Consider the following 109463-nt stretch of genomic DNA (forward strand, 5'->3'; position numbering starts at 1 on the left):
CGCGCCCGGCTCAAGGCCGAAGGCAAGAAGGTGCGCATCGCGCGCCGCCCCAACAAGCATCATCCGCAGCTGCCGCCGCGTCTCAGGCACTACAATCGCTTGATCGCCAGACGCCGGGCGGCGGTGGAGACCACCTTTGCTACCCTCAAGTGCCGCATGAAGCTGACCACGATCCGCTATGTCGGGCTGGCCAAGGCGACCGCCCAGGTGACGATGGCGGCGATCGCCTTCAACATGCGCCGATGGGCCGCTATCGCGGGATAGGTGCGCCTGAGTTCCGCCCATACAGGGTCGGACGACCGCCTGAAACCCCAAACAAGACGTCAAATCCCCGCAAACAAGCGAACAACCGCCGCAACCCCGCCGCCGCAAGCTTTTGCTCATGACTGCGCAACAGGTCCCTTGTGGGAGAAGGTGGCCGCCCACGGGTCTTGCCTCCGGCAAGCCCGAGGACAGGCTCCGCGGCCGGATGAGGGGGACTCCCTATCGATTGCCTGCCTTTACTAGGGCGAGGAACCAGGTTCAGGACTACCCCACCTTGGCCCCCGGCTTGCTGATCGGCTCCCGTATCGTTCCATACTGGCTGCCCCAGCGGTCGGTCATCGCCCAGCGTATGTCCCAGAGCTCCGGGAAGAAGCGGTGGCGGGCGCCGGCCTCCAGCAATTCGACCGGCCGGCCCTTCAGCGATTTCGCGCCGAGGCCGATCGTGCGGTGGATGAGGTAGAGGTGGTTGGCGCGGAATTTCTGGAACAGCTCGTCGAACTCGACCAGCGCTTCGGCAACGACATAGCTGTCGCCGTGATCGTAGCCGGCATCGTAGACGTCCTCGACCGAGAGCCCGCGGCCATCGAGGTAGGACGCCTTGAAGGCCCGCCACAGATCGGGCGGCAGCCGCAGCAGCTGCTTGAAGCCCGGCGATTCCTGGCCGCTGCCATTGCCGAGCTGCAACCGGATCTGCTGGTATTCCTTGGGCGACATGGTTTCGAGCAGGTCGAGCTGCGCCGTCATCATGCGCATCAGCCGGTGCACGCGCCCCATCAGCGTGACGATGCGATGCGTGTCCTGCTTTTCCAGGAAATCGACGACGTCGACCAGCGTATAGGCGATGAGCTTCATCCACAGTTCCTCGACCTGATGCACGATCTGGAACTGCAGCTCGTCGGCATTGACCATCTCGGCCAGCGGCTTCTGGCAGGCGAGCAGCCTGTCGCATTTGAGGTAGACGCCATAGTCGCGCATCTCAGGCGTTTCGATGCGGGCATAATAGTCCTGCTTGTCCATGGCCATGCTCCTTGCCCCGGCCGTCGGGCCGCAGGCGCTTGTTGGGTCCCGGTTCCCGAGTCTAATCGCTTTCTTGCCGAACATTGTCCCTTTCTGTTATTCGGCTGGCGGGAAACGAAGGACAAAAACTGCATCTGAAGCGGAAGGAAAGAACGAATGATGCTGGATGCGGTCGACCGGAAGATCGTCGCGGCGCTCGAACGCGATGCCCGCATCTCCTTTGCCGCGCTCGCCGACGAGGTTGGCCTGAGCAAGACGCCGTGCTGGAAGCGGGTCAAGGCGCTGGAGGACGCCGGCGTCATCCGCGGCTACTCGACCCGCATCGACCCGGCCAAGCTCGGCTTCGGCATCGAAGCCTTTATCCAGGTGTCGATCGATTTCGAGCTGTCGGACGCCTTCGAGGCGGCAGTGCAGAAGCATCCGCTGATCCGCCGCTGCCACGCCACGACAGGCGAGGCCGACTATCTCCTGCAGATCGTCACCGTCGACATGATGGCGCTCGACAGGATGCTGCGCGAGGAGCTCAGCCGGTTACCCGGCGTGCGGCGCACGATCACCTCGATGGCGATGCGCGAGATCAAGGGCGGCATCTCGTTCGCCAATGCCGTCGGGTATACGCAGACAAAGCGATAGACGGGCGGCGGGGCGGCGCCCCGGTCAGGCCCTCGTCACCAATTCGCGCCCCAGCCGCTTCGGTGGCTCGGCGCGCAGAACCACATTTGTCGTCACCGTGCCGTAGTGGCCGATGCTGTCGACGATGCTTTCAAGGTCGGGCGGTGACGGGACTACGACTTTGACCAGAAAACAGTCCTCCCCGGTCACCCGCAGCACCTCGACCACCTCCGGCAACTGGGCGAACTTCTTCAGGCAGGCCTGGATATGCTCATGCGTGGTGCGCAAGCGGATGACCGCCATGGTGCCGAGCCCGAGCGCTGCCGAATTGATCACCGCCTTGTAACCGGTGATGACGCCGCGCTCCTCCAGCCGCTTCACCCGTTCCGAAGCGGCGGGCTGGGACAGGCCGACGCGGCGGCCAAGCTCGGAGATGCCGATGCGGCCATCCTCCTGCATGATCTCGATGATCGCCAGATCGGTGGGATCGAGCCTTGGCCGATAATCGCCGTTCCGCATGATCACCTTTAATCCATCGGATTTCTTCGCTGCTTTCCGATGATCTCTCATTCCGCCGCCTGGGAGAAGACCTAGAATTGCGCGCGTTGCATCAGGAGAGAAGGGCTTCGCATGACCGAATTCATCATTGTGCCGGGCATCGGCGGATCGGGCAAAGCCCACTGGCAGACACGTTGGCAACAGGCGGACCTGGCGATGCGGCGGTTCAGCCCGGCGAGTTGGGACGCGCCGGACTTCGACGACTGGGTGGCTGCGCTGGAAGCCGCTGTAGGCCTGGCAAGGACACCACCGGTGCTCGTCGCCCATAGCCTCGGCTGCCTGCTGGTCGCGCACTGGCAGCGGATCTCGCCCCGCGAGGTCGGCGGCGCGTTGCTGGTTGCGGTTCCGGACCCTGCGTCGCCGGCCTTCCCCTCCTCCGCCCGCGCCTTCGCCGAGACACCGCAACAACGGCTTCGCTTTCCCTCGCTGATTGTCGCCAGCACCAACGATCCCTACGGCTCGCTGGACTATGTCAGGGCAAAATCCGAGCGCTGGGGCAGCGATCTCCATATCGCCGGACCGCTTGGCCACATCAATGGCGACAGCGGGCTCGGCGACTGGCCGGCGGGAATGGAGCTGCTGACGGCTTTTCTCGGGCAAACGCAAGCAAGCGCCCGAGGCGCCGTGCTTCAGCCGTGACCGCATCAGGACGGCTACCGCGCCGCCGCCCTGACCTGGTTGCGCCGCGATGCCGCGCCTCAGTTCGATGCTGCGGCCGGCGAGCTGAGTTCGAGAACGGTACGGTTGAGCCCGGGATCATCGACTTCGGCAATTCCCCGTTCCATCTCTCCGCCTTGGTCAGTTCGACCAGCAGCGGATTGTTGGCGATTGCGGCGGCGCGGGCCTTGATGGCTTCCGCGGTCGCCTCGCCTTCGATCCTGGTCTTGTAGGCGCTGGCTTCGGCTTCGGCCTTGACGCTGTCGGCGCGGCCCTTGGCCTGGGTGACGGCGATGTCGGCCTTGATCTTTTCCTGCTGCAGGTTTTGTTCCTGCTTCTGCACCTCGACCTGCGCCGTCATCCTGGCTTCGACCGCCTGCTCGTAGGCGTCGGAGAAGTCGATGTTCTCGACCTGCACGCTGTCGATCATCACCGGGCCATCGGTTACCGCCGCAATGGCCTCGGCGACGTCCTTGTTGAACTTCGCCCGGTTCTGGATCACCGACACCGCGTCGTACTGGCCGAACACCGTCTTGATTTCCTGCGGTGCTTTCCTGGCGATGACACGGTCGGCCAGTGCCTCGATCGACCCGTAATTGGTGTAGACGTTGCTGACTTCGGCGGCCGGCACGTGGAAATTGACGGTGACGCGCATGTCCGCCGGCTGCTGGTCGCGCGAATAGGCCTGCATGGCCGGCAGGCCGCTGCAATCGTTCTGGTTCTCGCAGCCCCATTTGAGCACCTGCTGGCGCAGGCTGATCTTCTCGACGCGCTGCAGCCATGGCAGCTTGAAATGCAGCCCGGGATCGACGACCGAGCTCAGCGCCCCGTTGGTCAAGAGCACGCCGCGGTCGCCCTGATCGATCGTGTACCAGGATCCCAGGAGCGCAAAGACGCCGAGCGCCACGATGACGAGGGCGATCAGGCCGGAACCGATCGACGCCGTCCCCGGCTTGCCCTGCGGACGGCCCGAATTGCCTTGCGTATCGGTCATTGCCCCACCCCAACTTGATTGCCCGTGCTGGTTTTGCCCACAATAGTGGCGGCATTGCAATCCTCTGGACATGGAAGGATGTTCGCGCCGGCCGGTCGGACCGGCCGGGTGGTTCGGGCCGGCCAGGGCAATTCCCTACGCCGAAATTGCTTTACGGCACCTGCGTAACGCTGCCGCTGCCTCTGACCTCCGAACGCCGCATGGTCGGGTGCCCATAGACGTCGACGTCACCGCTGCCGGAAATCGTGACGTCCGCATACGCTTGTGCGGTAATCTCCGCATCGCCGCTGCCGCGGATCTCGATCCGCGCGGATTGGGCGATAAGGTTCCTGAGCCGGCCGGTGCCCGAACCGCGGATATCCAGATCGACCGTCTGGGCGGTTCCGGTTGCGGTAACGCTGCCGCTGCCGCGGATGTTCAGCTGCAGCCCGGGCTGATTGATCTGCGACAGGGCAAGGTCGCCGCTGCCGACCACTTTCCAGTCTGAAATTGCCGGCCCCGACACGCTGACATCGAACCGGGACGCGAACCAGCCCGGTTCGCAATCCAAGGTGAGCCTGCTGCCTTCCATCCGCACATGGTCGATCAGGGTCGACTCGCCGCTGACGACGGCCTCGGCCTTGTCACCCGGCTGATAACGGACTGAAGCCGGCAAAGCGATCGTGAAACTGCCGTCGTCGCGGAACGGCAGCGTGACCTCTTTTCTGGTCGATGTGGTTGCTCCGCAGGTGGATTGTCCGCCAATCCATGAACCCCCGGCGTTGATCCAGTCCGGCCCGGCCAGCCCGATGCCGACGGCCAGGAAGAGCGCGGCGCCGGCCAGTCCCGCCGCTGCGACGAATGCCAGTTTTCCAGTCATGGTCCGTTTCCTTCAACGTGATGACAAATTGCGATCTTGGCACCGCTCAAGCCTGGTTGCGGTCCGGGTGGGTCAGACGGGAATGCATCCGGGCATAGCGCCCGAAGACCTGTATGCCGGCGCTCGACCCCAGCAACAGCAGGGCGCCGCCGCCGAGGAACCCGCACACCAGTCCGGCGCCGATGAAGACGCGGCCAAGCATCGCCGTGAGCGTGCCGCCGGGCTCGAACAGCAGCGTGGTCAGAATGATCTTGATGCCCAGCGCACCGATGGCGACAAGCGTGATGCCAAGGCCGAGCGCAAGCACGACCGCGGTGATGAGCAGCGGCAGCAGGAAGACGATGTCGACGAAGGCAAGGCCGGCAAGCGCGAACGTCGCCGCCAACATGTTCGACACGCTCCAATGAGTTTCAAAACGGCGCAGCCCAGCTTCGGCGCGGAGTTCGCGGGCAAGCCTGGCCGGGTCACCCAGGGCCGCCGCGACCTCCGCTTCGCTGCGGCCCGAGGCATCGGCGAAATGGGCGGCGTAGTCGCCAATAATATCCTCGATCTCCTGATTTGGCAGGCCGGCGAGCCCCAGTCTCAATTTTCGCAGGAAGGCATCCCTGGTCATGGCAAATCCTCAAGAAGTTTGTCGACTGCGCCCGCGAGCGAGCGCCAGTCGCGGCGATGAGCTTCGAAAGCCTGCTGGCCGAGCGGCGTGAGCCGGTAATATTTGCGCGGCGGCCCGCTGCTCGACTCGACGATGCGGGTGGCGACGAGGCCGTCATTCTGCATCCGCCGCATCAGCGGATAGATCGTGCCTTCTCCCATGTTCACAGCGGCGACCAGCGTGCTGGCGATCTCGTAGCCATAGCTTTCGCCCCGCGACAGCACGGCCAGGACGCACAACTCGAGAGCGCCTTTTCGCAACTGCACCTGGATCGAGTCGGTCATGCGTAACTTCCAATTCAATGGCTGTATATAACACGCTACCTGTTTATGCAAGGTAGCGATTGGTAGCTCGCCATCAGGCTAGGCGGACAATGGAGATTGGCTTTGAAAACCGCTTGTCTGTTTGACGCAGTTCCGGACGGAAAACCGCCGACACTTTTCTGGAACCGCTTTAGCGGACTTCCACTCCAGCCGCAGCGCCGCGCTGGTAGGCGTTGCCTGACGCGTCCTTCTGCCGTTCGGCATCGCTTTTGCGCTTCGGGCAATCCTCGTAATTGTGGTCGCGCCCACCGCAGTAGGAGCAGCATTTTGCCGGCGCGTCGGAGCGAAGCATCGTTGGCATGCACAAGAATGCACGAAAACCCGACAGATTGCTAAGGCTGCGGCACCGGCAAGGTCGATTTCGCCACGGAACCGCTGCCGTCGCATGAAAGTTATCTGCTCATTGCAACCGGAGCACAGGACATGGCCGACGACCAGAACCGCTACGAGACCGGAGCGAGGAAATATCCGGCAAAGACGAGCCCCGACGCGGCCGACGAATTCTCGCAGGATGCGGCCGGCAACAAGCCACCTCCCGGCGGCATGGGATTGACCAGGCCGGCTGACGATTTCGACGACAAGACCCGGCATTCGGAGGGCCAGAACCCGCCGCGCGCAGCGATCCGTCCAGACGGCAAGGCTACCGTCAAGAAGCCCGGCAAGGACGCAAGACGATGAACGTCGCCAATCTCCAGCTCGAAGGACTGATGATGGCAATCGCGGCCGTCAACAACGCGCTGGTCCACAAGGGCCTGTTATCGGTCGACGAAGTCGACATGGCGTTGCGCCGGGCCGAGGCGGCGATGACCAGCGACGAGCGTCTCTATGAAGACATGTCGCCGTCCAACCGCGACGCCGTCTGCTTTCCGCTCAGGCTGCTGCAGGCGGCCAACAATGCCCAGGGCGAAACCGGCGTGCCGTCCTTTGCCGAACTGGCCAGGATGGTCGGCCGGACCAAGGAGCCCTATAACGACCAGATGTGATGGAGGACGCCATGGCCGACGACAAATCCAAGACCAAGCAGGATCGCAAACTGGTCTCCGGCGAAGAGCCATACGAGGTCGCTGCGTTTGCCCGCAAATACGGCATACCGCAAAGCGAGGCCGCGACCATTATCAAGCGCTACGGCCCCTCGAGGAGGAAGCTCGACGCGCATATGGCGAGCCGCAACGCCTGATCCACGTTGGCGGCCGGCGCCGCTCACGCCAGAAGCGTCCCTGCCCTGCCGCCTTGTCGAGATCCGCCCCGCCGGGCGGCCTGCTGTGTGTCAGGCTCGCCGCTGCGGGATTCAACGCCTGGTTTTGGTAGCCGTGGAATACTCTCGCGGCGCAACAACTCATTTACCTCGACACTGTACCAGTCCGGTGAGCAAAGCCGGGGGGTCGGATGCAGGAACAACTATTGCGCTACGAATGTGTCTTGGAGCCGAACGGACGATGGATGGTGTGGGACATCGTTCACGATCTGCCGGCGCAATTTTCGCAGATCGCGCTGATCGGCCTGAGCCATCGTGAAGCGGTTTCGCTCTGCCGGCTGCTCAACGAGACGAGCCGTTCCGAGACGCGGCAGAGCCGGGCCTCCTGAGAAGCGCGTGCGTCTCAGGCCTGCCCAAGCTCGGGGGATTTACATGCGATCGACAATATTCGGTCTGGTCCTGTTGCTGCCGGCCGCCGCCCTGGCGGAGCCGATCGAGACCCAGAAGATCATCACGGCGGCGACCGGCGACTGGAACGGCGATGGCGCCGCCGATCTGGCGATGATCGTCGAGACCGAGCCCGGCTATTCCATGGACCTGCATTTGTTCCTCAGGGACCGCGACGGCAATTTTCTCAGGCCTGCCGGGGTCGTGCATGAACAGATTTACGCGGAATGGAAGGACTACGACCGGCCAGGCCCCGCCACATCCGACGCCGAGCCCGAACTCACCGCGCTCCCCAACGGCTCGATCAAGCTCTATATTCCGGCGATGGAGATCGGCAGCGAGCGGACCAACAAGACGCTGACGCTCGCCTGGCGCAACGGCACGTTCGTCGTCGCCGGTTTCGCCTACGAATATTGGGATTACATGGACGACAATGTTGCCGGCGACTGCGACTACAATGTGCTGACCGGCAAGGGCAAAAGCAGCAAGAAGCTGGCGGACGGCACCACCAGGCACGCGACCGTATCGGTCGAAGGCAAGGTCATCCCGTTCGCGGAGTGGACCCCAGGCACTGGCTTCAGCGCTTGCGGAGCGTGAGAGGTTTCGGTTGCCTCACTGCAGCGGCGGCTTCCACAGCAGGCTGTTGCGATCGGCGGATTTGACGCGCAGCCAGGTTTCGCGGCCGTCGCGCAGCACGCGGATCGGGATCTCGGCGCCCGCCGGGCCGCTCTTCCACAGCTTGCGATAAAAATCGGCGAGCCCGTCGACCGCCGCGTCGCGGACATCCGAGATGACGTCGCCCTGGCGTAGGCCCGCCTGGGCGGCCGGGCCGCCCTCGGCGACGCTCATCACCACGACCTTGCCGTCGCTCTCGGCCGAGAAGGCGCCGAGCCACGGCCGCGGCGGCCTGGCGACCTGGCCGCGCGTCAGGAGATCGTCGAGGATAGGCGGCAGCAGATCGATCGGCACCACCATGTTGATGTCGGCGACCTCACCGTTGCGGCTCATCTGCAGGCGCAGCGAACCGATGCCGAGCAGCCTGCCATCAGCGCCGATGAGGCCGGCGCCGCCCCATGAGGGGTGGGCCGGCGCCGTGAAGATCGCTTCGTCGAGCAGATATTCCCAATAGCCGGCGAATTCCTGCTTGGTGACGATCTGCGCCCGCACCGAGCGGCCGACGCCGTCGGCGAGCACGACGGGATCGCCGATCTTCGCCCTGGACGCATCACCGAGCGCAATGGCGGGCAGTCCGAGCGGCGCCAGCGCCTGCACCAGGCCGAAGCCCGATTCCTGATCGTAGGCGAGCGCATGGGCGGGCACCACGCGGCCGTCCTGGTCGGCCAGCCAGACCTCCTCGGCCTCGGTGATGAGATAGCCGATGGTGAGCACCAACCCGTCGCCGCGGATGACGACGCCGCTGCCTTCGCGGCGGGTGCCCAGCGCGTCTGCCGTGAAGGCGTCTTCGGGGACGGTGGCGCGGACGGCCACGATGGATCGCAAAAGGGGCTCGATATTCATGCTTTGGTTCCTGGCAATGTTCGCAGGCTGATATGAGGTTCGCAGGCCGATATGGGCTATAGGTATGGCGCAGGTGACCAGGCGCAAGAGGCGGCGCCGGCTTTGGTGTGGACCGGCGCCTCGCCGTTGGCGCCGGGGTTTTGCAACAGCGCCGGCCGCCCTATCTGTACCTACGGCTATCCGAAGCTGTCCTATGCAAAGTTCCTCCTCCATCACCCAAGTTGATACCCTGAGATCCTCCCCAATCCTTCCAATCCCCAATCCTTCCAATCCAAAGGCCTCCCGACATGAACGACTACACAACGGACCAATATACGCCGCCAAAAGTCTGGACCTGGAACAAGCCAAATGGCGGCGCTTTCGCCAGCATCAACCGGCCGATCGCCGGCCCGACGCATGACAAGGAACTGCCGGTCGGCAAGCATCCGCTGCAGCTTTATTCGCTGGCGACGCCGAACGGCGTCAAGGTGACGATCATGCTGGAGGAGCTTCTGGCGCTCGGCCACAGCGGCGCCGAATACGACGCCTGGCCGATCAGGATCAATGACGGCGACCAGTTCGGCAGCGGCTTCGTCAAGGTCAACCCCAACTCCAAGATCCCGGCCATGATGGACCGCAGCGGCGAAAAGCCGATCCGCATCTTCGAATCCGGTTCGATCCTGCTCTATCTCGCCGAAAAATTCGGCGAATTCCTGCCGACAGAGCAGCCGGCTCGTGCCGAAACCCTGTCATGGCTGTTCTGGCAGATGGGGTCGGCGCCCTATCTCGGCGGCGGCTTCGGCCATTTCTATGCCTATGCGCCGATGAAGATCGAATATGCCATCGACCGCTTCGCCATGGAGACCAAGCGGCAGATGGACGTGCTTGACCGGCGCCTGGCCGAAAGCGAGTATTTAGGCGGCAGCGACTACACGATTGCCGACATCGCGGTGTGGCCCTGGTATGGCGGCCTGGCCAAGGGCCGCATGTATGATGATTCCGGCGAGTTCCTGCAGGTGGAAGAGTACAAGAACGTGCAGCGCTGGGCCGACGCCATCGACGCCCGGCCGGCGATCAAGCGCGGCCGCATGGTCAATCGCACCTTCGGCGAGCCTTCGATGCAGCTGCACGAGCGCCATGACGCCAGCGACTTCGAGACGAAGACGCAAGACAAGCTCGAGGCGGCCAAAAGCTAAGCGGACGACGCGCCGATCTCCCCCCTCGTGGGGGAGATTGGCAGCTTCGGCTGGCTCGCCTCCACCGCCGCCATCCACAGCCGGTCGATATCGGCCAGGAATTTCTCGTCGAGCTTGTCGAGGTGCTTCCAGTACATGCCGTCCTCGAAGAAATAGCCGAGTTCCTTCTCGATCCTGTCGGCCTCCTCCGCCTGATCGAGTTGCAGGCCGGCAAGCATCTCCGCCTTCATTTCCGAAAGCTGCGAGGAAGACAGCGCGCCGAGCTCGTCGAGCGTCAGCCGCGGGAAGATCAGCCGGCTGCGCGGCAGGTCGGATAGGTTGACGCACAGGCACCCGCGCCGGAGCGCATGGATGAGCAGGCGGGCCGACTTCGCCTCGAGGTTGCGCAGCGTGACGTCGTTGCGCAAAGGGTCGGCGCGGCCGACGCCGTAAAAATGCGTGTTGCCGGGCCGGTCGTAGATCATGTCGCAGCCAAGGAATGCCAGCACGTCGGGCTTCTGGCTGTGGATCGTCCAGTAGGCCGCCGTCATCGACATGGTGCCGCCGGCATAGACGAAGCCGCCAAAGCTGTTTTGCGCCGGAACGTAATGCGAGGCGCTGAAGATCTGCGCCTGCTGCAGGGGATCGCCTTGCGGCATCCGCTCCGCCGGGAAATCGCCGGCATGGACGAGGAAATCCCAGTCGGGGCGCACGCGCCAGGCATTGTTGATGGCGACGATCTTGCCGAAGGCCTGCTTGGGCCAGGCCGCGCAGCGCACCACATCGGGGGCGCTGCCGATCAGCAGAATCACGTTTGGCGTTCCGTCGATCACCATACCCCCTCTCGACCGACCGAAATGCATCTCAAGGCCGCCCGGTTGAACGGCTTTATAGCCTCAACGCCGCATCGAAACACCAGCCGGATTTAGGCTGACATCAACAAAAGGGAGCTTTGCCAGCCGGTTGTAAAGTGTGGCCTCAGGCACCGTCGTACAAGCAGGAGGCAGGTTTTCCCGCTAGCCCAAAACCGACGATATGAGTTGGGCGATATATATTAGTTGACTAAACTAGCGGAACGTCCAATGCACATTCCCAGAACCGAACATGTCCTGTCTAGACCATGATATCTATATGGGACATTACTACATAAGCTGAACGCGACCTCGACGGTTCGGTGGCTGCGCGTCCCCTACTCCCCAGCAACCTCCCTGTACGCCCTCACAACCCCATCAAGCCCACGTATCTGCCACGTCTCCCCGTCCCGCGCCTCGAGATAGGACCGGCCGAGCGGCACTTTCCCTCCGCCGTCCGGCAGGTCCAGCACATAGACGGGGTTGCAGATGCCCGACAGGCGCGCACGCAAGGCGCTGACCAGCGCCTGGCCCTCGGCGATCGTGGTGCGCCGGTGCGCCATGCCGCGCGCGAGATCGCCGTGGTGCAGGTAATAGGGTTTGACGCCAAGGCGGTACATCAGCTCGCGGCACAGCTCTTCCAGCACCTCGACCGTGTCGTTCACGCCTTTCAGCAGAACGCTCTGGTTCAGCAGCACGAAGCCGCCCTGCCTTAAAGTACGGCAGGCCCGCTCGGTCGCCTCGGTGATCTCGCGCGGATGGTTGAAATGGGTGACGACCGTGACCATCAGCCGGCCCTGCAAGGCTTGAACCAGCCCGCCGGTGACGCGCGAGGGCAGCGCCACGGGCACGCGGGTGTGGATGCGCAACAGCCGCACATGCTGGATCGCCTCGACGCGGGCGCGGATTTCCGTCAGCGCCTTGTCCGGCAGGGAGAGCGGATCGCCGCCGGTCAGAATCACCTCGCGGATTTCCGGATGGGACTCGATGTAGGCGAACGCCGGCTCCAGCGCCTCGCGCGAAAAACCCCGGCCGATCGAGGTCAGCGACTCCTTGCGAAAGCAGAACCGGCAATAGACCGCGCATTGATAGGTCGGGAACAGCAGAACCCGGTCGGCATGGCGATGCGTCAATCTCGGCACCGGACTGAAGGCGTGGTCGGCGATCGGATCGTCGAGCTCGCCCTCCTGCTCCGTCAGTTCATTGGGCGACGGGATGACCTGAAGCCGTATCGGATCGGCCGGGTCGCTCCAGTCGATCAGGTCGAGATAGGCCTTGGGAATGCGAACCTTGTGACGCGTGGCCGCGGCTTCGGCCGCCGCGCGCTCGGCAGGCGACAGCGGCAGGGAATCCAGATCGCCTATGTGCCGCACGCCCTCGCGAACATCGTCCTGCCATGCGGCATCCGCCTCGTCGGCACGCTCGTCATCGGCTGTCATGCCGGCCGCATCGACGGCCATGCTGGCGTCGGGGATGTCGGGATGTGAGGTCATGGAGGCTCCTTGAATTCGGGCTGGGTACAGCATTGGAGCCACGACTTGAAGGCAATAAGCGGTGTTGGGCCGGTTGGAGTGCGCGGCCAGGAGGCGGCGGCCGTCCACTGATCAGAAACCAACGTCCCGCCCGCTGACGCATAACATTAGCTTGCTCTTATATTAGCTTGAGCGTATACACATAAACGGCCGGTAATCTACCCCCCACCGGTTAGGCTCGGCGCCAGTCCCTCCCTACCCCTCAGGTCAACGACGCCGGGCCGCTCGGCCGCCGCAATTGAGGCGACCGACCAGTTCTCTTCGATGTTGATCATGTCCCTCCTCGACCCGGCAGCTGGGTGAATGCATCGGCGATGTCCGCGTCTCTTCCCGTCGCCGGCCGCGGTCGCTAATCTCGGATCGCGAAAAAGCTGGAGAACAGGGAATGGCGAACGACTTGTCGCCAAGGCTTTTGGCGATCGTCAACGCGCTGCCCTTGCGGCCGGGCATGCGCGTGCTGGAGATCGGCTGCGGACCAGGTGCTGCAGCGCGCGAGATCGCGCGCCGGATCGGCGGCGGGCACGTGCTGGCGATCGACCGCTCGGCCAAGGCCATCGTGCAGGCCAGGGCCGCCTCGCGCGCCGAGATTGCGGCAGGCCGGTTGAGTCTTCGCCAGGTCGCGATCGAAGACTTCGAGTTGGAGGCCGACGAGAAGCGCTTCGATATTGCCGTTGCGGTGCGCGTCGGCGCGCTGGATGGGCGTCATCCCGAAGCAGGAAAAATCGCCCTGCGGCGGCTCGGCGACGCGTTGACCACGCAAGGCCAGCTGTTCATCGATGGCGGCGATCCGCTGCGCGAAATTGCGATACACGGCTGAGCAGCTCGTGCTTAGCCTCCGGAATCGAGCGGCAGAGCTGGGTCCGTGCCTCAGCTCCTCAACCCCGGCGCCTCCTGCCCGGTGCGCTCGACATATTCGGTGTAGCCGCCGCCATAGGTGTGGATGCCCTCGGGCGTCAGTTCCAGCACCCGGTTCGACAGCGCTGCCAGGAAATGGCGGTCATGCGAGACGAACAGCATGGTCCCCTCGTACTGCGACAGCGCCGTGATCAGCATCTCCTTGGTGGCGATGTCGAGGTGGTTGGTCGGCTCGTCCAGCACCAGCAAATTGGGCGGGTCGAACAGCATCAACGCCATCACCAGCCGCGCCTTCTCGCCGCCCGACAGCACGCGGCATTTCTTCTCGATCTCGTCGCCGGAAAAGCCGAAGCAGCCGGCCAGCGCCCTGAGCGGTGCCTGGCCTGCCTGCGGAAACGCGTCCTCCAGCGTCTGGAACACGGTGCGCTCGCCCCCCAGCACTTCCATGGCGTGCTGGGCGAAATAGCCCATCTTGACGCTCGGGCCGCGCGCCACAGTGCCATTGTCCGGCTCGGAAGCGCCAGCCACCAGCTTCAGCAGCGTCGACTTGCCGGCGCCGTTGACGCCCATGATGCACCAGCGCTCGCGGCGGCGCACCTGAAAATCCAATCCCTCGTAGATCGAGCGGCTGCCATAGCCCTTGTGCACGTTCTTCAGCGTCACCACGTCCTCGCCGCAGCGCGGCGCCGGCTGGAAATCGAACGACACTTTCTGGCGCCGCTTGGGCGGCTCGACCCGGTCGATCTTGTCCAGCTTCTTCACCCGGCTCTGCACCTGGGCGGCATGCGAGGCACGTGCCTTGAAGCGCTCGATGAAGGCGATCTCCTTGGCCAGCATCGCCTGCTGGCGCTCGAACTGCGCCTGCTGCTGCCGATCGGCAATCGCCCGCTGCTGCTGGTAGAATTCGTAGTTGCCGGAGTAAGCGGTCAGCGAGCCGCCGTCGATCTCGACCACCTTGTTGACGATGCGGTTCATGAACTCGCGGTCGTGCGAGGTCATCAGCAGCGCGCCGTCATAGTTCTTCAGGAACTGCTCCAGCCAGATCAGACTTTCGAGGTCGAGATGGTTGCTCGGCTCGTCGAGCAGCATGGCGTCGGGCCGCATCAAAAGGATCCTGGCCAGCGCCACGCGCATTTTCCAGCCGCCGGACAGCTTGCCGACATCGCCGTCCATCATCTCCTGGCTGAAGCCGAGCCCGTCCAGCACTTCGCGGGCGCGCCCATCCAGCGCATAGCCGTCGAGCTCCTCGAAACGATGCTGCGCCTCGCCGTAACGGGCGATGATCTCGTCCATTTGGTCGGCCTGGTCAGGGTCGCCCATGGCGTGCTCGAGCTCGCGCATCTCGGCCGCCACTTCGCTCACCGGCCCGGCGCCGTCCATCACTTCGGCGACAGCGCTGCGGCCTTCCATGTCGCCGACATCCTGGCTGAAATAGCCGATGGTGACGCCGCGATCGACCGAGACCTGGCCCTCGTCGGGCTGCTCCTCGCCGTTGATCATGCGAAACAGCGTCGTCTTGCCGGCGCCGTTAGGCCCGACCAGCCCGACCTTCTCGCCCTTCTGCAACGCGGCGGAGGCTTCGATGAAGACGATCTGCCGGCCGTTCTGCTTGCTGATGCTTTCGAGACGAATCATGGTTTTCCGGGAAAGGCCAAAGGAGCGTTCCCGCGCCAATACGCGATAGGCCGCGGTTGCGGAAGCCCGCAAGTGGTGAGGTGCCCCGCGCCAAATTGTCTGAACCCCCCAGTTTCTTCCCGGCTGGATCAGGCTTTGACGGCGTAGGGATGAGCCGGCGGATCAGCTATCGGTCAGGGCTTTTGTCGTCACCAGTTTAACCCCGGTGGCGGCAAATCCCGCATTGTGCCGGGCGATGATCTCCGCGGCCGTCTCGCTGGCGGCGTCGAGCGTGCTGTGGGCGTCGGAAACCACCGTGACGCCCAGGCCCGCTGCAAAGGCGCCCTTCACCGTGGCCGCCACGCAGAAATCGGTCTGCGCGCCGATGAGAACGACCTCGCCGGCGCCCTGCCCGGCCACCCATTCTGCAAGGGCTGCATTGCTGAACGCATCGCCGACACGCTTGGCGAAAGTCGGCTCGTCCTCGGCCTGGCCAAGCGCCGGCCACACCGGCCAGCCCGGCTCACCCGGCGCCAGAGGATCGCCCTGCGGCCCATCATGCCGGACGAAGGCGACTTTGCGCCCGTTGCGCCGTGCCCATTCGATCAGCGCGCGGGTCCGGGCAACCATGCCGTCGGCATCATGGATCGGCGGCTCGGCAACGCCGTCGAACATGCCGGTCTGAAGGTCGATCACGATGAGCGGTGCGGTGGCCGCGGGGCTGGTCCCTGACATGGATGCGAGCATAGCGTGGGTGGTAGGTGGGTCAAGGATGCTCGGCGCCGCCGTTGAAGCCGCCGATCTCCCCCCTCGTGGGGGAGATGTCCGGCAGGACAGAGGGGGGCGTGAAGTATCGCGGCCCTTCGCAAAGTAGTCCGGCGGCCCCGGTGCACGATCACGCCCGGCCCGATGTCCCATCCTCGCCAAAAATCCCGGTCACCCAGTCGATGAACACGCGGACCCGCGGCGCGAGCTGGCGGTTCTGCGGGTAGAGCGCCGACAGCGGTGTCGGTGACGGCGGGTAGTCCGGCAGCACTTCGACAAGCGTGCCGCGCGCGAAATCCCCGGCGAAGCGGTAATGCGGCGCCTGCACCAGGCCGAAGCCGAGGCGCGCCAGCTCCGCCATCGTGTCGGAGCCGTTGACCGTCACCCGGTTGGGCAGGCTGACATAGCGCAACGCGCCGCCAACGGTGAATTCGAGCGGCATGACCTCGCCGGTCCGCGACGAGCGGAAGCCGACCATCAGATGGCCTTCGAGATCGTCGGGGGTTGCCGGCATGCCGTGCTTTTCGAGATAGGCCGGGCTGGCGCAGGTGACTTCGCGCAATGTTGCCACCCGCCGCACGATCATGCCGCTGTCGGCCTGTTCGCCGGAACGCAGCACGCAGTCGACGCCCTCGCGCACCAGATCGACCAGCCGGTCGCCGTCGCCGATATGCAGGTCGATCCCGCGGTAGCGGTCGAGGAATTCGGAGAGCCGCGGCAGGATGAAATGGCGGGCCATGAAGCCGTGCACGTCGATCCTCAAAAGGCCCTGCGGCTGAGCCGATTGAAAGCCGGCCTCGGCATCTTCGACATCAGCAAGGATGGCGAGGCAGCGCTGGTAATAGGCCTGGCCGTCCAACGTCGGGGTGACATGGCGCGTGGTGCGTTCGAGCAGCCTGACCCCAGCCGCGCCTCGAGGTCCTTGATCGCCTCGGTGGCGGTCGATCGCGACATCGAGAGATCGGCGGCGGCCGCGGTGAAGCTGCCGCGCTCGATCACACGGGCAAGCAAGCGCATCCGGTCGAGACTATCCATCGCCATTGTTCGCCATATCCGAATGGTGTTGGCAAGTCCCGAGCGATTATCCCGCAAGATTTGTCGCCTATTTCAGTCGACAAGAATTGGAGAGCTGACATGACTACGCGGAATGGAAAGGTAGCGTTGGTAACCGGCGCCTCGAAGGGTATCGGCGCCGAAATTGCCAGGCGGCTGGCGCGCGACGGCTTTTCGGTCGTCATCAACTATGCCAGAGGCGCAGAAGCCGCCGAAGGCGTGGTGCGCGAGATCGAGGCGGCAGGCGGCACGGCGATCGCAGTTCAAGCCGATGTCGGTGATCCCAAGGGGGTCGCGCATCTGTTCGACGCAGCCGAGCAGGCCTTTGGCGGCCTCGACGTGCTGGTCAACAATGCCGGCATCATGAAGCTCGCGCCGATCGCGCAGACGGACGACGCCGGTTTCGAGCAACAGGTCGCGGTGAACCTCGGCGGCGTCTTCCGCGGCATGCGCGAGGCCGCAAGGCGGCTGCGCGAGGGCGGCCGCATCATCAGCTTCTCGTCCAGCGTGGTCGGGCTCTACCAGCCGACCTACGGTGTCTACGCTGCCACCAAGGCCGGCGTCGAGGCGATGACCCATGTGCTGGCCAAGGAACTCGGGCCGCGCGGCATCACCGTCAATGTCGTGGCGCCGGGGCCGGTGGCCACCGAGCTGTTCCTCGGCGGCAAGTCCGAGGCACTGGTCGAGACGATCACCAGGATGATCCCGCTCGGGCGGCTCGGCCAGCCTGCCGACATCGCCGGCGTGGTGTCGTTCCTCGCCGGACCGGACAGCGGCTGGGTCAACGGCCAGGTGCTGCGCGCCAATGGTGGCACGGTCTGACTTTACCTCCAACAGCCAACAGGAAATCGACATCATGCCGTTTGCAAATTTCAAGGTGCCTGAGCGCGCGCTGTCCGCCGGACAAAAGGAAGACCTGGTCCACAAGACCACAGCCCTGTTCGTCGAGATGTTCGGCGAAGGCGTGCGCCCCTACACGATGGTGCTGATCGAGGAGGTCGCCGATGGCGGCTACGGCCGCGCCGACGTGGTGTTCACGATTCCTGGCGGAGGATAAAAAGCTGCCGATCTCCTCCCTCGGTGTGGGGAGATGCCCGGCAGGCCAGAGGCGGGGTGGTCAAGCGCGGGCAATGCAAATTGTCGTAAGGCCATCAATCCGGCGCGCCGGCGAAAAGCACCGCTCCATCGCCGCCGCCCGCCGGCCAGTCCCTGATGCTGCGGTCATAGCCGCCGGTCAGCACCGTGCCGTCGGCGGCAAAAGCAACGGCGTAGATCGGGCCGGACTGGCTGTCGAACATGGCGAGCTGGTTGCCGGTCTCCATGTCCCACAGCCGCGCGGTGCCGTCGAGCGAGCCGGAGAGCAGGCGCTTGCCGTCGGCCGAGAGCGCCAGCGCGTAGACCGTGCCTTCATGGCCGTCGAAACGGCGAACCTCGCGGCCGCTGTCCAGATCCCAGAGCTTGACCGTGTAATCGCCGCTGCCGGTGACGACATGGTGCCCGTCGGCGGTGAACACCGCGCCATAGGTGCCGCGCTCGTGCCCGTGCCAGCTGCGCAGCTGCTTGCCGGTGCCGAGGTCCCAGAGCTTCAGCGTGCCGTCGACGCTGCCGGAGATCGCCTGTTCGCCATCCGGCGAAACGGCGACGGAACTGATCGACCAGTCATGCCCGCTCAGTACGTGCAGCACCGTATCCTTCTCCAGGTCCCAGACGATGACGGTGCCGGTGTTATGACCGCTAACGGCGCGTCTGCCGTCCGGACTGATGGCGAGCTTGTTGACGCCGCCATTCTCGCCGGACGAGAATACGTGCAGCACCGCACCGTCGGAAAGCTGGCGCAGGACGATCTCGCCGTCGTCGCCCGCGGTCAGCGCACGAGCGCCGTCAGGCAGGAAAAGTGCCGTCCGTGCCATGTCCTTGTGGACGCCGAGGTTGCGGATCAGGCGCTTGCCGTCGATGTCCCAGAGCTTGATCGTGCGATCGGTGCTGGCACTCATGATCGAGTGCCCATCCGGCGCCACCGCCAGCCAGACCACGGCGTCGCGGTGGCCGTCGGGCTCAGTCGGCTGCGGCGGTGGAGGCTCGGGCAACGGCGCGATCGTCTGCGGTGGCGAGGCAGGCGGTGCCAGCGCGACCTCCGGCGGCTGCACTGGCGCTGCCGGCACAGCAGCAGGCGGCACAGGCTCCGCGGGCGGCGGGGCCTCGGCTACCTGCTCCGGTGGCGCCGGAGGGACCGCCGCCGGCGGGGTTGCGGGCACCGGACCGGCGGGTGGCTCCGGCGACGGTGCGCTCGCAATGTCCTGGCTCTTCGGCGCGTTCGGCGCCGGCTCCTCGGCGGCCCTGCTCCGCCAAGGCCCGAACTGATCGGCCGCGAGAGTAACGACGGCAATCAATGGCAGGACGAGGACGACCCGCCGCAAGCCGCCGGTCGGACGAATCTCGGCTTCCCTGCCGAACAGTGGCGCCTTGGGATCGAGCCTCGCCCTGGACGGCAGCAGGCCGGCCAACAACAACAGCGCGGCGGTTAGCGAAACGACACCCGCCGCCCCGAAGACCGCCAGACGCACCGACGCGAAAGCTTCGCCCGCCTCGTCAAGCGCCAGATACGCCTTGATGATGCAAGCCGTGCCGATCACGATTATCATGGCTGCAAGCAGCCTGTCGGCAAACCTGTTCATCGGGCTCCCCTCGGCCACTGTCCGCTCTGCAATGATGGCGCTCGGCGCCTTGCTTGTCGATGACCTTGTGTTGCCTCGATGTCGACCGAGCCCTTGGGTAACTCCCTCAGGCATCGCGGTGTTGCGGGGAGGCCGGTCGCGCGCTAGATCGCTGGCAGAGGCTAAGGCGAGGCCAGCGATGGACGATTGGAAGCTACCTTGGGACGGCGGTTGCTTGTGCGGTGGAATACGCTTTCGCATCAGCGCGCCGCCCTTGCTGACGACGGCGTGTCACTGCACCGGCTGCCAGAAGCTGAGCGCCAGCGCGTATTCCCTGACCATCGCCGTGCCCAGCGACGGTTTCGCCATAACGCAAGGCGAGCCGGTGGTCGGCGGCCTGCACGGCCCGCACCGGCAGCTCTATTGCCCGCACTGCAAGAACTGGATGTTCACGCGTCCGCATGGCCTGGATTTCCTTGTCAACGTGCGCGCGACCATGCTGGACGAGCACCATTGGTACGTGCCCTTCGTCGAAGTCTTCACTTCGGAAAAGCTGCCCTGGGCTTCGACCGCCGCTACCTACAGTTTCGCTACTCAGCCCGACCTTGAGGGATACGCCCCTTTGATCGAGGCGTTCGCCCGCGAAGCGGCGCGGCCAACCTGACTGGTTGCCGCCCGGAAAGGCGGCGCCAGCTTTCGTGCCTCACTTCAACTCCAGCCAGACCGGCGCGTGGTCGCTGGCGCCGACCTCGCCGCGCACGTCGCGGTCGATGCCCGCCGCTACCAGCCGGCGCGACAGCTTCTTGCTGAGCAAGATATGGTCGAGCCGCAGGCCGGCATCGCGCGGCCAGCGATTGCGGCGATAGTCCCAGAATGTGTAGAGCGTCTCCGTCGGGTGCTTCTTGCGCAGCGCATCAAGCCAGCCCTGGTCGAGCAGCCGCTGGAACGATGCCCGGCTTTCCGGCTGCACCAGCGCGTTGTCGTCATAGGAGCGGGTCGGGTAGATGTCGCGCGGCTCGGGCACGATGTTGTAGTCGCCGGCCAGCACCACCGGCAGGCCGGTGTCGAGCAACTGCGCCGCATGCGTCTCCAGCCTTTCGTGCCAGGCCAGCTTGTACTGGAATTTCGGGCCGGGCTGCGGATTGCCGTTCGGCGCGTAGAGGCAGGCGACGACGATGCCGTTGACCGCCGCTTCGATGTAGCGCGCCTGCTGGTCGCCGTCGTCGCCGGGCAGCGCCTCGCGGGTCAGCACCGGCTCCGAGCCACGCGAAAGGATGGCGACGCCGTTCCAGGTCGGCTGCCCGACCCACACCGCCCCGTAGCCGGCCGCCGCAAGCGCGGTGCGCGGAAACTGCGTCTGCCTGGCCTTGAGCTCCTGCAGGCAGGCGATGTCGGGTTTGGCGGCGGCCAGCCATGCGAGCAGGTTTGGCAGCCGGCCGTTGATGTTGTTGACGTTGAAGGTGGCGATCTTCATCGGCCTGCTTCAGCGCACGATCCGTTCGGTCCACGCCTTCACTGCATCAGCCAGCGTCTTCAGATGATCGGCGGTGGAGAAGCCGGAGATGTTTTTGCGCGGCTTCAGATCATGGTCGCCGTCTTCCAGCCAGAAGATCTCGATTGCGTCGGACAGAGCATAAGTCGCGACCTCGTCTTTGGTCCCGAACTCGTCGCGCGTGCCCTGGAAGACCAATGTCGGCGTCTTGAGGTCGGCGAGGTGTTTTGTCCGAAGCTGCGTCGGTTTGTCCGGCGGATGGAAGGGATAGCCGAGACACAGCAGCCCTGAAATCTCGCCCTTTGAAAACATCTCGTCGGCGATCATCGAAGCGACGCGTCCGCCCATCGACTTGCCGCCGATGATGAGCGGACCCTTCACGCCCTTCGCCCTGAGATCGGCGATTGCCTTGATATATTCCGGGTTAACCGTCTCGGCGCGCGGCGGCGGCTTGCGATGGCCGTAGCGGCGGGCCGCCATGTAGTGGAACTCGAAGCGCGCAACGCGGAAGCCGGCCTCGGCCAGCGCTTTTGCCGTCGCGGTCATCGAGGCAGAGTCCATCGGCGCCCCGGCGCCGTGGGCGAGCAAGATGGTGATTGGGGCAGTATCGGGGCCATCGAAGAGGAAGGTCGTCATGGGGTGGCCCGCAGATGAAGGCCGAGTTCCTTCGCACCCCCCTCTGGCCTGCCGGCCATCTCCCCCGCAAGGGGGGAGATTGAATGTCGCCATCGCTTTCGCCAATCACCAACGTTGGAAGGCGGGCGGTAAGGAGAAGCTGCCGATCTCCCCCCTTGCGGGGGAGATGTCCGGCAGGACAGAGGGGGGTGTTCAAGTGCGACCAAATGAAGCCCTAACCCGCCGACATCCGCGCCAGCTGCAAATCGACGAACCGGATACCCTTGGCCGCCATACGTGCCCATTCGGAATCCGCGTCGAGTTCGAGGTAGCGCGCCCAGTTCCGCCGCGCTTCGGCTAGATTGCCGGCGTCGAACTCCAGCCTCGCAAGGTTGAACACCGCATCGGCGTACTTCGCATCTAGCGAAATCGCCTTCAGCAGATGCCGCCGAGCCGACGCCACCCGCCCCTCTTCGCTCATCAGCCCGGCCAGATTGAACCATGCCTCGACGAACACCGGGTCGCACTTGATGGCGCGGGCATAGTCGTGCGCCGCCTCGGCCGCGTGGCCGGAGGCGCGCAGGCAGTTGGCGCGGTTGAAGGCGGCGATGGCATCGCTCGGGTCGATGGCTAGGCAGCGCTGGTAGAGTGCCGCGGCCTGCTCGTGGTCTTCAGCCTCTTCCGCCGCCTCGGCATCGGCGAACAGCTCTTCCAGCGTGTCGTCATCCTGCGTTCCCAGATCGAACAGCAGCTGGCCGTTGACTTCGCTCTGGCCGCCCTCGAGATAGATCGCGTCGGCCCGCCCGTGCTGCGAGCCGACATTGAGCGATTTGGCGGTGAGCGAGGCGATCGGGCCGGAGCGATGCACCGACCGCACGATCGCCCCCCATGAGGCGCCGCCGGCGACCAGCCCGGCATATTTGCGGGCGAGGATCAGGTCGCGGAAGGAATACGGTTCGCAATCATGCTCGAAGGCGTCGAACAGCGACAAAAGGTCGAGATCGGCGCCGGTCAGCCGCGACTGATCGATCAGCGACTGCCGCGACAGCGTCGAGGCTTCCGGTGCCTTCATCAACCCGAGCAGCCGCAGGAAGCCGTTCTCGCTGACCAGCCTGCGCCCGGCTGCACGTTCCGCAGCGACGCGGCGCTCGATCTCGATGTCGCCGGCCCTGGCGAGCAACATGCGGCCCAACACGACATGCGTAGTGCGCCGAGTGACGCCGCGCCGCAACTGGCCGTGCTGGCGCGCGACCTCGCGCGCCGCCAGCCTGAGCGGAAAGGCCGCCAGCGCGCCGACGATGCCGAAGACCGTGCCGGCAAGAGCCGTCACGCCTTGCTCTTGCCGACGGCTTTGAGAAGGTTCGCCTTGAGCGGGTTTTCCTTGGCCGCGCCAGCGCCGGCCTTGGCGGATTTCGCCGCAGGCTTGGCTGTTTCATCGGCCTTGCTCTTCGACTTGGCCGGTGGCTTGGCCGACTGCGACAGGCTCGCCTTCAGCGCATCCATGAGATTGATGACGTTGCCGCGCTCAGGTGCCGCCGCGATGATAGGCTTGTGGCCCTTGAGCTTCTCGCGGATCATCGTCATCAACGCGATCTCGTAGCGGTCCTCGTAATTCTTCGGGTCGAAGGTGGTTTCCTTCTGCTTGATCAGCGCTTCGGCTAATTGCAGCATTTCCGGATCGGGGTTTCCGGCCGGGATATTGCCGAAATATTCAGCCGTGCCACGCACTTCGTTCGGATTCCTCAAGGTGCAGACGAACATGCCGTTCTCGCGCGCGCCGATCGTCACCACGCGCTCGCGGCTGGACAGCACGAGGCGGGCGATCGCCAGCTTGCCGGATTTGCGCATCGCTTCGCGCAACACGGCAAAGGTCTCCTCGGCCATTGCGCCATCCGGCGCCAGGTAATAGGGCGCGTCCTGGTAGATGACGTCGACCGAACGCTCGTCGACAAAGGCCTCGATGTTCATCGTATGGTTGGATTCGATGCGCACCGCGTCGAGATCGGTATCGTCGATGATGATGTATTGCTTGTCCTCGTATTCGTAGCCCTTGACCAGGTCCGAACGCTCGACCAACCCGAGTTCAGGGTCGACCGGCTTCATGTTGATGCGGTTGTGCGTCTTCTTGTGCAGCTGGTTGAAGCTGATGCGCTCGCTGGCACTGGTCGCCGGATAGAGCCGGACCGGACAGCTGACCAGACTGAGCTTGAGGTAACCTTTCCAACTTGCCCTGGGCGCCATGAAATACTCCTACGCGGCCTTGTGCTGTCGAACTGTTCGCAGCGCTGTTTCGTCCGGAGGACGAATGCGGCTGCCGAAATCCTACATTGCCCCTTACAATACCGGCAAATCCCTAGCGAAATCTTCCTCCGCTGGGAGCCGCCTGCAGGCAAGAGGTCCGTGGCGAAGAATAATTCAAATTTTCCGGAGCGTCGATGGAGTCTGGGCCGCGCTCGCAGAACTACGTCGCGGTGCCTATCGCCGGCAAATCCCGGGCGAAATCTTCCATGTCGGCCCAGGGATCGCCTGACGTCGCCAGAAGGCCCGGCAGCGACGAATAATTCAGATCCTGCGGAGCATCGATGGATTCCAGATCGCTCCAGCTGACCGGCGTCGAGGCCGGCAAGTTGGTGCGGGCGCGCAGCGAATAGGGAGCCGCCGAGGTGTGGCCGCGCGCATTGCGGTGATAATCGATGAAGATGCGCCGCTTGCGGTTGTCCTTGCCCATGGTGGTGGTGAAAATGTCGGGCGCGGTGGCGGCAAGATGCGTGGAGATGGCGCTGGTCGCCTGGTGCAGTTTCTTCCAGTTCTGCTTTTGTGTCACCGGCACGGTGATGTGGATGCCGTGGCCCCCGGAGGTCTTGGCGAACGGCACCAGTCCTAGCGCTTCCAGCTCGCCCTTAATGTGCACCGCCGCCTCAACCACCTCGCGCCAGGCGATCCCTTCGCCCGGGTCGAGGTCGAAAACGATCAGGTCCGGCTTGTCGAGCCGCGTGCGATGGGTGCCCCAGGTGTGGAACTCGACGACACCGAACTGCGCCAGAGCCAGATAGCCCTTGGCGTCTTCCACCGAGAGATAGGATTTGGTCTCGCCCTCCGAATTGGTCGCCTCGAAGGTCGCCACCGAGGAAGGCATGCCGGTGAAGGCGTGGCGCTGGAAGAAACAGTCCTGCGGCTTGCCGGTCGGGCAACGCACCAGCGACACCGGCCGGCCGAGAATGTGCGGCAGCATGAAATCGCCGACCAGCGCGTAATAGACGGCGATGTCGAGCTTGGTCGGGCCGGTCTTGCCGAACAGCCGCCGCGTCGGGTTGGTCACCCAGATTGTGGCGAGGTCGGCCTCGGCGATCAGCCGCCTGCGCTTGGCCGAAACCGGCGTCGACAGGCCGACATCGCGCAGGCCGCGGAACACGGCATGGCGCAGCGCATTGTCGGTGGTCCGGTTGGCGTAGTGGATATGCGCCGAAAGCAGCGGCCGCACCCAGTTCATCTCGCGCATGATCTCGCGCGGAACCCCTTCGGGCGCGGATGCACCGGCCCGCAACGGCTCCAGCCGCGCCAGCAATTCGCCTGCGGTCGCGGCATCGAAGCCGGTGCCGACCTTGCCGCGATAGTGCAGCTCGCCGTCTTCGAATTCGCCGAGGCCAAGTGCAGCGAGCCCCTCGGCCGCGTCGGAGACGGTGTAGCCGGCGATGACAAAGTCGCCGGTCTGGAGCGCCTTGGTCTTGGTCCAGGTTTTGGTGCGGCCGCTCTGGTAGACCGCCGTGGCGCGTTTCGACACCACACCCTCCAGCCCCATCTCGGATGCCTGGTCATAGAGCGCCTGGCCGTCGCCTTCGACATGATCGCTGAGCTGGATGGCGGAGTTGGCGCCGAGACCGGACAGAAGTTGCGAAAGCAGCGCCTTGCGCCGCCGAAGCGGCGCTTTTGTCAGGTCCCAGCCGTCGAGATAGACGAGGTCGAAAGCGTAGAAGTGAAGCTTGTTGCCGGCGCCTTCGGCCAGCGCGTCCTGCAAAAGCGCAAAGCGGCTGATGCCCTTGGCGTCGAGCGCGACGACCTCGCCGTCGATGATCGCCTCCCGGCACGGCAGCCTGGCGAAGGCAAGCGGCAGGTCGCCATAGCGCTTCGTCCAGTCGAGGCCGGCGCGGGTGATCAGCCTGACCGCACCGTCGGCCAGGTGCGCCATGGTGCGGTAGCCGTCGAACTTGATCTCGTGCAGCCATTCCTCTCCAGTATCCTCACCGCCCGGCGGCTTGGCCACGGAGGTCGCCAGCTGCGGCTTGATCCGGGAAGGCGGCGGCGCCTTGACGGCGCCCGGCAAAGCGCCGGGTTTCAGCACCACCGGCCTGACAGGTTTGGCGGCCGGCTTCGGCGGTGCCACCAGTTCCTCGATGCGACGGCCGGATTTGACGCTTTCCGGCCGGGCTTCCAGTATGTCGAGCGTGGCATCGGCGGCGAGATCGCGCTCCTTGAACAGCAGCCAGTTCTTCTTGCCCTCATCCTCGCCGGGCTTCGGTTTCAGCCGCGTCAGCATCCAGCCGCCATTGAGCTTCTCGCCGGCGAGCCGGAACTTGAAGGAGCCGGTGCGCAGGCTCTTTTCGACATCGTCCATCGGCGCCCACACGCCGGTGTCCCAGACGATCATCGGTCCGCCGCCATATTCGCCTTCGGGAATGACGCCCTCGAAATCGATATATTCGAGCGGATGGTCTTCGGTCTCGACCGCCAGCCTTTTGTCGGCCGGGTTGAGCGACGGGCCGCGCGGCACCGCCCAGCTCTTCAGCACGTCGCCGACCTGCAAGCGCAAATCATAGTGATCGGCGGTGGCGTGGTGCTTGTGGACAACGAAGCGGTTGCCTTCACCGGCAGCCAGGCCACCGGCCGGTTCCGGCGTCCTCGTGAACTCGCGCTTGGCGCGATAGGCCTTGAGCTTCGAAGGAGCTGGCATGGACTAGGCGTAGGTGGTGGGCAAAAGCAACGAGCGCAGCATCAAAATCCCATCGCAGCGGCGCTCCAATGTCACGGCATGGATCCCAGGGTCTCCGCGACGTCGCTTCGCTCCTGCTCCGCCCTGGGATGACGAAGGATGGGAAGTCACGCCGCTCAATCGTCGGTGGCCGGCGTCAATTCGAGCTCGGCCGGCGACAAGCCCTGCTGCAGCTGGCTGAGCCGGAATTCGTCGACCCAATAGGCCTCGCCGTCGACCAGCACTCGCGCACTGTAGCCGCCGGCGGAAAAACGCTGCGCGGTGATGTAGACCTTGTGGCGGTCGAGCGCCTCGCGCACCGCGGCGCGCTTGGATTTCTGGCTGGTGACGGAACTGGCCATGCTGGTTACTCACGCACAAAGCCGCAAGGCGGCATGCCTAAGGATGGCCGAGAGCGGGTCGGCTGTCAATTTGGCGACCGCTGCGAACCCTCGCGCGGCGGCGTCTCTCGCTCTGTGGAAACCGAGCCGGCGCGCTATATTGAACATGGCGGCTTGGAACGCGCTGCTGACCTGGAGAACTTTACATGACGTTGACGACACGCAAACTCGGCGGCCAGGGGCTGCAGGTTTCCATGATCGGCCTCGGCTGCATGGGCATGAGCCAGTCCTACGGCCCGGCCGACGAGGCGGAATCGACCGCCACGCTGCACCGCGCCATCGAACTCGGCTGCACCTTCCTCGACACTGCGGAAGTCTATGGGCCGCACGCTAACGAGGAACTGCTCGGCCGCGCGCTGAAGGGCCGGCGCGATGAGGTGACGATCGCGACGAAGTTCGGCTTTCGCATCGAAAACGGCAAGCAAGTCGGCACCGAGCGCGACAGCCGGCCGGAGCATATCCGCGAGGCTGTCGAAGGTTCGCTGAGGAGGCTAGCCACCGACCACGTCGACCTCCTCTATCAGCACCGCGTCGATCCGGCGGTGCCGATCGAGGAGGTGGCGGGTGCTGTCGGCGAGCTGATTGCTCAGGGCAAGGTCCGCTTCTTCGGCCTGTCGGAAGCCGGCGCCGCCAATATCCGCCGGGCGCATGCCGTGCATCCGGTGTCGGCAGTGCAGAGCGAATACTCGCTGTGGGAGCGCAATCTCGAGCCGGAAATCATTCCGCTGCTGAAGGAGCTCGGCATCGGCCTGGTGCCGTTCTCGCCGCTCGGCCGCGGTTTTCTCACCGGCGATGTCAGGCGCGCCGAAGACTATCCAGAGGGCGATTACCGGCGCGGCGATCCGCGCTGCCAGGGCGCCAACTATGACGCCAACATGCAGGCGGCAGCCACGGTACTCGACATCGCCGCGGCCAAGCGCGTCAAGCCAGGCCAGATCGCGCTGGCCTGGCTGCTTCACAAGGGGAGCGACTTCGGCATCGACATCGTGCCGATCCCCGGCACCAAGCGCAGAAAATACCTCGAAGAGAACGTCGCCGCGGCTTCGATCAGGCTCGACGCCGCCGAGATGCAGGTGCTCGACGACGCGCTGGCGCCCGGCAAGGTCGCCGGTCCGCGCTACGGCGAGCGCACCATGGTGATGATCGATCGGTAGGTCTTGCCTTCTCCCGTTCTTGCGCAAAGCTCCGGCCTTGGCTAGCATCCGCCGGCAGGCACCGAGCGGAGGAGAACGTCGCGGTGGACCGGCTGGAGCGCCGTTGCGTCCCTTCAAACACGAGTTGGGCGCTCGAAGGACACTCCATTTTGAATCGACGCAAGGAACCTTCCGGAAAACCCATTCCGGTTTCGGGGTCGTGCGCTCATCTGGGAGGAGACTAAATTGATCAACAGACGTGAATTCCTGCTGTCGACCGCGGCGATGGGCGCCTTGGCGCTGGCCGCTCCGCAATTGGCGCTTGCCCAGGACAAGCTGACCATCCTCGGTTCGGTGCCGAGCCTCGGCTTTCCGTTCTTCGTGCACATGCTGAACCAGATCAAGGCGGAAGCCCAGGCGCAAGGCGTCAACCTGGTCGAGAGCGACGGCCAGAACTCGGCGCCCAAGCAGACCGCCGACATCGAGGCGGCACTGGTGCAAAAGGTCAACGCCATCGTCATCTCGCCGCTCGACGTCAACGCGCTGGCCCCAGCCATCGAGGAAGCGGTGAAGGCCGGCGTTCCCGTCGTCACTATCGACCGCCGCGTCGAGGGCGTCGAAGGCATCCTCGCCCATGTCGGCGCCGACAATGTCAAGGGCGGCGAGGCCGAAGCACAGGCCATGGTGGCGGCGTTCCCGAACGGCGCCAAGATCTTCCATCTGCAGGGCCAGCCCGGTGCCGGCCCGGCGATCGACCGCAACAAGGGTGTGCACAACGTCCTTGATCCCATGAAGGACAAGTACCAGATCATCTTCGAGCAGACCGCCAACTTCGCCCGCGCCGAGGCGCTGTCCGTCACCGAGGCCGGCCTTGCCGCCAACGGCAAGCCCGACGCGATCATCTGCGCCAATGACGACATGGCGCTTGGCGCGGTTGAAGCCTGCGCGGCGCGCAACTTCACCGACGTCAAGATCTACGGCTTCGACGCGCTTCCCGAAGCGTTGGTCGCTGTGCGCGACGGCAAGCTGGCCGGCACGGTCGAGCAATTCCCCGGCGAGCAGTCGCGCACCGCCGTGCAGATCGCGGTCGCCTACGCCAGGGACAAGACCGAGCCGAAGGAAAAGCTGGTGCTTTTGACGCCGATCGTCATCGGCAAGGACAATCTCGACAAGGCGGAGAGGCTGGGCGAGACGAAGTAAGGCTGCAAAGCCGGCGGGACAGCACCCCCCTCTGGCCTGCCGGCCATCTCCCGCTCAAGGGGGGAGATTGGATGTTACCCCGGCTTTCGCTAATTTTCGATCTTGCAGAAGAGGCGAGGCCAATGAAGCTGCCAATCTCCCCCCTTGAGGGGGAGATGGCCGGCAGGCCAGAGGGGGGTGCTGTCCCGCCAATCGCAAATTGGGAGCAACCTTTGCCCGCGACTGAAGCCACTGCGCCTTCACCCTCCCCCGCCCTGCTCACCGTCGAGGGCGTGACCAAGCGCTTTGCCGGCGTCACCGCGCTGAACGACGTTTCGCTCGAAGTCCGCCCCGGCGAGATACTCGGCCTGCTCGGCGAGAACGGCGCCGGCAAATCGACGCTGCTCAAGATCCTGTCCGGCGTGATGCCGCCGTCCAGCGGTCGCATCGTCTTCGACGGCCTCGAATTCAATCCGCACAATCCGCAGGATGCGAAACGCCACGGCATCGTTACCATCTACCAGGAACTGAGCCTGATCCCGACGCTGACCGTGGCGGAGAATATTTTCATCGGCCGCGCACCGCTCGGCCGGTTCGGGCTGGTCAGTTGGCGGCGAATGGAGGAAGATTCCCGCGCGATCATCGCTCGTGTCGGCCTCGATCTCGACCCGGCGACGCCGGTTTCCGCACTGTCGGTGGCCGAACAGCAGCTGGTCGAGATCGCCCGCGCGCTATCGCTGAAGAGCCGCTTGATCATCATGGACGAGCCGACCTCGGCGCTGACCGAAACCGAAGTGCACAGGCTGATGTCGATCATGGGCCGGCTGCGCCGGGACGGCGTCGCCATCATGTTCGTCACCCACCGGCTGGAGGAGGCATCGGCAATCTGCGACCGTATGACGGTGCTGCGCGACGGCAGGCTGGCCGGCCATCTCGACCGCGAAGGTGGGCCGATCAAACTGCCGAAGATCATCGAGAAGATGGTCGGCCGCGCCGCTTCCGAGCTCTATGCGAGGCCGACGCAGCGCGATGTCGCCGGCGACGTCCGGCTCTCGGTGCGCGGCCTGCGCACGGTGCGCGATCCGCAGGCGCCGCACGCCATCGTGCTCGAAGGCGTCGATCTCGACCTCAAGGCGGGCGAAATCCTCGGCGTCGCCGGGCTCGTCGGTTCCGGCCGCACCGAGCTCGCCCGCGCCATCTTCGGCGCCGACCGCATTGCCGCCGGCACCATCAGGCTCGATGGCAGGCCGATCGCGCCGGCCTCACCCGCCGATGCCATCGAGCTCGGCATCGGCCTGGTGCCGGAGGACCGCAAGCACCAGGCAATCTTCGCCGCACTCGCCATCCTCACCAATTTCTCGATCGCCGCGCTCGACCGCTACTCCAATGTCGGCTTCATGGCCGAGCGGCGCGAGCGCGAGGCGTTGGCGAACTATAGGAAGACGCTGTCGATCCGCATGGCCTCGCCCGAGCAGGCGATCGAGGGACTGTCCGGCGGCAATCAGCAGAAGGTCATCCTTGCCCGCTGGCTGGCACGCGATCCCAAGGTGCTGATCGTCGATGAACCGACGCGCGGCGTCGACGTCGGCGCCAAGGCGGAGGTTCATCAGATCCTGGTAGAGCTCGCCGCGCGCGGCATCGCCATCATGATGATCTCGTCCGAGCTGCCCGAAGTGCTTGCCGTGTCGGACAGGATCGTCACCATGCGGCGCGGGCGCATCACCGGCGAGATGCCTGGCATCGAGGCGACCGAGGAGAAACTGATGGAACTGATGGCGCTCGACCAGAAGCAGGAAGCCCAGAATCAGGAAGCAACGCAATGACCAGCACGACCGAACGGAGCCAGCGCGGCGGCGTCAATCTTGCGCGCCTGCTGATGAGCTTCGGCCCGCTGATGTTCCTGGCGGTGCTGATCGTCGTCTTCACCGTGCTGAAGCCGAGCTTCATCGACCCGATCAACCTGTTCAACATCATGCGCCAGATCTCGATCACCGGCCTGATCGCGCTAGGCATGACCTTCGTTATCCTCACCGCCGGCATCGACCTGTCGGTCGGCTCGCTGCTCGCCTTCTGCGGCATGGTCGCGGCGGTGGTGGCCAAGGGCGGCACCGCCAACACGCTGTCGCTGTCGACAACGGGCACGCTGGGCTATGGCTGGTTCGCCGCCCTTCTCGCCGCCGTCGTCGTCGGCGCCGTGGCCGGCGGTGTCCAGGGCTTTGCCATCACCAGGCTGAAAGTACCGCCCTTCGTCGTCACGCTCGGCGGCCTCACCGTGTTTCGCGGCCTAACGCTGACGATCTCCAATGGCGGCCCGATCTCCGGCTTCGACGCCTCGATGCGCTGGTTCGGTACCGGCCTGATCGGCCCGGTGCCGGTGCCGGCGATCATCTTCGCGATTGCCGCAATCCTGTGCCACATCGTGCTGCGCTACACGCGCTACGGTCGCGCCGTCTACGCCGTCGGCGGCAATGCCGAGGCCGCGCGGCTCTCCGGCCTGCGCGTCGACCGCATCCTGATCTCGGTCTACATCATCGTCGGCTTCTTCGCCGGCCTTGCCGCCTTCGTTTTGTCGGCGCGGCTCAACTCCTCCGAAGCCGTCGCCGGCATCGGCTACGAGCTGACGGTGATCTCGGCGGTCGTCATCGGCGGCACCTCGCTGTTCGGCGGCATCGGCAGCGTCGGCGGCACGGTGGTCGGTGCAGGGCTGATCGGCGTCCTGCAGAACGGGCTGCAATTCAACAACGTCTCGTCATACACGCAAAGCATCGTCATCGGCCTGATCCTCATCCTCGCCGTCGCCTTCGACCGCTGGCTGAAATCGCGGGTAAGGCGGTGATGGCGGGGGCGACGATTTTCGCTGCAAGGCAGCAAGAGGTTGGCGAAAGCGCTGGCAACAGCCAATCTCCCCCCTTGCGGGGGAGATGTCCGGCAGGACAGAGGGGGGTGGGAAGGATCGCCAACGTCTCAATGTAAGCCGCTTCCAAGCCCATTCCAGCAGGAGGATTAGACTGCAAATGGCTGACAAGCTGGCGGGACAGCACCCCCCTCTGCCCTGCCGGGCATCTCCCCCGCAAGGGGAGAGATCGGCCGTCACCCATGACTTCGCCAATCACGAAGACAGGAGCGCCTAGTGGGGCACGATCTCGTTCCGTCACGCCAGCGCAAGAATGCAAAATCCATGCGTCGCGCGATGACCGACGCCGAGCTGAAACTGTGGAATGAGCTTCGCGCGCATCGGCTCATGGATTTGAGCTTTCGCCGGCAGGTGCCGATTGGACCCTACATTGTGGATTTTGCCTGCCCGACGCACGGCCTCATCGTCGAGGTCGATGGCAGCCAGCACGCCGACGTTGAGCACACCGAGCGGGATAGGATACGCAGCGCCTATTTGGAGAGCAGCGGCTGGACTATCCTGCGCTTCTGGAACGACGACGTCATTCGCGATATCGACAATGTCTGCCAGCACATAGTCATGACGGCCGGCGCGGATGTGCGCTGAACTCGGCCGTGCAGGATCGGCGGGACAGCACCTCTCTGTCCTGCCGAACATCTCCGCTCAAAAGGGGCAGGTTTCTGAGGCGAGGTGCCAATGACCCAAATAAGAACCATGACCGAACAGGACGTGCCCTCAGTATCGCGGCTGCTGGGCCAATCCTGGCGCCACACCTATTCGCCAATCCTGGGTGCCGAGACCACGGCACGGCTGTCGGATGAGAAGCACGCGCCGGAGCGGCTGGTGACCGAGCTCGTGGACGACAGCAAGATGTGGTTCGTGGCCGAGCGGGCGGACGGCTCGCTCGCCGGCTACGCGATGGCCGCGATGGGCAACAAGGGCGATGTCATGCTCGAGCGGCTCCATATCGACAAAAGCGAGTACGGCACCGGGCTGGCGGCCGATCTTTTGCACGCGGTTCTTGCAGCGCATGCGGGGATTCCCAGCATCGCGCTGGAGGTGATCGAGGGCAACGACCGGGCAATCGCCTTTTATCGCAAGCACGGTTTCGAAGTGGTCGAGCGCCGGCCGGCTGCACACGGGGTGGGCGGCCACGCCTCGCTGATTATGCGCCGGTTGCTACCGATGGCTTAGAGCGCTGTCGGCGAAGCTGCCAATTTCCCCACTAGAGCAGGCAATCGCGCATCCGCGCCGCGATCATTTACGCTCCTTCCTTGCCGGCTCCCACGCGTTGAGCCGACAGAAACATCAGCGTGTAGGCAGCCTTGCGGCGGTCCCAGCCGGCCGACTCGGCCATATCCAGCAGGCCGTCGACCAAAGGCGCCAGCGCCGCCCTGCAATTGGTTTCATAGTTGAAATCGTTCTTCGGGCGGGTCGGCGCCGCGATCTTCCCAAAACTGTCCGTCATATCCATGGCAACACCTGCTCAGCATTCGACCCGAACCGGCAAGCCCGTGCCCGCGTTGGCGGACACGGCCCATCTGCCGTTTCGAAATCTCGCTTTGAAAGCCTGATCTTAGAAGTCCATGCCGCCACCGCCGGGCATCGGAGGCATGGGCGTTTCCTTCTTCGGCTTCTCGGCCACCATCGCCTCGGTCGTCACCAGCAGGCCGGCAACAGAGGCGGCACCCTGCAGCGCAGTGCGAACGACCTTGGCCGGATCGATGACGCCCTGCCCGTACAGGTCGCCGAACTCGTTGGTCTGGGCGTTCCAGCCATAGCCGAAGTCGGTCGTCTCGCGCAGCTTGCCGACGATGATCGAACCTTCCGCACCGGCGTTCTCGGCGATCTGGCGCACCGGCGCTTCGATGGCGCGACGCACGATGTCGACACCGGTCTTCTGATCGGGATTGTCGACGACAACGTTATCGAGCGCCTTCGCCGCCCTCAGCAGCGCCACGCCGCCGCCGGGCAGGATACCCTCCTCGACCGCCGCGCGTGTGGCATGCATGGCGTCGTCGACGCGATCCTTGCGCTCCTTGACCTCGATCTCGGTCGAGCCTCCGACGCGGATGACGGCGACACCGCCAGCGAGCTTGGCTAACCGCTCCTGCAGCTTCTCGCGGTCGTAGTCGGAGGTGGTTTCCTCGATCTGCGCCTTGATTTGGCTGATGCGCGCCTGGATTTCATCCTTGCGGCCGGCACCGTCGACGATGGTGGTGTTCTCCTTCTCGATCAGCACCTTCTTGGCGCGGCCGAGCATCTCCAGCGTGACGTTCTCGAGCTTGATGCCGAGGTCTTCCGAGATCGCCGTGCCGCCGGTCAGGATGGCGATGTCTTCGAGCATGGCCTTACGGCGGTCACCGAAGCCCGGCGCCTTGACGGCCGCAACCTTCAGGCCGCCGCGCAATTTGTTGACGACCAGCGTCGCCAGCGCCTCGCCTTCGACGTCCTCGGCGATGATCAACAGCGGCTTGCCGGATTGCACGGCGGCTTCGAGCACAGGAAGCATGGCCTGCAGGTTGGACAGCTTCTTCTCGTGGATCAGCACATAGGGTTCTTCGAGTTCGACGCGCATCTTATCCTGGTTGGTGATGAAATAGGGCGAGAGGTAGCCACGGTCGAACTGCATGCCTTCGACCACTTCCAACTCAGTCTCAGCGGTCTTGGCTTCCTCGACAGTGATGACACCCTCATTGCCAACCCTTTCCATCGCCTCTGCGAGGAAGCGGCCGATCTCGGCATCGCCATTGGCAGAGATGGCGGCGACCTGGGCGATCTCGTCGTTCCTGGTCACCTTGCGGGCATTGGATTTCAGGTCGGCGACGACGGCGTCGACCGCCTTGTCGATGCCGCGCTTCAAATCCATCGGGTTCATGCCGGCAGCGACCGCCTTGGCCCCTTCCCTGACGATGGCCTGAGCAAGAATCGTCGCGGTCGTGGTGCCATCGCCTGCGGTGTCGCTGGTCTTCGAGGCGACCTCGCGCACCATCTGCGCGCCCATGTTCTCGAACTTGTCCTCGAGCTCGATTTCTTTGGCGACAGTCACGCCGTCCTTGGTGATGCGCGGCGCGCCGAACGACTTATCGAAGACGACATTGCGGCCCTTTGGACCGAGCGTTACCTTCACCGCATTGGCGAGAATATCGACGCCGCGCAGCATTTTCTCGCGGGCTTCGGTATGAAATTTCACATCTTTGGCAGCCATTGGATCACTCCTTCGAATAGGCAGCTTTTCGTTGACTGGAATGCTTGTTCAGCCCCCCCTCAGGCAGCCCTCTTCATCTCGCCGGCGCCCTCGATAACGCCCAGCACGTCGCTCTCTTTCATGATGAGCAGATCCTCGCCATTGAGCTTGATCTCGGTGCCGGACCATTTGCCAAACAGGATGCGGTCGCCGACCTTGACATCGAGCGGCTGCAATTGGCCGCTGTCGTCGCGCGCACCGGGGCCGGCGGCAATGACCTCGCCCTCCTGCGGCTTCTCCTTGGCAGTGTCGGGGATGATGATGCCGCCGGCGGTCTTCTCGTCGACCTCGATACGGCGGACCAGGATACGGTCGTGCAATGGACGGAACGTCATGTCGTTCTCCTCTCGGGACAAACAGATTTTCGAAGATCCTCCTGACCGGACCGGCAATATCGGCCCGGCACGGGGTGCGCGACCCCTTCATCAGGCATCGCGTGCATACGAACTAGTCGCGCTTTTTTCTGCTTTCAAGAGGGTCACGCAAAAATTTTAGCACTCGACCAATGAGAGTGCCAATGTACTGTAATTGCTTGCACATTCGTCGCTCTCCCGACGCGACTGGAACCTATGTGGAACAAGAGGCGTTTTCGCGGACGGAGATTTCAACGGAAGGAAGATTGCATGACCAGCAGGGACTTTCAGCTCCAGATGCAAGGGTTTGGCCTCACCACGGCGGAGATCCATTACCGCCTACCCGATCATCGAAGTCTGTTGCAGCTCTATATCTGGCAGGAATACGATATCGCCCCTGATTTCCCGACGCTGAAGCATTTCCTTGATTTCTGGGAGCGCGAGATCGAAGGCCCGTTGCATTCGGTGCGCGTCGCCCATCATCACCTGATCCAGCCCTCCGAATGGCGGGCCGTAAACGGCATCATCACCGTCCACTGAAGAGCAAGCCGATCAGCCGCTAGTGGTCAGAATCTGACACTTGGTATCCGGTTGGGCGGTCGGTTCAGGGGTTCAAGGCGGTTAGCAAATCCTGTGTGGAGCGCGGAGCAACGCGACTTCGCGACGGAGTGGCGGAGCTAACCGAAGCGGATCGTGTCCGGAACGGGTCTTCGGCTTACGCGTTGCAACATGGAGGCGACGGCGGGCGTGCCTCACGACGCGCGGTTGGGTCCCATCCACTTGTTGCCGCGATTGGACATGCGAAGCGCGCCGAAGTCATCGCAGAAACGCCCATACATTCGTCATGTCCGCGGCGATGGCAGTGCTGGCACGACGTCGATCCAAAGGAAAGTAGATGAGTGCGTTCTCTCTTTCATCGGACGGGAAACTTGCGATAACGGCGAGCCAGACGTCGTCCAAAAATGACTTCGACTATTTGGTGGGCAACTGGAACATCAGGAACCGTACGTTGAAGGAACCGCTGGCCGGCAGCGACGAGTGGGAGGAATTCGACGCGACCCAAGAGTTCCGCCAAATCCTGGTGGGTTTGGGCAACTTCGACATTTTTCGTACGGAGTTGGGAGGAAAGCCGTTCGAGGGCCTCACCGTGCGATTGTTCGATCCAAAGACGCGTCTCTGGACGATCTACTGGGCCGACAGCAACGCGGGCAAACTCGACGACGGAAAGGTGGGCTCGTTCAATGGCGACGAAGGCGAATTCTTCGGCCGTGAGGTTGTGGCCGGCAAGGACGTTATCGTGAAATTCCACTGGGATAAGCGCAACCCGCAAACCCCGATTTACAGCCGTGCGTTCTCCGCTGATGCAGGCAGAACGTGGGAATGGAATTGGTACTCGAACTTTTCACGACGGTGACTAACTGAGTTGGCCCAAGCAAAATCCCGCTCCTTCGCGTGTAGCCAAGGGAAATCCCGAGCCGGACTCTTATGTCAGTGGGTACAAGTCAGGTGGGTACCACTAGACAGCGGACAAAGTCTCCGGAGTGGGGGAAAGGCAGCTGCCTCTCCCCACTTGTTTTGGATCTCACAATATCGGAGGGGTCCGGACTAGCCGGCGTGGTCGACAGGCTTGCGGGCCGATGCGAGCAACCCGGCTTTGCGCGCCGCCCTGACGAAGGCCTTGCGCGCATCACGCGCTGTGTGCCAACCGTCGAGCGCGTCCCGGCAGGTCCGATAGGCAGCGCGCCAACTCCGGCCGCGTGCACGGTCCGGCCACTGCTGGCGCATGCATTCGATGGCTTCCCAACTGCTGGCGACCTTGCGCTCGCTGGATTGGAATTTCAACGTGATCGGCTCGGCAAAGCCGACGTCGTCCATCACTTCCTCCGTGTTTTGTGATCGTCTTCTTGTTTGAGCAGCAACGTCATGCTGGCGGGCACCGGCGGCCGGCCGGCGCCGCTGAAGGACATGGTTCGTCTCTCTGCGCGGTTCAAGAGCATCGCGGAAATGGCCGGTTATTCCTCCTCGTCCGGCCCTTGCAGCAGTTCGATCAGCATCGCTACTCTTGCCGTCGGCAGCGGTCGGCCCTCGTTCACCAGCGCCTCGTCGGCGGCGATCCAGGCCAGGGCCTCACGCAATTCTTGGACCGTCCCGTCTGTCGCCGCAATGTCGGCGATAACGGCGTCGTCGACCGGGCCCAGCACAGAAATGATCTCGTCGCGTGTCATGGTCAGCTCCATCTGCGAGTGCCGGGAACGGAGCCCCGGCAACAGAGGAATCTGGGTCTTGACCTGCGGCAGACAATAACCCGCCGGGGAACTCGGCGTTGGCGATTGAAGCCAGCTGGCAAACAGGCAATCTCCTGCCGGACATCTCGCCGCAAATAGGGAGATTGGCAGCCTCGCCGAACCGACCGAAAAACCGGCAACGCGAAAGCCGCCGGGTCTTGACCTGCGGCGGACAATAACCAGATCGATGGCACCGGTCGCCGAAATGGGGCCGGCGAAACCAGGGAGCGCCAGCTCTTTGGCGCTCTTCGTATCTATGTTGCTCGATGGAGGATGTAGCTATGAGAACCGCATTCGACTTTTCCCCGCTCTATCGGTCGAGCATCGGCTTCGACCGCGTCTTCAACCTGCTGGAAAATGCCCCGCAGGCTTTCGACGCGTGGCCGCCCTATGACATCGCGCGCAGCGGCGAGAACAACTACCGCGTCACCATCGCCGTCGCTGGCTTTTCCGAGGACGACCTCGAAATCACCCATGAACCCAACCTCCTGATTGTCTCCGGCCAGCACAAGGAGCCGGATAACGCGGAGTATCTGCATCATGGCCTCGCCGCACGGCCCTTTACCCGCCGTTTCGAGCTTGCTGATCACGTCAAGGTCGCGGGCGCCACGCTCGACAACGGCCTGCTCAGCATCGATCTGGTACGTGAGGTGCCCGAGGAGATGAAGCCTCGGCGCATCGCCATCGCGACCGATGTCGCCTCGCCGAAGACCGGGCCGAAGGTCGCGCAAGACGAAGCAAACAAGCAGGCTGCCTGAATGCACCAGTCGAGAAAGGAGACTATGCAATGGCTATTCGTGATCTCATTCCCTGGGGCCGGGAGAACAATCAGGCCCCCAGCCTGTTCCGCGACGGCGATCGCGATCCCTTCCTGACGCTGCATCGCGAGATGAACCGCTTGTTCGACGAGGCGTTCCGCGGCTTCGACACGCGGCTGCCGTCGCTCGGTGGCTTCTCCGCTGCCCGCGCCAGCTGGCCCAGTGTCGAAATCTCCGATGGCGAAAAGGAGATCCGCGTCACCGCCGAGATCCCCGGCATGGACGAGAAGGACATCGAGCTGCTGCTCGATGACGGCGTACTGACGCTGCGCGGCGAGAAGCGTGAAGAGACCGAGGACAAGGACAGGCAGTTCTCCGAACGCTTCTATGGCCGTTTCGAGCGGCGTATCCCGCTCGGCTACGAAGTCGACGAAGGCAATGTGAACGCCGCGTTCCGGAAAGGAGTGCTCAGCGTGACGCTGCCGAAGACGGAGCGCGCCCAGGCCAAGGCCAAGCGTATCGCCATCAACGACGGCAACGGCAAGTCCTGATGGCTCGCATCAGAACGACGACCCTCCCTTCTGCCCTGCCGGTTCCGGCGGGCAGAGGGGGCAACTGTCGATGACCCGTTCTCCCGACGCTCCGGTTCCGCCTGACCAGGCGCAGCAAGCCCTGCAGTGCCTGACGACCGAGCATTTCGTGCTGCAAAATGCTCGCGCCGCGACCATTCAGGAAGCGAACCAGCGAGCCGATCTGTTCCTGACCTCGGTCTCGAGCGCAACCATTGCCTTGTCCTTCGTCGCGCAGGTCACGGAGATGGGCAGGCCGTTCGTGCTGTTCAGCCTGATCTTGCTGCCTTGCCTTTTCTTCATCGGCCTGGTCACCTTCGTGCGCGCGGTGCAGGTTGCCATCGAGGACATGGTGCATGCCCGCGGCATGGCCAGGATCCGCCACTATTTCGTCGAGCTGACGCCCGTCCTGCAAAGATACCTTGTCAATTCCACCCATGACGATCCCTCGGCGGTGCTGGTCGACAAGGGCCTCAGGCCCTCACCGCTGCAATATTTCATGACCACCGCGGGGATGGTGGGCACGATCAATGGCGCCATCGCCGGCGTCTTCACCGGCATCGTTGTAAAGTCCGCGTTTGGCGGGGGCATGACGCTCGGCGTGATTTGCGGGCTGCTGGTCTTCGCCGCATGCATTCTCATCCTGCGGCGTTACCACAGTCGCGCCTGGGCGGCGGCCGAACAAAGCTTGCCCGCACTGTTCCCGGGCGACAATGTCAACAGCGAAAGCTAGCGCCGACACATCCGGATGTCGAAAAGTGGCAGGGCGACGCCCTTGCGTCTTGCGCGCCAATTGACCATCCTCGCCAACATTATTTGCACCGCGGCCGGGGGGTTCGCATATGCCGACGCTTTATGCGCTGAAACCGGCCTTTCAGGCCAGGTTGCGGCCGCTTGCCGACGGACTGGCCAGGGCCGGCGTCACCGCCAACCAGATCACGCTGCTGGCCGCTGCCCTCTCGCTCTTCACCGGCCTTGTGGTGGCAGCCCTTGCCGGCCACCGCATGGTCTTTCTGCTGATGCCGCTCGTGCTGTTTACGCGAATGGCGCTGAATGCCATCGACGGCATGCTGGCAAGGGAACATGGCCAGGCCTCGAAGCTCGGCATGTATCTCAACGAGCTCTGCGATGTTGTCTCCGATCTCGCTTTGATCCTGGCCTTTGCCGTCATTTTTCCTGCCTGGGGCGTCGTTGCATTCGCTATCGCGGCGGTGATTGCGGAATTCGCCGGCGTGCTCGGCATCGCGGCCGGAGCGGGGCGCAACTATGCCGGCCCCTTCGGCAAAAGCGATCGGGCGCTGGCGCTTGGCATCCTCGCGGTGCTTATCGCGTCCGGCCTGTGGGTCCCGGCGCTCACGCCGCTCGTGTTTCCGGCCATGGCTACACTCTCGCTGGTGACCGCCATCAACCGGATACGCGGCGGCCTTAACGGGAACGGCAGCTGAATTCCGGTCTCGCCAGGGAGAACAACATGCTTCACCAACAGACGGTTGCCGCCGTGGCTCCAGCCAACGTCGAGCGGGTGGCGCAGGAGCGCAGCTTCAAGAGCCATGACGGCACCGAGATCTTTTATCGCTATTGGCCGGCGCTGTCGGAACATCGCAAGGGTGCCATCCTGCTGTTCCATCGCGGCCACGAGCATGGCGGCCGCATGGCGCATCTGGTCGACGAGCTCCAGATGCCCGACCACGCCTTCTATGCCTGGGACGCGCGTGGCAATGGCCGCTCCGCCGGCGAGCGCGGCTATGCGCCGTCGTTTGCCGCGCTGGTGCGCGACATCGATTGCTTCGTGCGCGAGATCGGCAGTGACGGCTTTGCCCGGCGCGATATAGCGTTGATCGCGCAATCCTTCGGCGCCGTGCTTGCCGCCGCCTGGGTGCACGACTATGCGCCTGACATTCGCGCCCTGGTGCTGGCCTCGCCGGCCTTCTCGGTCAAGCTCTACGTGCCCTTCGCCAAGCAAGGCATTGCGTTGTGGCAGAAGCTGAAGGGCCGTTTCTTCGTCAATTCCTACGTCAAGGCGAAATTCCTGACGCATGATCCCGAGCGCATCGCCTCCTTCGACGCCGACCCACTGATCACCCGGCCGATCGCCTCCAACATCCTGGTCGAACTCTACGACCACGCAGCGCGCATCGTCGCCGATGCCCGCGCCATTACCGTGCCGACACAGCTTCTGATCTCCGGCAGCGACTGGGTGGTGCGGCATGGACCGCAGCACGAGTTTTTCGTCAATCTGGCGAGCCCGGCCAAGGAGCGGCATGTGCTGCCCGGCTTCTTCCACGACACTTTGGGCGAGCGCGACCGCCACAAGGCACTCGACCTGATCAGGCCTTTCCTCGAAAAGCAGTTCGCGGCGCCGGAAAAGCCGCTCGACCTGACCGGGGCCGACCGCGCCGGTTACACACGCGACGAGGCCGACCGGCTGGCCTCGCCGCTGCCGCTACTGTCACCCAAAGGTCTCTACTGGGCAATGAGCCGCGCCTCGATCCGCATGGGCGCATGGCTGTCGTCCGGCATGAAGACCGGGATTGCCACCGGCTTCGATTCCGGCTCGACGCTCGACTATGTCTACGAGAACGATGCGCGGGGCATCGGCCCCGGCGGCCGCATGATCGACCGCACCTTTCTCGATGCTATTGGCTGGCGCGGCATCCGCCAGCGCAAGCTGCATCTGGAAGAGCTGATCGGCAGTGCCGCTGAGACGCTGAAGGCCGCCGGCCGGCCGGTCCATATCGTCGATATCGCCGCCGGCCATGGCCGCTACGTGCTCGATGCTGTGCAGAAATGCGCCGAGCCGCCGGCCAGCGTGCGGCTGCAGGATTTCTCCGAGCTCAACATCTCGCTCGGCCGCAAGCTGATCGCCGAGCGCAAGCTGCCGGCGAGCGTCTCGTTCCATCAAGGTGACGCCTTCGACGCCACGATGCTGGCCGGCCTCGACCCGGCGCCGGATCTCGCCATCGTCTCGGGGCTCTACGAATTGTTTTCCGACAATGCCATGATCGCCCGCTCGCTCGGTGGACTGGCCGGCGCCATGCAGCCCGGAAGCCTGCTCGTCTACACCAACCAGCCCTGGCATCCGCAGCTCGAGATGATCGCGCGCAGCCTGACCTCGCATCGCGGCGGCCAGGCCTGGGTGATGCGCCGGCGCACGCAGGCCGAGATGGACCAGCTGGTGGCGGGCGCCGGATTCGAGAAGCTCGACCAGCGCATCGACCAGTGGGGCATCTTCACCGTTTCGATCGCCCGGCGCGTCTGAGTATGGACTTGCCTGCCTCTGCCTTGCCTCGCGATGCCCCTGCCCTTCCGGCCTTGCCGCGCGAGCCGTATCCCGGGATAGTCCTGCGCGCCGCGCTGTGGCTGGCATTTCTGGCGCCGTTCTTCTACTCCACCTACGGCTTCGCCAACTGGCTGGCGTCGCGGCGCGACGATGTCGGCAGCATCGTCTTCGGCTGGGAGCATGGCATCCCGTTCCTTGCCTGGACGATCGTGCCCTACTGGTCGATCAATCTATTCTACGGCCTGTCGCTGCTGTTGAACAATTCGAAGAACGCCGTCGACCGCCTCGCCGGCCGCTATCTGACGGCGCAGATCATCGCCGTCGCCTGCTTTATCCTGTTCCCGCTGACGGCGACCTTCGTGCGTCCGCAGACAAGCGGCCTGCCCGGTTTCATGTTCTCCGTGCTCGGCGGCTTCGACAAGCCCTTCAACCAGGCGCCGTCGCTTCACATCGCACTACTGGTCATCATCTGGGACCATTGGCGTCACAGGTTGACCGGCATCGCCGGCGCCGCCTGGCATGTCTGGTGTTTCCTGATCGGCGCCTCGGTGCTGACGACGTGGCAGCACCATTTCATCGACATTCCGACCGGCGCGCTGCTCGGCCTTTTCGCTCTGTGGCTGTTTCCGCGCGACGGCGAGCTGCCATTCGACGGCTTCCGCCTGAGCGTTGACCCGAAAGCGCGGCGGCTGGCGCTGTTCTATGCGCTCGGCGCAAGCCTTGCGCTGGCCAGTGCCGCTGCCGGCGCGTTGGTCTCGGCGCTGTGGCTCATCCTGTTGTGGCCGGCACTGGCGCTGGCCATCGTCGCTTTCGCCTATGCCGGCGCCGGCGCCAAAGTGTTCCAGAAAACAGCTGATGGCCGCGTGTCGCTGGCCAGCCGTCTCCTGCTTTGGCCCTACCGCCTTGTTGCCAGGGTCAATGTGTGGGCGTGGACGCGAAAGCTTCCAGCGCAGATCGTCATCGCCGACGGTGTTTGCCTCGGCCGTTTTCCGACCGCCGCCGAGGCCGACGCCTTCGGCACGGTGGTCGATCTTGCCGGCGAATTGGAAAGGCCGCGTGGCGCCTCGATCCGCTGGGTGAGCCTGCCCATGGTCGACCTTTTGCCGCCGTCTCGCGAGGCGCGTGCGCAAGCGGTGGCGGCGATCGAGACGGCGCGGGGCCAGGGCACGGTGCTGGTCTGCTGTGCGCTTGGCTTCCAGCGCAGCGCCGCCGTCGTCGCCGAATGGCTGGTCGCCAGCGGCCGGGCCGACACGCCGGCTCAGGCGCGAGGCAAGCTCGCCGCCGCGGGCCGGCCGGTGCATCTTGGCGTGGACGCACCGGCATGACCGCCTTTCGAGATAGGGCCGAGACGTTCGCCGCCGGGCTGATGGTGCAGGTGGCATGGCCGCTGCTGCTGGTTGCCGCTGCCTTGCTGGCGGCGCCGGTCGTCGGCCTGGCGGCAGTGCCGCAAACATCGTCGCTGTCGGCGGTAGCCTGGCTGATCGCCGCCGCAAGTGCCATAGCCACAATCATTCTCTCGGCCCTACTTTTGTTCGACGCGCTGCTGTTTCGGTTGATGGCCAGCCACGCCAGCGAGGCAGGCGGCGGCGCGGCGATCGACGACGTGCTGGCGCGCATGCGGCTGAAGTCCACGGCTGCCGGCGGCCGCTCGCTCGAGCAGCGGATGGCCGGCACGCGCCGCCTGCTCGCCAAGCAGCGTATCGCGTTCGGCCTGTTCGCGGCGGCCTCGGTCGTCGCGGCATTCTTTTGAGCCCGTCCATGACAAAGCTTCGCGTCAGCACCTATACCCTGCTGCAGACGGTGACCTCGGTCGGCCTGTCGGCGCTGGCCTGGGCGGTCACCGGCGTGCGGCCGATCTGGAACGGCAGCCAGCCATCGGACCGGCAGCGCATCTACTTCGCCAACCATGCCAGCCACGGCGATTTCATCCTGCTGTCGGCCTGCCTCAGCGAGAAGGAACGCGCCCGTACCCATGCGGTGGCGGCCGCCGATTATTGGGGCAAGACGCGGCTGCGCCGTTTCATAGCCGAGGACATGCTGTCTTCCGTGCTGATCCACCGGCAGTGGACGGATGAAACGCAGCACCCGATCTCGATCATGCTGTCGGTGCTCGACCAGGGCCATTCGCTGATCCTGTTTCCCGAAGGCACGCGCAACATGACCGACGAACCGCTCCTGCCGTTCCGCTCCGGCCTCTACAATCTGTCGATGGCGCGACCCGATGTCGAGCTCATCCCGTGCTGGATCGAGAACATGTCGCGGGTGCTGCCCAAGGGGCAATTCGTGCCGGTGCCGCTGCTCTGCCGCGTCGTCTTCGGCGCGCCGATCGCCATTCAACCTGGTGAGGAACGCCGCGCCTTTCTCGACCGCGCCCGCGAAACGCTGCTGGCGCTAAACCCCCGGCCGGAGCGAGACGATTGAGGACCAAGGCAAAATGCTGCCGATGATGCACGAAACCCTCATTCTGATTGTCGGCCTGCTGGCGGTGCTGATCAGCGCCAGCGTCGTCGCCGGCGCCTTGTCATGGCGCGCGCCAAAGCCGTTGTCGCCGACGCTGGTCAACCTCACCCAGCGCATCAATGCCTGGTGGGTGATGGTGGTAGCGATCACCGTTGCCTTCTTCTTCGGCCGCCCCGGCATGACCATCCTGTTCGCGCTGATTTCGTTCGCCGCGTTGCGCGAATTCGTGACGCTGACCCACAGCCGCCGCAGCGACCACTGGGTGCTGCTCGGCATGTTCGGCATCGTCATCCCGTTCCAGTACTGGCTGGTGTGGACCGCCTGGTATGGCCTGTTCACCATCTTCATCCCGGTCTACTGCTTCCTGCTGATGCCGGCGATCACCGCGCTGCACGGCGACACCGAGCGCTTTCTCGAGCGCGTCTCGGCGCAGCAATGGGCGGTCATGATTTCGGTCTACTGCGTCAGCCACGTGCCGGCGCTGCTGACGCTCGAGGTGCCTGGCTTCGAAGGCCGCAACCTGTTGCTGATCGCTTTCCTGATCATCACCGTGCAAGGCAGCGACGTGCTGCAATATATCTTCGGCAAGCTGTTCGGCCGGCATCTCCTGGCGCCGACGGTCTCGCCGTCGAAGACCTGGGAGGGGCTGGTCGGCGGGCTGGCGGCATCGAGCCTGCTCGGCGCGCTGCTGTCGTTTCTGACGCCGTTTTCGCCGCTGCAGGCAGCCGGCGTCGCCTTCATCGCCTGCCTGATGGGCTTCCTCGGCGGGCTGGTCGCCTCCGCCATCAAGCGCGATCAGGGCGTCAAGGACTGGGGCCACCTGATCGAAGGCCATGGCGGCATGATGGACCGTGCCGATAGCCTGGTCTTCGCCGCCCCGGTGTTCTTTCATACGGTGCGCTATTTCTGGACAGTATGAGGGTTGGCGCCGTTTGCCGCGGCACCGTCCGGACGGTTCAGCGCGACTTTGCGAAGATAACCTGATCCGTTTCGTTATTACCGTTTTCGCGAAAACGGTAATAACCCCACCTGCCGCCGTCGTTCGCCGCGCTTATTTTGCCGCGGCGAGCGGCTCTTTCTTGCGCGCCGGCGCCAGGCGGCGCATGCGGCGTTTGGCGGTGGTCTTCAGCGCCACCGGCGGATTGCTGGACAACGCACCGAGCACCGCACCGACCATTCCGTGTGCGACGAAATCAGCGTTGATCTCATTGGCCAATTTGGCGGCTGCCTCCTGGTTGTCACTGTCGGGTTCCGACCACAACACGATACCCACCCGCAACCTTGGTTTGGCGCGTTTCAGCCGACGGACCAGGAACCGGCCGTGCTTGACGGAATTCCGGTTCAAAAATCCGACGACGGCGGTATCGATAGCGTCGAGCTCAAGGCGGCGAATGCTCCCCGGTTCCATATCGGCGAAGCTCGCTCTCAACACCGTGGCGCCCTGGACTTCGAGCACCTGTGCCAGCATGGCGGCAGCCGCGTCGTCGAGTTCGCCGCGCCCTCCGGCGCACAGCACCGACATGCCCGTGCCATCCGGTAGTTCGGTGTCGTCCCCGCCCTGAACCTCGCCCTGAACCTGCTTGTCCTCGCGTGAGCCGTTGTCCTCGGCCGCGGCCGTATCGTCCGCTTCCGCCTCCTCGTGCGCGCTGTCGTCGAGGTTCGCCACCATCGTCAGCGCACTGCCGGCGACCTGCTGTCTTTGCTCATCGCTCAACACACCACGCACACGGTCCTGCTCGCCGAGCAGAAGTGCGGGAATCGCGACCTTGTCGTAGAACTCGACCAGATAGTTTTCCTCCAGCATCTCCTCGGCATGGTCTGTCGCTTCCTCGGGGTCGCCGGCCAGCAGCCGCTGGTAAAGCCGGGCGTGCGGTTCGAGCACGGGTTCGTTGCCGAACAGAACGTCGAGGAATTCGAACTGCGGCACATGGCGGCCGAGCACGACGAGGCAGACCGTCAGCGGCGTCGACAGAACCAGGCCCAATGGTCCCCAGAGCCAGGTCCAGAAGATCGCCGCAACGATGATGGCCAATGGCGACAGCCCGGTGCGCGAGCCGTAGAGCCAGGGTTCGATCACGTTGCCGGTGATCAGTTCCACGACCACGAAAAGCCCGGCGGTCCATAGCACGAGCGACCAGCCGGGCGCCACGGCCAGCGCCAGGAACAGAGGCAGCAGCGTCGCGATGACCGGGCCGATATAGGGAACGAAGCGCAGCGCCAGCGCCAGCAAACCCCACAGCAATGGATTGGGTATGCCCAGAACCCAAAGCCCGAACGTAATCGGTACTGCATAGACGATGTTCACGACCAATTGCATGAGCAGATATCGGCCGACCCGCTTGCCGGCATCCTGCAGCGCCTCGGTGGTTCGGTGCAGATCGCCGTAGCCGACGAGACGTATGAAACGATCGCGCAGGTCTTCCCGCTCGAGCAGCATGAATATGACGACCACGACGATCAGCCCGGCCGATGCCAGCGGGCTCAGCAGCGGGCCGATCAGATTCTGGAGAACCTCGAGCGGTCGTTCGCGCGCGACGATTTCGACCGGGATCGGCTCCCGCGGAGGCTGATCGGCGGCGGGTTGCGCGGGTTCCGGTCTGTCGAGTTCCTGGCCGACGCGTTCGATCACCCGGCTCAATCTGGAAACGATACCGCCGCCGACGCCGGTGTCCTTGAGAGACCGGACCTTGGTCAGGATATTCGCCTGGTAAAGCGGGATGTTCTGCGCCAGTTCACTAACCTGCGTGGCGACGATGAAGGAGAACAGCGCCAGCACCGTGAATGCGCCGAGCACGCTCGCGATCACGGCAGGAAGACGCGGAATGCCGGCGCGCTTGAGTGCCGACACCATCGGTACAAGCGCAAAGGTAAGCAGCAGGGCGATTGCGATCGGCAGAAAGACCTCGCGCCCGAAATAGAGCGCCGCGACGGCCGTCACGACCGACGCTACGCTGGGCAACGATGTGCGCGGAAGCGCCCTGGCAGCGGCAACAATACCCGCCCGCCGGGGCTCCGCTAGGTGCGCGCCGTTTCGACGATTTGCCGCCACTTTATACCTCCGCCCCGCCGTCGCCATGATCGGGCATATTGAGCCGGCGTGCAACTTCGCAGCGTCTCCCCCAACTGGACACCGATTGCCCTGGACCTTCATTGGCTTTGTCGGGCTTCAGATCGGCAGCGCGGCTATTCAGTCACGGTAGAATTTTTTGCATAAATGGCGTCAAGGGCAATCCTGTTCCATGTCTGCGCCAGAACGCGGAACTTTTGGGTCAAAACACCGTTCCTTCGTAGATCGCTGATGGACAACCTCAAAGCAGCAGCTCAGGAGGAATGATCATGAACATCAAGATGCTTTGCATGGGCGCGATGGCGCTTTCAATGATGACCGGCGCAGCGCTTGCCGCCGGTGCCACTGGCACTTCGGCGCTCGACGATCCGCAGAAAATGTCGCCGTTCTTTACCGATGCCGGCATGAAGACCATGAAGCCGGCAGCCGAATTCAAGACCGCATGGATGGCCATGTCCAAAGAGGACCAGGCGATGATGATGAAGGAATGCGGCGACGAGGCCATTGCCAAGGAGCATGACGATTTCTGCAAGATGACCAAGCAACTCGGCGGCGCCAACTAGGCACGTCGGTTCAGCACAATCGCAGTGGCGGGCAGAGATGCCCGCCATCTTCGTTTTGGGACCCTCGGTTCAGTCGGGCGCAAGCGTCAATCGCACTATTCGGCGTCAGCCGATCCTGACGACAAAGTGCTTGGTCACCGGCTCGATGATCTTCCACGTCCCCTTGAAATCGGCTTCCACCACGAAGGCATCGCCGGGGCCGACTTCGACAGGCGCGCCGCCATCCGGCGTGATGACGATACGGCCGGCTATCATGTGCACGAACTCATAGTCGCTGTAGGTCGCGTGATAGGTGCCCGGGCTCGCCTGCCAGGTTCCCGACATGACCTTGCCGTCCTCGGTAATGTGCTGGACGGCGGTCTTCATGGTCGGCTTGCCTTCGACCACGACCCACCCCGCGAGATCGCCGGTCTCGGCGTTCTCGACGGCGCCGAATTTGAGGATGGTCTTGTCTGTCATGGTCGGCTCCGTCTTGAATTGTGCCGGGATGGCTGCCGGTCAATAGCTGATGCACCTGACCCCGGCAACGCGGCTTGACCCGGCCGCTTGACCTCCCCGCCAACCGTGGGATAGGCCGGGGACTGGCCCAACCACCTCCGCACCGGAGCCCCGCGAAAGACCTGCCATGACGGACACGATCGTAAGAGACAGCAACGGCACGGCGCTGCACGAGGGCGACTCCGTGACCCTGATCAAGGATCTCAAGGTCAAAGGCACCTCGGAGACGATCAAGCGCGGCACGCTGGTGAAGAACATTCGCCTCACCGGCAATCCCGGCGAGATCGAATGCAGCACCAGGCAGGTAAAGGGCCTGGTGCTGAAGACCGAGTTTTTGAAAAAGGCGTGAGTGCCTCGGCACCCTTCGTTTCGCTTCAATATCAATCGCTCTCATGACTGAATCGCTCATGTGAGTGAATCGCCCACGCCAGAAGCTGGAGGAGCCGCGCCCTCCCCCTATGTTGCACTGCGTTAGATTTGTTGCATTGCAATATCGGCGCATCGGGTCGAGCCTCTGCGAGGTGGGCATTCCTTGCATGAGGTGATTGTGTCGGCATCATTTCGGCCTGACATCGAAGGGCTGCGCGCGCTGGCGGTGGCGGGTGTCATTGCCTTTCATTTTGGTCTCTCCGGTCTGCCCGGCGGCTTTGCCGGCGTCGACATCTTCTTCGTCATCTCCGGCTACCTGATTACAAAACACCTGGTTACGGAAATCACCGAAACCGGGCGGCTGAATCTCTGGCGCTTCTACGCCCGGCGCGCCCGGCGCCTGTTGCCGGCGGCACTGTTCGTCATCCTCGCCACGCTGTTCGCGGGTTATTTCATCCTGTCGCCAGAGGAACAGGCGCTCTATTCGAAAGGCGCCATGTTCGCCTCCGCCTACATGATCAACCTCTGGCTGATCCGCTGGTCGTTTGACTATTTCGCCGCCGACGCCACCAACAACCCTTTCATCCACTTCTGGTCGCTCTCGGTCGAGGAACAGTTCTACCTGGCATGGCCGGCGCTGCTTCTTGCCGCCGCATGGCTGCGCCCAGGCAAGCGCACCGCTATAATCGTCATCGGCGTCGCAGGCCTAGCCTCCTTCGCCGCCTGCGCCTGGCTGACCGAAGTGTCGCAGCCTTGGGCCTTTTACTTCTCGCCGCTCAGGGCCTGGGAATTCGCCGCCGGCGGCCTCGCCACCATGGCGCCAGCAAGGATCTGGCGCGACCGGCCGCTGCTGGCCACCCTCCAGGCATGCCTCGGGCTGGCGCTGATCGCGTGGGCCTATCTGATGCTGGACGAAGACTCGCCCTTTCCCGGGGTGAATGCGCTGGCGCCTGTCGCCGGCACCGTGCTGCTGCTGCTCAGCGGCAGCGGCCGCAACCTGCCAAGCGCCGTGCTGGCGCTGGCGCCCCTGCAATGGCTGGGCCGGCTTTCCTATTCGCTCTACCTCTGGCATTGGCCGGTCATCGTCTATGCGGCGATGATGGTTCCCAACCTGTCCACGCTTGACCGGCTTGCCTGCGCGGCGCTGACGCTGGTTCTGTCGATGTTCACCTATCATTTCATCGAGAACCCGATCCGCCGCAACGGCTGGCTGATGGCCGGAGCAGCGCGGGCGCTGGTGCCCGCCGTCGCCCTAACCGGCGCCGGCGTGGTCGCGGCCTACGGCAATGCGCGCTTTGCCGAGCACAATCTCAGCCCCGAACAGCACGTCATCGCCGACAGCGCCGCGCAGCTCTCCACCGTGCGCGCGAGCGACGGCGGCTGCGTGCTCGATTTCGAGACCGTCAAGCCGAAACCCTGCATGTTCGGCCGCAAGGACGCCCAGCGCTCGGTCGTGCTGTTCGGCGACTCGCATGCCGACCATTGGTCGACGCCGCTGATCAAGGCGGCCGAGAAGAACAACTTTCGCGTCGTCACCTTTCTCAAATCCTCCTGCCGGGCTTCGCGGGTGACGACCTGGAATTGGCGGCTGAAGCGCGACTACACCGAGTGCGACCAATGGCGCGAGCAGTCGGTCAAGGACATCATCGCGCTCCACCCGCAACTGGTGGTGATCTCGGAATTCTCGATCGGCAATGTGATCAAGGAATCGCCCGAGGAGTTGAAGCACGCCGATTGGCAAGAGCAGTGGCGGACGGGCCTGACCTGGACGCTTCAAGCGTTCAGCCAGGCCGGCATCAAGGTCGCGGTCATCAGGGACGTGCCCTATAACGCAAGCTACGCCGACAAATGCGTGGCGCGGGCGCTGTGGCGGGGACAGACGCCCGCGACATGCGATACGCCGAGGATCATGGCGGCAAATGACGACATCGCCACGATCGAGCGCGACATCGTGCGCTCGACACCCAACGCCAGCTATATCGACATGACCGACCGCTTCTGCGACCAGACCACCTGCCACGTCTTCATCGACGGCAAACTCGCCTTCCGCGACCGCCACCACCTGGCGACACCTTTTGCGGAGACGCTAGAACCGGCGGTGGAGCGGGCGCTGTTTTCGGATGTGATGGCAGCGGCTGTGAAGTAACGGCGCCGGCAGCCTTTCCCGCCGAAATCCTTCAGGCGGGCTTTGGTGCCACGTTGACCGACACGGCAACCATCCCTGGGTCAGCTAAGGATGAGACCCGCGAGGAAAACGGTAAGGATAAGCGACAGCGGAACTGCAAGAAGGCAGCACAGCTCGAAAGTATTGGCTCGCCAAGAAGTCATTGGTCGCTTTTCCATGTTGGCCTCCTCCCTCAACGGCCAGACCGGGACGGCAGTTCCGCTTAGATAGTGCTCATCCCCACCACTCATCATGCAATTGGCGCAACTCGTTCCGCTTCCTGGTCATCCATCGTGCACGCGCCAGATGTGTCGCCCACGCCCGGAAAGCCCTGTCTGGCTCCTGCTCCGGATCAATGTGCAGAACGATGCGGGCGACCTCGCGCCAATCGGTCCCTTCAGCCGACGCGTCGAGCAGCCGGATATAAGTAAGCATGCGATCTTCGTCATAACCGGTCGGCACTGAAGACGTCGGCGCTGCGTTCGCGATATGAGAGTTTGGCTGCTTTGGCATTGCGACCTACCAGCAATGGCGCACCGTAGCAGCCTATGAAGAAGCCGGCGCCCTTTGATCGGAGGATGCGGATCGAGATTCGCCTTGACGGTCGGCAAATGCGGGCCTCAGGCGGGAGTTCACCGCCCAGGAGGGCCACGCCTCATCACATCGCGATTGGGTCGATGCATTCCATGTATTTTAGTGGAACCTAATTTAGTTGGCGCAATTATGCATGCGTGAAAAAGCGTGAAATCCAGACTGTCACTGAAAGCTGGCTACCGCGAGATCAGTTGGCCGATGATCCAGTGATTGCCGTCGATTTGACCGAACGGATATTACAGGCGGCCGAAAACGACAGGATCGTCTGCGTCGTCGTGGCAACGGAGCAGCTGGAAACCGACAGCATCGCGAAAGCGGAACCTCAGGAGACCAGGATTGCCGCAAGTTTCGTCCGGGACTTTGAGGTGATGCTGCTTGTTCTTTATGCGGCCTACGCCCTCGCTGTGCTGGGCGCGACGGCTTTCGTTTTGCTGGAATTGGGCCATGTTCTGTAGGCAAACGTCGGCAACGCGGCGGGACTGGCGCCCGATTGTCGCTGCTTGACGAGAGGAGCGGTCACTCTGCGCCGGCGATCCCACCCTGGCGCAGCCAGCTGCATTTTCGCGCCAGCAGGCGCTAAACTTCGGGCTCGTTCATTCGTGACATCTTGCCAATCTATGGAACGAGGCTGCCCCTCACGGGTTTTTCTATTAGAGGGACGTTAAAGAAGGAGGTAGCTATGAAGAAGCTCCTGCTTGCCTCGGTGATCGCCATCGCCTCGGCGGCTTCCGTGATCGGCCCGGCGAATGCCGGCGGCAGTGTCACGATCGGCATCGGCAACGGCTATGACGACGATTATTATTATCGCCACCATCGGTATTCCGATTACGACGATGAGTACGTCCCCCGTTACCGCTATGACGTCTATGACGAGGACTACAGGCCACGCTACCGGTATCACCGGCGCTGCCACACGGAAGTCGTCAAGCACTGGCGTCATCACCACCGGGTTATCGAAAGAATCCGTGTCTGCCGTCGTTGACGGATCGATCCGGCCGGCAGTGCCGGCCGGATCGGTGGAGCTCCTCACCGCGGCTTGCGCATCAGCATCATGCCGTAGTGCACGGCCAAAATGTCGAGCCCGATCTTGAGTAGTTTCACCACCACGTCGCGCGGCTCGCCGGCCTGTTCGGCCAGGCTCTTCACCGTTGCGTCGGCACAGCAGACCTTTTGCACGATACCGGCGATCTCCCAATGGGCAAGCGCCCTGGTGGCCTCGGCATGGTCGCGGCCGGCGGACAGGATGTGGTCGGCGACACCGCTGCCGGTGCGGCCGCCGTCGACGCGCTCGGCCCAGGCCATCGGCTTGGCGCTTGCCTCCGACGAGTTGCGGAAATCCTGGCGGTAGCGCATGCCTGCATCGCGCTGCTGGCGCGACAACGAGGTGAGGCCGGTCAGCGGGTCGACATTGCGCACCCGCACGATGCCGCCGGTCGCGGTGTGGCCGTCATTGGAGACCTCATAGAGGCGCGCCGCCTCCTGCGTCCCCTTGGCCAGCCGCTTGCGGCCGAACCGGTCGTCCTGCAGCGCGAAATCATGGCCGATCTCCTTGCGGATGCGCACCTGCTCGGCCTCGCCCTTCGGCAATCGCGGCAGCCTGGCTTTGGTCTTTTGGACGGTTTTGTTGCTCATCGGCTCTGTCCTCCTGGTTTTCTGTCGTCGGGCTCTGGCGAATTTCCGTCATCCAGCGGGGCTCAAATCGCTTTGGCCGGCAGCGTGCGCAGGAAGCGCGCCGCATGATAGGCGCAGTAGCTTTTCGAAGGCCTTGTGCGCAGCCCGCAGCACAGCATGTCCAAACCGGGGCGGCTGCCGGGGGCGTCGTTTCCCGCATCCTCCTGCAGCGTCGTGTCGAGCGGCGCGCGGCAGCGGTCGAACAGGCAATCGATGAAGCGCATGGCGACGAAGTGTGGCTGGCGGCCGCCGGCGGCGATCGGGCGCGGCGCCGGCATTTCGAGCGGCTCGCCATCGGACCCCGTGATCCGAACCGGACCCGGCTGCCAGGCCGGCGGCGCCAGCCTGGCCGACAGCCTTGCCGGGCGGCAGTGGTGCTCGGCCGGTACTGCCCCTGCCTGGCCGGCGGGGTTCGACGGCTCTGGCGCCGATTTTCCATGCCGGCCGCCCGACCGTCCGCTACACCAGCCCTTGGATCTGGCAAGGCCGATGGCGTGCAGACGGGCGGTGCGGTGGACGATGCCGATGATCGCCGCGCGCGAGGCCGGGCGGCCGCGCTGCGCACTCAGCCGGGCGGCGATCTTCGCGGCCGACAGCCCACTCATCAGCCAGTTCTCGATTTGTTCCAATTCGGAGGGGGAATAGCGGGCGGCCATGACGTTTTATTCCCTGCAAAGGTGGTTGTGTGGCGCCGGCTTCGCCGGCCTCAGGCTCGAAAGCCGGTCAGCCCTCGCGTGGCCTGCTGCGATCGAGCTTCATCCCGGCCGCCTGCCTTGTTGCGCCGGAGACTGCCTTGCCCGCCCGCTTGTCGAAGGCGATGACCGTGCCGTCTTCGGTGCGGATGCAGGAAACTGCGGCATCCGCATTGCCCGCCGGCAGGCAATTCGTGGCCGGAGCCGTGAGGGGAACGGCTCCGGCCGTTCCGGCCGCTTGCGCTGCCGGATCCGAGGCGCGAGCCTCGGGCATCGTCCCGGCCGGGGAGGAGGACAGCCAGGACGAAGGCGAAAAGGTTGGCACATGACTGCCGCGGCCGCCTCCTTGGCGCTGAAGGGCGGATTCGAGGACCGAAAGCTGGCGGAGCGACTTGTGCATGGCCGTATAAGAGCATAACTCAATCCGTAATGCAAGTGATTCTTGCATAGACGAAACCGAATCTTGTGCCTCAGATGGAGCCATGGTGAAAACTGCACTGTCGATCAAGGTCGGGGCGGCGATCCGCCGGGCGCGCAAGCAGCGCGGCCTGGTGATGCGCCACATTGCCGAGCACAACGACACCGACGTCGCTGCCGTCGGCAATTGGGAAACCGGGCGCAACCTGCCCAAGACCGAGAACCTTTTGAAGACCGCCGCGTTCCTGCGCGTCGACCCGGTGGCGCTCGGCAAGGGCGAGGTCGTCTTCCTCGAAGATGCCGGGCCGGTTGCCGATGCCGAGATCGTCACCGATCCCGGCCCCCTGCCCGCCGGGCCGATGGACATCCAGCTTCTCGGCACCGCCGTCGGCGGCGACGATGGCGACTTCACCTTCAACGGCCAGCCGGCCGGCTATGTCCAGCGGCCGCCGGGGATCCGGCATCTGCGCAACGTGTTTGCGCTGCACGTGCTGAGCGATTCGATGGTGCCGCGCTACGAGCCCGGCGAGATGATCTATTGCGGCGGCCGCGAGGCCGTGCCCGGCGACCATGTGGTGATCGAGACGCTGCCCGAGGAGAACGAGCAAAACGGCAAGGCCTTCATCAAGAAGCTGGTCAAGCGCACCGCCGCCGAGCTGATCGTCGAGCAATACAATCCGCCGAAGACGCTGACCTTCAACCGCTACGCGATCAAGAACGTCTTCCGCGTCATCCCGCTCAAGGAACTGCTGGGGTATTGAGGCTTGTTGCCTTGTCCCCTTGTGGGAGAAGGTGGATCGGCGCACAGCGCCGAGCCGGATGAGGGGTGCTGGAAGGAACGCGGCGGAGGAAATGTAGACGCGATTTTAAGCACTTACGCCATCAAGGTAGCGATCCGTCCAACACCCCTCATCCGACCGAGCTTCGCTCGGCCACCTTCTCCCACAAGGGGAGAAGGGAAGAGCAGCACGCCCTCCCCCCTCAAGCCCGCCTCGATTGCTCCAACTCTCGACCATTGAGCAGGCGCGCCTCGGCGCGGGCCCGCTGCCGGTCGTCGATGAAGGCGGCCTGGATCGAAACGGCGGCGCCCGGCAGTCCGTCGGCCCGGCAGGCCTTGCAGATCAGGCGCCCCGAAAGTGCTGATAGCGGTGTCTCCGGCATCACCCCATGCCGCTTGAGCTCGGCCGGCTTCCACCACCTGTTGCGGCCGCAATCGATGCACTCGACGGCAATCGAGACGACATCGGCGATCGTCGCTTCCTTGCCCGCTAATGCCATGGCCATCCCCATCGTTGTTCCTGCTTTGTTCACATCATTATCGGTTTTCGAGGCGGAGTCGAGTCGGTTCCGCTTACACCAACGTGAAAGTTTCACTTGTTGACTTATTTGAGTTATGCTTATATTCTATACAAGCTGGAATCGGCGCAGCCGCGGCCGCTCCGTCCACCGAATGCAAGGGAGTGACGATGGACCTCGCCCGGTTCGCCCAGGCCTGCGGTTATGCCGGCGACAGCCCGGCCATGCTTGCCGCCTTCGCGGCCATCCGCCAGGACGGCATCCGCACGGCGCGCCAGGGCCATCGCCAGCGCAAGGCGGCGATCGACCGGATGAAGCCGAGCCGCGCTTTGTTCCTGGCGGCGATCCGCCCGGCGCAGTCGGCCGAGGAGGCGATCGAGGACGCCGCCCGCTTCCTGTCGATGTTCCGCAACATGCCGCACTGGCGACAGGAAAGGCGCAGCGCCGACCTCGCCCGCGCCAGGCAACAGCGCCTCTTCGCCCGCTTCTTCCGCCGCTACGGCCACCGCCTCTGGGCGTTGGAGGCCGCCTGAAGACGCGCGCCCCCCTTGCAGTCAAAACGGATATTGCGATCGCCAACACTGCGCCGTATGTCTCCGCGCGATGAGCGAGATCGAATTCCGTCGTGCCCAGGCGCCCGACCTGCCGGCGATCGTTGCAATGCTTGCCGACGATGCGCTCGGCGCAGACCGGGAAGACCCGTCCACGCCGCTCGCGCCATCCTATCTCGATGCCTTCAGCGCGATCGATGCCGATCCCAACCAGTTGCTGGCCGTGGCCGTCGAGGCCGGGCAATTGGTCGGAACGCTGCAGCTCAGCTTCCTTCCAGGCATTTCGAGGAAAGGCGCCTGGCGCGGCCAGATCGAAGGCGTTCGCGTCGCCCGGCAATGGCGCTCTCGCGGCGTCGGCAAGCTGATGGTCGAATGGGCGATTGAAGCGTGCCGTTCGCGCGGCTGCAGCCTCATTCAGTTCACCACGGACAACGGTCGAGGGGAAGCGCACACCTTCTACGAGCGCCTCGGTTTCACCGCCAGCCATCTCGGCTACAAGATGGCGCTGTAGGTCGCTGCAGCAGGCGCCGTCGGCGAAGCTGCCGATCTCCCCCCTTGCGGGGGAGATGCCCGGCAGGGCAGAGGGGGGTGCTGTCCCTCCGACCTGTCAACCAATCGGAGCCAAACCCTCAGGCTGATTCGAGTTCGCAACAACTGAAGTCGAAGTTGGCGATCCGTCCCACCCCCCTCTGTCCTGCCGGACATCTCCCCCGCAAGGGGGGAGATTGGATGTTGCTTCGACTTTCGCCAACCACCAACGCTGGAACGCAGGCAGACAGAGGGCGCCAAACTGAAACAATTGCCCTTCACCTGCCCTCCGCGCCGCTTGACAATCCGCCCACAATGTTCTCTTTATGTTCTCATTAAAACTCTAGACAAGGCGGCGTTCGAACCGCCGCGGGCGAACGGGCCGGATGGAAGCCAACATCCTCCACGCGGATCTGGATGCCTTCTATGCCTCGGTCGAACAACTGCTCGACCCGGCCTTGCGCGGCAAGCCGATTGCCGTCGGCGGCGGGGTAGTGCTCGCCGCATCCTATGAAGCCAAGGCGTTCGGCGTGCGCGGCGGCATGCCGGGACGGCGGGCGCGGGAACTCTGCCCGCAACTCATTTTCGTCGGCGGTCATTTCAAGGACTATCAGCGGCTGGGCGATGCGGCGATCAAGGTGCTCGGCGATTTCACGCCGGTGGTCGAGCGGATTTCCATCGACGAGGCCTTTGCCGACGTCGCCGGCTGCACCCACCTGTTCGGCTCGCCGGCCGAGATCGCCGGCAAGATCCGCCACCGCGTGTGGGCCGAGCTCGGCCTGCCGATCTCGGTCGGCGTAGCCCGCACCAAGCATCTGGCCAAGATCGCCTCACAGGTCGCAAAACCCGACGGGCTGGTGGTGGTCGATCCGCGCCACGAGCTGGAGTTCCTGCACCACCTGCCGGTCGAGCTGATGTGGGGTGTCGGCCCGGTCACCAGGGAGCGGCTGGCCGGCATCGGCGTCAACACCATCGGCGAGCTGGCGAAGACCAACAATGGCGCGCTGGAGCGCCTGCTCGGGCCGGCGGCGGGAGAGAAACTCAACGCGCTGGCGTGGAACCGCGATCCGCGCAAGCTGGAGACGCAGCGCCGGGCGCGCTCGGCCGGCGCGCAATCGGCGCTCGGCCGAAAACCGGCCGAGGAGCAGGTCTTCGTGCCTGCGCTGCTGCATCTGGCCGATAGGGTCGCCACAAGATTGCGGGCGAAATCCCGGCCCGGCCGCACGGTGACGGTTCGTGTCCGCTTTGCCGACCTGCGCTCGGTGACGCGCTCGATCACGCTCGACCAGCCGATTTCGGCAACCGCCATGCTGGCCGAGATCGCCGAGGCGCTGGTGCGCAAGGTGCTCATCGACCATCCGCACGAAAAAACCATCTCGCTGCTGGCGATCGCCGTCTCGCATCTGGAGCAGCATGCCGGCCTGCAACTGGAACTGCCGCTTGGGCTCGACGACGACCGCCGCCGCCCCGGCACCAGGAGGGGCGCGGCGCGCTGGACCGCAGATCGCGCCGTCGACAAGATCCGCGATCGTTTCGGCTGGGAGGCGGTCGGCTACGCCTCGGTCGCGCTCGGACTGTCGCGGTCCGTTCCCGACGCGTTTCGCGAGCTCGCCGAAAAGGAGCTGTGAGCTGCGCGGCCGGGGCGAAAAAAGATTATCCGACAGGAGCCAGGGGCGATACTGCCGGCCCGTTCAAGGCCGTGCCATCGACGGCAAAATGCGAGCCGTGGCAGGGGCAGCCCCAGCAGCGTTCCAGCGAGTTCCAATGAACGTGGCAGCCGACATGGGTACATGCGGCCGAGCGTTTGTAGAGCGTGCCGTCCTCGTCGCGAAAAGCCGCGACTTTGGTAAGACCTTCGCGCACGATAGCGCCCTGCCCCGGCCGCAGCTTGTCGGCGGAATCGATTTCACCAGGCGCGACATACTCGGCAAAACTCCTGATCGCTGTCGCATTCTCCGCTAGATAATCGCCGATCGCCCGTACCGTCTTGCGGGAGGGTTCGTAAAGTTCCCGCCAGGGGCTTTCCCGCTTCAGGATCAGGTCCGAAATCAACAGGCCGGCCACGACCCCATGGGTGATGCCCTGGCCGGAATCGCCGGTAGCAACGAAGACTCGCCGATCACCGGGATTACGACCGATGAATCCGGCATAATCGACCGTCTCCATCACCTGCCCGGACCATCGATTGGCTTCCGCGCCGATATCGGGCACCAATTTTTTGATCCAGGCCGCCAGGGCCGTGAAGCGGTGGTCGGCGTCGTCGGCCTGCCCTGTTTTATGGTCTTCACCACCGACGATCAGAAAGTCGGTCTTGCCTTCGCCAGGCTGCAGACGGACGTAGTGATAGGGGTCTAGCGTGTCCCAATAGAGTGCATCCGGCAAAACGTCGCGCGCGATCTCGAACGACATCGCGTAGGTCCGGTAGGGCGCTTGCTTGGTATGGAGCGCGACCCGATCGTTGATCGGCGAGTTGGTGGCGACAACGGCCGATTTAGCAGACACGGCAAAGCCCGAGACCGTGCTTACGCGCACGCCGCTGTCGGTCTCCTCAACCTTGTCGACGATGGTCTCCGCATAAAGCGCGCCGCCGTGCGCGCGGATGCCGGTAGCCAGCCCGCGGAGGTATTTGAGCGGGTGGAATGTCGCCTGATTGGCGTAGCGAAGGATCGGTGCATCCGAAAAGCCTGCAAACGGCACGCCCACGGTTTTCTCGACGTCGACACCGATTTTCAGAGCGGCGTCCAGTTCGCGCTCGATGACGGATTCCTTTCTGCCTGACGCCGGAAACAGAAAGCCTTCGAGGCGGCGGAAATCACACGCGATACCCTCCGCCTCCAGGATCGATTGGATACGGTCAATAGCGGCCGACTGGCTTTGATAGTAAATCCGCGCCAGTTCCTCGCCGCGCAATTTGATCAGTTCCGAAAAGTAGTCGTCGCAGATCGATGACAGGTGCGCGGTGGTGCGGGCCGTCATGCCGCTTCCGATCCGGCCGCGATCGAGCACCGCCACCTTTTGCCCGGCGATGGCCAGTTCGTAGGCGACCGACAGTCCGACAATGCCAGATCCGACGACCACGACATCGACCTGTTCACTCCGCTCGAGCGGAACCGCATCAGACGCTACTTCGGTTCTCGCCCAAACGGATACAGTCCTTTCGTCGCCGACATTCATGGCGGAGCCCTTCATACTCGACATTCGGATAAACGGACGCCAGGATTCAAAGTTCCTCGACGCCTGAATGCCTGCGTAAGCTTGACGTCACCGCCGGTCCGCCCCGACGCGTTGTGAGCCGGCCTGGCTGGGGCGGTGCACTTGGCGCCAGGAGCGATCGTTTCCTGCAAATGCGACATTCGAGGCGGCCCTGGTCGTCAGACCAAAAGCGTTGCGCTGCCCCAGGCGATCAGGGCGATGCCGGCCGCCCGGCCAACCCACTGGCCGACAGGAAACACCTTTTCAACCAGCACCAGAATAGCGAGCCCGGCAACCCACACCAGATTCATTATGCCACCCACGAACAACAACGCCATCAGCATCCAGCAGCATCCGACACAAAACGCCCCGTGCAGTGCGCCCAAACGCAGCGCGCCAAGCGCGTGGGGACGCCAGTGTCGGGAAAGGAATGCTGTTGGTGCCCTGCAATGCGACAGGCAGGCGTTCTTGAGCGGCGAGAGCTGATACAGGCCCGCGGCGATCAGGACGATGCCCGAAAGCCAGCGGCTCTGCGAACTCATCGTCGCCGCGGTAACGACCGCCTCGCGTTCGAGCAGCCAATGCAACGCAGCTGCCGCGACGGAGAACCCCAGCCAGACCAGGAGGTAGCCTGCCATAAATACGCCGGTGGGCGCGAGCTTGTCCTGGATCTGCCCTTGTGCGAGCGCATGGCGATGCACGCGCGCATAGAGCAGGACAGTCGGCGCCGCACTCGGGGACATCATCGCAACCATCATGACCCACCACATCGCAATCATCAGCGCCCAGATCGCGGCCCCCCAAACCCGCGGTTCGGTCGCCATGGCCATCGCGCTCATGTCCATCCCGCTCATGTCCATGCCAGACATATCCATGCCAGACATATCGGAGGTCATGTCGGCGGTTTGCTGGTGGGGGAATAGCGCGACCCTCGTCATCTCCCACGCATTCATGCCGAGCCCTGCACCGGCGACGATATAAAGCCAGCCCAGCAGGCACAGCGCCGCCACGCCCGCAATCGTGATGACGCGGTCGCGTCTGAGCAGCCGTTCCAGTGGCGACCCACCGTCCATGCGGCGCGTCAGGCTCGCACCACCCCGTGATTGTTGAGATGCAGCCGGGCGAACTGGCCGTAACTGTCCTTCATATTCACCTGAACCGGCCCGCTGGTTGTGCTTGAAGCGCTGCCGATCTCGGCGACCGCATATTCGAAGCCGTTCGGCAACACGATCTGAGCGCGCGAGTCCGCGCCCGTCACCTTGTTGCGAATCGGTTCGCCGACCGTTTCGATGTAGTCCTTGACGAAGATGCGGCCCCTGCGGCCGTCGATATCGAGGTCGAGATCGATCTTGGTGAAAACCGGATCATTCATTTTTGTCACGGTTGAGGCGTAAACGGCGAACATCGTTGCGAACGGGTCGGTGTCCTGGCCGGTCATGATGCGCAGCAGCGCGTCACGCTGCCGGTCGGTTGCGCTCTCGTCGACGAAAGCGATGGCTTCACCGTGGCCTTCGTGGATGGCGCCAGGCCATTTGAAGATCGCCGCGATCCGGAGGCCGTCGAGGGCGGTCTCGCCATGATGACCTTCATCGATCTGGATGCCCGCCACCGCATGGCAGTGGCCCTTGTCGGGCAGCGCATTGAATTGACAGTTGCAGCCATATTCGCAGGTGCAATTGACGAGTTCCCGTCCCTTGATTTCCCAAGACGTCATGCTGTCCTCCCTGATGCGAAGTATTAGACCATCATCATACACCTGCGCCGGCCGTGCCGCCATCCTGTGGCGCCAAGAGTGATCGCGACAAGAGGCGGCAGGCCAATGCGGTTTCTTGTCGAATTTGGGTGAACATACCCCCCGGAGATGGCGGGGCGATATCGGAACGGCAGACGTGGGTCGAAACAAGCGTTTCCGAGCGCAACCCGCCAAGGTCCGGAAATGACCCCAGAAGGGGCGTTCGGCAGCGATCCGAGCAGAAGGATTTGGCAGGACCGGAAATCGGCATGGAATGCCGCAATCATCATCATGTCCCGTCCAAGTTGTGGACACTTCCTTCTCAAAGGCGCACTCTTGGCATGCGAAACGCGAGCCAGAGTTTCGTCCAACGCTTCACATGCCTGACTTGCGTCGGTGATTGTCTGACCTATCCGGATACTTCCGGATGGGCAGACCTCACATTGTGTCGCCTATCCGTGATCAGGCTACGGCCTAAGGCACGTTGCAGCCCGTTCCGGATCAACTGGGAGGTAAACAACATGCCTGATTTTCAGCGCAGAGAACTTCTTGTTCAAGGAAGCGCGGCTCTTGCCGCAATTGCTGCTCTCTATACCTCGCGTCGGGCTTACGCTTTTCCAACACGGCCGAGCGAGGAAGTTATTCGGTGGCTGGATCAGCCGGCCGAAAATCCCGATCCGGTAGGTATCCAGAAGCAGCTTGTCTGGGAGGATTTGGACAGCTGGATAACGCCAAACGACAAGTTCTTCAGCATCTCGCATTTCAACCGACCAACGATCGACGAGAAGACATGGTCGATGGAGATCGGAGGCCTGGTCAAGAAGCCCTTGGAGTTAACGCTCGCCGACATCAGGGCGCGACCGCGGCAGGAGGTCGTTTTCACAGTGGAGTGCTCGGGCAATCACGGGTTTCCCTTTTTCACCGGCGGCATCGGCAATGCCCGTTGGGCAGGGACGCCGCTCGCCCCGATCCTCGAGGAAGCCGGTGTTCTGGAGAAGGGCATCGAGGTCGTCTTTTTCGGTACCGACACAGGCGAGATCCCGATACGCGACGTAAAAATGAAGCAGAACTTCGCTCGTAGCATGTCGCTCGCCGACGCGATGAACCCCGACAATCTCCTCTGCTATGAAATGAATGGAGCCGCCTTGCCGGCGGCCAATGGCTTCCCGGTACGGCTCATTGCTCCAGGCTGGTACGGGATCGCCAACGTCAAGTGGCTAAAACGCATCGAGGTTCGCGATACGCGGTTCATGAGCCTTCTGATGGCCCGTGACTATGTCACCATCCGGGAAGAGGACCACAACGGCGAGACCGTATGGGCCGAGACTTCAGTTGGGCGAGCGCTGATAAAGTCCGCGCCTGCGAAGGTTACCCGGAAAGACTCGGATTACCGCATCGTTGGGGCAGCCTGGGGGGCGCCGATCGACCGGGTCGAAGTGCAAATCGATCAGGGGCCTTGGGCACCAGCGACCATTGACCACAGTGAGGAGGCAGAACACGCCTGGAAAATTTGGTCCCTGGATTGGGCAAATCCCTCTTCTGGAGAACACACGGTGACCTCGCGCGCGGTCAGCACCACGGGACAAATTCAACCGGCGATGGACGATCCCTTGATTGCCAAGAAACACACATACTGGGAAAGCAATGGCCAGGTGACGCGCCGCGTGCGTATCGGCTAGCGAATTTTGCAGCCAAATAGATGCGGCAAAACAGATAGTTAGAGCGAGTTACCGGCTCCAGGAGAACCGGAACCGCTCTAAGAACTTGCTGCCATGTGGCAATTGCGTTTGGGTCACCCAGGAGGAGGCTGCCTGATCCGAAAGCTGGCGCCGCTCTGTATCGAGCATGACGGGTGTGGGCCGTAGATCCTCTTCGCGACGATACCGCTCCCGAAATCGGAAGCGAGCCCCTCAGCTTAGTGATCGAGGCGATGGCAGACTTGTCCGGTGGCGCAACCTTGGCCCTGTCGCCTCCGCGCGCCATTTCCGCACCATTTCCAGCGCTCGCCTCACCTCTCCACGGCCCTGATTTCCGCATCGACCAGGCACCACGGTGCATAGCGGAAGTCGCGGATCTGGATGATTTCATCGCCCGCCCATTCAACCAGCACGAAGCCGCGCACGGTGCCGTCGGCCGCCTGCGGGTCGCGGATAAGGATCGCCGGCCTGCCGTCGACGAAGCCGAGTGACAATGCCCAGTCGCTGATACGGTCGTAATTGCCGAAATAGGTCGACGCCTGGGCCTTGCCGCGCAGGCGGACGCGGTTGACGACTTCGAGCCGGACGTCCTCTGCGATCAGTGCCTTGACCGCGTCGAAGTCGCGCGCGTTGAACAGGTCGACATAGCGCCGCAGCCGGCGCTCGTCATCGGCGTCGAGCCTCGGCGCGAGCGCCTGCTCGGGCTGCAGCGCCAGCAGCTTGAGCTGCGCCCGCCCGCGATGCAGCGCGGCCTTGGTGGCGGCGAGCGTCGCGCCGGTCACTTCGCAGGTCTCGTGCAGGCTGAGGCCGAGCACGTCGACCAGGATCACGGCACTGCGCTGCGGCACCGAAAGCTGCATGAAGGCGCGCAGGCCGGTCTGGGCGGCGAGCCGGCTGTCGGCGCTGCCGGAGGGATCCTCGATGACGCTCATGTCGGCCTCGGTCATGCGCGACCTTTCCCGATTGCGCCGCCGCAGATGATCCTGCGCGGCATTGTGGGCGATGCGAAACAGCCATTGCTCCGGCCGCTCGACCATCGCACCGCCGTCGATCGCCTGCAGCGCGTTGATCAGCACCTCCTGAACGATGTCCTCGCCGTCGATCACCGAGCCGGCCATGCGCGCGCAGTAGCGATGCAGCCTTGGCCGCAACCCGACGAGCATCGCCTCCAAAGTCGCCCTGTTCATTTTCGGCGTAGCATCCTGTTTCTGCGCGAGCGGCATGGCAGGCGCTATCCCGCCTTCTGACCCGCCAGCATACGGTAGTTGCCGATGACTTTGACAGGCGATCGCATTGCCGGGGTCGAACGGCGTTCGGCGTGGTTTTCCGCAAATGCCTTGAAGGCGGCAAGCCCGGTCAGCGCCGACGAATCGCCGTCCTGACCGACGATGTGGACGAACGAGCCGTCGTCCAGCTCGAGCACGAGATAGCGCACCGTCGGCGGTGCCGCCTCGCCCAGCGCTTCGAACACTTTTTCGACCAGCGCGCGGTTATCTTCCAGGTCGGCTTGGTTCACACCGTATCGAATGAGCGCGTAGTCCATCGTCGTCTCCTGACTGGTTGGTATGAACGAAGGACGACCGGCTGCGCTGAAAAGATTCTCCTTGTGGAAGAATCTTTTCGGTTGCCCGCATCGTCTTTCCCGCGTGGGCGGCTGCGCGGCAGCCATCAAGCAGGAGAGACGACCATGCATATCCAGTTTGCCGAGCTTCCGGTGTTCGACCAGGACCGCGCCAAGGCGTTCTACACCAGGCATCTCGCCTGTCAGGTGCTGGCCGACCAGAAGATGGGCGACGGCGGCTGGCGCTGGATCGAGCTGGCATTTCCGCATGCCGTGACGAACCTGCATTTCATCAGGCGCGCCGACGACGCCCCCGGCGCGGAGCCCGTATTGGTGCTGGTCGACGAAAATGTCGGAGCAATGAGCGCGGCGTTGAAGGCGGGCGGCGTCGAAATCATCACCGAACCGCATGATGCGCCGTGGCAGCCGGGGCGCACGGTGGCGGAGTTTCGCGACAGCGAAGGCAACCGCATGGTCCTCGCCAGCCGATAAGCCACCGGAGCCCTCTGTCCGGCGGGGCATCGTACCTAAGTCCTACCTTCGGCCCGACCATCGGCCGTGCTTCCTTCGTATTATTATTTCGTGACCGCTGCGCGCCGGAACCTTCCCTTGCATCGGGCGTTCGGGCGCTGTATTCGCGATGCCTCATATTTAGGCAGGCGGAGGAAATGCGAATAAGGGCGGGTGGCAAAACAAACATGGGCCGGGGAGGAGCATCTTACCATGTCGAACCGTAAAATCGGAATGTCCCCCAGTTTGGGGCTGCGCGTCGCTGACCTCAAATCCAGAATGCAAAGTGCCCAGATTACCGAGCACGAAATCAAGACGTTTCAAAAGGTTGCCGCCATTATGGGCGGCGCCAAAGGCTCACTGCGCCTCGATGCGGACGATCTGATTGCCGCATCCTTCCTTGTCGATCCCGTGGAAGATCTCCCGCTCTCCAGTTGACGGCGCTGAACGCGGGTCGAAATCCTATCGGGTTTGAACCTGCGATTGCCGCCAGCGGAGCATCCGCCAGCCCAGGCCGCATGCGAGGATGACGTTGGCCAGCGCCAGGCCGGAAAGCGCGGCCAACGTCCCATGCGGGCCGAAGCGCTCCAGCAGCAATGCGCCGGCCGAGGGTGCCGCCGCCTGGGCGATCAGGCTCGGCATGGCGAGGCGGCCCATCAGCTTCGCGTAGCCGTTCGAGCCGAACAACGCGAGCGGCAACGTCCCTCGCGCGATGGATTCCAGGCCGATGCCCGCGCCATAGAAGCCGAGCGCCAGCGGGATGATTGGCATGCCGGCCCAGAGCGCCGAAACGCCGATCGCCACAAACGTAACCGAGGCGAACTTGGTCAGGATCGGATGGTGGTAGCGCGCGATGGTCATCTCGATCGCGCGCGCCGCCACCTGGGACGGGCCGACCAGCGCGCCGAGCCCGACGGCCGCGGCCAGCGCCATGCCGCTGCCTTGCAGGATGGTGAGCAGATGCACCGACACCGTCGAGGAGATCACCGCCGCAAGCGTAAGGGTGGCGGCCAACACGATCATGATCGACGGATCGGGATTGCCTTCGCCGGCCGGCGTCGCCTGGTTCAATCCTGGCCCGACCGGCAATCCTGGCCCGACTGCCGGCTGCGGCGCCTCACGAGGCAGGATCACGAGATAGAGCGGAAGCGCAATCACCAGCTGAAAGACAGCGTAGGCCAGGCAGGTGCCGCGCCAGCCGACCTCCCCAAGAAGCCAGGCCGAAATCGGCCAGCAGATCGTACTGGCAAAACCGCCGAACAGCGTCAGCATGGTAATGGCGGAGCGCGCGCCATGGCCGTAGTGGCGCCCAAGCGTCGCGAAAGCGGCATCGTAGAGCCCAGCCCCCATGCCCAGTCCGATGACCAGCCAGGCTGCGATATAGGCCGCAAGATTAGGGGCGAGAGCCAGCCCGATCTGGCCGAGCCCGATGCATCCGGCGCTGAACGCCAGGACGTTGCGGCCGCCATGCCGCTCGATCGACGACCCGACGCGCGGCGAGATCAATCCTGCCGTGAGCAAGCCGAGAGACAGGCCGCCGACAACCCATGCCAGCGGCCAGCCGGTATCGGAGGAGACCGCCGGCGCAATGACCGCTGGAAGATAGTAGGAAGATCCCCACGCCATGATCTGCGTCAGGCCAAGCGCGATGATGATTGCGCCGCGGCTGCGCAGGATGGTGGGCGAAGGCGCCAGAAGGCTCATGCCGCGACGCCGCAGCCACAGCCGCTTTTGCCGATCGCCTTTGCTTCGGCATCGGCGACACAGCAGGCATCCACCGCTACCGGCGCCGGACCGCCGCAGCAGCCCGTGTCGGCAATGCCGATCCGCGGCACGGTGCAGACGCCGGTCTCCGGCAGCACGAGCTGGACATTGTCGGCGGCCACCATGTCGCCGGCGATCGCCGCGGCGACGGAGCGGACCTGCTCATACCCGGTCAGCAGCAGGAAGGTCGGCGCACGGCCATAGCTCTTGATGCCGACCGTATAGAACCCATGCTCGGGATGGCTGAGCTCGCGGTGACCGTGCGGCGGCACGTCGCCGCAGGAATGTTCGTTGGGATCGATCAGCGGTCCCAGTGCCCTGACACTTTCCAGCCACGGATCGAGCTCGAGCCGAAGCTCGCGCGTCAGCGACAGATCGGGGCGCTGTCCGGTCGCGGCGATGATGCGGTCGACCGGGCCAATCCGCTGCAAGCCGTCCTTGGTCTGGCCTTCGACGACCAGCCGGCCGTCGGCATCGCGGATCGAAACGGCTGCAAAGCCCGTCACCAGTCTGACGCCGCCGCTCTCGGCGAGTTCGCGCACTTCGGCGCCGAGTTCGCCGCGTGCCGGCAATTGGTCGGCATCGCCGCCGCCATAGATGCGCACCAGGTCGGTGCCGCGCGTTGTCCAGATGAAGGCCGTGCCGGGCTCCATATCCGCCAGCCTGGCGAGATCTAGCAAGGCATTAGCGGCTGAATGGCCGGAGCCGGCGACCAGCGTCGTCTTGCCGGCATAAAGGCGGCGGTCGCGGCCGAGGATGTCGGGGATGCCGTAGGCGATGCGATCGGCAAATTGCGCTTCGCCTACGGCATGAATTCCGCCGGCGCCGAGCGGGTTCGGCATCTGCCAGGTTCCCGAAGCATCGATGACGGCGCGGGCGCTGTCGCGCCGCGTGCCACTGGCGGTTTCGATCACCAGCATGAACGGCCGGTTTTCGCGTTCCTTGCTCAGCACCTTGTCGGCGCCCCAGCGCGAGATGCCGACGACCCGGGCACCGGTTTCGATCGACGGCGACAATTGCGGAAGCTTTGCAAGCGGCTCGAGGTAATCCGCGACGAGGTCGTTCGCGGTCGGGAATGCCTCAGGCTCCGGCATCCGCCAGCCACGCGCCTCGAGCAGGCTTCTAGACGCCTGATCGACGCAATAGCGCCAAGGCGTGAACACCCGGACATGGCCCCAATCCCTGAGGTTGGATGCAACCCTATTGCCGGCTTCGTAGACTTTGACAGGAATACCTTGCGCGATGAGGTGGACCGCTGCCGCCAGGCCGACCGGCCCGGCGCCGATCACCGCGACGGGAAGCCTTTCGATCATCTCCATATCTTCCGTCCTTCCGGTAGTTTCGAATTACAATGCCAAAAAATTACGCCGCCGTCTTGGCCGTCGCTTCCACCGAAGCCGGCGCACAGGTGGCGTCGGCGCAGCATTCGTCCGCGAGGTATCCGATGAGCCCGTTCATGGCGGGATAGTTGGCCCGGCAGATCAGCGTCGTCGCCTGCCGCTCCTGTGTCACCAGGCCGGTGTCGACCAGCCGCTTGAGGTGATGCGACAGCGTCGAGGCAGCGATGCCGAGCCTGTCCTGGATGCGCCCGACCGGCAGGCCTTCATCGCCCGCCCGCACAAGCGTCCGATAGAGCTGCAACCGCGTCGGGCTGCCGAGGGCTTCCAGTTGCGAGGCTGCTTTTTCGAGTTTCATGGAAACACCTTAGCTCCGAGAGCCCACGACGTCAACGCTTATTTCGAACATTCTCGAATAACCGGACAATCGCCGTCTCGTTTGCGCCAACCGCCCGCCTCAAATCGACCGCTGATTTACCCGTCTGGCAAGCTCTTCCGCGCTTTCGACGCGTTCGGAATATCGGTTGGTGAGATAGGCCGACCGGTCGCGCAGAAGAAGCGTGAATTTCATCAGCTCCTCCATCACGTCGACGATGCGGTTGTAGTAGGGCGAGGGCTTCATGCGCCCGGCCGCATCGAATTCGTTGAATGCCTTTGCCACCGACGATTGGTTGGGGATCGTAAACATGCGCATCCAGCGGCCCAGGATACGCAGTTGGTTGATGGCATTGAAGCTTTGTGAGCCGCCGGAAACCTGCATGACGGCAAGCGTCCGGCCCTGGGTGGGACGCACCGAGCCCAACGACAATGGCAGCCAGTCGATCTGCGATTTCATGATACCGGTCATTGAACCGTGACGTTCGGGCGAACACCAGACCTGACCTTCGGACCAGAGCGAGAGCTCACGCAGCTCTCTCACCTTGGGGTGATCGGCGGGCGCCGAATCCGGCAGCGGCAGACCGGCAGGGTTGAAGATACGGACTTCAGCGCCAAGCCAGGTCAAGATACGTGCCGCTTCCTCAGTGGCCATGCGGGAATAGGAACGCTCCCGCAAGGAGCCGTAGAGCATCAAGATCCGAGGCTTGTGGGCCGAGGCGGCCACATCGAACAGCGCAGATGCATCGATTGCCGGGAGTTGCTCCATATCTATGTTTGGCAGGGACCCTGCGTGATCGACTGGTTTCATGGCTTCAAAGCTTTCTTATTTCGAGTTTCATCGAAATAGATAGGCGTGATACGTCGTGGCGTCAAAGCAAATTTCGAGAAATGTCGAAATACTCTAGGCGACGCGCTTGCCGCTGGCGTCGACGACGACCTCGCCGTCCTCCTTGGTGAAGGGGCCGATATCCGGATTGGGCAGGATATCGAGCACCGCTTCGGAGGGTCGGGCGAGCATGGTGCCGAGCGGCGTCACCACGATCGGCCGGTTGATCAGGATCGGATGCGCCAGCATGAAATCGAGGATCTCGTCGTCGCTCCACTTCGGGTCGCCCAGGCCAAGCTCGGCATAAGGCGTGCCCATTTCGCGCAGCAATTGGCGCGGCGTCATGCCCATCGCTGCGATCAGTTCGACGAGCTTTTCGCGCGACGGCGGGGTTTTCAGATATTCGATCACCTCCGGCTCCTCGCCGGACTGCCTGATCATGGCCAGCGTGTTGCGCGAGGTGCCGCAATCGGGGTTGTGGTAGATGGTGACGGTCATTGCGCAGCTTTCATCTGTCCGACTGGTTTCGGTTGGGCGAGCAGCCACCCTGCCAATGCCACGGCGAGCAACGCGCCCAAAAGCTCGGCGGCGATGAAGCCCGGCAGATCGGTGGGGCGGATCCCGGCAAAAGTGTTGGAGAACGCACGGGCGATGGCGACGGCCGGATTGGCAAAGGATGTCGACGCGGTGAACCAATAGGCGGCGGTGATATAGAGCCCAACCAGCCAAGGGATAGAATCCGGGCGGGAACGCAGGCCGGCAAGAATGGTGAAGACCAGCCCGAAGGCGGCGACCAGCTCCGCAATCCATTGGCCGCCTCCGGTCCGCACCGTCGCCGACACTTCCAGGATCGGCAATTCGAACATTGCATGCGCCAGGAACGTTCCAGCGATGCCGCCGGCAATCTGGGCGGCGACGTAGGCCAGCGCTGCGTTCGTTTCGATTTCACGCCGAAGCGCGAACACCAGCGTCACCGCCGGGTTGAAGTGCGCTCCGGAGATCGGCCCGAATATGGTGATGAGCACGACCAGGATCGCCCCGGTCGGCAAGGTGTTGCCGAGCAGCGAGACGGCGACATCGTTGCTCAGCCTGTCAGCCATGATGCCGGAACCGACCACGGTGGCGACCAGCAGAGCCGTGCCGAGGGCCTCGGCAACAAGGCGCCGGGAAAGCTGAACCACCTCAGCCGGCCTTCGGCAGATTGCGGCCGATCTCGTCGAGGCGCTTCTGCAGCGCAAGTCTGTCGACCGCATTGATCGGCAGGCTGACAAAGATCGAAATTCGGTTGTTGAGCATGCGGTAGGCTTCGGCGAAGGCGAGATGCTTTTCCGCCTCGGTGCCTTCGACGGCTGCAGGATCAGGTACGCCCCAATGCGCCGTCATCGGTTGCCCGGGCCAGACCGGACATGATTCGTTGGCGGCATTGTCGCAGACCGTGAAGACGAAATTCATCTCTGAGGCACCCCGCTCCGCAAACTCTTGCCAGTCTTTCGAACGGGCGAACGACGTGTCGTAGTTGAGGCTTTTCAAAAGCTGAAGGGCATAGGGATGAACCTCTCCCTTCGGATGCGATCCAGCCGAATAGGCCTTGAACTTGCCTGCGCCGACGCGGTTCAGGATCGCCTCGGCGAGAATCGACCTTGCCGAATTGCCGGTGCAGAGAAAAAGAACATTGTATGGCTCGCTCATCGCGCACCTCCCTTCTAGCAGTTGCAGGTCACAGCCTGGATCACAGGCTGGCAAAGTTCCGGCGCGCCATTGCAGCAGTCCTCCATCAGGTAGGCCAGCAGATCGCGAAAGCCGGCCATATCGGCGAAATAGCGCACGCTGCGGCCCTCCCGTTCGGTCCGCACCAGGCCGGCATGCGACAGGATCTTGAGATGGGCCGACATCGTATTCGGGAACGCGGCGAGCCGCGAAGCGATCTCGCCCGCCGGCACGCCGTCGGCTCCAGCCCGCACCAAAAGGCGAAAAACGTCCAGCCGGGTTTCCTGGCCGAGCGCGGCAAGCGCCGAAAGGGCGAGTGTCTTGTGCATAATTCCAGGATTCCAGAAATGGCGAAGAGAGTCAACGCGCCTCTGCCAGCGACCCAAGGCAATCTCTCAGTTTTGAATTCGCCCTCTAAGCGTTTGCGTTGCCCCTCACCTGCCTGCCGGCATCCTCTCCCCGTATAGTGTCGGGGAGAGGGGCCTCGTCATCGGTGATTTCGCCAAACATCGGCGGTGCAGAAACGACGCCAACGCTGCGGCCAGCCCCTTCTCCCCGTCACTATACGGGGAGAAGTGCCCGGCAGGGCGATGAGGGGCGGCGCCGACTTGTACAACTGATCGTATCCGACACATCGAAGCGATGCCCGCTGCCCTCGGCGGCTCGCTCGACCAAATCAGCCAGGCACCGTGGCGGCAATGGCATCAGCGCGGCCAAGACCGGCAACCGCTTTCCTGACCCGCTGCAGATGCGCCTGGCGTCCGGCGGCCGAGACGCTGTCCATCCGGTAGAGCGCCAGGAATTTGGTCCGGCACAGCGGATGGCAGACGGAGCGGAAGCCGCGCAGCAGGGTTCGCCGGCCGGGCTGTCCCATGATCCACGACATCAGCGGCGTGGCACCGCATGTGGTCATCGCCACCACCCGGCGTATGTGCCGCAATTTGGGCCGCGGACCGCGTCGTGCGGTCGGCATCTCGAAAGCGAAGCCCGGCACCAGCACACGCTCCAGCCAGCCTTTCAGCATCGCCGGCACGCCATACCACCAGGTCGGGTAAATGAAGACGACCGCCTCGGCCCAGATCAGCTCCTGCGCATGTTCGTGCACCGGTTGCAGGTTCGCCGCCTTGTCGTGGTAACCGCGCCATTCCTGCGTGCGCATGACTGGATCGAAGCCGGTCGCATGGAGATCGAGCAGGTGGACCTGATGCCCCCTTTCGGCAAGCGTCTCCAGCACCGTATCGCGCACGGCGCCGTTGAAGCTGTCGGTGCAGGGATGGCAATAGACGACGAGGACCTTCATCTTGCGCTCAGCCCGGTCGGTCGCCAGAGGATCGCGGTGCTGCATGCAAGCGCGTCGCATGCAAACAAGCCACCCGCAGACATAGTCGATCAGCTGTTTTCATGCGAAGCCCCGCAGCCCCATATCAAGACGCAACACCTCCAGTCGCGTCAAGCCCCGCTCGTTCGCTCAAGGAAAATTGCGCAGACATGGGCTTGCTGGAGGGCGCTGTCCCGCATGCCTTGAGCTACTCCGCGGATGCGGCGCTGCGGCGTATCATGCCCAAGAACTCCCAGCATTGTTCCCAGAATGTCTGCGCCCTAGCTTCAGGGCGTGTTCAAAGCGTCAGGAGAAAACGATGCAGACAGGAAAACTGAGCGGCAAGATCGCCTTGGTGACGGGCGCCTCCTCCGGCATCGGCGAGGCCACCGCCTTGGCGCTGGCGGCCGAGGGCGCCACGCTGGCGATTGCCGCGCGGCGCACTGAGCGCCTGGACGATCTGGCGAGGCGGATCCGTGAGACCGGCAGCACCGCGCTGCCGATTGCCGCCGACGTCACCGACGAAGCGCAAGCCACGGCGATGGTCGAACGGGTCCTGCAGGAGTACGGCCGGCTCGACATTCTGCTTGCGGTTGCCGGCGTCGGCGTCGCCGCGCCGTTCCGCAATACGACGCCGGAAGAATACCGCCGGATGGTCGACGTCAACATTCTGGGCCTGCTTTATCCGATCCATGCGGCGCTGCCGTCGATGCAACGGCAAGGCGCCGGCCACATCGTCGTCGTTTCTTCCGGCACCGGCCGTTATATCCACCCTTCGGTGGTCTATTCCGGCACCAAGCACGCGGTAAGCGCGATGGCGGAATCGCTTCGCCGCGAGATCGGCAAGGACGGCATCCGCGTGACCTGCATCGAGCCTGGCGCCGTCAAGACCGAGTTCACCCAGAATATGCGCGCCGATGTGCGCCAGGCGGTCGAGCTAAGGCTTGGCGACATGGAGCAGCTGGAAAGCGAGGACATCGCCGCCGCCATCCAGTATGCGGTGACGCAGCCGCCACGGGTCAACGTCAACATCCTGACGCTCTATCCGACCGAGCAGGCATGAGCTTGGCCGACAGATATGGTGCCCTGCGCCGCCCCGCAGCATCATCCCCCGGTCATCAGCGTGAACACAAGCTGCCGCAGCTTGCCGCCCGGGCCGAATTCGACCCGGTCGAAATCGCGGCTCGCCTGCCGCTGTGCCTGCGAAATTCCGGCGAGCCGTCTCGTCACTTCCGTCCTGATCTTGCTGCAGCCGCGGTCGTCGGGGACGGTCAGGCCGATCGTGGCCGCCTCGATCTTGTGCACCATGTCGATGATGCTGGCGCCGTGCACCTTCTCGTGGGCGGCGAGGCCGGTTGCGAAAACCTCCCAGTTCTTCTGGATGGCGCCCGGCATCCGCGCGGCCGGCTTCGGCAAGGTGTAGGTGATGATCAGCTTCGGCCGCGCCGACACCAGCACGCAGGCGTCGCCTTGCGGCTGGTAGTCCCTCACCCAGGTCAGCTTGAAATTGGTATGCGCGATGACGCGGCGCTCGCCGAGCAGCGGCCCGCGCCCGCCGATCGAGGCATAGAGCTCCGGCCCGGATTGCCCTGAGACGGCATAGGTCTCGACCTTCTCGACTGCCTGCCAGCCGGCATGCGCCGGCGATGCCGGCAGAGAGGCGAGCAGCAGGCAAAGGAGAATGGCTGTTTTCATACAAGTCCTCGCAGCCGCTGCGCACGATGCAAAAGACATGCAGTTCCCTTCCGTGGACATAGCCGGCGGCCGGCTATAGTGGGATGCTCGTATACAAGAATCCACAGGCAACGCCATGTCGCCGCGACCGAACATTGCCCGGCAACGCCCTGCCCCCGGGACCCAGCCTCCCGGCGTCAGCCTGTGCCGCGCCCTGTCGAAGCTTGGCCTGTGCTCGCGTAAGCAGGCCGAGCTTCTGGTTGCCGAGGGGCGCGTGCGGGTTGCCGGCAAGATCGTGCGCAACGGCTCGATGCGCGTCGATCCCGGCCGCGACCGCATCGAGGTCGACGGCCACCGCGTCGCTGCCGAGCGCAAGGTCTATCTGATGCTCAACAAGCCGCGCGGGCTGGTCACCACCCGCGACGACCCGCAGGACCGCGGCACCGTCTATGATTGCCTGGCAGGGCTCGACCTGCCCTTCGTCTCGCCGGTCGGCCGCCTCGACAAGGCGAGCGAGGGCCTGCTCGTGATGACCAACGACACGCGCTTCGCGCAGCGCCTGCTCGACCCCGCCTCGCATGTCGCCAAGACCTATCACGTGCAGATCGGCGCCCTGCCCGACGAGGCCATGTTGGCGCGGCTGCGCGCCGGCGCCACGGTCGATGGCGAATTGCTGACGGCCCGGTCGATCGAGCTGCTGCGCGGCGGCACCAGCACCGCTTGGCTGGAGATCGTACTCGACGAGGGCCGCAACCGCCATATCCGAAGGCTGCTCGGCGCCCACGATATCGAGGTGCTGCGCCTGGTGCGCATTGCGATCGGCCCATTGCAGCTCGGCGACCTCGCCAAGGGCAAGACACGCCATCTGACCGCCGAAGAGCTGGCGCTGCTTCAGGCCTGAAGGACAGAGCGAAGCATCACCCCGCACCCAGGCCGGTTTGATGAGCGTTCTCATGGATTTCGGCAAAATCCAGCCCATATCCTAGATATGGAGCTTTGAGCGTGAAACTCGCGCGTGCGGTCCTGCTTGCCGCGGCTTTCGTGGCTGCTGCGGCCGTTTGTCCCTCTTCCGCAACCGGAGAGGCGAACGGCCGGGAGAAAATTGTGTTGCGCGTCGAGATCGACGGCGCCATCGGTCCGGCGAGTGCCAGGCAGCTCGAGGAAGCGCTGGCGGTGGCCGCGGACCGAAACGCCCAGGCTCTCATCCTGCAGATGGACACGCCCGGCGGGCTGGTTACCAGCATGCGCGAGATGATCGCCGCCATTCTCGCCTCGCCGGTTCCCGTCATCGGCTATGTCGCACCCGCCGGCGGGCATGCGGCGAGCGCCGGAACCTACATCCTCTACGCCACCCATGTGGCGGCGATGGCGCCCGGCACCAATCTGGGCGCGGCAACGCCGATCGAGATGGGTGGGCCGCTGCCATCGTTTCCCGGCGGCAAGAACGATGGCCCGGAGGCGGATAAGGACAACGCGCCGGCGGGCGATGCGATGATTGCCAAGGCGACGAACGATGCCGTTGCCCTGATCCGCAGCCTGGCTGAACTGCGCGGGCGCAATGCCGAATGGGGAGAAAAAGCCGTGCGCGAGGCGGCCAGCCTGTCGGCCGGCGCGGCGCTGCAGGAGCATGTCATCGACTTCGTCGCCCGCGACACCACCGAACTGCTTCAACTGGCCGACGGCCGGACCGTCGAGATCGCCGGCAAGAAAGAGGCATTGGCGACGAACGGGCTGCCCGTTGAAACGCTCGAACCGGGCTGGCTCATCCGGCTTCTCGCCGTCATCACGGACCCGAACATCGCCGTCATCCTGATGTTGGTCGGCGTCTATGGCCTCGTCTTCGAATTCACGAGCCCGGGCGCGGTCGCGCCCGGCGTGATCGGCACGATTTGCCTTCTGCTCGGCCTCTATGCGCTCAATCTCCTGCCGATCAGCTATGCCGGCCTTGCCTTGATGCTGCTTGGCATCATCTTTCTCGTCGTCGAAGCCTTGAACCCGACAGTGGTCCTTGGGTTGGGAGGCGTGGCTGCATTTCTGCTGGGCGCTGCCATGCTGCTCAGGATCGAGGGGCCCGGCTTCGAGATGTCGTGGGCCGTCATCGGCACCGCCGCCGCCCTGACGCTCGGCCTGGCGCTGTTGACCGGCAGCTATTTGTGGGCGGCCCGCAAGAACGTTCCGCGTGTTGGCGCACAGGCCATGCAGGGGCTGCCGGCGGAGGTCCTCGACTGGCAGGGCAGCGAGGGCCACGTGCTCGCCCGGGGCGAGCGCTGGCGGGCAAAAGCCGACGAACCGCTTGCGGTGGGCGACAGCGTCGAGGTGGCTGATGTCAAAGGTCTTGTGCTGACGATACGCCGCCGCAATGTGGGAAGCGATGGAGCAAGGCAATGATCATCGGTTATGTGGCCTATCTGGCAGCAGCGCTCGTCGTGGTCATGTTCCTATCCGCGGCCATTCGCATCCTGCGGGAATATCAGCGGGGCGTGGTCTTCACGCTCGGCCGCTTCACCGGGGTCAAGGGCCCCGGCCTTATCATCCTCATCCCCTTCGTGCAGCAGATGGTGAAGGTCGACCTGCGAGTGGTGGTCCAGGACGTGCCGCCGCAGGACGTGATCTCGCGCGACAACGTCTCGGTGAAGGTCAACGCGGTGCTGTATTTTCGTATCGTCGACGCCGAGCGGGCGGTGATCCAGGTCGAAGACTTCATGACCGCCACCAACCAGCTGGCACAGACCACGCTGCGCTCGGTGCTCGGCAAGCATGAGCTCGATGAAATGCTGGCCGAACGTGACAAGCTCAACAGCGATATCCAGGAGATTCTCGACCAGCGCACCGATGCCTGGGGCATCAAGGTCTCCGATGTCGAGATCAAGCATGTCGACCTCAACGAGAACATGGTCCGCGCCATCGCCAAGCAGGCCGAGGCGGAACGGCTGCGGCGTGCGAAAGTGATCAATGCCGACGGCGAACAACAGGCGGCGGCAAAGCTCGTCGAGGCTGGCAAGATGCTGGCCGAAGCACCGCAAGCCATGCAGCTACGCTATTTCGAGGCTCTCCATGACATCGCCGGCGAGCGCTCGTCGACGGTCGTGTTTCCGGTGCCAATGGATCTGCTCGGTCATTTCATCAAGCAGGGCGGGAAGTGAGGGAGGAGCGCATAATCTCCCTCGTGGGGAGATCAGCACCCTCACCTCTGCCACGGCGGGACCGGCGCAAAGCGTTTGCCGATCCAGTCGGCGAAGGCACGTGTCTTGGCGGCTTGCCCCTTGGCCGAAGGCATGACGACATAGACGGCCCCTTCGTCGGCAAGCGTCCAGTCCTCCAGCACTGGCACCAGCCGGCCGTCGGCGAGCTCGCGTCCGACCAGCCAATCCGTGCTCATCATCAGCCCGACGCCTTGCACGGCGGCTTCGACCAGGACCTCGGCGTCGTCGGTGACCAGCGGGCCGGAGACCTCGATACTGACGCGGCGGCCCGTGGTGTCGGTCATCTCCCAGGCCGGAAAGGTCTGGAAGCCTGAGAAGCCGAGACAGCTGTGTTCCAGCAGCGCTTCCGGCGCAGCCGGCGTGCCCCGGCGGGCGAGGTAGGACGGCGCGGCGCACAGCAGCCGCCGCCGTGTCGCGACCTTGCGCGCCACCAGCCGCGAATCCTCCAGCGCGCCGAGACGAACGGCAACATCGAAATTCTCGGCGACGAGATCGACGAAGCGGTTGGAGAACTCGGCCTCGATACGGACGTCGGGAAATTCGGTGAGAAACTGCGGCAGCAGCGGGCCGATCCACATGCGCCCGAACGAGCCGGGCAGCGCCAGCCGTAGCACGCCGCGCGGCCCGCCGCCGGCATGCGCCGACGCTGCGGCCTCGGCCTCGTCGACCGCGGCCAGGATAGCGCGGATGCGGACGAGGAACTCCGAACCCGCCTCGGTCAGCGACACGCTTCGCGTCGTCCGGTGCAGCAGGCGCACGCCCAACCGCTCCTCCAGCGAGGCAAGGCGCCGCGACAGGATCGTTGCGTCGCGGCCGATGCGAGCCGCCGCCTTGGTGAAGGAGCGTGCTTCGGCGATTGCCGCGAAGGCGGCCATTTCGGCCAATGCTGCCGGTTCGTGCGATTGCTGCATCTGGCGCAGAGCTCAAATGTAAAAGCCAAGGATTATATACCAATAGCGCAGCAGCTAGTTTCACTCAATCCCGGCCCGTCAATCGGCCCATCAACCGGAGTGAGACATGAAAGCGATCGAACTGACTGCCCCGAGACTGGACGCGTTTCGCGCGGCCACCGTTCCCACGCCTGAACCGCAGCGCGGCGAAGTGCTGATCCGCCTGCGCGCCGCAAGCCTCAACTTTGTCGACGTCGCGATCGCGAGCGGCAACTACCCAGGTCCGAGCTTTCCGCTCATTCCCGTCGTCGACGGCGCCGGTGAGATCGTCGGCATCGGCGAGGGTGTGTCGAGGCTCGCCGTCAACGAACGCGTCATCGCCCATGCAAAACCGCGTTGGATCGGCGGCCGTCCGCGGCCTTATGAGACCAGAGAGATGCGCGGCCTGACGCTGCCCGGCTCGCTCGCCGAGTATGTCGCGCTGCCGGCCAATGCCGTCGTGCCGATGCCGGCGCATCTGTCCTTCGAAGCAGCGGCGACGCTGCCGATCGCTGGCACCACCGCCTGGAACGCGATCCGCGCCGCCGATGCCGGGCCCGGATCAGTCGTCGTCCTGCTCGGTACCGGCGGTGTCTCGATCTTGACCCTGCAACTGGCCAAGGCAGCCGGCGCCACGGTCATCATCACCTCGTCGTCTGACGAAAAGCTGGCCCGCGCCAAGGCCTTGGGTGCGGATCATCTCATCAATTATCGTGAGACACCGGACTGGGACGCCAAGGTGCTCGAGCTGACCGACGGCCTCGGCGCCGACCTGATCGTCGAAACCGGCGGCTCGGCTACCTTCGCCCGCTCAATCAATGCCGCGGCGCCCGGCGGCACGGTGTTCGCCATCGGCTTCGTCACCGGCGCCGAGGCCACCACGAACCTGCTGCCGATCATCATCAAGGCGCTCAAGATAGTGGGCAACAACACCGGTTCGGTATCCGACCTGCGCGACGCCGCGCGCGCCATCGGCGCCGCCCGTATCGATCCGGTCATCGACACAATCTACAGCCAGCACCAGGCGACCGAGGCCTACGCCCACATGGCGGCCGGCGGCCGGCATTTCGGCAAGCTCGCGTTCAGTCTGTCGTGGTGAGCCTGAAAAGGCAGAGCGTTCAAGCTGCCGATCTCCCCCCTCGTGGGGGAGATGTCCGGCAGGACAGAGAGGGGCACTGTCCCTCCAGCCTATCAGGCAATAGCAGTTCGCGCACGTACGTAAGGTTCTCAGCTCATCAAAGTTGAACTGAACGCTGGCGATCCTTCACGCCCCCCTCTGCCCTGCCGGGCATCTCCCCCACGAGGGGGGAGATTGGCAGTTCCACCGCGTCCGCCTAAATCAACTTCTCCAGCGTGATCGGCAGATCCCGCACCCGTTTCCCGGTGGCGTGGAATACCGCGTTGGCGATCGCCGGCGCCACGCCGACGATGCCTAGCTCGCCGACCCCCTTGCCGCCAAGCACCGAGGAATGCGGGTCGGGAATACCGACCGAGATCACCTCGATGTCGGGAATGTCGGCATTGGTGGCGATGAGATAGTCGGCGAGGTTGTTGTTGACGATGCGGCCGTGGCGGCGGTCGACGATGCCTTCCTCGAGCAGCGCCTGGCCGATGCCCATGATGATGCCGCCCTTCCACTGGCTTTCGGCGAGCTTGGGGTTATAGAGCCGGCCCGAATCCAGCGCCGATACCACGCGCGACACACGAACCGTGCCAAAGTCCTCGTCGACGCGCACTTCGATGAAATGCGCGCACCAGCTGTGGCGGGAATAGTCGCCCTCGGTGTGCGGCAGCGCCATGGCTATGGTGGTGTAGTTCTTGTAGCGGTCCTCGACCGTCGAATTGGCCGGCATCGTGTCGCCCTTGGCCTCGATATGCTGGCGCCCGACGCTGCTGAGCAGTTCGGCGATGGCAACTTCGGGGCCGTCGCCGCGCGGCGACGAAATGCGGCCATTGACGACGACAAGCGTGTTGGCCTGCAGCGCATGGAAAGGCGAATTTGGATCGCTGATGGCGAGCCCGACCAGCTGGTCGAGCGCGGCACTCGCCGCCTTGTGCACGGCGCCCGTCATCACCCCGGCCAGCCGCGAGCCGCCGGTGACGCCGGCGCGGGCATAGCGGGAGTCACCCAGCTTGACGACGACGTTTTCCGCCGGCACGCCCAGCACTTCGGCGGCCGTCTGCGCCAGGATCGTGTAGGTGCCCTGCCCCATATCGATCGACGAGCTTTCGACCTCGACCGAGCCGTCGGCGAGAATGCGCACGACCGCCTCGCCATAGGCGCGCCGCACCGGGTAGGTCCCGGCGGCGACACCCCAGCCGATCAGCTGGTTGCCGTCGCGCATCGAGCGCGGCCGGGGGCTGCGCTTCGACCAGCCAAAGGCTGCCGCGCCGGCCGCGAACGCCTCGCGCAGCTGCCGCGTCGACCACGGCTTCTTCGCATGCGGATCCTGCTCGGCATAGTTCCTGAGACGGATTTCCAGCGGGTCGATACCGACCTCATAGGCGAGCTCGTCGATCGCGCTTTCGATGCCGAAGGCGCTCGGGTTCTCGCCCGGCGCGCGCAAGGCCCCCGGCACCACCGTGTTGACCCGCACGACGTTCTGCCGCGACGAGAAATTCGGCGTCGCGTACATGACCGAGGTGACCGAGCCGAGCGGCTCGACCCACATGCCGTCGACCGAGGTCTCGTTGACGCCGCGATGCACGATCGACTGGATCTGACCCTCTGCGTTGGCGCCGAGCGCCACGGTCTGGCGCGTCGCCGCCCGTCCGCCATAGGCGGTGAAGGTCTGCGGCCTGCTGACCGCCAGCTTCACCGGCCGTCCCAGCATTTTCGCGGCCACCGCCGCCACCGCGCCGTAGCCGTAGGCGAACGCCTTGGAGCCGAAGCCGCCGCCAATATAGGGCGAAACCAGGCGCACATTCTCGAACGGCACGCCAAACCATTCGGCATAGGTCCGCGCCATGCCGTCGAGCCATTGGCTGGGCTCCCAGACCGTGAGTTGGTCGTCCTGCCACTTTGCGATCAGGCCATGCGGCTCCATCGGCGCCTGGTATTCGCGCGGCGTGTTGTAGGCGTTGCAGATCCTGACCGGAGCCGAGGCGAACGCGGTCTCCGCCTCACCCCACTCCTTGGTCATCGCATCGACCGCAATGCCGTCGCCGGCTTTCGGATCGCTGAGGTCGACGATCGCCGGCGCCTCGTCATAGGCGATCTTGACCAGCGCCGCGGCTGCGACCGCCTGTTCGAAGCTCTCGGCCACCACCGCCGCGATATGCTGGCCGCTGAAGGTGATGCTGCGCGCCAGCGGGCAATAGGCAACAGCCGGCGGCGGCGTGCCCAGCCAGTCCGTGGCGGTTCTCAGCGGCAGGAAATTGTCGGGCGTCAGCACCAGCAGCACGCCCGGCGCGGCTTCGGCCGCTGCCGTGTCGATCGACTGCACCCGGCCGGCGGCAATGGTACTCTCGACCAGCACCGCATAGGTGAGCCCCTCGAGCTGCTGCTCGACGGCGTATTTGGCGGCACCGGTGATCTTGGCCGGTCCGTCGACGCGCGACAGCCGGCCGCCGACCTGATCCGCGAGGACGGCGCCGTCCGAAGCGTCGCCGCGTTTGGCATCGCCAGGTCTTGTTCTCAACTCGTGAACGGTCATGCCGTTTCTCCCATTTTGAGGATGGCGCGGGCGACGACGCGCGGCGCCAGTTCGATCTTGTAGTGGTTGGCGCCATGGTCGACGGCGCCCTCGACGGCGAGCAGGCTGGCTTGCCTGACGACCTCCGGCTTGAGCACCTTGCCTTTCAGCGCCTCTTCGACGGCGCGGGCGCGCCATGGCTTGGTGGCGACGCCGCCAAGCGCGACGCGCAGATCGCGGATCGTCCTTCCGTCGGCCTCGAACTCGATACCGACCGCGGCACTTGCCGCGGCGAATTCATAGGACTGGCGGTCGCGGACCTTGAGATAGGTCGAGCGGCGGGCGGCGGCCGAAGCGGGAATGCCGATCGCGGTGATCATCTCGCCGGGTTCGATCGCATGTTCCCGTTCGGGCGTGCTGCCCGGCGGCAGGAAAAAATCATCGACGGCGACCTGACGGTCGCCGAGATGGACGATCGCGTCGAAGGCGACGAGCGCAACCGCCAGGTCGCCGGGATAGGTGGCGATGCAGGCTTCGCTGGTGCCGAGCACGGCATGACCACGGGTGACGCCGCCGATCGCCGAGCAGCCGCTGCCGGGCGAGCGCTTGTTGCAAGCGGGGAAATTCGCCGGATCGCGGAAATAGGGGCAGCGCGTACGCTGCATCAAATTGCCGCCGATCGTCGCCATGTTGCGCAACTGCGCCGATGCGGCCTGCCACAATGCTTCCGAGACGGCGGGGAACCGGCTGTTGATATCGGCGTGGTCGGCGACTTGGCTCATCCTGGCCAGCGCGCCGATCGTGGCGCCCCGGTCATCGACGGCAATCGTATCCAGTCCCCTGAGATGGGTGATGTCGACCACGGTCTCGGGTTCGGCAACGCCGCATTTGGCGAGATCGACAAGCGTCGTGCCGCCGGCCAAAAGCATGGCGCCCGGTAGCGCCGCTGCCTGGCGGGCTGCATCGACGGAGCCGGCGCGGAGATACGAAAAGTCCCTCATGATGCGGCCTCCATTGCCGCCTGGCGCACGGCGGCGACGATATGCGGATAGGCGCCGCAGCGGCAGAGATTGCCGGCCATGTATTCGCGGATCTCCTCGTCGGAACCGGCATGGCCCTCGCGAATGCAGGCGACCGCCGACATGATCTGGCCCGGCGTGCAATAGCCGCACTGGAAGGCGTCCTGTTCGAGGAAGGCGGCCTGCACCGCATGCAGCGTGCCATCCTCCCCGGCAAGCCCTTCGATGGTGGTGATGTCCCTGCCTTCAGCCTGAGTGGCAAGCGTCAGGCAGGCCAGCACGCGCTGGCCGTCGATATGGACCGTGCAGGCGCCACACTGGCCCTGGTCACATCCCTTCTTGGTCCCGGTCAGGCTCAGATGGTCGCGCAAGACGTCGAGCAGCGTAACGCGCGGCTCGACCTCCAGTTCACGTCGATGTCCATTGATTTGAAGTTGGATTGGAGTTCGGGTTATGCTTGTCATGGGGCGTCTGGCTCCAGTTGCTTGACGCGGGAGGGGATGATCTGGTGCCCGGCCGGCGAGCGGCAAGGTCAGCTTATGGCTAGGTGAAGGCTAATCTCCCCCTTGCGGGGCAGATGCCCGGCAGGGCGGAAGGGCTCGGTTCGACTTGGCGCGACCTCTGGGAAGGCTGCAGCTTGCGAGGTCGAAAGACGTGACATACCCGATCCCGTGATTACATGATAAAGGCGCTCCACAAATCGGAGGCGCCTCCGTTTACTACGTAGGGACCTGCTCTGCCCTGTTCAAGCCCCGGATCGAAATCGATCGAAATTGAAAAAATTGGCAGGGCAGCAGCCGTCATGCCAAGCCTGAAGCCGCCGCGGCAACCGCTCGCGCGCCGACAATCGCTCGGATTCAGCCGCAACACTCGAAACAGAGCAACGAGCGGACCATTGGGGCGCCGAAGGAGGGTGGTAAAAAAGCACCACCGGCCCAAGCCGGTGGTGCTCTCTGGACTGTCTCTAGGGGCAGGACAGTCCAATGATCCTGAGGGGATCGTGCTCAATGTCGGCTCATTTTTGCCTCAGGGCATCGGCCGAACAGATGAGGAGTGCCGGCCGCGCCAGGAAATATCCTCCGTCGTCATCCACCGGGACAGGCAAGATGCGGAACGCCGGCCCAGACTCGATCCTGTGATTGTATTTACTTGCGATTATATTTGTCGGAGGCGTAACGAAGTTGGAGGCGTCTCCGTTGTTGAAACGGGCCTGCCCTATTCGGATCAACACTGGAGAAAAAATTGGCCGCAGAGCCGCCCGTCATATCTGGAGACAAGGCCGAAGCCGCCGCTGCAAAACCGCTGCGCGCCGACGCGCAGCGCAACCGCGACGCACTGGTCGAGGTCGCGGCGAAAGCCTTTGCCGCGCATGGCGTCGATGCCTCGCTGGAGGAGATTGCGCGTCAGGCCGGCGTCGGCATCGGCACGCTCTACCGGCATTTCCCAACGCGCGAGCATCTGGTCGAGGTGGTTTATCGGCGCGAAGTGGAAGGACTGTGCCAGGCGGCCGACGAACTCGCCCACGATCATGTGCCCGACGTCGCGCTCGAACAATGGATGCAGCGCTTCGTCGACTACATCGCCACCAAGCGCGGGCTGTCGACAAGCCTGCGCATCCTGCTCACAACCAACTCCACCCTGTTCTCCGACGTTTCGGGCAGGGTGACGCTGGCTTTGCGGCGGCTGATCGATGCCGCGGTCGCCAACGGCTCGATCCGCAGCGACGTCGATGCCTCCGACGTGCTGCATGCGCTGGGCGGCATCTATTCGGCCCCGGACACCAAGGACTGGCGCGACCGCTCGCGCCGATTGGTGTCGCTGCTGATGGATGGGCTGCGGTTTGGAGCGGCCAAATCCGGCCCATCCAGGGAATGACGAATGCAATGACTGTCCTTATTTCAGCGAGATGCTCATACCGCTGAGATCGGCGTTGACTTGCAGACCTACCTGCCTGCCTGTGAGTTCGAGTTGGGCACCCTTGTCATTGGTCATGACGATCACCTGGGCTCCTTTGCCAAGCGCGCCGCCACCGCCCGCTGCACCGTACACCCCCGTCACATCCCGGGCGCGGCGTATGTGGCGCACGGTACCTTTGAAATAGGTCTTGGAGGCGCCGAAGGCGAGGCCGCCCGAGATGCCGCCGACCGAGATGGGATATCGGCGACCATGGAAGGTCAGTGTGCCCTCGCCTCCGGAGCCGCCGATGAAAAAGGCCGCCTTGTAGATGGCGAAGCGGATCGTACCGCTGTCGGCATGCGCGACGCTGGCAAAGCTAACTGCCGCGGCGGCGATGACGGCAACCGCGACTGAACGAAATCTGGACGAAATCTTCATGATGAGAACTCCTCAAGATCGCCGCATGCCCAGCCGGCCGGGCACATCGGCGTCGTATCAAAGTCATAGCTGAACAGTCTCGCCCGTCATTGGTTCCAAGCACGCGGCCTGAATTCGGCTGCGAGAAGACCGCTACGAAACGAGGCGGACGGCGAGCATAGACCTGGCTGTAAGAACAGCGGCCGAATGGTGGGAATCCTTCGCCGGCGCTCCTATGAAAACGTAGGTGTTGAAGCCGAACGGTATTAGTCTGCGCTGTCTGGGGTTTCGGGAGCGCGGCAAAGAATGGATTTGAACTCTGGCTACGGCTACCTGCTGATCGGCGGCCTGATCCTGGTCGGTGCCGGACTCCTGGTCGTTTCGCTGATCGTCAATCTCCGTGTGGCGCACAGTGTGCGTGACGACGTACGCCATCGTGAAAAGCTGCTGGAATATTATCGCAACATCTTTTCGCAGCTGGGTGTGATCCTGATCGGCATTGGCGTGTCCCTGTTCATCTTCTTTTTCCAGCAGAACTATCAGGACCAGCGTAAACGCGAAACGGAGCTCCAGCAGGTTCTCGCCAAACTGGCGGCGCGTATTGCCCGCGGCGGCGCCGTCGTGGAGGCCCTTGGCGAATTCGATGCGCTGCTGGATGATGGCGGCGCCTATGTCAGTCCGGAACTCGGCGGCAACAATGCCGCGGTCAGCGCCCACGGGACGGCGCTCGCCAAGCAGGTTTCGCAGATCCTTCTGGTCGAACGCGACGTCGATGTTCAGGGGTTCGATACCCTGAATTTATCACGCGATTTCGAAGCATCGTTCGTCGTCAACGAGCTCAACCCAACGCTATGGTTCAACATCGTCCGGGACGAGAGCGACATCAAATATGCCACCACTCAGATCGCCCTGGATTACAAGGACCTGCAGGATGCGATCGGCGGCGAGGCGATCGAGGTTGCGATCGCCAATCCCGAAAAGGAGCGGAAGATCAAGCAGGAGGTGCTCGACATTTTTTATGATGCCGACCTCCTGCGCCAGCGCAGCAGGCGGTTTCTCGGCCGCGCATGCTGGCTGTTCAGCAAGGGGCGCGGTTTCGTCAAGCTTGCACCGGCCAATGAGATCGAAGCCGATGCCAGGTCGCACCAAGAATGGATCGACCGGTCGAAACCCTTCCTGACGCAAGCGACGCCGGGCAGCGGCGATTGCTTCAAATTGCTCCAGTTCGGCCCGGCATCCTGAACCGGCAAAGGCTCGCCCGCCCCCGCGACGGCTAATCACCCTCGCGCTGCAGCGTGCCGAGATGATTGTCGTTGAGAAACTCGATGGTCACGGCCGACGCCTTGCCGTCGGGGTCGATGACAAAGCTGACGGCCGAGGGCCTGTCCGGCATCTCGGCATCGGGGAAGGTCACGAAGAGGTCGCGGTCGAAATGCTTCAGTGGATAGGACCGCGCACCGGCGGGCCCGACCTTGAGGACAAGAGCCTCTCCTTCGCCCGACACAATAGCATCGCCGATGAAGTCGTTGAAGTAACGGCCGGCATAGGCACTGGCTGGCCCGGCCGGACTTGCCGGAGAGGGCGGCACGGCATAGGTGGCCTTGGCCGCCGCAATCACCGGCCCGAACATGCCTGCATAGATATCATTCCATGCCTTTACCTTATCTTTCCCCAGCGTTCCGTCGAAGACGAGATCGGCGAAGCTGTCGGACAGTCCCTCCGGCACGCCTGTCGGAAAGGCGTTGGCGATGACGACGATGCCAAGCTTCTCCTCGGGGAAGAGCATCACCAGACTGCGTGCGCCGGTGCTGAAGGCGCCCGCATGACCCCAGACCAGCCCGTGCCGGCCGAATTCGACATTCCAGCCGAGGCCGTAGAAGGCCTCGCCTCCGGAGACGGGGTTCTTGCCGCGAACCATCAAGGGAATATGTGTCTGGTCCAGCGCATCGGCGGCAATGAGTCTCTTGCCGGCGTAGGCCCCGTTGCCGAGCACAAGGCGCATCCATTGAGAGAGATCGCGTGCGGTGGAACTGACGCCGCCTGCTGGCGCCTGCGCATCCGGATAGCGCTGGACCTTCGCGGCCCAGGCGCCATCGATCTTGGCGTGGAGTTCGGCGCGGTTGGCGTGCTTGATGAAGTCCGAATGACGCGAACTGGTCGAGGCCATTCCAAGCGGACGATAGAGCTTCTCTTCGGCGACCTCTTCCCAGGGCTTGCCCGTCGGCTTCGCGGCGGCGACGGCACCCTCGGTCAGTCCGAAATTACTGTAGGAATAGCCGGCACGAAAGCTCGACGACGGCGACACGAACCGCAGGCGGCGCAGGATCTCCCCGCGGTCATAGCCAATGTCCTCGAGGTCGTCGCCCGCCGTGCCGGGAAGCCCGCTGCGGTGCGCAAACAGGTCGCGGACCGTGAGTTCGCTGGTCGGATAGGGCTCGGCGAGCCGGAAAGCCGGATCGAGGTCGGCGATCTTCGAATCCCACGAAGCAATCCCGTCGCTGACCAGCGCCGCCACGACGGTGGCTGAGACCGGTTTGGAGAGCGAGGCGATCTGGAAGACCGTATCGGCGTCGACGGCCTCCGGCTTGCCGGTCTCGCGATGCCCGAACCCCTTGAGGAAGATCACCTCGTCGCCATGCACGACGCCGATGGCCAGACCGGGCACGCTACCATCCGCGACGACGCCTTCGGCGAGTAATTCGAGCTTCGCAAGGGCCGCGGCGATCCTGTCGGGTGGGATGGTATCGGCCGACGCCGCTTTCGGCAAAAGCACCATGATAGCGATGAAGGCCAACATCCTCCAACGGAGGTGGTTCCGCTTTATGAATAGCCGCATGCTCAGCCCCCTCCGCTTCACCGGCGTGCACTATTGCAGGCCGACGCAGGGAAGGCCAGCCTCACGCTCGACCCGCCATCCATTGACGGATGTCGGTTTCGCACCAGTCGAAATTCAGACAGCCGCGCCTGAGCTAGGATGCCGCGCGCAGGCGAAGGCGCCGCCTGCTGGCGCGGGCCTTCTCCGCCACCGCAGCGGTGATCTCGACCACGCCGTCTTCACGCGGTCTGGCGTTGGTGACCTTGTGGAGCCGCTCATAGGGCAACAGTTCCTTGACCCGGGCTTGAAGCGACGCGACTTCGGCACGCAGATCCTCGCATTCCTGCCGCTGGACGTCGAACTGTATCTGTTCGGATGCCTGCTGCAGGGAAAGCTGCGAAAAATTCGCGCTGACCGCGGAAAGGTTCATCTTGTCGCTTTCGCTCTCCTTCATGAGAGCAGACAATTTTTCCTCGGCGATTTGCTTTTCGGCCACCGCGTCGCTCGCTTGAGCCTTGAGCCTGGCGATCTCGCTGACGGCTTCGCTGTTGTGGTTCGAGGCGGCTTCCAGTCGCGATCGGAGATCCTCGATCTCAGAACGCAAGCCGGTCATCTCCGCGACACCGCGTGCAAGTTCGGCTTCCCTGTCCCCGTCCCTGATGCGGGCCGCTTCCGTCATTTCCGACAGCTTGGCCTGCGCCATGTCGAGCGATTTCTGCAGCCGCATTTCCTCTTTCTCGCTCTTGCCAAGCGCGGCCAGCAGTTCCGAAACCTGTGCGGCGTCATTGGCGTGGACAGTCGAGAGTTCGTCCAGCCTGTGCCGGGCCTCGGCCTCCCGTTTCAGCGCCTTGTCGAGGTCGATCGACAGGCTGACATGTTTCTCCCGCAGCATCTCGTTCTCGCGCGAGCGTCTGTTGGCCTCGACCGCTCTGGCCGAGAGCGTTTTGACAAGCTCGCCGAACTCGGCCTCGCGTTTTGCGCTCGCATTGCCTGCCACGACGAGTTCCAGCCTTGCTGCAGCCAGCGCGCCGCGAAGTGCTTCCTTGTCCTCGACCAGGCTCGCCTCATGCTGCTGCAGCGCCTCTATAGCGCTGTCGCGCTCGCGCTGCTTTCTGGTTGCATCGTGGAGCTGTTCGGATAGTGCTCTTTGTTGCGCGGTCAAGCTGGTATTTGCCAGCTCCAATTCGTTGGCGCGAAGAATGTCGCCGTGGAGGAGTTTCAGGAATTCGCCTGTCAGATGATGCGAGGTCGCGATCTCCGACAGTTTCGCATGGATCTCCCCAAGATACTCCTGCGCGTCGTGAAAGAGCCCATCGACCGCACTTAAGGCAGCGAGCCGGGTTTGCGTATGGGGCGTCAGCCGTCGCGCGGTCTCGAAAGCGTCCGCATTGTCCTCGATCTGCGAGCTGTCATCCGTTGCTGCGAGATTCTCGTCCGACACGGTGAGGTCGTTCAACGGCGACTGATCGTCCACGTTGAGACATTCGCTGAACGCATCCGCCAAATCGGTTTCGAGCTCCTTGAACGCTTTCTCCACAGTCTCGGCACGCTTGATCAAACCTTTGAAATTCATGACCGGATATCCCTCTCGTGCAGCGCCGGTAAGGAGCGGACTTTCAACACTTGATCCTCGCCTCCCCCGGATGCGGGTTCATCTCCTGACATGCGCTCTGGCCGACGCACGCTAGGGACAGGCTTGGCCACTGTCCTCGTGTGTTTGAATGACGTGTTCTGCCGCGCTCCATACCCGAGGCGTTGGCACCGCTCGCAAAATGCCCACTCATTTCACCTGAAACGGATATGAAGCGGCGCAAGCCTGAGGATCGCCTGGTGATTGTCTTAAGGACCGGCCGAGCGCCTCGCTGTTCTGCAGCAGCTACAAGGTCGCGGTCTAAGACGACGCGTGTCACTGTCGGGAGGCCTGACCTGATAAATGCCGGACCTAATAAATGATTGTGTTGAATACGTTTCGCTGATTAGCTGCTGTGCATAGACCAGGGACAAGACAGACAAATGTTGTCCCGGGAGGACCGCGATGCCGGTGCTTGAGGTTCGCCACGTCTCCAAGAATTTCGGGGCCATCCAGGCCCTGACCGACGTCAGCTTCCAGGTGGAACGAGGCGAGGTCGTAGGTCTGATGGGGGATAACGGCGCCGGCAAGTCGACGATAGTCAAGACCGTGGCCGGGAATTTTCCTCCGAGCGACGGCGAAATTGTAGTCGAAGGCGAGGTGTGCCACTTCCACCAGCCCGTGCAGGCCCGCGCCAAGGGGATCGAAGTCGTTTATCAAGACCTGGCGCTCGCCGATAATCTGACGGCCGCGCAGAACGTCTTTCTGGGGCGCGAGATCAAGAAAGGGTTCTGGCCGATCAGGATTCTTGACAAGCAGGCGATGATCGATCGCTCGGCAGCACTGTTCAAGGAACTCAAATCGGAAACCCGGCCGCGCGACCTCGTCAGGAAGATGTCGGGTGGGCAGCGCCAGGCGGTCGCCATTGCGCGGACCCGGCTTTCAAATGCCAAGCTGGTGCTGATGGACGAACCAACGGCCGCCATCTCAGTGCGCCAGGTGGCGGAAGTACTCGAACTGATCCGGCGCCTCAAAGCACAAGGAGTCGGCGTCATGCTGATCAGTCACCGAATGCCTGACGTGTTCGCCGTGGCAGATCGTATTATCGTCCTCAGGCGGGGCTCGAAAGTTGCCGACAAGCCAGCCGACAAAACATCGCCCGAGGAAATCACTGGACTGATAACGGGGGCCATCCGTGGCGAATAGTGTTCAGGAGTCAGTTGGCGTTCAGGGCTCAGTCGAAGAACATGGCAGGCCGGCCATGTCGGACTTCGTCCCGACCAAGGAAAAAACAGTTCTCCAACGTGTGATTTCAAGTCAGCCCTTCTGGGTGACGATCGCGCTCATCGCGCTCGTCATGCTGATGACTGCGATGGAGCCGAGCTTCGGCACCTCTGAAAACGTCGCCAATGTAACGCGCAACTTCGCACCTTTCGGTATCATGGCGCTCGGCATGACGATCGTCATCATCACCGGCGGTATCGACCTGTCGGTCGGCTCCGTCATGGGTCTCGTGGTCATCGTCGCCGGCCTGTTCCTCACCTGGCATTATCCCTGGTACGTTGCCTTCGCCATGGGCCTTTTCTCCGGTCTGGCCTGTGGCGCGGTCAACGGATTCTTTGTCGCCTATGTCGGGATGCCGTCCTTTGTGGTCACCCTCGGCATGCTGTCCGTCGCACGCTCGCTGGCGGTCGTATTCTCGGCCAACCAGATGCTCTACCAGTTCGGGCCCGATGCTCCGATCGTGAAGGCGATCGGTCAGTGGAAATGGCCGCGGCATGGTCCGAACGACTGGGCACCGCATTGGATACCAGAACTGTCGTCACAATTCTGGACCATGGTGATCTTGGCCCTGATTGTCGGCTTCGTATTCAACTTCACAGCCTGGGCCCGGCATCTCTTCGCCATCGGCGGCAATGAGGAGGCGGCACGGCTCACCGGCGTTCCGGTCAACTGGATTAAATTCCAGGCCTATGTCTTCTCGGCTTTCACCGCCGCGCTCGCCTCGCTCCTGCTCCTCGGCTATAATGGCTCGGCCATCAATGCCATGGGCCAGGGCTATGAGCTGCGCGTTATCGCCGCGACGGTCATTGGCGGCGCCAGCCTCATGGGCGGCGCCGGCACGGCCTTCGGTGCTATCATCGGTTCGGCCTTCCTCGAGGTGATCAGGAATGCGCTGCTGATGGCCGGCATCGATTCAAACTGGCAAGGTGCCTTCGTCGGCGCCTTCATCGTTCTTGCGGTTCTCTTGGGCATGCAAACCGGCGGCAAATCGATTCTCGCCGCGTCGCTGGCAGTCTTGATGCCCAAAAAACGCCGCTAGAAACCCGCCGGCGGGAGGCTTGCGGGACATCACACCAAGGAGGAGAACGTCACATGAAAAAACATCTGCTGACGGCCGCCGTCGCGCTTGGCGCAATGGTGCTCGCCGTTTCCGGCGCCCAGGCGAAATACACCTTCGCCCTGGTGCCGAAGAACATGAACAATCCTTTCTTCGACCAGGCACGCGACGGCTGCAAGAAAGCCGAGGCCGAATCCAATGGCGCCGTGGAGTGCATGTATATCGGTCCCGGCGAACATGGCGGCGGCGACGAGCAGGTGCAGATCGTGCAGGATCTCGTGGCCAAGAAGGTGGACGGCATCGCCGTGTCGCCATCGAACGCCGCGGCGATGGCGGTTGCGCTGCAGGCCGCCAAGGAGGCCGGCATCCCGGTCCTCACCTGGGACTCCGATCTCCTGCCCGAAAACAAGGATCTGCGCGTCGCCTATATCGGCACGCACAATTACGAGATCGGCGAGAACCTTGCCAAGCTTGTCATGCAGATCAAGCCAAAAGGCGGCACGATCTGCATCCAGTCGGGCGGCGCGGCGGCGGCCAACCACAACGAGCGCATGCAAGGCATTCGCGATACGCTTTCGGGCACCAAATCGGCAGCCTCGCCGGGGGATCGGCTGACGGGCCAGAACGGCTGGACCGAAATCGAAGGCTGCCCGCTCTACACCAACGATGATTTCCCGCTTTCGGTGCAACAGTTCGAGGATATCATGGCGAAAAACCCGAACCTCGACGCATTCGTCCCAACCGGTGGCTTCCCGCAGTTCATCCCTGATGCCAACCGCGCCGCGGTCGCACCGTACAAGGACAAGATCGCCTCGAAGGCCCTGGCCCTTGTCGTTGCCGACACGCTTCCGGTACAGATCGACCAGATGAAGGAAGGTTTCTCCCTTGGCCAGGTCGGCCAGCGGCCGTTCGAGATGGGCTACAAGACGATGATGGCGCTGAAGGACATGAAGGACGGCAAGGCTCCGCCGGCTGACCCGACCTACACAGGCCTCGATGTCTGCACTCCGGAGACTGCGGACACCTGCGTCGCCAAATAGTACTTTTGGGCGGGAGGAAACTCCCGCCCTCTTCATAGGGAATCTCAATGCCGGAATTGTTCTCGCTCAAGGGCCGTGTCGCATTGGTCACGGGTGCCTCGCGTGGTCTTGGCTTTGCCATGGCCAAGGCACTTGCGGAAAACGGCGCGACGGTGATCGTCAATGCCCGCGACATGACCGCCCTTTCCGCGGCGGCCGAAAGGATCGGTGCAGAAGCCCTGCCGTTCGATGTCACCGGCGCGGCGATCTCAAAGGCGTCGCTCGAAGGAATCGTCGAACGCCACGGCCGCCTCGATATTCTGGTCAACAACGCCGGCATCCAGCATCGGAAACCGTTGGTCGAATGGCAGGACGAGGATTTCAACCATGTGGTTGCCGTCAATCTGTCGGCTTGCTTCCGCATGATGCGCGACGCGGTGCGCCTGATGCTGCCAAACAAGTTCGGGCGCATAATAAACATCGGATCGGTCGCGGCGATCCTTGGCCGTCCCACAATTCACGCCTATGTGGCGGCAAAGGCGGGCCTGCACGGCCTGACACGCTCCACTGCCGCTGAACTGGGCCGTCACGGCATCACCGTCAACGCGATCGCCCCCGGCTATTTCGCCACCGAGCTCAATACCGCACTTATGAGCGACGAGGCCTTCACCAAATGGGTCGAGGCACGAACCCCGGCGGGCCGCTGGGCCCAGCCTGAGGAGCTCGGCGGAGCCGTGGTGTTTCTCGCCTCCGACGCTGCCGCTTACGTCAACGGGCACGTGCTGACCGTTGACGGCGGGCTATCGGTTTCCCTGTGACCGGCAAACTGCTTTCAGGAATTTCAACCGGGCGACACTGTGCCGGCAGGGCGTACCTGCTAGCCGCCTGAAATGACGAGTTGCTGCATCTGCTGCTGGCCCGGTCCCCTGCGCGGACGCCGACGCCACACGACTGGATGACGCGCCGTATTGCAGCCGCCGACTTTCGATTCGCAACGGGTTATTTCGACGTCTGGCGGCATCGGTGCTTGATGCCGCCAATATTTCATTCCACACACCGGTCACGATGACGGACGAGATACGGGATCAGCGCCAGGTATTCAGGTGGGCCTTGCCTGCCTCCGCGGTCATGCATTTGCTCGCCGCGGCGCTTCTGTTGTCCGCACTGCCGGTGTCGCCCCCGCAGCCGCAGAAGGAGCAGGCCATCGGGGTGGATCTGGTGCCGCCGCCCAAACCATCGGCGAAAGCCAAACCTCCGCCGCCTGCGAAACCGCCCAAGCCCGAAAAGCCGCCGGAAGCAAAGATCGAGACGCCGGCGCATCCTGAAGCCGGCCCTCAGAGGCCAGTCTTCCAATTCGGTGAGAAGGACGCTGGTCCTCGCAAGTCTCTGGACGGCAACAGCGCGGAGGATGGTTCGGAACAACCGGCGGCGCGGCAAGATCCCGATAAACAGGATCTTGCGCAGCCGCCGGACGTGACTGCGGTAGACGGCAAAGACCCGGCTCCGCCGCCTGGCGCATCCGCGTCGCCTAAGCCCAAGCGAGCGGCCAAGGTGCAAAAGCCGCTGAAGCTTGAAGAAGCGAAAAGATTGTTCTCGCAAACAGCAACCGGTGATCCGATCGCGACAACCGCCATGAGAAATGTGCCGCGCCCCGATCGGATCGGTCAGCTCTGCTTCTGGGAAGTGCGCGAACAGTTGCGCCATGCTTCGCCCCCCTACTTTCCTGACGTCTTGCGTCCCTTCAGGTTGAAGGCCGGCAATATCATGCAAGTCTCCAGGACCGAGTTCCGCGCCGGCGGGCAGTGGTACGCCCTGAGCTTTCGTTGCGAGGTCGATCCTGATGCGACGAAAGTCGTGTCGTTCGCCTTCCGTGTTGGAGATCCAGTGCCAGCGCCGCGGACTGCCCGCCAAATAGGTGGCCCAGACTGATCGAGGTCGGCTCGCCGGCCGCATCAAATCCACGATGCCGGCGAAGTCTTCGCGCCCCGGCATCCGTAAGGTGGCTTTCGCCAGCGGCCGCCTCACGGTGGGACGAATGCTCGCCCGCCTTGGCAATCGCTGTGTCGAGATTTAGCTTATGCTAAGGGAGGGTTCGATGACTTCAAGTTTCAATGTTCACCATGCTGCCGGCTATGAGCAGCTCATAGGTCGCTGGAGCCAAAGGCTCGCGCCGCTGTTCATCGACTTCGCGGGCCTTAAGGACGGCGAAAAGATCCTCGACGTCGGTTGTGGCACCGGCAGCCTGACCTTCGCGCTCGTCAAGGCCGCTGACCTCCGCGAGGTCGCTGCGATCGACTTTTCGGTCGTTTTCGTCGAGGAGGCAATCCGGCGCAACACCGACCCGCGGATAAAAATCCGCCAGGCGGATGCCTGCGCTCTGCCCTTTGAGGACGGCGCGTTCGACCGTGCCCTGGCGCTGCTCGTGCTCCATTTCGTGCCCGAAACCGGCAAGGCAGTCGCTGAGATGCGACGCGTCGTGCGGCCGGGCGGCGTGGTCGCGGCGACCGTATGGGACCATCTCGGCGGCATGCCCGGAATGCGCATGATGATCGACACGGTGGCAGTGCTCAGTGAAGGCGGACGCCAGCTGCGCGCCCGCTATTGCACGCAGCCGATGATGCAGCCGGGCGAAATGAAACGGACCTTTGTCGAGCAGGGTCTCCGCGACGTTACGGAGACCGAGCTGATGATCCGCATGGACTACCAAAACTTCGACGATTACTGGGCGCCGATTGCCGCCGGCGAAGGGCCGCTCGGCAAGTATGTGGCCACGCTCGATCCAGAAGAGCGGGCGCGCACCGACGCCGCCATGCGCGACGCCTATGAGGCCGGCCGGCCCGACGGCCCGAGGTCCTTTGCCAATGTCGCCTGGGCCTGCCGCGGTGTCGTTGCCTGACGTTGGCACTAATGCATGTCGCGCAAAAGTGTGTAGCGGTTTGCGATAACGACATGCATAACAAAGAACCTAAAGCGCGTCGCATGAGGCCGATCGAACGCGACGCGCTTTAGCCAATCCCATAGACCAGCCCGACGCGGCCGTCCGACAGCTGCTCAACCTTGCGCAGTTCGAGCCCACGACGATTCTTCGCCGTTCCAAACAGCGCCTTTCCTTCACCGGCGAGCAGCGGATAGACGATCAGCCTGAGTTCATCCACCAGCCCGGCATCGATAAGGCTCGCGGTAATTCGGGCGCCGCCCATAAGGTAGATGTCCTTGCCGGGCTGCTGTTTCAGCGCAGCGATATCCTCGAAATTCCGCACGAAGCGCGTCTTTGGCCAGGCCGCCGAAGTCATTGTGTTCGACAGCACATAATGCGGCGTCTGCGCGGCGAAGCGGGCCCATTCGAGCTCGGCCGGCTTCGGCAATTTGCCGGTCATCGGCAGCGGCTTGTCGGGCTCGTTCTGGATGGCGCTCCAGTAGCGCTCGTAGCCAGCATACATGACGCCGCCAAGCAGGCAGGCATCGATTTGCGGCGTCAGGCCGTATTCCTCAGACCACGCATCGACCCAATCAGCGTAACCCTCGGGTCCCTCCATCTTGCCGTCGACGGAAATTTTCATTCCAGTGATCAATTTACGCATGACTTCCTCCATCAGGCTTGCGGGATGCAAGCACGTTTCGTCGGATCATCGTTGCTTCGTGTGGCTGGCGGCGACCTCAGGGATGGCCGCCGCGAGTTACATCAGGCCGGCAGGCGGCGGTCGTATTCGTCCCGCAGGCGGCTCCAGCCGTCCCAGAACGAGGTCGGTGTCTTACCCGCCAGGCGGGCGGCCAGCAGGTCGAGGTGCACGTGCCAGCCGGCGGTGATGTTGAGCTGGATTGCACGTTCCGGCAGGCGCCGATGGACGACGGTGAGCAGCACATCGCTACCCTTAGCCTCCAGCAGGAAGGAGACGCCGCCGGTATTTCCCCAGGTGATGGAAAGCTTGCGCGGCGGATCGAGTTCGGTGATCCGGCCCTCCATCCGATGCTCTTCGGGGAAGCCCGCGGGGCGCTGGCCAGGCGGGTCGGTCAGCTCGTCGTTACGCCAGACGAACTCGAACGAGCTGCCGGCCTTCATTTCCATCTGGCCTGCGGCCATCCATTGCCGTCGCAAGTCACTCTCGGTGAGATAGGCCCAGACGCGCTCGATGGGGCCGGGCAAAAGGCGCTGGATGGTGAACGTGGCGGGCTCGGTCAGCTCGCCATAGGCGCCGATGGTTCTCATCTGGTTCATTGCTCGTCTCCTTCTTTCGGATTGGGCGATTTCCTGGGCTCATCCTGGGCTTTGCGTGCGTCCTCTTCGCGAAGAAGGCGTTCGAGAACATCGAGACGACCGGTCCAGAAGCGCTCGTAGAGGCTGAGCCACTGATGGGCGCTGGCCAGCGGTCCAGGGGCTAGTCGGCACAAATGCGTGCGGCCCCTCACCTCTCGATGAATAAGCCCTGCGTTCTCCAGCGCCTTGATGTGCTTGGAGGCGGCCGCGAGCGACATCACGAAGGGTTCCGCCAGCTGGCTTACCGTTTTCTCGCCATCGGCGAGATCGCGAAGCATGTGCCGGCGGGTGGCGTCGCCAAGGGCGTGAAAGACCGCGTCCATCTGGTGTGTCTCTAATTCAACCATTTAGTTGAATATAGACGCGCGCTTTGAGATAGTCAACCGTTTGGTTGAATAATTTATGTGAAGCGCTGCGGGCCGTTTGCGCTCACCGAGGACGTCGAGGTGACAGGGGATGCGGACGCGCGCTCGGGAGCAGTGGAGCGCAGGCTCTTACTTGCCGTCGAAGAAAGTGTGGATCGCGGTTTCCAGCTTTTCGATAAGCTGAGGGTTGTGGCAGCTGCCAGCCCAGATCAGGGCGTTCAGCCTCATCTCCTTGTTGATAAAGCTCACCTTCCCAGAATCCAGCAGGTATTCCGCGATCTCGTAGTGCCGCCCCTTGATAGCCTCGATGAGCGCGTTGTTTCTCCCCGTCTTGTCGGTCAGATTTACTTCCGCGCCATTCTCCACGAGCAACCTGACGACTTCGAGATGCCCGTTCTTCGCCGCCTCGATTAGAGCGGTTCTGCCGTAGTAGTCAGCTCGCGCGTTGATCTCTATTTGGGGGTGTCTCACCAGGGCTGAGATACACGCATAATGTCCCTTGGCGGACGCAAGGCTCAAGGGCGTGCTCTTCCACTTGTTTCTGGAATTCACGTCGATTTCCGGGTCTTCGATCAGCGCCTCCACCACAGCTGTGCGGTCATTGAGGGCTGAAAGGTGAAGTGCAGACCAGCCGCCATCGTCCGGCTGATTGATATCGGCGCCAGCCGCCAATTCCGATCGAACCGCCTCCGCATCGCCTTTTTCTGCCGCGACCAGCAGAGGCGACCAGTCTCTTGCCCCTTCGGCTTCCAAGCTGTTGGTCAACGCAGTCGCCTCCTCGGATAGTCGATAGAATACCACATTATCCGCGACAGTGGGGTCGTCCTGTGTAGAGTTCCCTGGAGTCCGTGGGTCACAGAGAGCTGTCGGCCCGAAGCGGAGGATCAGCGCTTCACGTCCGTCTCCTCACATTCTCCTGATATTCGACTGGCTTTCGCGGCCATCCAGACTAGATAGAGCCTGCGCCGGGCGGAACGATGCAGAAGGACCTGAACATGCCTGAACAGATTACCCTGAATAGACCTGAACAAATCAGATTGAACGACGGCTCCGCCATTCCGCAAATCGGCCTCGGCGTGTGGCAGGTCGATCCAGCCATCACCGCCAAGGTGGTGCGCTGGGGAATCGAGGCCGGCTACAGACTGATCGACACCGCCGAAGGCTATCAGAACGAAGAAGGTGTCGGGCAGGCAATCCGCTCGGCCGGCGTGCCGAGAAGCGAGTTGTTCATCACCTCGAAACTGCGCAACGGCGCACATCAGCGCGACGCCGCCTTGCGCGCCTTCGACGAGACGATGAGCAAGCTCGGGATCGAACAGATCGACCTGTTCCTGATCCACTGGCCGGTGCCCAGCCAGGACAGATATGTCGAGGCCTGGAAGACGCTGATCGAACTCAGGCAATCAGGCCGCATCAAGTCGATCGGCGTTTCGAACTTCAACCAGGACCATCTCGAACGGATCATCGGCGAGACCGGCGTCACGCCTACCGTCAACCAGATCGAGCTCCACCCCCGCTTCCAGCAGCGTGACAAACGCGAATTCCATGACAGGCACAACACCCGCATCGAAAGCTGGAGCCCGCTGGGCAGCGGCCGGCTGTTGAGCGATCCGACGCTTGAAAGCATTGCCAGGAAACACGGCAAGTCGGTGGCACAGACGATCGTCAGGTGGCACCTTCAGGAAGGGCTGATCGTCATTCCAAAGTCGATCCACCAGGATCGGATTGCCGCCAATTTCGATGTCTTCGATTTCGAGCTGGAAGCGAAAGACCTCGAGCTTATCCGGGGCATGGATTCGCCCGATGGCCGCACCGGCCCGAACCCCGCCACGGCCGCATTCCTGTTCTGAGGGCCGACAGTGAAGCTGCCGATCTCCCCCTTGTGGGGAGATGTCCGGCAGCACAGAGGGGGGCGCTGTCCCGCCGGCCTATTGAACTCGCCCGCTCATATCCCAACCCAGCGGGACCTCAGGCAGCCGGTTCACTGACGGAAAAAAGCTGCAGGCTGCCGGGAAGACCTGCAAGCTCCATCTCGCCATGCTCTTCAAAGGCCAGGCCGGAACCGGCCACGAGATCACGAACCGTGCGCGACGCGATGATCTCGCCCGGTCTGGCATCGTCGAGCAGATGCGATGCCAGCTGAATTGCAACACCGGTGAAGTCGTCTCCGCGCCTTTCGCATTCGCCAATATGGACTGCCGCGCGAACCTGAAGGTCTAACCTCTTCATCCGACGACGGACCGCGATTGCACATTGGATCGCCCGCGTTGGTCGCAGAAATACCGCGAGAAACCCGTTTCCGGTGCGGCTGATTTCCTGACCGTTAGCAAGATGCAATTCGTTGCGTATCTCGTCGTCGTGTCGCTGCATCAGATCGCGCCGCGCCCGGTCACCAGCGTTGACGGGAGCCGGCGGCAGCCCGACGATTTCCATGTGCAGCACCGTCACAAGCACGCGCTCGCTCGACGTTGCCGGCAGCGAGCCGGTGACAAAAGCCTGGATCTCGTCGACCAGACGATCGGAATTCTCCCCCCAGATTACGTGATCACGGCCGGCAAGCTCAATGTATCTGGCGCCTTCGATATGCGTTGCCAGGTAGCGCCCCTCTTCCGGTTTTACCCAGCGGTCGCCCGCCGTCTGCACGATCAGTGTCGGGACGTGAACGGTTGGGAGAAGGGCGCGAACATCGATTTCAGTGCCCCAGCGCCAGAGCGCGACCGCGTCGGCAGGCGAGGCTGAATTCCTAAGATACGCGGCGAACCATTCTCTCTCGAAACTGTCGTTCATCAGGCTGGGCGCGGCGTTGCTCATGTCCGCCGGCTCCCCCCACTGTCTCTCGACGGCGGCCAGATCTTCTTCTACCTGCTCGCTTGTCCTTGCCCAGGGATAATCCGGCGACCATCGGCCGCTGGCATAGGTTCCGTTGAGCACGAGAGCCGCTGTTCGTTCGGGATAGGTCGCCGCGAAAAGCATGCACATAGGCCCCCCTTCGGAGCTGCCGAACAGAACCGTTCGCTTTGATCCGACGGCATCCAACACCGCTCGCATGTCTTCCATCCGCTCTTCCAGCGTTGGCAAACCAACATTGCGATCGGACAGTCCGGTGCCTCGCTTGTCCATACGGATCAGGCGGGCAAAGGAACCGAGACGCTGGAGCATATGCGCCAGCCGGGGCGATGACCAGGCAAGGTCGAGGTTGGAGACCCACCCAGGCACATAGATCAGGTCGACCGGCCCGTCGCCGGTTACCTGATAGGCGATGTTGATTCCGGCCGATTTGACATAGTGGGCCGCGGGGCGCATCGGCTCGGCCCGGAACGCCGGGCGCTCACCTGTTCGGGCTGCCGACGTTGGCGGTGTGTGGGAAGGCGACACCGAGGCACCTATCCGGGTAGCGGCTTGCGGCGTCACGCGGCGCGTCCGCAGGTCATCATAGAGTTGCCGGGTCTCCGGCTCGGGCTGCAAGCGGAGCTGCAGTTGCAGCACATCACGGCAGCGCTCATACTGTTTCAGCGCGAGGTTAAAACGGCCCTGGGCGGCATAGGTCCGCATCAGGGCTCGGTGGATATCCTCCCGCAAGGGCTCCAAAGCCAGCAGGCGCACCGCCGCCCGCAGGCATGATGCAAGATCATTCGTTGCCGAATAGTGCGCGACGAGCTTCTCCAGCACGATGGTTGCGATTGCCCTCAATCGCTCGCGCTCCACTCTGAGCCAATCTTCGAACGGCTCCTCCTTCAGGCCGAACCCGTCGAGGAGGTCGCCACGATAGACGACGAGCGCCTGCTCGAGTTGCTCCGGTTCGGAGCCGGCGGCCAGCGACTCGAACCGCGCGACGTCGAAATCAAGATCGTCGAGATTGAGCGTAATGCTGTCGCCGTCGCTCAGAAACCTTTCGCCATCGGATGCGCCCATTCCTTTCCTTATGGCGGATAGGGCCTGTCGAAGGTTCATCCGGGCCTGGGTCTGGCTGTTGCCGCCCCACAAAAGCGCGGCGAGCTTCTCGCGCGATTGGGAGTGTCCGGATTGCAGGGCGAGATAAGCCAGCATGGCGCGAGCCTTGCGGCTGAAAACCGGGGCCACCGCTCCTCCGGCAAAGTCAAAGCCGCCTAACAGACAGAGATGAGGGTGCGCCATCGGATCCGCCACAGCCACAGCTTCTTTGCGATCCTTTCCTGTACTTGCCTCTATTTCAACCGTCATTTCGCCCGGCCTGGTGTTTTTCACGAATCCTTCACGCTGGCTCCACCGCGTTTCTCACGACGCAGGGAAGACAAGTGTCGGGAGACTGGTATCTCAGGAGGACGCTGTGCTACCCCCGACGGAATGGCCCATCTGGCATGATGATTCAAGGCAGGACCCGCAGCCGCGCGGCGGGCCACTGCGCCACGACATTGCGCTCGCGCGCTATCTTGAGAACCAGCGGGCCCGCCGGGCGTCAATGATCCAGGGGTTCGATTTCCGGACCGCCGCGGTCAGCTTGCGCGCACTTTTGGCGAATGCGGGTGGCCGTGGATATCGGCTCTTAGAGGTCCTGGGCATTCGGCCCTTTCATATCCCCGAGCCATCCACCAGCGGCACATCTTCTCCTTCCCAGGGGCTCGGCATCGATCCCTTGCTGAGATTGGCCGATGGCAGCGGCATCCAGCACTTCAGTTCGGGTTCGGCATATTCGACGATGCGTCCTGGAGACGAATCGGAAGCGCGCCAGCCTTCGCTGCCGAACTGATCGGCGCGGGCCCAGTAGGCCATGTCGACCTCGGCCGGCCCCTGCTCGGACGGCCGAACCGTGACAAGGATTCTGCTGCCGTCCCTTGGCGCGCTCGACATGTGGCGCCACTGATCGGGCTCGTCCATTGCATTTCCTCCTGCGATCTTCGCCTCGCCCGGATAGTCGCTTCGCGTTCGGAAGCGGTCAACCCGAACTTTTTTGCCTGAGGCAAAACCCTGCCCCGTCGTTGCGGAACAAGTCATGGCACGCCGGGTTTGGGCAAGTTGTTGAAGGAAGCAAAATGAGACCAGCGCCCCGACCGATCCTTAGCATTGTTGCATGGCAGGCCGCGCCTTTCGTTCCCCACCCGGTCCGATCGCAATGAGGCAGGCCGGTTCCGATCGTTCCACCCCACCGGAGGAGGGTAAAGGCGGAATAGGCCGCGCGCTCGGCCTCGGCCTGATAACAGGGGCGGCCGACGACGATTGTTCCGCAATAGGCACCTATGCCAGCGCCGGCGCCCGTTTCGGACCCGACCTGCTTTGGACGGCTCCGGTGACGTTGCCGATGATGTACGCGGTCGTCTACCTGTCGTCGAAGCTCGGTCAGGTATCCGGGCGCGGATTGTTCCACGTCATCAAGGACTTCTACCCGCGGTGGCTGCTCTGGTCGGTGCTCTTGGGTGTGCTCGTCGGCAACACCATCGAGGCAGCGGCGGATCTCGGTGGAATGGCGGCCGCGATCAACATCTTCGTGCCGCTTCCCATTCCGCTGATCGTGCTGTTCGTCGCAGCCCTCATCTTCGCCCTCCAGGTTTTTGGCTCCTATACTTTGATCCGCAACATCTTTCGCTGGCTGGCGCTGGCGCTGCTCGCCTATGTCGGTGCCGCCATTCTGGCCAAGCCGGACGCCGCGGCGGTGCTGCGCGGGACGCTGCTCCCCAGGATCGAATTCAACCGTGAGTTCCTGTCGATCCTGGTCGCCATCATCGGCACGACGCTGTCCGCCTATCTCTACACGTGGCAGTCCAATGAGGAGGTCGAGGAGGAGATTGCCCAGGGGCGGACAACGCTCAGGGAAAGGAAGGGCGCCACCGACAGCGAACTCCGTCGCTCTCGCCGGGACATCCTCATCGGCATGATGTTTTCAAATCTCATCATGTATTTCATCATCCTGTCGACGGGTGCTACGCTCTACAAGGCGGGCCACCACGATATCGACACGGCCGCGCAGGCGGCGGAGGCGCTGCGGCCGCTCGCCGGCCAGGCCGCAAGCGTTCTGTTCGCCGCAGGCGTGATTGGCGTCGGTTTCCTCGCGGTTCCTGTCATGACCACCGGCGCTGCCTATGATGTGGCGCAAGCCATCGGCTGGAAAAACAGCCTGCACGCCCAGGCTCGAGAGGCGCCCAAATTTTATCTCGCCATCGGATTTTTTACCGCGATCGCCGCCGGCCTCAACTTCCTTGGCTTCAATCCGATGAAGGCGCTGGTCTGGTCCGGCATCGTTCAAGGCTTCTCGACGCCGCCCTTGCTGCTGCTCATCATGCTGATGACGAACAACCGCAGGATCATGGGCGACCAGGTGAACAGCCGCAGCACCAACATACTCGGTTGGGCAACGACCGCCGCTATTTTCTCGGCGACGATCGGCCTGGTGGCAACCTGGTTCATGTGATCAGGCGGAAGCAAAGGGATGCCGCCGGTTGGATTACCCGTTCCCGCTTGCGGATTGTCCCAACTTTGCCGGTCTTGGAAATTCCACAACGTCGCCCGTGGGCCGCTTGTATTGTGCCGCGACAATTGCATCGATCAGGAGATCCAGAGCCGCACGAGCCGTGCGGCTCGTCTCGTCCTCGCCGCTCAAATAATGGCAGGCTCGTTCGAGGTGGAGGTGTGCGGCGGCAAAGTCGCTTGTCATAGGCTTCTCCTTGTTGCCCGCCGGCCGGCAAGATGACCGCCTCGATTTACCCAAAAGCAAATATCCACAGCCGGATTTGAATCAAATTGGCCTGACTCACCACATGCCGCGGACCCCACGCCAGCACCTTGGCCTGTGCCCGCGCCGCGTCCTCTCCGAGGGCCGCTAGGCCATCCAGGATCGTGGCATCAGGACATGGTTCCCCGACGTCGCGCCGGAGCGCCCGAGGGCGACTTGCCTGATATGTCCGGCCGGCTGTTCATGCGCTCTGTCCGACGCGCTACGCTATCGCGGCTGCAGGCGCTGCAGCGATCTTTCAGCGCGGTACGGCGCGTTGAATGAACCAATTGCGGGCGATGTGCAGCAAACTCAGTTCGCGCATCGCCCTGCTTTTGAAATTTTCTCGCTCTTTTAATTCTACAAACTCTCTAGACTTAAAATAGATCGCCAGACCCAAGATCTTAAAATAGAGCGCTTGAGAGGGAGCCAGGAATGTCGAAAAAGCTCGTTGTGGGGCTGTCGGGCAATTTGACCCGGCCATCGAAGACCAAGGCATTCGTCAGCCACATTGTCGGGCAGGCCGCCGAAAGCATCGGCGCGGCCTCGGCCGTCTTCGACATCGAGGATCTCGGCGCGTCCCTGCCGCAGGCAAGGCGCCTCGGCGACCTCGACCCGGCGGCGCGCAACATCGTCGAACGGCTGCTGGGCGCCGACATCCTGGTGGCCGGCTCGCCGACTTTCAAAGGCAGCTATACCGGGCTTTTCAAACACTTCTTCGACCTGCTCGACCCGTCATCGCTGAGGGGCAAGCCCGTCATCCTCGCCGCAACCGGCGGCGGCGAGCGCCATTCGCTGATCGTCGAGCACCAGCTGCGGCCGCTGTTCGGCTTCTTCGAGGCGCTGACCGTGCCGACTGCGATCTACGCCTCCGACAAGGACTTTGCCAATGGCGTGCTGGTGTCGGAAGCCATCCACGCCCGCGCCCGGCAGGCGGTCGCCGAGGCATGCCGGGTAACCGGAGTGCCCTACGGCGTCGGCCTTGCCGCCTGAACGCACCACCGACCCGAGATCCCCTTCCGATCCATCCAGGAGCACGCCGCTATGACCAGATCCAGCAAATCCAGGCAAATCAAACTGGGCGCTTTCCTGCCCGGAGGCGGACAGCATATCGCCGCCTGGCGCCACCCTGAGGCGCCGGCCGACGGCGCCACCAATTTCGAGTTCCACAGGCAGCTTGCCCTGACCGCTGAGCGCGGCCTGTTCGATGCCTATTTCCTCGCCGACAATCTGACGGTCGGTCTCGGCGCCCGCGAAGGTGGCAATGCCAAGATCGCCGGCTTCGAGCCGGTGACGCTGTTTGCCGCGCTGGCGCCACTCACCACGCATCTCGGCTTTATCGCCACCGCCTCGACCACCTACGAGGAGCCCTACACGCTCGCCCGCAAATTCGCCTCGCTCGATCATCTGTCGAATGGCCGCGCCGGCTGGAACGTCGTCACCTCGGCCGGCGACGAAACCGCGCGCAACTTCAATCGTGAGACGCAGCCTGCCCACGCCGAGCGCTATGCCCGTGCGCATGAGCATGTCGAGACGGTGAAGGCGCTGTGGGACAGCTGGGAGGACGACGCCTTCATCCGCGATAAGAAATCGGGGCGCTTCTACGACAAGGACAAGCTCCACGACATCGACCACAAGGGCGCGCATTTCAGCGTCAAGGGTCCGCTCAACGTGCCGCGCCCTGTGCAGGGGCACCCGGTGGTGGTGCAGGCGGGGCAATCGGAGGACGGCCGCAAGCTCGCCGCCCACTCGGCGGAAGTCATCTTCACCGCCCATCAGAACCTGGCGTCGGCGCAGGAATTCTACCGCGACATCAAGGCCCGCGTGGCGGCCGTCAGCCGCGATCCCGAGCAGGTGCTGATCATGCCCGGCGTAGCACCCTTCGTCGGCCGCACCGAAGAAGAAGCGCGCGCCAAATACCAGCAGCTGAACGATCTCATCCTGCCCGAAGACGGCGTCGCCCTGCTCAACGGGCTGGCCGGCCAGACGCTCGACATCAGGGGCTACCCGCTCGACGGCCCGCTGCCGCCGAGCAAGGAGACCGAAGGCATGAAGAGCCGCCAGGCGCTGATCCGCCAGATTGCCGACGAGCACAACTTCACCATCCGCCAGCTCTACCAATGGGTGGCAACGGCCCGCGGCCATTACACCGTCATCGGCAGCGCCACGCAGGTCGCCGACCAGCTGGAGGAGTGGTTCGGCAACGAAGCCGCCGACGGCTTCAACATCCTGCCGCCCTGGCTGCCCGGCGGGCTCGAGGACTTCGTCGAGCTGGTGATCCCCGAACTGCAGCGCCGCGGCCTGTTCCGCACCGCCTATGAAGGCAGGACGCTGCGCGAAAACCTCGGCCTCAGACGGCCGGAAAACCCGTGGACCGCCGCCCGCTCGGCCGTGCTGGCCGCCGAATAATCCCGAGAAGCCCAATACTTTCCAAGCAAGAGGCAAGACGATGACCTTGCAGCACATCGAAGAGGCCGCCAGCCTCGGCACGCGCGACACCACCACAAGCCTCGGCTCGGACTTCCTGCGCCTCGGCGGCCGGGCGGGAATTCGCTTCCTGTCGCGCTACGGCGCCCTCATTGCCTTCCTCGCAATCTGGCAAGTGTCGAGTAGCGCAGGGTGGGTCAACACGGCCGTGCTGCCGCCGATCGATACGATTGTCGCGGCACTTTGGAAGGGGTTGGCCGGCGGCACTCTGCTCGGTGACATCGCCATCAGCCTGCAGCGCGCCGGTCTCGCCTTCGCGGCCGCCGTGCTGGTCGCCATCCCGCTTGGCCTGTTCATGGGCCAGGTGCGCGCCGTCGAGACCGCGCTCGATCCCATCCTGCAGGTCTTCCGCCAGACCTCGGCGCTGGCGCTCTATCCCGTATTCATCCTGCTGCTTGGGCTCGGCGAAGCCTCCAAGGTGTTCGTCATCTTCTGGGCGACGCTGTTCCCGTTGCTGCTCAACACCATCGGCGGCGTCAAGCAGGTCGATCCGAAACTGCTGGAGATGGCCCGCGTCTATGGCGCCAGGCAGCTGACCGTCTTCCGCCGCGTCGTGCTGCCCGGCGCCGTGCCGTCGATCTTCGTTGGGCTGAGGCTCAGCGCCACCACGGCGCTGCTGCTGTTGATCGCCTCCGAAATGATCGGCGCCAACAAGGGCATCGGCTTTCAGGTGATGAACGCGCAGTACAACTTCCAGATCCCGCTGATGTTTGCGGCAATCGTCATCCTCGCCGGCCTCGGCCTGATCGCCAACCAGGCGCTGGTCAGCCTGCAGCGGCGGCTCTGCCGCTGGAGCAATGCCGTCGACTGACCACCCGCCCTTACCAATCTCAACCAGGCCAGAACTCAAACCAGGAAAGACCCGGACCATGAAAATCACCCGCCGTTCCCTGCTTGCCGGCGCGCCCTTCTCCGCCGGCCTTCTCGCCGCCGGCCTGCCGCGCTTCGCCTTTGCCGAAGCCGCACCCGTCAAGTTCCGCTCCCTCGCCAGCCGCGGCAGCATCTCTCCGCATGAGCTTGCCGGCGAGCTCGGCTATTTCAAAGGCCTCGGTATCGAGATCGAGAATGTCGGCTATTCCGGCGGCGGCCCGGAATCGTTGTTCGCGCTCGCCTCCGGCAGCGTCGATATCGGCTCGGCCGCAACCGCCGCCGTGATCAATTCGATTTCCGGTGGCAACGACTTCGTCGCCGTCTATCCGAGCAATGGCATCAACGGCAAGGTGCGAAGCGTCTTCTACGTGCTCGACGACAGCCCGATCAAATCGATCGCTGACATTGCCGGCAAGACCATCGCCGTCAACACGCTCGGCGCCCATCTCGACTACACGGTGCGCGAGGCGCTGCACAGCGTCGGCCTGTCGCCGGACGCCGCCAATCTCGTCGTCGTGCCCGGACCGCAACTCGAACAGACCTTGCGCTCCCGCCAGGTCGACATCGCAGCGCTCGGCTACTGGCAGGCGACCTTTGCCGGCGCGCTGGTCGACAATGGCGGCGTGCGTGGCGTGTTCAACGACACCGA

The 109463-nt window shown here is 63.8% G+C and carries 120 protein-coding genes and 1 pseudogene (1 of these 121 running past the window's edge); 61 read left to right on the forward strand and 60 right to left on the reverse strand.

Annotated features, from left to right (window positions below; translation table 11 throughout):
• Window positions 1-264 (forward strand): transposase (locus NKG95_RS04745; RefSeq protein ID WP_353040082.1); only part of this gene is annotated, 264 nt, incomplete at its 5' end.
• Window positions 265-528: 264 nt separating this feature from the next.
• On the opposite strand, the gene NKG95_RS04750 is transcribed toward NKG95_RS04745, so the two are convergent.
• Entirely contained in the window at window positions 529-1281 is a 753-nt protein-coding gene (locus tag NKG95_RS04750) for a tryptophan 2,3-dioxygenase family protein (RefSeq protein ID WP_352481624.1), read from the reverse strand.
• A gap of 159 nt (window positions 1282-1440) precedes the next feature.
• Here NKG95_RS04750 and NKG95_RS04755 point away from each other — a divergent pair, with 159 nt between their 5' ends.
• The gene (locus tag NKG95_RS04755; RefSeq protein ID WP_353040230.1) at window positions 1441-1914 is read left to right on the forward strand and encodes an Lrp/AsnC family transcriptional regulator; all 474 of its coding nucleotides are present in this window, start codon (window positions 1441-1443) and stop codon (window positions 1912-1914) included.
• 24 nt (window positions 1915-1938) lie between these two features.
• On the opposite strand, the gene NKG95_RS04760 is transcribed toward NKG95_RS04755, so the two are convergent.
• On the reverse strand, window positions 1939-2412 hold the full coding sequence (locus tag NKG95_RS04760; RefSeq protein WP_353040231.1) for an Lrp/AsnC family transcriptional regulator: 474 nt from the start codon (window positions 2410-2412) through the stop codon (window positions 1939-1941).
• Between the two features lie 111 nt (window positions 2413-2523).
• Between NKG95_RS04760 and NKG95_RS04765 the strand changes: the two genes are divergently transcribed.
• Window positions 2524-3090, forward strand: a complete 567-nt coding sequence (locus tag NKG95_RS04765) for an RBBP9/YdeN family alpha/beta hydrolase (protein WP_352481625.1) — start codon at window positions 2524-2526, stop codon at window positions 3088-3090.
• Here the strand turns inward: NKG95_RS04765 and NKG95_RS04770 are convergent.
• The 5 genes from NKG95_RS04770 to NKG95_RS04790 all read right to left on the reverse strand — a co-directional run bounded on the left by NKG95_RS04770 (window position 2984) and on the right by NKG95_RS04790 (window position 6237).
• On the reverse strand, window positions 2984-4102 hold the full coding sequence (locus tag NKG95_RS04770; RefSeq protein WP_353040083.1) for a prohibitin family protein: 1119 nt from the start codon (window positions 4100-4102) through the stop codon (window positions 2984-2986). The genes NKG95_RS04765 and NKG95_RS04770 overlap by 107 nt on opposite strands.
• 151 nt (window positions 4103-4253) lie before the next feature.
• Window positions 4254-4961, reverse strand: coding sequence for a GIN domain-containing protein (locus NKG95_RS04775; RefSeq protein WP_353040084.1), 708 nt, complete (start codon window positions 4959-4961; stop codon window positions 4254-4256).
• 46 nt (window positions 4962-5007) lie between these two features.
• The gene (locus NKG95_RS04780; RefSeq protein WP_353040085.1) at window positions 5008-5574 is read right to left on the reverse strand and encodes a DUF1700 domain-containing protein; all 567 of its coding nucleotides are present in this window, start codon (window positions 5572-5574) and stop codon (window positions 5008-5010) included.
• Entirely contained in the window at window positions 5571-5897 is a 327-nt protein-coding gene (locus NKG95_RS04785; RefSeq protein WP_023718132.1) for a PadR family transcriptional regulator, read from the reverse strand. The genes NKG95_RS04780 and NKG95_RS04785 overlap by 4 nt, the downstream gene beginning before the upstream one ends.
• A 169-nt stretch (window positions 5898-6066) precedes the next feature.
• The gene (locus NKG95_RS04790; protein WP_352642923.1) at window positions 6067-6237 is read right to left on the reverse strand and encodes a hypothetical protein; all 171 of its coding nucleotides are present in this window, start codon (window positions 6235-6237) and stop codon (window positions 6067-6069) included.
• Between the two features lie 122 nt (window positions 6238-6359).
• Between NKG95_RS04790 and NKG95_RS04795 the strand changes: the two genes are divergently transcribed.
• The 5 genes from NKG95_RS04795 to NKG95_RS04815 all read left to right on the forward strand — a co-directional run bounded on the left by NKG95_RS04795 (window position 6360) and on the right by NKG95_RS04815 (window position 8175).
• Window positions 6360-6614, forward strand: a complete 255-nt coding sequence (locus tag NKG95_RS04795) for a hypothetical protein (RefSeq protein ID WP_023718130.1) — start codon at window positions 6360-6362, stop codon at window positions 6612-6614.
• Window positions 6611-6919 carry a hypothetical protein gene (locus NKG95_RS04800; RefSeq protein WP_023675703.1) on the forward strand — a complete coding sequence of 103 codons (309 nt, stop codon included), beginning with the start codon at window positions 6611-6613 and terminating at the stop codon, window positions 6917-6919. The genes NKG95_RS04795 and NKG95_RS04800 overlap by 4 nt, the downstream gene beginning before the upstream one ends.
• Window positions 6920-6930: 11 nt before the next feature.
• Window positions 6931-7113 carry a DUF3606 domain-containing protein gene (locus tag NKG95_RS04805; protein ID WP_023675702.1) on the forward strand — a complete coding sequence of 61 codons (183 nt, stop codon included), beginning with the start codon at window positions 6931-6933 and terminating at the stop codon, window positions 7111-7113.
• A gap of 209 nt (window positions 7114-7322) precedes the next feature.
• Window positions 7323-7520: a hypothetical protein gene (locus tag NKG95_RS04810; RefSeq protein ID WP_353040086.1), complete on the forward strand. Its 198-nt coding sequence runs from the start codon at window positions 7323-7325 to the stop codon at window positions 7518-7520.
• A gap of 43 nt (window positions 7521-7563) precedes the next feature.
• Complete coding sequence (locus NKG95_RS04815; RefSeq protein ID WP_023718128.1) at window positions 7564-8175, forward strand: hypothetical protein; 612 nt, start codon at window positions 7564-7566, stop codon at window positions 8173-8175.
• 15 nt (window positions 8176-8190) lie between these two features.
• On the opposite strand, the gene NKG95_RS04820 is transcribed toward NKG95_RS04815, so the two are convergent.
• On the reverse strand, window positions 8191-9096 hold the full coding sequence (locus tag NKG95_RS04820; protein ID WP_023718127.1) for a S1C family serine protease: 906 nt from the start codon (window positions 9094-9096) through the stop codon (window positions 8191-8193).
• 287 nt (window positions 9097-9383) lie between these two features.
• Here NKG95_RS04820 and yghU point away from each other — a divergent pair, with 287 nt between their 5' ends.
• Window positions 9384-10271 carry a glutathione-dependent disulfide-bond oxidoreductase gene (gene yghU / locus NKG95_RS04825; protein WP_023718126.1) on the forward strand — a complete coding sequence of 296 codons (888 nt, stop codon included), beginning with the start codon at window positions 9384-9386 and terminating at the stop codon, window positions 10269-10271.
• Here the strand turns inward: yghU and NKG95_RS04830 are convergent.
• Both NKG95_RS04830 and NKG95_RS04835 read right to left on the reverse strand, forming a co-directional pair.
• Window positions 10268-11062, reverse strand: a complete 795-nt coding sequence (locus NKG95_RS04830) for a hypothetical protein (RefSeq protein WP_353040087.1) — start codon at window positions 11060-11062, stop codon at window positions 10268-10270. The genes yghU and NKG95_RS04830 overlap by 4 nt on opposite strands.
• Before the next feature lie 377 nt (window positions 11063-11439).
• Complete coding sequence (locus NKG95_RS04835; RefSeq protein ID WP_502897705.1) at window positions 11440-12594, reverse strand: KamA family radical SAM protein; 1155 nt, start codon at window positions 12592-12594, stop codon at window positions 11440-11442.
• Window positions 12595-13018: 424 nt separating this feature from the next.
• Here NKG95_RS04835 and NKG95_RS04840 point away from each other — a divergent pair, with 424 nt between their 5' ends.
• Window positions 13019-13450, forward strand: coding sequence for an SAM-dependent methyltransferase (locus NKG95_RS04840; protein ID WP_353040088.1), 432 nt, complete (start codon window positions 13019-13021; stop codon window positions 13448-13450).
• 50 nt (window positions 13451-13500) lie between these two features.
• On the opposite strand, the gene NKG95_RS04845 is transcribed toward NKG95_RS04840, so the two are convergent.
• The 3 genes and pseudogenes from NKG95_RS04845 to NKG95_RS04855 all read right to left on the reverse strand — a co-directional run bounded on the left by NKG95_RS04845 (window position 13501) and on the right by NKG95_RS04855 (window position 16902).
• Entirely contained in the window at window positions 13501-15123 is a 1623-nt protein-coding gene (locus tag NKG95_RS04845; protein WP_353040089.1) for an ABC-F family ATP-binding cassette domain-containing protein, read from the reverse strand.
• A 162-nt stretch (window positions 15124-15285) separates the two neighbouring features.
• Window positions 15286-15837 carry an isochorismatase family protein gene (locus NKG95_RS04850; protein ID WP_353040090.1) on the reverse strand — a complete coding sequence of 184 codons (552 nt, stop codon included), beginning with the start codon at window positions 15835-15837 and terminating at the stop codon, window positions 15286-15288.
• Between the two features lie 160 nt (window positions 15838-15997).
• Window positions 15998-16902 (reverse strand): annotated as a pseudogene (locus NKG95_RS04855) (LysR family transcriptional regulator).
• A gap of 99 nt (window positions 16903-17001) precedes the next feature.
• Here NKG95_RS04855 and NKG95_RS04860 point away from each other — a divergent pair.
• Window positions 17002-17742 (forward strand): SDR family oxidoreductase, encoded by a 741-nt coding sequence (locus NKG95_RS04860; protein ID WP_353040091.1) that lies wholly within the window; start codon window positions 17002-17004, stop codon window positions 17740-17742.
• Between the two features lie 34 nt (window positions 17743-17776).
• Window positions 17777-17977, forward strand: coding sequence for a tautomerase family protein (locus NKG95_RS04865; protein WP_353040092.1), 201 nt, complete (start codon window positions 17777-17779; stop codon window positions 17975-17977).
• A gap of 94 nt (window positions 17978-18071) precedes the next feature.
• Here NKG95_RS04865 and NKG95_RS04870 read toward each other — a convergent pair whose 3' ends face one another.
• Window positions 18072-19595, reverse strand: a complete 1524-nt coding sequence (locus NKG95_RS04870) for a WD40 repeat domain-containing protein (protein WP_353040093.1) — start codon at window positions 19593-19595, stop codon at window positions 18072-18074.
• A gap of 178 nt (window positions 19596-19773) precedes the next feature.
• Between NKG95_RS04870 and NKG95_RS04875 the strand changes: the two genes are divergently transcribed.
• The gene (locus tag NKG95_RS04875; RefSeq protein WP_352481634.1) at window positions 19774-20238 is read left to right on the forward strand and encodes a GFA family protein; all 465 of its coding nucleotides are present in this window, start codon (window positions 19774-19776) and stop codon (window positions 20236-20238) included.
• A 39-nt stretch (window positions 20239-20277) separates the two neighbouring features.
• Here the strand turns inward: NKG95_RS04875 and NKG95_RS04880 are convergent, their stop codons facing one another.
• The 6 genes from NKG95_RS04880 to NKG95_RS04905 all read right to left on the reverse strand — a co-directional run bounded on the left by NKG95_RS04880 (window position 20278) and on the right by NKG95_RS04905 (window position 27009).
• Complete coding sequence (locus tag NKG95_RS04880) at window positions 20278-21048, reverse strand: exodeoxyribonuclease III (RefSeq protein ID WP_352496062.1); 771 nt, start codon at window positions 21046-21048, stop codon at window positions 20278-20280.
• A gap of 9 nt (window positions 21049-21057) precedes the next feature.
• Window positions 21058-21702, reverse strand: a complete 645-nt coding sequence (locus NKG95_RS04885; protein WP_352844587.1) for an alpha/beta hydrolase family protein — start codon at window positions 21700-21702, stop codon at window positions 21058-21060.
• A 214-nt stretch (window positions 21703-21916) separates the two neighbouring features.
• On the reverse strand, window positions 21917-23011 hold the full coding sequence (locus NKG95_RS04890; protein WP_353040094.1) for a tetratricopeptide repeat protein: 1095 nt from the start codon (window positions 23009-23011) through the stop codon (window positions 21917-21919).
• Window positions 23008-23922, reverse strand: coding sequence for a non-homologous end joining protein Ku (ku, locus tag NKG95_RS04895; RefSeq protein ID WP_023718114.1), 915 nt, complete (start codon window positions 23920-23922; stop codon window positions 23008-23010). Before ku ends, NKG95_RS04890 begins: the two co-directional genes overlap by 4 nt.
• Window positions 23923-24142: 220 nt before the next feature.
• Window positions 24143-26629: a DNA ligase D gene (gene ligD / locus NKG95_RS04900; RefSeq protein ID WP_353040095.1), complete on the reverse strand. Its 2487-nt coding sequence runs from the start codon at window positions 26627-26629 to the stop codon at window positions 24143-24145.
• Between the two features lie 155 nt (window positions 26630-26784).
• Entirely contained in the window at window positions 26785-27009 is a 225-nt protein-coding gene (locus tag NKG95_RS04905; protein ID WP_352589668.1) for a hypothetical protein, read from the reverse strand.
• A 185-nt stretch (window positions 27010-27194) separates the two neighbouring features.
• Between NKG95_RS04905 and NKG95_RS04910 the strand changes: the two genes are divergently transcribed.
• The 6 genes from NKG95_RS04910 to NKG95_RS04935 all read left to right on the forward strand — a co-directional run bounded on the left by NKG95_RS04910 (window position 27195) and on the right by NKG95_RS04935 (window position 33447).
• Window positions 27195-28202: an aldo/keto reductase gene (locus NKG95_RS04910; RefSeq protein ID WP_353040096.1), complete on the forward strand. Its 1008-nt coding sequence runs from the start codon at window positions 27195-27197 to the stop codon at window positions 28200-28202.
• Between the two features lie 228 nt (window positions 28203-28430).
• Window positions 28431-29381 (forward strand): substrate-binding domain-containing protein, encoded by a 951-nt coding sequence (locus NKG95_RS04915; protein WP_353040232.1) that lies wholly within the window; start codon window positions 28431-28433, stop codon window positions 29379-29381.
• Between the two features lie 212 nt (window positions 29382-29593).
• Window positions 29594-31183, forward strand: a complete 1590-nt coding sequence (locus tag NKG95_RS04920; RefSeq protein WP_353040097.1) for a sugar ABC transporter ATP-binding protein — start codon at window positions 29594-29596, stop codon at window positions 31181-31183.
• Window positions 31180-32196, forward strand: coding sequence for an ABC transporter permease (locus NKG95_RS04925; RefSeq protein ID WP_023718108.1), 1017 nt, complete (start codon window positions 31180-31182; stop codon window positions 32194-32196). Before NKG95_RS04920 ends, NKG95_RS04925 begins: the two co-directional genes overlap by 4 nt.
• Before the next feature lie 294 nt (window positions 32197-32490).
• Window positions 32491-32859 (forward strand): endonuclease domain-containing protein, encoded by a 369-nt coding sequence (locus NKG95_RS04930; protein WP_023718107.1) that lies wholly within the window; start codon window positions 32491-32493, stop codon window positions 32857-32859.
• A 108-nt stretch (window positions 32860-32967) separates the two neighbouring features.
• The gene (locus NKG95_RS04935) at window positions 32968-33447 is read left to right on the forward strand and encodes a GNAT family N-acetyltransferase (protein WP_353040098.1); all 480 of its coding nucleotides are present in this window, start codon (window positions 32968-32970) and stop codon (window positions 33445-33447) included.
• A 67-nt stretch (window positions 33448-33514) separates the two neighbouring features.
• On the opposite strand, the gene NKG95_RS04940 is transcribed toward NKG95_RS04935, so the two are convergent.
• From NKG95_RS04940 to NKG95_RS04950, 3 genes are all read right to left on the reverse strand, one after another.
• Entirely contained in the window at window positions 33515-33727 is a 213-nt protein-coding gene (locus tag NKG95_RS04940) for a hypothetical protein (protein WP_353040099.1), read from the reverse strand.
• Between the two features lie 102 nt (window positions 33728-33829).
• Window positions 33830-35461: a chaperonin GroEL gene (gene groL, locus NKG95_RS04945; protein ID WP_023718104.1), complete on the reverse strand. Its 1632-nt coding sequence runs from the start codon at window positions 35459-35461 to the stop codon at window positions 33830-33832.
• Between the two features lie 59 nt (window positions 35462-35520).
• On the reverse strand, window positions 35521-35835 hold the full coding sequence (locus NKG95_RS04950) for a co-chaperone GroES (RefSeq protein ID WP_023718103.1): 315 nt from the start codon (window positions 35833-35835) through the stop codon (window positions 35521-35523).
• Window positions 35836-36123: 288 nt separating this feature from the next.
• On the opposite strand from NKG95_RS04950, the gene NKG95_RS04955 reads away from it, so the two are divergent.
• Both NKG95_RS04955 and NKG95_RS04960 read left to right on the forward strand, forming a co-directional pair.
• Window positions 36124-36393, forward strand: a complete 270-nt coding sequence (locus NKG95_RS04955) for an usg protein (protein ID WP_023718102.1) — start codon at window positions 36124-36126, stop codon at window positions 36391-36393.
• Window positions 36394-36748: 355 nt separating this feature from the next.
• Entirely contained in the window at window positions 36749-37267 is a 519-nt protein-coding gene (locus NKG95_RS04960) for a hypothetical protein (RefSeq protein WP_352592758.1), read from the forward strand.
• A gap of 191 nt (window positions 37268-37458) precedes the next feature.
• Here the strand turns inward: NKG95_RS04960 and NKG95_RS04965 are convergent, their stop codons facing one another.
• Both NKG95_RS04965 and NKG95_RS04970 read right to left on the reverse strand, forming a co-directional pair.
• Window positions 37459-37728 (reverse strand): DUF982 domain-containing protein, encoded by a 270-nt coding sequence (locus tag NKG95_RS04965; protein WP_352816545.1) that lies wholly within the window; start codon window positions 37726-37728, stop codon window positions 37459-37461.
• Window positions 37729-37865: 137 nt separating this feature from the next.
• Entirely contained in the window at window positions 37866-38078 is a 213-nt protein-coding gene (locus NKG95_RS04970) for a hypothetical protein (RefSeq protein WP_292664633.1), read from the reverse strand.
• Window positions 38079-38419: 341 nt separating this feature from the next.
• Between NKG95_RS04970 and NKG95_RS04975 the strand changes: the two genes are divergently transcribed.
• The 9 genes from NKG95_RS04975 to NKG95_RS05015 all read left to right on the forward strand — a co-directional run bounded on the left by NKG95_RS04975 (window position 38420) and on the right by NKG95_RS05015 (window position 46124).
• Complete coding sequence (locus NKG95_RS04975) at window positions 38420-38896, forward strand: Hsp20 family protein (protein ID WP_023718098.1); 477 nt, start codon at window positions 38420-38422, stop codon at window positions 38894-38896.
• A 29-nt stretch (window positions 38897-38925) separates the two neighbouring features.
• Entirely contained in the window at window positions 38926-39447 is a 522-nt protein-coding gene (locus NKG95_RS04980; RefSeq protein WP_353040100.1) for an Hsp20/alpha crystallin family protein, read from the forward strand.
• A 70-nt stretch (window positions 39448-39517) separates the two neighbouring features.
• Window positions 39518-40198 (forward strand): hypothetical protein, encoded by a 681-nt coding sequence (locus NKG95_RS04985; protein ID WP_036244507.1) that lies wholly within the window; start codon window positions 39518-39520, stop codon window positions 40196-40198.
• Between the two features lie 109 nt (window positions 40199-40307).
• Window positions 40308-40910: a CDP-alcohol phosphatidyltransferase family protein gene (locus NKG95_RS04990; protein WP_023718096.1), complete on the forward strand. Its 603-nt coding sequence runs from the start codon at window positions 40308-40310 to the stop codon at window positions 40908-40910.
• Between the two features lie 26 nt (window positions 40911-40936).
• The gene (locus NKG95_RS04995; protein ID WP_353040101.1) at window positions 40937-42724 is read left to right on the forward strand and encodes a bifunctional alpha/beta hydrolase/class I SAM-dependent methyltransferase; all 1788 of its coding nucleotides are present in this window, start codon (window positions 40937-40939) and stop codon (window positions 42722-42724) included.
• Between the two features lie 2 nt (window positions 42725-42726).
• Window positions 42727-44070: a phosphatase PAP2/dual specificity phosphatase family protein gene (locus NKG95_RS05000; protein ID WP_353040102.1), complete on the forward strand. Its 1344-nt coding sequence runs from the start codon at window positions 42727-42729 to the stop codon at window positions 44068-44070.
• Window positions 44067-44495, forward strand: coding sequence for a hypothetical protein (locus NKG95_RS05005; RefSeq protein ID WP_353040103.1), 429 nt, complete (start codon window positions 44067-44069; stop codon window positions 44493-44495). The genes NKG95_RS05000 and NKG95_RS05005 overlap by 4 nt, the downstream gene beginning before the upstream one ends.
• 8 nt (window positions 44496-44503) lie before the next feature.
• Window positions 44504-45166 carry a lysophospholipid acyltransferase family protein gene (locus tag NKG95_RS05010; protein WP_254819667.1) on the forward strand — a complete coding sequence of 221 codons (663 nt, stop codon included), beginning with the start codon at window positions 44504-44506 and terminating at the stop codon, window positions 45164-45166.
• A 22-nt stretch (window positions 45167-45188) separates the two neighbouring features.
• Window positions 45189-46124, forward strand: a complete 936-nt coding sequence (locus NKG95_RS05015; protein ID WP_353040233.1) for a phosphatidate cytidylyltransferase — start codon at window positions 45189-45191, stop codon at window positions 46122-46124.
• A gap of 132 nt (window positions 46125-46256) precedes the next feature.
• On the opposite strand, the gene NKG95_RS05020 is transcribed toward NKG95_RS05015, so the two are convergent.
• Window positions 46257-48254, reverse strand: a complete 1998-nt coding sequence (locus NKG95_RS05020) for an AI-2E family transporter (protein WP_353040104.1) — start codon at window positions 48252-48254, stop codon at window positions 46257-46259.
• A gap of 287 nt (window positions 48255-48541) precedes the next feature.
• On the opposite strand from NKG95_RS05020, the gene NKG95_RS05025 reads away from it, so the two are divergent.
• Window positions 48542-48835, forward strand: a complete 294-nt coding sequence (locus tag NKG95_RS05025) for a hypothetical protein (protein WP_352481646.1) — start codon at window positions 48542-48544, stop codon at window positions 48833-48835.
• Between the two features lie 105 nt (window positions 48836-48940).
• On the opposite strand, the gene NKG95_RS05030 is transcribed toward NKG95_RS05025, so the two are convergent.
• Window positions 48941-49294 (reverse strand): cupin domain-containing protein, encoded by a 354-nt coding sequence (locus NKG95_RS05030; RefSeq protein ID WP_353009453.1) that lies wholly within the window; start codon window positions 49292-49294, stop codon window positions 48941-48943.
• 166 nt (window positions 49295-49460) lie between these two features.
• On the opposite strand from NKG95_RS05030, the gene NKG95_RS05035 reads away from it, so the two are divergent.
• Together NKG95_RS05035 and NKG95_RS05040 are read left to right on the forward strand one after the other, a co-directional pair.
• Complete coding sequence (locus tag NKG95_RS05035) at window positions 49461-49682, forward strand: alkylphosphonate utilization protein (protein ID WP_352640940.1); 222 nt, start codon at window positions 49461-49463, stop codon at window positions 49680-49682.
• Window positions 49683-49880: 198 nt separating this feature from the next.
• Window positions 49881-51848, forward strand: a complete 1968-nt coding sequence (locus NKG95_RS05040; protein ID WP_352481648.1) for an acyltransferase family protein — start codon at window positions 49881-49883, stop codon at window positions 51846-51848.
• A gap of 252 nt (window positions 51849-52100) precedes the next feature.
• Here the strand turns inward: NKG95_RS05040 and NKG95_RS05045 are convergent, their stop codons facing one another.
• On the reverse strand, window positions 52101-52379 hold the full coding sequence (locus NKG95_RS05045; protein WP_352457314.1) for a hypothetical protein: 279 nt from the start codon (window positions 52377-52379) through the stop codon (window positions 52101-52103).
• A gap of 218 nt (window positions 52380-52597) precedes the next feature.
• On the opposite strand from NKG95_RS05045, the gene NKG95_RS05050 reads away from it, so the two are divergent.
• Both NKG95_RS05050 and NKG95_RS05055 read left to right on the forward strand, forming a co-directional pair.
• Window positions 52598-52915, forward strand: a complete 318-nt coding sequence (locus NKG95_RS05050) for a hypothetical protein (protein ID WP_353022473.1) — start codon at window positions 52598-52600, stop codon at window positions 52913-52915.
• A 224-nt stretch (window positions 52916-53139) separates the two neighbouring features.
• A complete protein-coding gene (locus NKG95_RS05055) occupies window positions 53140-53442 on the forward strand; it encodes a hypothetical protein (RefSeq protein WP_352457316.1) in 303 nt (100 codons plus the stop codon).
• 44 nt (window positions 53443-53486) lie between these two features.
• Here NKG95_RS05055 and NKG95_RS05060 read toward each other — a convergent pair whose 3' ends face one another.
• The 3 genes from NKG95_RS05060 to NKG95_RS05070 form a co-directional block, all read right to left on the reverse strand.
• Entirely contained in the window at window positions 53487-54092 is a 606-nt protein-coding gene (locus tag NKG95_RS05060) for a DUF6456 domain-containing protein (protein WP_353022471.1), read from the reverse strand.
• Window positions 54093-54154: 62 nt separating this feature from the next.
• Window positions 54155-54787 (reverse strand): GcrA cell cycle regulator, encoded by a 633-nt coding sequence (locus tag NKG95_RS05065; RefSeq protein ID WP_353022469.1) that lies wholly within the window; start codon window positions 54785-54787, stop codon window positions 54155-54157.
• Between the two features lie 67 nt (window positions 54788-54854).
• Window positions 54855-55097 carry a hypothetical protein gene (locus tag NKG95_RS05070; RefSeq protein ID WP_353022467.1) on the reverse strand — a complete coding sequence of 81 codons (243 nt, stop codon included), beginning with the start codon at window positions 55095-55097 and terminating at the stop codon, window positions 54855-54857.
• Between the two features lie 208 nt (window positions 55098-55305).
• Here NKG95_RS05070 and NKG95_RS05075 point away from each other — a divergent pair, with 208 nt between their 5' ends.
• Window positions 55306-56001: an XRE family transcriptional regulator gene (locus NKG95_RS05075; RefSeq protein WP_023722940.1), complete on the forward strand. Its 696-nt coding sequence runs from the start codon at window positions 55306-55308 to the stop codon at window positions 55999-56001.
• Between the two features lie 220 nt (window positions 56002-56221).
• Here NKG95_RS05075 and NKG95_RS05080 read toward each other — a convergent pair whose 3' ends face one another.
• A complete protein-coding gene (locus NKG95_RS05080) occupies window positions 56222-56518 on the reverse strand; it encodes a hypothetical protein (RefSeq protein ID WP_353022463.1) in 297 nt (98 codons plus the stop codon).
• Window positions 56519-56706: 188 nt separating this feature from the next.
• Here NKG95_RS05080 and NKG95_RS05085 point away from each other — a divergent pair, with 188 nt between their 5' ends.
• The 3 genes from NKG95_RS05085 (at window position 56707) to dinB (ending at window position 59243) form a co-directional block, all read left to right on the forward strand.
• Window positions 56707-57069 carry a hypothetical protein gene (locus NKG95_RS05085; RefSeq protein ID WP_353040105.1) on the forward strand — a complete coding sequence of 121 codons (363 nt, stop codon included), beginning with the start codon at window positions 56707-56709 and terminating at the stop codon, window positions 57067-57069.
• A 70-nt stretch (window positions 57070-57139) separates the two neighbouring features.
• Entirely contained in the window at window positions 57140-57598 is a 459-nt protein-coding gene (locus tag NKG95_RS05090) for a GNAT family N-acetyltransferase (RefSeq protein WP_353040106.1), read from the forward strand.
• Window positions 57599-58001: 403 nt separating this feature from the next.
• Window positions 58002-59243, forward strand: coding sequence for a DNA polymerase IV (gene dinB / locus NKG95_RS05095; RefSeq protein ID WP_352844605.1), 1242 nt, complete (start codon window positions 58002-58004; stop codon window positions 59241-59243).
• 25 nt (window positions 59244-59268) lie between these two features.
• On the opposite strand, the gene NKG95_RS05100 is transcribed toward dinB, so the two are convergent.
• The 3 genes from NKG95_RS05100 to NKG95_RS05110 form a co-directional block, all read right to left on the reverse strand.
• Window positions 59269-60789, reverse strand: a complete 1521-nt coding sequence (locus NKG95_RS05100) for an FAD-dependent oxidoreductase (RefSeq protein WP_353040107.1) — start codon at window positions 60787-60789, stop codon at window positions 59269-59271.
• Between the two features lie 197 nt (window positions 60790-60986).
• Window positions 60987-61880 carry a DUF2182 domain-containing protein gene (locus tag NKG95_RS05105; protein WP_353040108.1) on the reverse strand — a complete coding sequence of 298 codons (894 nt, stop codon included), beginning with the start codon at window positions 61878-61880 and terminating at the stop codon, window positions 60987-60989.
• Between the two features lie 8 nt (window positions 61881-61888).
• A complete protein-coding gene (locus NKG95_RS05110; protein ID WP_353022453.1) occupies window positions 61889-62521 on the reverse strand; it encodes a DUF1326 domain-containing protein in 633 nt (210 codons plus the stop codon).
• A gap of 539 nt (window positions 62522-63060) precedes the next feature.
• Here NKG95_RS05110 and NKG95_RS05115 point away from each other — a divergent pair.
• Window positions 63061-64218, forward strand: coding sequence for a sulfite oxidase (locus tag NKG95_RS05115; RefSeq protein WP_353040109.1), 1158 nt, complete (start codon window positions 63061-63063; stop codon window positions 64216-64218).
• 329 nt (window positions 64219-64547) lie between these two features.
• Here the strand turns inward: NKG95_RS05115 and NKG95_RS05120 are convergent, their stop codons facing one another.
• Window positions 64548-65423: a sigma-70 family RNA polymerase sigma factor gene (locus NKG95_RS05120; RefSeq protein WP_353025610.1), complete on the reverse strand. Its 876-nt coding sequence runs from the start codon at window positions 65421-65423 to the stop codon at window positions 64548-64550.
• Window positions 65424-65467: 44 nt separating this feature from the next.
• Complete coding sequence (locus NKG95_RS05125; protein ID WP_352481658.1) at window positions 65468-65779, reverse strand: hypothetical protein; 312 nt, start codon at window positions 65777-65779, stop codon at window positions 65468-65470.
• Between the two features lie 144 nt (window positions 65780-65923).
• Between NKG95_RS05125 and NKG95_RS05130 the strand changes: the two genes are divergently transcribed.
• Both NKG95_RS05130 and NKG95_RS05135 read left to right on the forward strand, forming a co-directional pair.
• A complete protein-coding gene (locus NKG95_RS05130) occupies window positions 65924-66289 on the forward strand; it encodes a VOC family protein (protein ID WP_352481659.1) in 366 nt (121 codons plus the stop codon).
• A gap of 231 nt (window positions 66290-66520) precedes the next feature.
• Complete coding sequence (locus NKG95_RS05135; RefSeq protein ID WP_352481660.1) at window positions 66521-66745, forward strand: hypothetical protein; 225 nt, start codon at window positions 66521-66523, stop codon at window positions 66743-66745.
• Window positions 66746-66769: 24 nt separating this feature from the next.
• Here NKG95_RS05135 and NKG95_RS05140 read toward each other — a convergent pair whose 3' ends face one another.
• From NKG95_RS05140 to NKG95_RS05180, 9 genes are all read right to left on the reverse strand, one after another.
• A complete protein-coding gene (locus tag NKG95_RS05140) occupies window positions 66770-68011 on the reverse strand; it encodes an MFS transporter (protein WP_353040110.1) in 1242 nt (413 codons plus the stop codon).
• Entirely contained in the window at window positions 68008-69390 is a 1383-nt protein-coding gene (locus tag NKG95_RS05145; RefSeq protein WP_502900342.1) for an FAD-dependent oxidoreductase, read from the reverse strand. Before NKG95_RS05145 ends, NKG95_RS05140 begins: the two co-directional genes overlap by 4 nt.
• 43 nt (window positions 69391-69433) lie before the next feature.
• Window positions 69434-69766, reverse strand: a complete 333-nt coding sequence (locus tag NKG95_RS05150) for an ArsR/SmtB family transcription factor (protein ID WP_352788199.1) — start codon at window positions 69764-69766, stop codon at window positions 69434-69436.
• Between the two features lie 99 nt (window positions 69767-69865).
• Window positions 69866-70594, reverse strand: coding sequence for an arsenical resistance protein ArsH (gene arsH / locus NKG95_RS05155; RefSeq protein WP_502896916.1), 729 nt, complete (start codon window positions 70592-70594; stop codon window positions 69866-69868).
• Window positions 70595-70687: 93 nt separating this feature from the next.
• Complete coding sequence (gene arsC, locus NKG95_RS05160; RefSeq protein ID WP_353040111.1) at window positions 70688-71110, reverse strand: arsenate reductase (glutaredoxin); 423 nt, start codon at window positions 71108-71110, stop codon at window positions 70688-70690.
• Window positions 71107-71793, reverse strand: coding sequence for an aquaporin (locus tag NKG95_RS05165; RefSeq protein ID WP_352844616.1), 687 nt, complete (start codon window positions 71791-71793; stop codon window positions 71107-71109). Before NKG95_RS05165 ends, arsC begins: the two co-directional genes overlap by 4 nt.
• Window position 71794: 1 nt before the next feature.
• Window positions 71795-72301, reverse strand: coding sequence for an arsenate reductase ArsC (locus tag NKG95_RS05170; RefSeq protein ID WP_352844617.1), 507 nt, complete (start codon window positions 72299-72301; stop codon window positions 71795-71797).
• A 14-nt stretch (window positions 72302-72315) separates the two neighbouring features.
• Window positions 72316-72648: an ArsR/SmtB family transcription factor gene (locus tag NKG95_RS05175; RefSeq protein ID WP_353040112.1), complete on the reverse strand. Its 333-nt coding sequence runs from the start codon at window positions 72646-72648 to the stop codon at window positions 72316-72318.
• 347 nt (window positions 72649-72995) lie between these two features.
• Window positions 72996-73664: an NAD(P)H-dependent oxidoreductase gene (locus tag NKG95_RS05180; protein ID WP_352494409.1), complete on the reverse strand. Its 669-nt coding sequence runs from the start codon at window positions 73662-73664 to the stop codon at window positions 72996-72998.
• 292 nt (window positions 73665-73956) lie between these two features.
• Between NKG95_RS05180 and NKG95_RS05185 the strand changes: the two genes are divergently transcribed.
• On the forward strand, window positions 73957-74700 hold the full coding sequence (locus tag NKG95_RS05185) for an SDR family oxidoreductase (RefSeq protein WP_352716222.1): 744 nt from the start codon (window positions 73957-73959) through the stop codon (window positions 74698-74700).
• Between the two features lie 41 nt (window positions 74701-74741).
• Here NKG95_RS05185 and NKG95_RS05190 read toward each other — a convergent pair whose 3' ends face one another.
• Window positions 74742-75332, reverse strand: a complete 591-nt coding sequence (locus tag NKG95_RS05190) for a DUF922 domain-containing Zn-dependent protease (RefSeq protein WP_353040113.1) — start codon at window positions 75330-75332, stop codon at window positions 74742-74744.
• 115 nt (window positions 75333-75447) lie between these two features.
• Here NKG95_RS05190 and NKG95_RS05195 point away from each other — a divergent pair, with 115 nt between their 5' ends.
• The 3 genes from NKG95_RS05195 to NKG95_RS05205 all read left to right on the forward strand — a co-directional run bounded on the left by NKG95_RS05195 (window position 75448) and on the right by NKG95_RS05205 (window position 78454).
• Entirely contained in the window at window positions 75448-76212 is a 765-nt protein-coding gene (locus tag NKG95_RS05195; protein WP_353040114.1) for a pseudouridine synthase, read from the forward strand.
• A gap of 101 nt (window positions 76213-76313) precedes the next feature.
• Window positions 76314-77699, forward strand: a complete 1386-nt coding sequence (locus NKG95_RS05200) for an NfeD family protein (protein WP_353040115.1) — start codon at window positions 76314-76316, stop codon at window positions 77697-77699.
• On the forward strand, window positions 77696-78454 hold the full coding sequence (locus NKG95_RS05205; RefSeq protein WP_353040116.1) for a slipin family protein: 759 nt from the start codon (window positions 77696-77698) through the stop codon (window positions 78452-78454). Before NKG95_RS05200 ends, NKG95_RS05205 begins: the two co-directional genes overlap by 4 nt.
• Before the next feature lie 41 nt (window positions 78455-78495).
• Here NKG95_RS05205 and NKG95_RS05210 read toward each other — a convergent pair whose 3' ends face one another.
• A complete protein-coding gene (locus NKG95_RS05210; RefSeq protein ID WP_352909634.1) occupies window positions 78496-79425 on the reverse strand; it encodes a LysR family transcriptional regulator in 930 nt (309 codons plus the stop codon).
• Window positions 79426-79531: 106 nt separating this feature from the next.
• On the opposite strand from NKG95_RS05210, the gene NKG95_RS05215 reads away from it, so the two are divergent.
• On the forward strand, window positions 79532-80542 hold the full coding sequence (locus tag NKG95_RS05215; protein ID WP_353040117.1) for a zinc-dependent alcohol dehydrogenase family protein: 1011 nt from the start codon (window positions 79532-79534) through the stop codon (window positions 80540-80542).
• Window positions 80543-80777: 235 nt separating this feature from the next.
• Here NKG95_RS05215 and NKG95_RS05220 read toward each other — a convergent pair whose 3' ends face one another.
• The 3 genes from NKG95_RS05220 to NKG95_RS05230 are packed head-to-tail and all read right to left on the reverse strand — an operon-like array spanning window position 80778 to window position 84561.
• Window positions 80778-83099, reverse strand: coding sequence for a xanthine dehydrogenase family protein molybdopterin-binding subunit (locus NKG95_RS05220; RefSeq protein WP_353040118.1), 2322 nt, complete (start codon window positions 83097-83099; stop codon window positions 80778-80780).
• Complete coding sequence (locus tag NKG95_RS05225) at window positions 83096-84079, reverse strand: FAD binding domain-containing protein (RefSeq protein WP_353040119.1); 984 nt, start codon at window positions 84077-84079, stop codon at window positions 83096-83098. Before NKG95_RS05225 ends, NKG95_RS05220 begins: the two co-directional genes overlap by 4 nt.
• The gene (locus NKG95_RS05230; protein WP_502913919.1) at window positions 84076-84561 is read right to left on the reverse strand and encodes a (2Fe-2S)-binding protein; all 486 of its coding nucleotides are present in this window, start codon (window positions 84559-84561) and stop codon (window positions 84076-84078) included. Before NKG95_RS05230 ends, NKG95_RS05225 begins: the two co-directional genes overlap by 4 nt.
• 778 nt (window positions 84562-85339) lie before the next feature.
• Between NKG95_RS05230 and NKG95_RS05235 the strand changes: the two genes are divergently transcribed.
• Window positions 85340-85972 (forward strand): TetR/AcrR family transcriptional regulator, encoded by a 633-nt coding sequence (locus NKG95_RS05235; protein WP_023722352.1) that lies wholly within the window; start codon window positions 85340-85342, stop codon window positions 85970-85972.
• An 18-nt stretch (window positions 85973-85990) separates the two neighbouring features.
• On the opposite strand, the gene NKG95_RS05240 is transcribed toward NKG95_RS05235, so the two are convergent.
• Complete coding sequence (locus NKG95_RS05240; RefSeq protein ID WP_023677323.1) at window positions 85991-86431, reverse strand: lipid-binding SYLF domain-containing protein; 441 nt, start codon at window positions 86429-86431, stop codon at window positions 85991-85993.
• A 285-nt stretch (window positions 86432-86716) separates the two neighbouring features.
• Here NKG95_RS05240 and NKG95_RS05245 point away from each other — a divergent pair, with 285 nt between their 5' ends.
• On the forward strand, window positions 86717-87652 hold the full coding sequence (locus tag NKG95_RS05245; RefSeq protein WP_023722353.1) for a hypothetical protein: 936 nt from the start codon (window positions 86717-86719) through the stop codon (window positions 87650-87652).
• A 31-nt stretch (window positions 87653-87683) separates the two neighbouring features.
• Here NKG95_RS05245 and NKG95_RS05250 read toward each other — a convergent pair whose 3' ends face one another.
• Window positions 87684-89207: a serine hydrolase gene (locus NKG95_RS05250; protein WP_502896280.1), complete on the reverse strand. Its 1524-nt coding sequence runs from the start codon at window positions 89205-89207 to the stop codon at window positions 87684-87686.
• Window positions 89208-89379: 172 nt separating this feature from the next.
• Window positions 89380-90798 (reverse strand): coiled-coil domain-containing protein, encoded by a 1419-nt coding sequence (locus NKG95_RS05255; RefSeq protein ID WP_353040120.1) that lies wholly within the window; start codon window positions 90796-90798, stop codon window positions 89380-89382.
• A 462-nt stretch (window positions 90799-91260) separates the two neighbouring features.
• On the opposite strand from NKG95_RS05255, the gene NKG95_RS05260 reads away from it, so the two are divergent.
• From NKG95_RS05260 to NKG95_RS05285, 6 genes are all read left to right on the forward strand, one after another.
• On the forward strand, window positions 91261-92001 hold the full coding sequence (locus NKG95_RS05260; protein ID WP_254819718.1) for an ATP-binding cassette domain-containing protein: 741 nt from the start codon (window positions 91261-91263) through the stop codon (window positions 91999-92001).
• A 55-nt stretch (window positions 92002-92056) separates the two neighbouring features.
• On the forward strand, window positions 92057-93118 hold the full coding sequence (locus tag NKG95_RS05265; RefSeq protein ID WP_023677317.1) for an ABC transporter permease: 1062 nt from the start codon (window positions 92057-92059) through the stop codon (window positions 93116-93118).
• A gap of 53 nt (window positions 93119-93171) precedes the next feature.
• Window positions 93172-94176, forward strand: a complete 1005-nt coding sequence (locus tag NKG95_RS05270) for a sugar-binding protein (RefSeq protein ID WP_353040121.1) — start codon at window positions 93172-93174, stop codon at window positions 94174-94176.
• Between the two features lie 47 nt (window positions 94177-94223).
• A complete protein-coding gene (locus NKG95_RS05275; RefSeq protein WP_353040122.1) occupies window positions 94224-94973 on the forward strand; it encodes a glucose 1-dehydrogenase in 750 nt (249 codons plus the stop codon).
• A gap of 205 nt (window positions 94974-95178) precedes the next feature.
• Window positions 95179-96084: a DUF930 domain-containing protein gene (locus NKG95_RS05280; protein WP_353040123.1), complete on the forward strand. Its 906-nt coding sequence runs from the start codon at window positions 95179-95181 to the stop codon at window positions 96082-96084.
• A 166-nt stretch (window positions 96085-96250) separates the two neighbouring features.
• Complete coding sequence (locus NKG95_RS05285; RefSeq protein WP_353040124.1) at window positions 96251-97051, forward strand: class I SAM-dependent methyltransferase; 801 nt, start codon at window positions 96251-96253, stop codon at window positions 97049-97051.
• 109 nt (window positions 97052-97160) lie between these two features.
• On the opposite strand, the gene NKG95_RS05290 is transcribed toward NKG95_RS05285, so the two are convergent.
• The 4 genes from NKG95_RS05290 to NKG95_RS05305 form a co-directional block, all read right to left on the reverse strand.
• Entirely contained in the window at window positions 97161-97736 is a 576-nt protein-coding gene (locus NKG95_RS05290) for a dihydrofolate reductase family protein (RefSeq protein ID WP_352481678.1), read from the reverse strand.
• 101 nt (window positions 97737-97837) lie between these two features.
• The gene (locus tag NKG95_RS05295) at window positions 97838-98371 is read right to left on the reverse strand and encodes an SRPBCC family protein (protein ID WP_352494420.1); all 534 of its coding nucleotides are present in this window, start codon (window positions 98369-98371) and stop codon (window positions 97838-97840) included.
• On the reverse strand, window positions 98368-98757 hold the full coding sequence (locus NKG95_RS05300) for an ArsR/SmtB family transcription factor (protein WP_353040125.1): 390 nt from the start codon (window positions 98755-98757) through the stop codon (window positions 98368-98370). The genes NKG95_RS05295 and NKG95_RS05300 overlap by 4 nt, the downstream gene beginning before the upstream one ends.
• A gap of 147 nt (window positions 98758-98904) precedes the next feature.
• Window positions 98905-99540: an ankyrin repeat domain-containing protein gene (locus NKG95_RS05305; protein WP_353040126.1), complete on the reverse strand. Its 636-nt coding sequence runs from the start codon at window positions 99538-99540 to the stop codon at window positions 98905-98907.
• A gap of 230 nt (window positions 99541-99770) precedes the next feature.
• Between NKG95_RS05305 and NKG95_RS05310 the strand changes: the two genes are divergently transcribed.
• Window positions 99771-100625, forward strand: a complete 855-nt coding sequence (locus NKG95_RS05310) for an aldo/keto reductase (protein WP_353040127.1) — start codon at window positions 99771-99773, stop codon at window positions 100623-100625.
• 118 nt (window positions 100626-100743) lie between these two features.
• On the opposite strand, the gene NKG95_RS05315 is transcribed toward NKG95_RS05310, so the two are convergent.
• Window positions 100744-102999, reverse strand: coding sequence for an alpha/beta fold hydrolase (locus tag NKG95_RS05315; protein ID WP_353040128.1), 2256 nt, complete (start codon window positions 102997-102999; stop codon window positions 100744-100746).
• A gap of 324 nt (window positions 103000-103323) precedes the next feature.
• Window positions 103324-103629 carry a hypothetical protein gene (locus NKG95_RS05320; RefSeq protein ID WP_023722367.1) on the reverse strand — a complete coding sequence of 102 codons (306 nt, stop codon included), beginning with the start codon at window positions 103627-103629 and terminating at the stop codon, window positions 103324-103326.
• A 235-nt stretch (window positions 103630-103864) separates the two neighbouring features.
• On the opposite strand from NKG95_RS05320, the gene NKG95_RS05325 reads away from it, so the two are divergent.
• The 5 genes from NKG95_RS05325 to NKG95_RS05345 all read left to right on the forward strand — a co-directional run.
• Entirely contained in the window at window positions 103865-105157 is a 1293-nt protein-coding gene (locus tag NKG95_RS05325) for an Nramp family divalent metal transporter (protein ID WP_353040129.1), read from the forward strand.
• Window positions 105158-105892: 735 nt separating this feature from the next.
• Entirely contained in the window at window positions 105893-106450 is a 558-nt protein-coding gene (gene msuE, locus NKG95_RS05330; RefSeq protein WP_023677302.1) for an FMN reductase, read from the forward strand.
• Window positions 106451-106501: 51 nt separating this feature from the next.
• Complete coding sequence (locus NKG95_RS05335) at window positions 106502-107866, forward strand: LLM class flavin-dependent oxidoreductase (RefSeq protein ID WP_353022404.1); 1365 nt, start codon at window positions 106502-106504, stop codon at window positions 107864-107866.
• Window positions 107867-107906: 40 nt separating this feature from the next.
• The gene (locus NKG95_RS05340) at window positions 107907-108755 is read left to right on the forward strand and encodes an ABC transporter permease (protein WP_353022402.1); all 849 of its coding nucleotides are present in this window, start codon (window positions 107907-107909) and stop codon (window positions 108753-108755) included.
• Window positions 108756-108813: 58 nt separating this feature from the next.
• Window positions 108814-109463: the 5' portion of an ABC transporter substrate-binding protein gene (locus NKG95_RS05345; protein WP_353022400.1), read on the forward strand. It continues 349 nt past the right edge of the window; only the first 650 of its 999 coding nucleotides appear in the window; it begins with the start codon at window positions 108814-108816; its stop codon lies off the right edge, out of view.

Source organism: Mesorhizobium sp. M1423, assembly GCF_040317575.1.
Taxonomy (GTDB): Bacteria; Pseudomonadota; Alphaproteobacteria; order Rhizobiales; family Rhizobiaceae; genus Mesorhizobium.

Coding starts and splice junctions, on each gene's coding strand:
- arsC (WP_353040111.1), bottom strand. CDS start 71,110: ATGACCGTCACCATCTACCACAACCCCGATTGCGGCACCTCGCGCAAC.
- NKG95_RS05170 (WP_352844617.1), bottom strand. CDS start 72,301: ATGAGCGAGCCATACAATGTTCTTTTTCTCTGCACCGGCAATTCGGCA.
- NKG95_RS05265 (WP_023677317.1), top strand. CDS start 92,057: ATGTCGGACTTCGTCCCGACCAAGGAAAAAACAGTTCTCCAACGTGTG.
- NKG95_RS04910 (WP_353040096.1), top strand. CDS start 27,195: ATGACGTTGACGACACGCAAACTCGGCGGCCAGGGGCTGCAGGTTTCC.
- NKG95_RS05045 (WP_352457314.1), bottom strand. CDS start 52,379: ATGCCAAAGCAGCCAAACTCTCATATCGCGAACGCAGCGCCGACGTCT.
- NKG95_RS05145 (WP_502900342.1), bottom strand. CDS start 69,390: ATGGAGATGATCGAAAGGCTTCCCGTCGCGGTGATCGGCGCCGGGCCG.
- NKG95_RS05130 (WP_352481659.1), top strand. CDS start 65,924: ATGCATATCCAGTTTGCCGAGCTTCCGGTGTTCGACCAGGACCGCGCC.
- NKG95_RS05115 (WP_353040109.1), top strand. CDS start 63,061: ATGCCTGATTTTCAGCGCAGAGAACTTCTTGTTCAAGGAAGCGCGGCT.
- NKG95_RS05210 (WP_352909634.1), bottom strand. CDS start 79,425: ATGCAGCAATCGCACGAACCGGCAGCATTGGCCGAAATGGCCGCCTTC.
- NKG95_RS05190 (WP_353040113.1), bottom strand. CDS start 75,332: ATGAAAACAGCCATTCTCCTTTGCCTGCTGCTCGCCTCTCTGCCGGCA.
- NKG95_RS05120 (WP_353025610.1), bottom strand. CDS start 65,423: ATGAACAGGGCGACTTTGGAGGCGATGCTCGTCGGGTTGCGGCCAAGG.
- NKG95_RS04860 (WP_353040091.1), top strand. CDS start 17,002: ATGACTACGCGGAATGGAAAGGTAGCGTTGGTAACCGGCGCCTCGAAG.
- NKG95_RS05260 (WP_254819718.1), top strand. CDS start 91,261: ATGCCGGTGCTTGAGGTTCGCCACGTCTCCAAGAATTTCGGGGCCATC.
- NKG95_RS05005 (WP_353040103.1), top strand. CDS start 44,067: ATGACCGCCTTTCGAGATAGGGCCGAGACGTTCGCCGCCGGGCTGATG.
- NKG95_RS04770 (WP_353040083.1), bottom strand. CDS start 4,102: ATGACCGATACGCAAGGCAATTCGGGCCGTCCGCAGGGCAAGCCGGGG.
- NKG95_RS05080 (WP_353022463.1), bottom strand. CDS start 56,518: ATGGCATTAGCGGGCAAGGAAGCGACGATCGCCGATGTCGTCTCGATT.
- NKG95_RS04755 (WP_353040230.1), top strand. CDS start 1,441: ATGCTGGATGCGGTCGACCGGAAGATCGTCGCGGCGCTCGAACGCGAT.
- NKG95_RS04805 (WP_023675702.1), top strand. CDS start 6,931: ATGGCCGACGACAAATCCAAGACCAAGCAGGATCGCAAACTGGTCTCC.
- NKG95_RS05075 (WP_023722940.1), top strand. CDS start 55,306: ATGGTGAAAACTGCACTGTCGATCAAGGTCGGGGCGGCGATCCGCCGG.
- dinB (WP_352844605.1), top strand. CDS start 58,002: ATGGAAGCCAACATCCTCCACGCGGATCTGGATGCCTTCTATGCCTCG.
- NKG95_RS05205 (WP_353040116.1), top strand. CDS start 77,696: ATGATCATCGGTTATGTGGCCTATCTGGCAGCAGCGCTCGTCGTGGTC.
- arsH (WP_502896916.1), bottom strand. CDS start 70,594: ATGAAACCAGTCGATCACGCAGGGTCCCTGCCAAACATAGATATGGAG.
- NKG95_RS04760 (WP_353040231.1), bottom strand. CDS start 2,412: ATGCGGAACGGCGATTATCGGCCAAGGCTCGATCCCACCGATCTGGCG.
- NKG95_RS05090 (WP_353040106.1), top strand. CDS start 57,140: ATGAGCGAGATCGAATTCCGTCGTGCCCAGGCGCCCGACCTGCCGGCG.
- NKG95_RS04960 (WP_352592758.1), top strand. CDS start 36,749: ATGAGTGCGTTCTCTCTTTCATCGGACGGGAAACTTGCGATAACGGCG.
- NKG95_RS05215 (WP_353040117.1), top strand. CDS start 79,532: ATGAAAGCGATCGAACTGACTGCCCCGAGACTGGACGCGTTTCGCGCG.
- NKG95_RS05195 (WP_353040114.1), top strand. CDS start 75,448: ATGTCGCCGCGACCGAACATTGCCCGGCAACGCCCTGCCCCCGGGACC.
- NKG95_RS05065 (WP_353022469.1), bottom strand. CDS start 54,787: ATGGCCGCCCGCTATTCCCCCTCCGAATTGGAACAAATCGAGAACTGG.
- NKG95_RS04820 (WP_023718127.1), bottom strand. CDS start 9,096: ATGAATATCGAGCCCCTTTTGCGATCCATCGTGGCCGTCCGCGCCACC.
- NKG95_RS05300 (WP_353040125.1), bottom strand. CDS start 98,757: ATGGTTGAATTAGAGACACACCAGATGGACGCGGTCTTTCACGCCCTT.
- NKG95_RS04815 (WP_023718128.1), top strand. CDS start 7,564: ATGCGATCGACAATATTCGGTCTGGTCCTGTTGCTGCCGGCCGCCGCC.
- NKG95_RS05275 (WP_353040122.1), top strand. CDS start 94,224: ATGCCGGAATTGTTCTCGCTCAAGGGCCGTGTCGCATTGGTCACGGGT.
- ku (WP_023718114.1), bottom strand. CDS start 23,922: ATGGCGCCCAGGGCAAGTTGGAAAGGTTACCTCAAGCTCAGTCTGGTC.
- NKG95_RS04965 (WP_352816545.1), bottom strand. CDS start 37,728: ATGGACGACGTCGGCTTTGCCGAGCCGATCACGTTGAAATTCCAATCC.
- NKG95_RS04925 (WP_023718108.1), top strand. CDS start 31,180: ATGACCAGCACGACCGAACGGAGCCAGCGCGGCGGCGTCAATCTTGCG.
- NKG95_RS04885 (WP_352844587.1), bottom strand. CDS start 21,702: ATGACGACCTTCCTCTTCGATGGCCCCGATACTGCCCCAATCACCATC.
- NKG95_RS04765 (WP_352481625.1), top strand. CDS start 2,524: ATGACCGAATTCATCATTGTGCCGGGCATCGGCGGATCGGGCAAAGCC.
- NKG95_RS05220 (WP_353040118.1), bottom strand. CDS start 83,099: ATGACCGTTCACGAGTTGAGAACAAGACCTGGCGATGCCAAACGCGGC.
- NKG95_RS05010 (WP_254819667.1), top strand. CDS start 44,504: ATGACAAAGCTTCGCGTCAGCACCTATACCCTGCTGCAGACGGTGACC.
- NKG95_RS05325 (WP_353040129.1), top strand. CDS start 103,865: ATGAGGCAGGCCGGTTCCGATCGTTCCACCCCACCGGAGGAGGGTAAA.
- NKG95_RS05140 (WP_353040110.1), bottom strand. CDS start 68,011: ATGAGCCTTCTGGCGCCTTCGCCCACCATCCTGCGCAGCCGCGGCGCA.
- NKG95_RS05185 (WP_352716222.1), top strand. CDS start 73,957: ATGCAGACAGGAAAACTGAGCGGCAAGATCGCCTTGGTGACGGGCGCC.
- NKG95_RS05110 (WP_353022453.1), bottom strand. CDS start 62,521: ATGACGTCTTGGGAAATCAAGGGACGGGAACTCGTCAATTGCACCTGC.
- NKG95_RS05070 (WP_353022467.1), bottom strand. CDS start 55,097: ATGCCCGAGGCTCGCGCCTCGGATCCGGCAGCGCAAGCGGCCGGAACG.
- NKG95_RS05030 (WP_353009453.1), bottom strand. CDS start 49,294: ATGACAGACAAGACCATCCTCAAATTCGGCGCCGTCGAGAACGCCGAG.
- NKG95_RS05230 (WP_502913919.1), bottom strand. CDS start 84,561: ATGACAAGCATAACCCGAACTCCAATCCAACTTCAAATCAATGGACAT.
- NKG95_RS04795 (WP_023718130.1), top strand. CDS start 6,360: ATGGCCGACGACCAGAACCGCTACGAGACCGGAGCGAGGAAATATCCG.
- NKG95_RS04835 (WP_502897705.1), bottom strand. CDS start 12,594: ATGACCTCACATCCCGACATCCCCGACGCCAGCATGGCCGTCGATGCG.
- msuE (WP_023677302.1), top strand. CDS start 105,893: ATGTCGAAAAAGCTCGTTGTGGGGCTGTCGGGCAATTTGACCCGGCCA.
- NKG95_RS05060 (WP_353022471.1), bottom strand. CDS start 54,092: ATGAGCAACAAAACCGTCCAAAAGACCAAAGCCAGGCTGCCGCGATTG.
- NKG95_RS04940 (WP_353040099.1), bottom strand. CDS start 33,727: ATGGATATGACGGACAGTTTTGGGAAGATCGCGGCGCCGACCCGCCCG.
- groL (WP_023718104.1), bottom strand. CDS start 35,461: ATGGCTGCCAAAGATGTGAAATTTCATACCGAAGCCCGCGAGAAAATG.
- NKG95_RS04975 (WP_023718098.1), top strand. CDS start 38,420: ATGAGAACCGCATTCGACTTTTCCCCGCTCTATCGGTCGAGCATCGGC.
- NKG95_RS05085 (WP_353040105.1), top strand. CDS start 56,707: ATGGACCTCGCCCGGTTCGCCCAGGCCTGCGGTTATGCCGGCGACAGC.
- NKG95_RS05180 (WP_352494409.1), bottom strand. CDS start 73,664: ATGCAGCACCGCGATCCTCTGGCGACCGACCGGGCTGAGCGCAAGATG.
- NKG95_RS04870 (WP_353040093.1), bottom strand. CDS start 19,595: ATGAACAGGTTTGCCGACAGGCTGCTTGCAGCCATGATAATCGTGATC.
- NKG95_RS04750 (WP_352481624.1), bottom strand. CDS start 1,281: ATGGACAAGCAGGACTATTATGCCCGCATCGAAACGCCTGAGATGCGC.
- yghU (WP_023718126.1), top strand. CDS start 9,384: ATGAACGACTACACAACGGACCAATATACGCCGCCAAAAGTCTGGACC.
- NKG95_RS05105 (WP_353040108.1), bottom strand. CDS start 61,880: ATGGACGGTGGGTCGCCACTGGAACGGCTGCTCAGACGCGACCGCGTC.
- NKG95_RS04785 (WP_023718132.1), bottom strand. CDS start 5,897: ATGACCGACTCGATCCAGGTGCAGTTGCGAAAAGGCGCTCTCGAGTTG.
- NKG95_RS04995 (WP_353040101.1), top strand. CDS start 40,937: ATGCTTCACCAACAGACGGTTGCCGCCGTGGCTCCAGCCAACGTCGAG.
- NKG95_RS04840 (WP_353040088.1), top strand. CDS start 13,019: ATGGCGAACGACTTGTCGCCAAGGCTTTTGGCGATCGTCAACGCGCTG.
- NKG95_RS05310 (WP_353040127.1), top strand. CDS start 99,771: ATGCCTGAACAGATTACCCTGAATAGACCTGAACAAATCAGATTGAAC.
- NKG95_RS04850 (WP_353040090.1), bottom strand. CDS start 15,837: ATGTCAGGGACCAGCCCCGCGGCCACCGCACCGCTCATCGTGATCGAC.
- NKG95_RS04800 (WP_023675703.1), top strand. CDS start 6,611: ATGAACGTCGCCAATCTCCAGCTCGAAGGACTGATGATGGCAATCGCG.
- NKG95_RS05290 (WP_352481678.1), bottom strand. CDS start 97,736: ATGCGTAAATTGATCACTGGAATGAAAATTTCCGTCGACGGCAAGATG.
- NKG95_RS04950 (WP_023718103.1), bottom strand. CDS start 35,835: ATGACGTTCCGTCCATTGCACGACCGTATCCTGGTCCGCCGTATCGAG.
- NKG95_RS05270 (WP_353040121.1), top strand. CDS start 93,172: ATGAAAAAACATCTGCTGACGGCCGCCGTCGCGCTTGGCGCAATGGTG.
- NKG95_RS04935 (WP_353040098.1), top strand. CDS start 32,968: ATGACCGAACAGGACGTGCCCTCAGTATCGCGGCTGCTGGGCCAATCC.
- NKG95_RS05245 (WP_023722353.1), top strand. CDS start 86,717: ATGGATTTGAACTCTGGCTACGGCTACCTGCTGATCGGCGGCCTGATC.
- NKG95_RS04810 (WP_353040086.1), top strand. CDS start 7,323: ATGCAGGAACAACTATTGCGCTACGAATGTGTCTTGGAGCCGAACGGA.
- NKG95_RS05135 (WP_352481660.1), top strand. CDS start 66,521: ATGTCGAACCGTAAAATCGGAATGTCCCCCAGTTTGGGGCTGCGCGTC.
- NKG95_RS04875 (WP_352481634.1), top strand. CDS start 19,774: ATGGACGATTGGAAGCTACCTTGGGACGGCGGTTGCTTGTGCGGTGGA.
- NKG95_RS05150 (WP_352788199.1), bottom strand. CDS start 69,766: ATGAAACTCGAAAAAGCAGCCTCGCAACTGGAAGCCCTCGGCAGCCCG.
- NKG95_RS05000 (WP_353040102.1), top strand. CDS start 42,727: ATGGACTTGCCTGCCTCTGCCTTGCCTCGCGATGCCCCTGCCCTTCCG.
- NKG95_RS05175 (WP_353040112.1), bottom strand. CDS start 72,648: ATGCACAAGACACTCGCCCTTTCGGCGCTTGCCGCGCTCGGCCAGGAA.
- NKG95_RS04775 (WP_353040084.1), bottom strand. CDS start 4,961: ATGACTGGAAAACTGGCATTCGTCGCAGCGGCGGGACTGGCCGGCGCC.
- ligD (WP_353040095.1), bottom strand. CDS start 26,629: ATGCCAGCTCCTTCGAAGCTCAAGGCCTATCGCGCCAAGCGCGAGTTC.
- NKG95_RS04980 (WP_353040100.1), top strand. CDS start 38,926: ATGGCTATTCGTGATCTCATTCCCTGGGGCCGGGAGAACAATCAGGCC.
- NKG95_RS05295 (WP_352494420.1), bottom strand. CDS start 98,371: ATGAACCAGATGAGAACCATCGGCGCCTATGGCGAGCTGACCGAGCCC.
- NKG95_RS05340 (WP_353022402.1), top strand. CDS start 107,907: ATGACCTTGCAGCACATCGAAGAGGCCGCCAGCCTCGGCACGCGCGAC.
- NKG95_RS05025 (WP_352481646.1), top strand. CDS start 48,542: ATGAACATCAAGATGCTTTGCATGGGCGCGATGGCGCTTTCAATGATG.
- NKG95_RS04880 (WP_352496062.1), bottom strand. CDS start 21,048: ATGAAGATCGCCACCTTCAACGTCAACAACATCAACGGCCGGCTGCCA.
- NKG95_RS05100 (WP_353040107.1), bottom strand. CDS start 60,789: ATGAATGTCGGCGACGAAAGGACTGTATCCGTTTGGGCGAGAACCGAA.
- NKG95_RS05015 (WP_353040233.1), top strand. CDS start 45,189: ATGATGCACGAAACCCTCATTCTGATTGTCGGCCTGCTGGCGGTGCTG.
- NKG95_RS04970 (WP_292664633.1), bottom strand. CDS start 38,078: ATGACACGCGACGAGATCATTTCTGTGCTGGGCCCGGTCGACGACGCC.
- NKG95_RS05250 (WP_502896280.1), bottom strand. CDS start 89,207: ATGTTGGCCTTCATCGCTATCATGGTGCTTTTGCCGAAAGCGGCGTCG.
- NKG95_RS05125 (WP_352481658.1), bottom strand. CDS start 65,779: ATGGACTACGCGCTCATTCGATACGGTGTGAACCAAGCCGACCTGGAA.
- NKG95_RS05320 (WP_023722367.1), bottom strand. CDS start 103,629: ATGGACGAGCCCGATCAGTGGCGCCACATGTCGAGCGCGCCAAGGGAC.
- NKG95_RS04985 (WP_036244507.1), top strand. CDS start 39,518: ATGACCCGTTCTCCCGACGCTCCGGTTCCGCCTGACCAGGCGCAGCAA.
- NKG95_RS04780 (WP_353040085.1), bottom strand. CDS start 5,574: ATGACCAGGGATGCCTTCCTGCGAAAATTGAGACTGGGGCTCGCCGGC.
- NKG95_RS04955 (WP_023718102.1), top strand. CDS start 36,124: ATGACCAGCAGGGACTTTCAGCTCCAGATGCAAGGGTTTGGCCTCACC.
- NKG95_RS05225 (WP_353040119.1), bottom strand. CDS start 84,079: ATGAGGGACTTTTCGTATCTCCGCGCCGGCTCCGTCGATGCAGCCCGC.
- NKG95_RS04990 (WP_023718096.1), top strand. CDS start 40,308: ATGCCGACGCTTTATGCGCTGAAACCGGCCTTTCAGGCCAGGTTGCGG.
- NKG95_RS04905 (WP_352589668.1), bottom strand. CDS start 27,009: ATGGCCAGTTCCGTCACCAGCCAGAAATCCAAGCGCGCCGCGGTGCGC.
- NKG95_RS05240 (WP_023677323.1), bottom strand. CDS start 86,431: ATGAAGATTTCGTCCAGATTTCGTTCAGTCGCGGTTGCCGTCATCGCC.
- NKG95_RS04790 (WP_352642923.1), bottom strand. CDS start 6,237: ATGCCAACGATGCTTCGCTCCGACGCGCCGGCAAAATGCTGCTCCTAC.
- NKG95_RS04845 (WP_353040089.1), bottom strand. CDS start 15,123: ATGATTCGTCTCGAAAGCATCAGCAAGCAGAACGGCCGGCAGATCGTC.
- NKG95_RS04865 (WP_353040092.1), top strand. CDS start 17,777: ATGCCGTTTGCAAATTTCAAGGTGCCTGAGCGCGCGCTGTCCGCCGGA.
- NKG95_RS05335 (WP_353022404.1), top strand. CDS start 106,502: ATGACCAGATCCAGCAAATCCAGGCAAATCAAACTGGGCGCTTTCCTG.
- NKG95_RS05055 (WP_352457316.1), top strand. CDS start 53,140: ATGAAGAAGCTCCTGCTTGCCTCGGTGATCGCCATCGCCTCGGCGGCT.
- NKG95_RS05285 (WP_353040124.1), top strand. CDS start 96,251: ATGACTTCAAGTTTCAATGTTCACCATGCTGCCGGCTATGAGCAGCTC.
- NKG95_RS05035 (WP_352640940.1), top strand. CDS start 49,461: ATGACGGACACGATCGTAAGAGACAGCAACGGCACGGCGCTGCACGAG.
- NKG95_RS05255 (WP_353040120.1), bottom strand. CDS start 90,798: ATGAATTTCAAAGGTTTGATCAAGCGTGCCGAGACTGTGGAGAAAGCG.